This window comes from Novosphingobium sp., assembly GCF_965229225.1.
In the GTDB taxonomy this organism is placed as follows: domain Bacteria; phylum Pseudomonadota; class Alphaproteobacteria; order Sphingomonadales; family Sphingomonadaceae; genus Novosphingobium.
Map to the genome: position 1 here is coordinate 173,015 of NZ_OZ245867.1, position 115,343 is coordinate 288,357.

Annotated in this window: 89 protein-coding genes and 1 riboswitch (2 of these 90 running past the window's edge); of the genes, 54 read left to right on the top strand and 35 right to left on the bottom strand. The window is 65.3% G+C overall.

Going from position 1 to position 115,343, the window contains the following annotated elements; all coding sequences use genetic code 11:
• The 11 genes from ACO06X_RS00655 to ACO06X_RS00705 form a co-directional block, all read right to left on the bottom strand.
• A protein-coding gene (locus tag ACO06X_RS00655; RefSeq protein WP_421838104.1) for a cupin-like domain-containing protein crosses the window boundary here: on the bottom strand, nt 1-271 show its 5' end (the start). The gene continues 761 nt to the left of window position 1, outside the view; only the first 271 of its 1,032 coding nucleotides appear in the window; its start codon is at nt 269-271; its stop codon lies off the left edge, out of view.
• On the bottom strand, nt 264-983 hold the full coding sequence (locus ACO06X_RS00660) for a SapC family protein (protein WP_421838105.1): 720 nt from the start codon (nt 981-983) through the stop codon (nt 264-266). The genes ACO06X_RS00655 and ACO06X_RS00660 overlap by 8 nt, the downstream gene beginning before the upstream one ends.
• Nucleotides 980-2,509, bottom strand: coding sequence for a tryptophan halogenase family protein (locus tag ACO06X_RS00665; RefSeq protein ID WP_421838106.1), 1,530 nt, complete (start codon nt 2,507-2,509; stop codon nt 980-982). Before ACO06X_RS00665 ends, ACO06X_RS00660 begins: the two co-directional genes overlap by 4 nt.
• Before the next feature lie 112 nt (nt 2,510-2,621).
• Nucleotides 2,622-5,609 (bottom strand): TonB-dependent receptor, encoded by a 2,988-nt coding sequence (locus ACO06X_RS00670; protein ID WP_421838107.1) that lies wholly within the window; start codon nt 5,607-5,609, stop codon nt 2,622-2,624.
• A 217-nt stretch (nt 5,610-5,826) separates the two neighbouring features.
• Nucleotides 5,827-6,747 carry an alpha/beta fold hydrolase gene (locus ACO06X_RS00675; RefSeq protein WP_421838108.1) on the bottom strand — a complete coding sequence of 307 codons (921 nt, stop codon included), beginning with the start codon at nt 6,745-6,747 and terminating at the stop codon, nt 5,827-5,829.
• Nucleotides 6,747-7,703, bottom strand: a complete 957-nt coding sequence (locus ACO06X_RS00680; protein WP_421838109.1) for an NAD(P)H-binding protein — start codon at nt 7,701-7,703, stop codon at nt 6,747-6,749. Before ACO06X_RS00680 ends, ACO06X_RS00675 begins: the two co-directional genes overlap by 1 nt.
• On the bottom strand, nt 7,700-8,560 hold the full coding sequence (locus tag ACO06X_RS00685) for an FAS1-like dehydratase domain-containing protein (RefSeq protein ID WP_421838110.1): 861 nt from the start codon (nt 8,558-8,560) through the stop codon (nt 7,700-7,702). The genes ACO06X_RS00680 and ACO06X_RS00685 overlap by 4 nt, the downstream gene beginning before the upstream one ends.
• Nucleotides 8,560-10,167, bottom strand: a complete 1,608-nt coding sequence (locus ACO06X_RS00690) for an acyl-CoA dehydrogenase family protein (RefSeq protein WP_421838111.1) — start codon at nt 10,165-10,167, stop codon at nt 8,560-8,562. Before ACO06X_RS00690 ends, ACO06X_RS00685 begins: the two co-directional genes overlap by 1 nt.
• Nucleotides 10,168-10,169: 2 nt before the next feature.
• The gene (locus ACO06X_RS00695) at nt 10,170-11,402 is read right to left on the bottom strand and encodes an acetyl-CoA C-acetyltransferase (protein ID WP_421838112.1); all 1,233 of its coding nucleotides are present in this window, start codon (nt 11,400-11,402) and stop codon (nt 10,170-10,172) included.
• Nucleotides 11,399-12,607: a CoA transferase gene (locus ACO06X_RS00700; protein WP_421838113.1), complete on the bottom strand. Its 1,209-nt coding sequence runs from the start codon at nt 12,605-12,607 to the stop codon at nt 11,399-11,401. The genes ACO06X_RS00695 and ACO06X_RS00700 overlap by 4 nt, the downstream gene beginning before the upstream one ends.
• A 149-nt stretch (nt 12,608-12,756) precedes the next feature.
• Nucleotides 12,757-13,230 (bottom strand): Lrp/AsnC family transcriptional regulator, encoded by a 474-nt coding sequence (locus tag ACO06X_RS00705; RefSeq protein ID WP_421838114.1) that lies wholly within the window; start codon nt 13,228-13,230, stop codon nt 12,757-12,759.
• A gap of 135 nt (nt 13,231-13,365) precedes the next feature.
• On the opposite strand from ACO06X_RS00705, the gene ACO06X_RS00710 reads away from it, so the two are divergent.
• From ACO06X_RS00710 to glpK, 15 genes are all read left to right on the top strand, one after another.
• Complete coding sequence (locus ACO06X_RS00710) at nt 13,366-15,708, top strand: transketolase (RefSeq protein WP_421839962.1); 2,343 nt, start codon at nt 13,366-13,368, stop codon at nt 15,706-15,708.
• Nucleotides 15,709-15,935: 227 nt separating this feature from the next.
• The gene (locus ACO06X_RS00715) at nt 15,936-18,380 is read left to right on the top strand and encodes a TonB-dependent receptor (RefSeq protein WP_421838115.1); all 2,445 of its coding nucleotides are present in this window, start codon (nt 15,936-15,938) and stop codon (nt 18,378-18,380) included.
• A gap of 167 nt (nt 18,381-18,547) precedes the next feature.
• Nucleotides 18,548-19,957 (top strand): betaine-aldehyde dehydrogenase, encoded by a 1,410-nt coding sequence (gene betB, locus ACO06X_RS00720; protein WP_421838116.1) that lies wholly within the window; start codon nt 18,548-18,550, stop codon nt 19,955-19,957.
• A complete protein-coding gene (gene betA, locus ACO06X_RS00725) occupies nt 19,944-21,611 on the top strand; it encodes a choline dehydrogenase (RefSeq protein WP_421838117.1) in 1,668 nt (555 codons plus the stop codon). Before betB ends, betA begins: the two co-directional genes overlap by 14 nt.
• On the top strand, nt 21,590-23,257 hold the full coding sequence (locus ACO06X_RS00730; protein ID WP_421838118.1) for an APC family permease: 1,668 nt from the start codon (nt 21,590-21,592) through the stop codon (nt 23,255-23,257). Before betA ends, ACO06X_RS00730 begins: the two co-directional genes overlap by 22 nt.
• Nucleotides 23,258-23,383: 126 nt before the next feature.
• Nucleotides 23,384-25,891: a GcvT family protein gene (locus ACO06X_RS00735; RefSeq protein WP_421838119.1), complete on the top strand. Its 2,508-nt coding sequence runs from the start codon at nt 23,384-23,386 to the stop codon at nt 25,889-25,891.
• Between the two features lie 4 nt (nt 25,892-25,895).
• Nucleotides 25,896-27,134 carry an aromatic ring-hydroxylating oxygenase subunit alpha gene (locus ACO06X_RS00740; RefSeq protein ID WP_421838120.1) on the top strand — a complete coding sequence of 413 codons (1,239 nt, stop codon included), beginning with the start codon at nt 25,896-25,898 and terminating at the stop codon, nt 27,132-27,134.
• 5 nt (nt 27,135-27,139) lie between these two features.
• Nucleotides 27,140-28,393 carry a sarcosine oxidase subunit beta family protein gene (locus tag ACO06X_RS00745; protein WP_147157922.1) on the top strand — a complete coding sequence of 418 codons (1,254 nt, stop codon included), beginning with the start codon at nt 27,140-27,142 and terminating at the stop codon, nt 28,391-28,393.
• A 10-nt stretch (nt 28,394-28,403) separates the two neighbouring features.
• Nucleotides 28,404-28,676, top strand: coding sequence for a sarcosine oxidase subunit delta (locus ACO06X_RS00750; protein WP_421838121.1), 273 nt, complete (start codon nt 28,404-28,406; stop codon nt 28,674-28,676).
• Nucleotides 28,673-31,537 (top strand): glycine cleavage T C-terminal barrel domain-containing protein, encoded by a 2,865-nt coding sequence (locus ACO06X_RS00755; RefSeq protein WP_421838122.1) that lies wholly within the window; start codon nt 28,673-28,675, stop codon nt 31,535-31,537. The genes ACO06X_RS00750 and ACO06X_RS00755 overlap by 4 nt, the downstream gene beginning before the upstream one ends.
• Nucleotides 31,530-32,057 carry a sarcosine oxidase subunit gamma gene (locus ACO06X_RS00760; protein WP_421838123.1) on the top strand — a complete coding sequence of 176 codons (528 nt, stop codon included), beginning with the start codon at nt 31,530-31,532 and terminating at the stop codon, nt 32,055-32,057. The genes ACO06X_RS00755 and ACO06X_RS00760 overlap by 8 nt, the downstream gene beginning before the upstream one ends.
• Entirely contained in the window at nt 32,054-32,563 is a 510-nt protein-coding gene (locus ACO06X_RS00765; protein ID WP_421838124.1) for a prolyl-tRNA synthetase associated domain-containing protein, read from the top strand. Before ACO06X_RS00760 ends, ACO06X_RS00765 begins: the two co-directional genes overlap by 4 nt.
• Nucleotides 32,560-33,936 carry an L-serine ammonia-lyase gene (locus tag ACO06X_RS00770; protein WP_421838125.1) on the top strand — a complete coding sequence of 459 codons (1,377 nt, stop codon included), beginning with the start codon at nt 32,560-32,562 and terminating at the stop codon, nt 33,934-33,936. The genes ACO06X_RS00765 and ACO06X_RS00770 overlap by 4 nt, the downstream gene beginning before the upstream one ends.
• A 73-nt stretch (nt 33,937-34,009) precedes the next feature.
• Complete coding sequence (locus ACO06X_RS00775) at nt 34,010-35,758, top strand: amidohydrolase (RefSeq protein WP_421838126.1); 1,749 nt, start codon at nt 34,010-34,012, stop codon at nt 35,756-35,758.
• 116 nt (nt 35,759-35,874) lie between these two features.
• The gene (gene glpK, locus ACO06X_RS00780) at nt 35,875-37,362 is read left to right on the top strand and encodes a glycerol kinase GlpK (protein ID WP_421838127.1); all 1,488 of its coding nucleotides are present in this window, start codon (nt 35,875-35,877) and stop codon (nt 37,360-37,362) included.
• A gap of 32 nt (nt 37,363-37,394) precedes the next feature.
• Here glpK and ACO06X_RS00785 read toward each other — a convergent pair whose 3' ends face one another.
• From ACO06X_RS00785 to ACO06X_RS00820, 8 genes are all read right to left on the bottom strand, one after another.
• On the bottom strand, nt 37,395-37,979 hold the full coding sequence (locus ACO06X_RS00785; RefSeq protein ID WP_421838128.1) for an NTP transferase domain-containing protein: 585 nt from the start codon (nt 37,977-37,979) through the stop codon (nt 37,395-37,397).
• Entirely contained in the window at nt 37,960-38,955 is a 996-nt protein-coding gene (locus ACO06X_RS00790; RefSeq protein ID WP_421838129.1) for an XdhC family protein, read from the bottom strand. The genes ACO06X_RS00785 and ACO06X_RS00790 overlap by 20 nt, the downstream gene beginning before the upstream one ends.
• On the bottom strand, nt 38,952-39,491 hold the full coding sequence (locus ACO06X_RS00795; RefSeq protein WP_421838130.1) for a cytochrome C: 540 nt from the start codon (nt 39,489-39,491) through the stop codon (nt 38,952-38,954). The genes ACO06X_RS00790 and ACO06X_RS00795 overlap by 4 nt, the downstream gene beginning before the upstream one ends.
• Nucleotides 39,492-39,547: 56 nt before the next feature.
• Nucleotides 39,548-40,090, bottom strand: a complete 543-nt coding sequence (locus ACO06X_RS00800) for a methylamine dehydrogenase light chain (RefSeq protein WP_421838131.1) — start codon at nt 40,088-40,090, stop codon at nt 39,548-39,550.
• Nucleotides 40,091-40,145: 55 nt separating this feature from the next.
• Nucleotides 40,146-40,748, bottom strand: a complete 603-nt coding sequence (locus ACO06X_RS00805; protein WP_421838132.1) for a methylamine utilization protein MauD — start codon at nt 40,746-40,748, stop codon at nt 40,146-40,148.
• A gap of 4 nt (nt 40,749-40,752) precedes the next feature.
• On the bottom strand, nt 40,753-41,322 hold the full coding sequence (locus tag ACO06X_RS00810) for a MauE/DoxX family redox-associated membrane protein (RefSeq protein ID WP_421838133.1): 570 nt from the start codon (nt 41,320-41,322) through the stop codon (nt 40,753-40,755).
• Entirely contained in the window at nt 41,322-42,515 is a 1,194-nt protein-coding gene (locus ACO06X_RS00815) for an amine dehydrogenase large subunit (protein ID WP_421838134.1), read from the bottom strand. Before ACO06X_RS00815 ends, ACO06X_RS00810 begins: the two co-directional genes overlap by 1 nt.
• Nucleotides 42,516-42,666: 151 nt before the next feature.
• Nucleotides 42,667-43,371, bottom strand: coding sequence for a TetR/AcrR family transcriptional regulator (locus ACO06X_RS00820; protein ID WP_421838135.1), 705 nt, complete (start codon nt 43,369-43,371; stop codon nt 42,667-42,669).
• Between the two features lie 243 nt (nt 43,372-43,614).
• Between ACO06X_RS00820 and ACO06X_RS00825 the strand changes: the two genes are divergently transcribed.
• Together ACO06X_RS00825 and ACO06X_RS00830 are read left to right on the top strand one after the other, a co-directional pair.
• Nucleotides 43,615-44,088: a (2Fe-2S)-binding protein gene (locus tag ACO06X_RS00825; protein WP_298164347.1), complete on the top strand. Its 474-nt coding sequence runs from the start codon at nt 43,615-43,617 to the stop codon at nt 44,086-44,088.
• Entirely contained in the window at nt 44,085-46,280 is a 2,196-nt protein-coding gene (locus ACO06X_RS00830) for a molybdopterin cofactor-binding domain-containing protein (protein ID WP_421838136.1), read from the top strand. The genes ACO06X_RS00825 and ACO06X_RS00830 overlap by 4 nt, the downstream gene beginning before the upstream one ends.
• Nucleotides 46,281-46,511: 231 nt before the next feature.
• Here the strand turns inward: ACO06X_RS00830 and ACO06X_RS00835 are convergent, their stop codons facing one another.
• The gene (locus ACO06X_RS00835) at nt 46,512-49,214 is read right to left on the bottom strand and encodes a TonB-dependent receptor (protein WP_421838137.1); all 2,703 of its coding nucleotides are present in this window, start codon (nt 49,212-49,214) and stop codon (nt 46,512-46,514) included.
• Nucleotides 49,215-49,598: 384 nt separating this feature from the next.
• Here ACO06X_RS00835 and ACO06X_RS00840 point away from each other — a divergent pair, with 384 nt between their 5' ends.
• Complete coding sequence (locus tag ACO06X_RS00840; protein WP_421838138.1) at nt 49,599-51,659, top strand: sulfotransferase; 2,061 nt, start codon at nt 49,599-49,601, stop codon at nt 51,657-51,659.
• Here ACO06X_RS00840 and ACO06X_RS00845 read toward each other — a convergent pair.
• Entirely contained in the window at nt 51,656-53,626 is a 1,971-nt protein-coding gene (locus tag ACO06X_RS00845; protein WP_421838139.1) for a TonB-dependent receptor plug domain-containing protein, read from the bottom strand. The genes ACO06X_RS00840 and ACO06X_RS00845 overlap by 4 nt on opposite strands.
• Nucleotides 53,627-53,812: 186 nt before the next feature.
• Between ACO06X_RS00845 and ACO06X_RS00850 the strand changes: the two genes are divergently transcribed.
• The 3 genes from ACO06X_RS00850 (at nt 53,813) to ACO06X_RS00860 (ending at nt 56,505) form a co-directional block, all read left to right on the top strand.
• The gene (locus ACO06X_RS00850) at nt 53,813-54,580 is read left to right on the top strand and encodes a DUF1223 domain-containing protein (protein WP_421838140.1); all 768 of its coding nucleotides are present in this window, start codon (nt 53,813-53,815) and stop codon (nt 54,578-54,580) included.
• Between the two features lie 136 nt (nt 54,581-54,716).
• Entirely contained in the window at nt 54,717-55,823 is a 1,107-nt protein-coding gene (locus ACO06X_RS00855; protein WP_421838141.1) for a pyridoxal phosphate-dependent decarboxylase family protein, read from the top strand.
• 76 nt (nt 55,824-55,899) lie between these two features.
• A complete protein-coding gene (locus ACO06X_RS00860) occupies nt 55,900-56,505 on the top strand; it encodes a GNAT family N-acetyltransferase (protein ID WP_421838142.1) in 606 nt (201 codons plus the stop codon).
• A gap of 66 nt (nt 56,506-56,571) precedes the next feature.
• On the opposite strand, the gene ACO06X_RS00865 is transcribed toward ACO06X_RS00860, so the two are convergent.
• A complete protein-coding gene (locus ACO06X_RS00865) occupies nt 56,572-59,115 on the bottom strand; it encodes a TonB-dependent receptor (protein ID WP_421838143.1) in 2,544 nt (847 codons plus the stop codon).
• A gap of 151 nt (nt 59,116-59,266) precedes the next feature.
• Between ACO06X_RS00865 and ACO06X_RS00870 the strand changes: the two genes are divergently transcribed.
• Genes ACO06X_RS00870 through ACO06X_RS00895 form a run of 6 tightly spaced genes read left to right on the top strand, consistent with a single transcriptional unit; the run spans nt 59,267 to nt 66,662 of the window.
• On the top strand, nt 59,267-59,944 hold the full coding sequence (locus ACO06X_RS00870; protein WP_421838144.1) for a GntR family transcriptional regulator: 678 nt from the start codon (nt 59,267-59,269) through the stop codon (nt 59,942-59,944).
• On the top strand, nt 59,945-60,862 hold the full coding sequence (locus tag ACO06X_RS00875) for a hydroxymethylglutaryl-CoA lyase (RefSeq protein WP_421838145.1): 918 nt from the start codon (nt 59,945-59,947) through the stop codon (nt 60,860-60,862).
• A 3-nt stretch (nt 60,863-60,865) separates the two neighbouring features.
• Nucleotides 60,866-62,914 (top strand): hydantoinase/oxoprolinase family protein, encoded by a 2,049-nt coding sequence (locus ACO06X_RS00880; RefSeq protein WP_421838146.1) that lies wholly within the window; start codon nt 60,866-60,868, stop codon nt 62,912-62,914.
• A gap of 11 nt (nt 62,915-62,925) precedes the next feature.
• A complete protein-coding gene (locus ACO06X_RS00885) occupies nt 62,926-64,812 on the top strand; it encodes a hydantoinase B/oxoprolinase family protein (RefSeq protein WP_421838147.1) in 1,887 nt (628 codons plus the stop codon).
• Nucleotides 64,813-64,818: 6 nt separating this feature from the next.
• The gene (locus tag ACO06X_RS00890) at nt 64,819-66,021 is read left to right on the top strand and encodes a CaiB/BaiF CoA transferase family protein (protein WP_421839963.1); all 1,203 of its coding nucleotides are present in this window, start codon (nt 64,819-64,821) and stop codon (nt 66,019-66,021) included.
• Entirely contained in the window at nt 66,021-66,662 is a 642-nt protein-coding gene (locus tag ACO06X_RS00895; RefSeq protein WP_421838148.1) for an N-carbamoylsarcosine amidohydrolase, read from the top strand. Before ACO06X_RS00890 ends, ACO06X_RS00895 begins: the two co-directional genes overlap by 1 nt.
• Here ACO06X_RS00895 and ACO06X_RS00900 read toward each other — a convergent pair.
• Nucleotides 66,652-67,092 carry a MarR family winged helix-turn-helix transcriptional regulator gene (locus ACO06X_RS00900; RefSeq protein WP_421838149.1) on the bottom strand — a complete coding sequence of 147 codons (441 nt, stop codon included), beginning with the start codon at nt 67,090-67,092 and terminating at the stop codon, nt 66,652-66,654. The genes ACO06X_RS00895 and ACO06X_RS00900 overlap by 11 nt on opposite strands.
• A gap of 111 nt (nt 67,093-67,203) precedes the next feature.
• The gene (locus ACO06X_RS00905; RefSeq protein ID WP_421839964.1) at nt 67,204-68,952 is read right to left on the bottom strand and encodes a cation:proton antiporter; all 1,749 of its coding nucleotides are present in this window, start codon (nt 68,950-68,952) and stop codon (nt 67,204-67,206) included.
• Nucleotides 68,953-69,095: 143 nt separating this feature from the next.
• On the opposite strand from ACO06X_RS00905, the gene ACO06X_RS00910 reads away from it, so the two are divergent.
• Complete coding sequence (locus ACO06X_RS00910) at nt 69,096-69,395, top strand: hypothetical protein (RefSeq protein ID WP_421838150.1); 300 nt, start codon at nt 69,096-69,098, stop codon at nt 69,393-69,395.
• Nucleotides 69,396-69,435: 40 nt separating this feature from the next.
• Here ACO06X_RS00910 and ACO06X_RS00915 read toward each other — a convergent pair whose 3' ends face one another.
• Nucleotides 69,436-69,888 (bottom strand): PaaI family thioesterase, encoded by a 453-nt coding sequence (locus ACO06X_RS00915; RefSeq protein WP_421838151.1) that lies wholly within the window; start codon nt 69,886-69,888, stop codon nt 69,436-69,438.
• Between the two features lie 246 nt (nt 69,889-70,134).
• On the opposite strand from ACO06X_RS00915, the gene ACO06X_RS00920 reads away from it, so the two are divergent.
• The 6 genes from ACO06X_RS00920 to katG all read left to right on the top strand — a co-directional run bounded on the left by ACO06X_RS00920 (nt 70,135) and on the right by katG (nt 75,604).
• Nucleotides 70,135-70,404 (top strand): FtsB family cell division protein, encoded by a 270-nt coding sequence (locus tag ACO06X_RS00920; protein ID WP_421838152.1) that lies wholly within the window; start codon nt 70,135-70,137, stop codon nt 70,402-70,404.
• A 46-nt stretch (nt 70,405-70,450) separates the two neighbouring features.
• Nucleotides 70,451-71,065 (top strand): GTP cyclohydrolase I FolE, encoded by a 615-nt coding sequence (folE, locus tag ACO06X_RS00925; RefSeq protein WP_421838153.1) that lies wholly within the window; start codon nt 70,451-70,453, stop codon nt 71,063-71,065.
• Between the two features lie 49 nt (nt 71,066-71,114).
• Nucleotides 71,115-71,966, top strand: coding sequence for an alpha/beta hydrolase family protein (locus tag ACO06X_RS00930; RefSeq protein ID WP_421838154.1), 852 nt, complete (start codon nt 71,115-71,117; stop codon nt 71,964-71,966).
• A 109-nt stretch (nt 71,967-72,075) separates the two neighbouring features.
• Nucleotides 72,076-72,528: a hypothetical protein gene (locus ACO06X_RS00935; RefSeq protein ID WP_421838155.1), complete on the top strand. Its 453-nt coding sequence runs from the start codon at nt 72,076-72,078 to the stop codon at nt 72,526-72,528.
• Between the two features lie 10 nt (nt 72,529-72,538).
• The gene (locus ACO06X_RS00940; RefSeq protein WP_421838156.1) at nt 72,539-73,276 is read left to right on the top strand and encodes a TorF family putative porin; all 738 of its coding nucleotides are present in this window, start codon (nt 72,539-72,541) and stop codon (nt 73,274-73,276) included.
• A 144-nt stretch (nt 73,277-73,420) separates the two neighbouring features.
• Nucleotides 73,421-75,604 (top strand): catalase/peroxidase HPI, encoded by a 2,184-nt coding sequence (gene katG / locus ACO06X_RS00945; RefSeq protein ID WP_421838157.1) that lies wholly within the window; start codon nt 73,421-73,423, stop codon nt 75,602-75,604.
• A 37-nt stretch (nt 75,605-75,641) separates the two neighbouring features.
• Here katG and ACO06X_RS00950 read toward each other — a convergent pair whose 3' ends face one another.
• The 3 genes from ACO06X_RS00950 to ACO06X_RS00960 all read right to left on the bottom strand — a co-directional run bounded on the left by ACO06X_RS00950 (nt 75,642) and on the right by ACO06X_RS00960 (nt 77,976).
• Entirely contained in the window at nt 75,642-76,343 is a 702-nt protein-coding gene (locus ACO06X_RS00950) for a hypothetical protein (protein ID WP_421838158.1), read from the bottom strand.
• A gap of 3 nt (nt 76,344-76,346) precedes the next feature.
• Nucleotides 76,347-77,345, bottom strand: coding sequence for a sterol desaturase family protein (locus tag ACO06X_RS00955; protein WP_421838159.1), 999 nt, complete (start codon nt 77,343-77,345; stop codon nt 76,347-76,349).
• Between the two features lie 151 nt (nt 77,346-77,496).
• A complete protein-coding gene (locus ACO06X_RS00960; RefSeq protein ID WP_421838160.1) occupies nt 77,497-77,976 on the bottom strand; it encodes a peroxiredoxin in 480 nt (159 codons plus the stop codon).
• A gap of 426 nt (nt 77,977-78,402) precedes the next feature.
• On the opposite strand from ACO06X_RS00960, the gene ahcY reads away from it, so the two are divergent.
• The 9 genes from ahcY to ACO06X_RS01005 all read left to right on the top strand — a co-directional run bounded on the left by ahcY (nt 78,403) and on the right by ACO06X_RS01005 (nt 93,107).
• Nucleotides 78,403-79,821: an adenosylhomocysteinase gene (gene ahcY, locus ACO06X_RS00965; RefSeq protein ID WP_298164405.1), complete on the top strand. Its 1,419-nt coding sequence runs from the start codon at nt 78,403-78,405 to the stop codon at nt 79,819-79,821.
• A gap of 138 nt (nt 79,822-79,959) precedes the next feature.
• Nucleotides 79,960-82,320: a PAS-domain containing protein gene (locus ACO06X_RS00970; RefSeq protein ID WP_421838161.1), complete on the top strand. Its 2,361-nt coding sequence runs from the start codon at nt 79,960-79,962 to the stop codon at nt 82,318-82,320.
• A gap of 47 nt (nt 82,321-82,367) precedes the next feature.
• Nucleotides 82,368-82,817 carry a tRNA (adenosine(37)-N6)-threonylcarbamoyltransferase complex ATPase subunit type 1 TsaE gene (gene tsaE / locus ACO06X_RS00975; RefSeq protein ID WP_421838162.1) on the top strand — a complete coding sequence of 150 codons (450 nt, stop codon included), beginning with the start codon at nt 82,368-82,370 and terminating at the stop codon, nt 82,815-82,817.
• Between the two features lie 11 nt (nt 82,818-82,828).
• On the top strand, nt 82,829-83,830 hold the full coding sequence (locus ACO06X_RS00980; protein ID WP_421839965.1) for an aminoglycoside phosphotransferase family protein: 1,002 nt from the start codon (nt 82,829-82,831) through the stop codon (nt 83,828-83,830).
• Nucleotides 83,827-84,558 (top strand): nucleotidyltransferase family protein, encoded by a 732-nt coding sequence (locus ACO06X_RS00985; protein ID WP_421838163.1) that lies wholly within the window; start codon nt 83,827-83,829, stop codon nt 84,556-84,558. The genes ACO06X_RS00980 and ACO06X_RS00985 overlap by 4 nt, the downstream gene beginning before the upstream one ends.
• Nucleotides 84,551-87,535 (top strand): double-strand break repair protein AddB, encoded by a 2,985-nt coding sequence (gene addB / locus ACO06X_RS00990; protein ID WP_421838164.1) that lies wholly within the window; start codon nt 84,551-84,553, stop codon nt 87,533-87,535. Before ACO06X_RS00985 ends, addB begins: the two co-directional genes overlap by 8 nt.
• Nucleotides 87,532-91,014, top strand: a complete 3,483-nt coding sequence (gene addA / locus ACO06X_RS00995) for a double-strand break repair helicase AddA (RefSeq protein ID WP_421838165.1) — start codon at nt 87,532-87,534, stop codon at nt 91,012-91,014. The genes addB and addA overlap by 4 nt, the downstream gene beginning before the upstream one ends.
• 66 nt (nt 91,015-91,080) lie before the next feature.
• Nucleotides 91,081-91,401 carry a thioredoxin gene (trxA, locus tag ACO06X_RS01000; protein WP_298164423.1) on the top strand — a complete coding sequence of 107 codons (321 nt, stop codon included), beginning with the start codon at nt 91,081-91,083 and terminating at the stop codon, nt 91,399-91,401.
• Nucleotides 91,402-91,475: 74 nt separating this feature from the next.
• Complete coding sequence (locus tag ACO06X_RS01005; RefSeq protein ID WP_421838166.1) at nt 91,476-93,107, top strand: M20/M25/M40 family metallo-hydrolase; 1,632 nt, start codon at nt 91,476-91,478, stop codon at nt 93,105-93,107.
• Between the two features lie 4 nt (nt 93,108-93,111).
• Here ACO06X_RS01005 and ACO06X_RS01010 read toward each other — a convergent pair whose 3' ends face one another.
• Nucleotides 93,112-93,918: an inositol monophosphatase family protein gene (locus tag ACO06X_RS01010; protein WP_421838167.1), complete on the bottom strand. Its 807-nt coding sequence runs from the start codon at nt 93,916-93,918 to the stop codon at nt 93,112-93,114.
• Nucleotides 93,915-95,141, bottom strand: a complete 1,227-nt coding sequence (gene argJ / locus ACO06X_RS01015) for a bifunctional glutamate N-acetyltransferase/amino-acid acetyltransferase ArgJ (RefSeq protein ID WP_421838168.1) — start codon at nt 95,139-95,141, stop codon at nt 93,915-93,917. Before argJ ends, ACO06X_RS01010 begins: the two co-directional genes overlap by 4 nt.
• A 117-nt stretch (nt 95,142-95,258) precedes the next feature.
• On the opposite strand from argJ, the gene ACO06X_RS01020 reads away from it, so the two are divergent.
• The 7 genes from ACO06X_RS01020 to ACO06X_RS01050 all read left to right on the top strand — a co-directional run bounded on the left by ACO06X_RS01020 (nt 95,259) and on the right by ACO06X_RS01050 (nt 106,080).
• A complete protein-coding gene (locus ACO06X_RS01020) occupies nt 95,259-95,522 on the top strand; it encodes a hypothetical protein (RefSeq protein ID WP_421838169.1) in 264 nt (87 codons plus the stop codon).
• Between the two features lie 96 nt (nt 95,523-95,618).
• Nucleotides 95,619-98,351, top strand: a complete 2,733-nt coding sequence (secA, locus tag ACO06X_RS01025) for a preprotein translocase subunit SecA (RefSeq protein WP_421838170.1) — start codon at nt 95,619-95,621, stop codon at nt 98,349-98,351.
• Between the two features lie 405 nt (nt 98,352-98,756).
• Nucleotides 98,757-100,481 (top strand): ShlB/FhaC/HecB family hemolysin secretion/activation protein, encoded by a 1,725-nt coding sequence (locus ACO06X_RS01030; protein WP_421838171.1) that lies wholly within the window; start codon nt 98,757-98,759, stop codon nt 100,479-100,481.
• The gene (locus tag ACO06X_RS01035) at nt 100,481-102,727 is read left to right on the top strand and encodes a beta strand repeat-containing protein (RefSeq protein ID WP_421838172.1); all 2,247 of its coding nucleotides are present in this window, start codon (nt 100,481-100,483) and stop codon (nt 102,725-102,727) included. The genes ACO06X_RS01030 and ACO06X_RS01035 overlap by 1 nt, the downstream gene beginning before the upstream one ends.
• Before the next feature lie 659 nt (nt 102,728-103,386).
• A complete protein-coding gene (locus tag ACO06X_RS01040; RefSeq protein WP_421839966.1) occupies nt 103,387-103,896 on the top strand; it encodes a CHAT domain-containing protein in 510 nt (169 codons plus the stop codon).
• 166 nt (nt 103,897-104,062) lie between these two features.
• Nucleotides 104,063-104,164: riboswitch (glycine riboswitch) on the top strand.
• 211 nt (nt 104,165-104,375) lie between these two features.
• Nucleotides 104,376-105,629, top strand: coding sequence for a D-amino acid dehydrogenase (locus tag ACO06X_RS01045; RefSeq protein ID WP_421838173.1), 1,254 nt, complete (start codon nt 104,376-104,378; stop codon nt 105,627-105,629).
• Between the two features lie 127 nt (nt 105,630-105,756).
• Nucleotides 105,757-106,080, top strand: a complete 324-nt coding sequence (locus tag ACO06X_RS01050) for a PilZ domain-containing protein (protein ID WP_421838174.1) — start codon at nt 105,757-105,759, stop codon at nt 106,078-106,080.
• Between the two features lie 68 nt (nt 106,081-106,148).
• On the opposite strand, the gene ACO06X_RS01055 is transcribed toward ACO06X_RS01050, so the two are convergent.
• A complete protein-coding gene (locus ACO06X_RS01055; protein WP_421838175.1) occupies nt 106,149-107,579 on the bottom strand; it encodes a methyltransferase domain-containing protein in 1,431 nt (476 codons plus the stop codon).
• 70 nt (nt 107,580-107,649) lie between these two features.
• Here ACO06X_RS01055 and ACO06X_RS01060 point away from each other — a divergent pair, with 70 nt between their 5' ends.
• Nucleotides 107,650-108,591: a type VI secretion system-associated FHA domain protein gene (locus ACO06X_RS01060; RefSeq protein ID WP_421838176.1), complete on the top strand. Its 942-nt coding sequence runs from the start codon at nt 107,650-107,652 to the stop codon at nt 108,589-108,591.
• A 24-nt stretch (nt 108,592-108,615) separates the two neighbouring features.
• On the opposite strand, the gene ACO06X_RS01065 is transcribed toward ACO06X_RS01060, so the two are convergent.
• Both ACO06X_RS01065 and ACO06X_RS01070 read right to left on the bottom strand, forming a co-directional pair.
• A complete protein-coding gene (locus ACO06X_RS01065; RefSeq protein WP_421838177.1) occupies nt 108,616-110,688 on the bottom strand; it encodes a serine/threonine protein kinase in 2,073 nt (690 codons plus the stop codon).
• A gap of 1 nt (nt 110,689) precedes the next feature.
• Nucleotides 110,690-111,478 (bottom strand): PP2C family protein-serine/threonine phosphatase, encoded by a 789-nt coding sequence (locus tag ACO06X_RS01070; protein WP_421838178.1) that lies wholly within the window; start codon nt 111,476-111,478, stop codon nt 110,690-110,692.
• 104 nt (nt 111,479-111,582) lie between these two features.
• Between ACO06X_RS01070 and ACO06X_RS01075 the strand changes: the two genes are divergently transcribed.
• Nucleotides 111,583-112,923: a M23 family metallopeptidase gene (locus ACO06X_RS01075; protein WP_421838179.1), complete on the top strand. Its 1,341-nt coding sequence runs from the start codon at nt 111,583-111,585 to the stop codon at nt 112,921-112,923.
• An 11-nt stretch (nt 112,924-112,934) separates the two neighbouring features.
• On the opposite strand, the gene ACO06X_RS01080 is transcribed toward ACO06X_RS01075, so the two are convergent.
• Nucleotides 112,935-113,888 carry a CPBP family intramembrane glutamic endopeptidase gene (locus ACO06X_RS01080; protein WP_421838180.1) on the bottom strand — a complete coding sequence of 318 codons (954 nt, stop codon included), beginning with the start codon at nt 113,886-113,888 and terminating at the stop codon, nt 112,935-112,937.
• Nucleotides 113,889-114,058: 170 nt separating this feature from the next.
• Here ACO06X_RS01080 and ACO06X_RS01085 point away from each other — a divergent pair, with 170 nt between their 5' ends.
• The gene (locus tag ACO06X_RS01085) at nt 114,059-114,769 is read left to right on the top strand and encodes an OmpA family protein (protein ID WP_421838181.1); all 711 of its coding nucleotides are present in this window, start codon (nt 114,059-114,061) and stop codon (nt 114,767-114,769) included.
• Between the two features lie 89 nt (nt 114,770-114,858).
• The gene (locus ACO06X_RS01090; protein ID WP_421838182.1) at nt 114,859-115,278 is read left to right on the top strand and encodes a hypothetical protein; all 420 of its coding nucleotides are present in this window, start codon (nt 114,859-114,861) and stop codon (nt 115,276-115,278) included.
• Nucleotides 115,279-115,339: 61 nt separating this feature from the next.
• Here ACO06X_RS01090 and ACO06X_RS01095 read toward each other — a convergent pair whose 3' ends face one another.
• On the bottom strand, nt 115,340-115,343 hold the 3' end of the coding sequence (locus ACO06X_RS01095) for a PAAR domain-containing protein (RefSeq protein ID WP_421838183.1). It continues 245 nt past the right edge of the window; the window shows 4 of its 249 coding nt (coding positions 246-249); the start codon falls outside the window, past its right edge; the stop codon is at nt 115,340-115,342.

Sequence of the window (115,343 nt, forward strand, 5' to 3'; positions counted from 1 at the left end):
TGTCCGCGCCGTAGAACAGGCGGCCGTCCTTGCCGGGCTGCCCGAGCGAAACCGAGAAGGGAACCGCGCGCGCGCGTTCGAGGAGATAGGTGCGCGCAGCCTTGGCGGAGACGAGCCCCGCCTGCACCAGCGGCCAGTCGCGGACGAGGCCGCGGATCACGAAAGGCGTGCGTGCGCCTTGCAGCAGGGCATCGAGCGCGGCGGCATCGTCAGCAACACGCTCTTCCACCGCAGGTATTGCGGCGAAGATCGAGGCATCTGCCTCAGCCAAGCGCCACCTTCCGGTTCTTGCGGGCGACGAGATTGCCGAACTGCGCGAGGCTGGCGAGCACCATGTAGATGCGGGCGAGGTGGCCTTCGCTCATCAAGGCGGCAAGCGCTTCGCCGTCGAGGCCGGAAAGGCGTTCTTCATGGATCGTCTGGAAGCCGACGAGCGACTGGACCGCGCCGTTATCGAGCGTGACGTCGAGGGTGAATGGTTCGACAAGGCCGTAGGTTTCGAGCGCGGCGAAAAAGGCAGTGCTCTCGTGCCAGGCGTAGTCCAGGTCGCCGAGCATGGTCGCCACGGTTTCGAGATAGGGCGTCGGCGCCCCGGCCTCGTCGAACAGGCGCACGCCTTCGCCGCTCGCCGAGATGCGGGGATTTGCCATGTCGACGTGGACTTGAGGGGCCGCGCCTTCTTCAGGCGGGCGGCCGATCAGGAAAGGCTGCACGGCGTGGGCCATGGGCCGGTAGCGCGCGCCCCATGTGTTGCCTTCGAGGTAGAGGTTCTCACCCGCCTCGAAACCGAACAGCGCGAGTGCGGCGAGCTTGCCGGTTTCGGCATCGCGGCGGAAGACGATGGGATAGTGCGCCTGAACCTCGCGGAATTCGGCGGGCATGGCGAGCGAGGCCATGACGTTGTCGCCATACTCCGCCCCTGCCTCGGTGTGGATGCGAAGCTGGCCGTGATCGGCGGGATTGAGGATCTGATGCTGGCTCATGCGGGTATCCTGGCAGCCGCAGATCCTGCGGTGAGACGGTCGAGGTAGTCGCGCGTGGTGGGCAGCGCAGCGGCAAGCGCGCGCGCCTTGGCGGTGATCTCTGCAAGCCGCGCCGGGGCGGCGGGCGTGGTGCTCGCAAGCGGGACGGGAAGGCCCATGCCGTGCAGCACATATTGCTGGCTGGCGGCGGGGAACATCTCGTCGATGCGGGGGAAATCCCATGCCGAGGGGGCTTGCTCGCGCCACAGCGCAAGGCATTCGGCGAGGCGTGGCGGGATGGTTTCAGGCGCGCGCTGGGCCTGCCAGTAGGGCTCGGGCCGCTGGCTCGGCACATAGTGGAGCTTCAGGAATTCGACCACGCGGTCCCAGCGGTAGCGGAACAGCTCGTTGAAGCGCGCGGCGTGGATTTCCAAGCTGGCGCGGCTCTGCGGGAAATTGTCCGCGAGCGCCTTCAGCGAAAGCTCGATGAGCACGATGGCCGAGGCTTCGAGCGGCTCGATGAAACCGGCGGAGAGGCCGACGGCAAGGCAATTACCGATCCAGAACCGGTCGCGGTGGCCGGTCCTGAAGGCGAGCTTGCGGGGGGTGAGGCTGGCGGGATCGGAACCGGGGACCTTGGCGGCGATATACGCGCGCAGGATATCCGCAGCGCGATCGTCGCTCATGAAGCGCGAGGCATAGACACAGCCAATGCCGCGCCGGGTGGGCAGGCCGATATCCCAAAGCCAGCCTGCTTCGTGCGCGGTACCGATGGTCTGCGCAGCGATGGGGCTACCGGGTTCGACCGGGACCTGTACCGCAAGCGCGCGGTCATTGAACGAGACTTCCGAGCGGTCGACCCATTCGGCACCGCATTCACCGGCGATGAGGATGGCAGCCTGCCCCGAGCAATCGAGGAACAAGTCGCCTGCCAGCGATGCGCCATCGTGGAGCAAGAGCGCCGCAAAATCGCCATTTGCTGCACGCCTGACGCCAGTGACCTGCGCAGCAATCCGCGTGACGCCGAGCCGCTGGGTTGCGTGCCGCATCAACAGTGCGGCGAATTTGCCAGCATCGAGGTGATAGCCGTAGTTCAGCGCGCCGGCATAATCGGGCATGGCGCGCTGGCGGGGCGCGAGGTTCGCCGCACAGACCGCATGCTGCGGGGTAATGGCTGCAGCAAATGGGCCTCGCTGGCCACCGGTCTGCCAGGCAGCGGCAAGATCGCGCATGTCTGCTGCGGGCGGGGCGGTGAAGGGATGGAGGTAGCTGTCGTCCACCGACCCATCTCGCCAGCCATCGAAGCGCGAGCCCTGCTTGAAGGTCGCGTCGCAGGCGACGAGAAATTCCGCCTCGGGAATGCCGATCGTCGCCAGCGTCTCGCGCATCGTCGGCCAGGTGCCCTCGCCGACGCCGATGGTCGGGATATCCGGCGCTTCGACCAGCGTGATGCGCTTGCCCCGCAGCCGCGCGCCGAGCACGCATGCGGAAAGCCATCCGGCGGTGCCGCCGCCGACGATCACGATATGCTCAACCGGGGTGCTCATTTCGAGGCGACCTTAGCGCAGTTTTGAGCGTGTTACCAAAGCGAAGAGCCGCACCGCTTGGGAGGCAGTGCGGCTCTCTTCAATGCAGGACCTTCGTTCAGGCGTGAACCGGTCAGAAGGTGAAGCGTGCCCCCGCTGCCCAGCGCGCATAACCGGGAGCCGCGAAGAACACGGTCTGGTCGTTGCGCATGTGGCCCTTGCGGTCGGCGTTGGTGATGTTGATCCCTTCGCCGAAGACGGTGACGCCCTTCTTGATCTCGTAGCTCGCGCTCACGTCCCACTGGCCATAGGCGTTGGTGTAGTAGGGATCGAAGCCGTAGCCCGAAAGGAACCCGGCGCGCCAGTTGTAGGCGACGCGGGCTTGGAGGCCCTTCTTGTCGTAGTAGAGCACCGCGTTCGCGCTGTTGCTGATGCCGGTTACGGCGAACTGCGGCACGGTGTAGCGCTTCGTGTTGTCGAACTTGGTATCGCTCTGCACCACGGTGTAGTTCACGATGGCACCGAAGCCGGTATCCCAGAAGCTGTGCTGGACCGCGAATTCCCAACCCCAGATGCGAGCCTTCTGATCGCTGTTGGTCGGCTGCGTGGTGATGAAATTCACCAGCGGATCATCCGCCAGAGATTTCACACCAGTCACATTGCCCTCGCCGTCGCGCCCGGCAACGGTCTGCGGATACTTGTTGCCGATGTAGTTCATGATCTGCTGCGCGGTGGCATCCGATCCCAGCGCGGCACGAGCTTCCTGCGCACGGGCGCCGGCTGCTGCGTTGGTCAGGCCGAACGCGGGCTGATTGACCTGCGTCTGGCTGATGTAGTTCTTCACCACCTTGTGGAAGAAGCCCACCGAGATGTAGCTCGTCGGCCCGTAGTACCACTCACCCGAGATATCCACGCCCTTCGACTTGTAAGGCAGGAGGTTCGGGTTGCCGCTCGAGGCCGTGCTGCCGCCGATGCGGATCGGCGAAGCAAGCGAGGTGCCGCCCTGCATGCTGGCATAGTCGGGACGGGTGATCGTGTGGCTGTACGACGCACGGAACTTGAAGTTCTTGAACGGCTGCATGTCGAAGTCGATGGCGGGCAGCCAGTTGTCGTACTTGCCCTTGAGCGTGACGAACGAACTCTCCGCACCATAGACAATCGCGGTCTCGTTGCCGCCGCTCCAGACCGTTCCGGTCGGGACAGGCACAAGTGCGCTCGAGTCCACCTTTGTCTTTTCGTAGCGCAGTCCAAGCCGCAGGTGCGAAGGCGCATCGCCCAGATCGAACGAGTGGGTTGTCTGGATATAGGGCGCGACGGTGCGTTCGCGGATCGAACGGTCGGTATCGAACTTGGCAAGGCAGGTGCCGGCAGTCTGGGCGTTGCCGCAGATGCCCAGCTTGTCGTTGAGCAGATTGATGAGGCCCGGGGTATTAACGTCAAAGTAGCTCGGGATGATGCCGTTGCCGGTTACGTTCATGCCCTTGAGATCCGCAGGCAGATCCCGGATCGTGTAGAGATCGTCCGGCGTATCGGCCTTCGAGAGCGTTCCGCCCCAGGTGTCGTTCTGAATCACGCCAAAGGCCGAGCGCACCTTGTTTTCGGTGTAGGTGACGCCGAAATCGAGGCTGTCGATGAACGAGGCATCGAAATCGTAGCCGCCGCGCAAGGCCAGCTCGTTGATCTCGTCACGCATGTAGGCGGTGCGGAAAGCGTTGCCAGCGGGGCGGATATTGGCGGCGTTGATCTCTGCGCCCGGGTACATCTCGACCGAGATGACCGGCATGTCGGAGGTGAAATCGACCTTCTGGCTCTTCACGCCAAAAATTGCGCTGCCGACTGCGATGCCGGAGCCGTAAGGCGAGGTGGGCTTGCTCTCGGCAGTCGAGTGATGACCGTCGAGTTCGAGGCGCAGGCCGCCGGGGCCATCCCACTTGAGGTTGCCGCCGATCGAGCGGTTGATCGACCGATTGGCCGCAACCGCGCCGGTGATGGCGAGATCCTTGCCGGGGCCGAAGTTTTCGGCGTAGAAATTCGGACCTGCGGCGGGGCCGTCGGTCCAGCTGCTGCTGGTCTGATCATGGTTGAACCACACGCCGATGCTGTTGGTGCGCGCATCGATGGTGTTCTGCGAGAAGGTGTAGTCAACCGTCGCGACCAGCGTGTCGGTCGGCTTGACCTGGACCACGGCCTGCCCGTTGATGCGCTGGCGGCGGAACGTGGTGAAATCGTAACCAGCGTTCTGCGTCACCTGATAGACGGTGTTCGGGCCGGGGCGGTTTTCGGTGCGGGCATAGTTGCCGCGCCAGTCGTTGGCGTCGACCGGGAGTGAACCCCAGTTGTTTTCATTCCCGAGGTAGCCTTCGCGCCAGCCAGCATTGAACTGCGCCTGGCTCGCGCGGCGATCCTGATACGAACCGCTGATCGAGATACCGATGCGGTTGTCGGCGAAGGTATCGCTGATGACGCCCGAAACTTCGGGCTTCACCTTCTGACCCTCGAACACCGACGTATCGTAGAGCGCCTTGGCGCCGATGCTGCCGTGCAGGCCCGGGCGATCGAGCGGGCGCGGGGTCTTGATGTTGATCACCGAGCCGATGCCGCCGGTGGCGAGGCTGGCGCGGCCCGACTTGTAGACTTCGACGCCGGCAATGCCTTCCGAGGCGAGGTTGGCGAAATCGAAGCTGCGCGAGGCCGGTGCGCCGCTCGAGCCACCAAGGCTGGAGGCAGGCATCTGGCGGCCGTTGAGCAGGACGAGGTTGTAATCGGGGCCGAAGCCGCGAACCGTGACGAACTGACCTTCACCGTTGGAGCGGTCGATCGAGACACCGGTGATGCGCTGCAGCGATTCCGCAAGGTTGGTATCGGGGAACTTGCCGATGTCTTCCGCCGAGATCGCATCGATCACGCCGATGCCCGAACGCTTGATATTCAGCGAGCTCTTGAGCGAGGCGCGGATGCCGGTGACAACGATCGTGGCGGCCGGCTCATCGCTGGCAGCGGCCTGCGGCGCGGCGGCGGGCGCCGCTTCCTGCGCTACGGCTTGCTGCGCGGTGAGAGCGAGTGCTGCTGCCGACGCCCCGAGCATGAGGTGGGCATAGGCAGGCTTGCGCGATGCTTTCATTGCGATTCTTCCCCCTGAATTCCGGCACTTTGTCCGGTTGAGACCTATAGAAACCAGGCTGTTGTGAACGTTCACCTAACTGGGAACGTTCACTTCGTCAAGCCGGAACCGGGCGTTTTGCGCAAAGGCGATTGCAGTTTTCGCCTTAGTCGTTGGCTGTTGCGCGAATGCAACGAGCCAGCCAGACGGGGCCTTGCCGGTCGGGCGAGCTGCGGAGTTATTGCGCGAGGAAGCGTTCGAGCGGCGCAAGCGCGGCGGCGGGGGCTTCCTCGAACGGACCATGGCCCATGCCCGGCAGGCGGACAAATCGCGCATTGGGCAAAAGGCGCAAGTAATCCTGCGCATTTTGCACGGGGATCATGTGGTCCTGCTCACCCCAGAGCAGCAGGGTGGGAGCAGCGATGCTGCGCAGGCGCGCCGCAGGATCGGTGATCACGGTCTGGCGGGTGCGATCGAGGATTGCGCGGCGGACACCTGGAGCCAGGAGCATGTCGCGGTATCGCTCGAGCACTGCATCGGGCAGCGCATCGGGGTGCGCCCACGCCGGTGCAAGATTGGCGCGGATCAGCGAGCGCGGACCCACCCATGGCATCAGGTTCATGACGAGGGGCACTTCGGGCGCCTTGCCATATTCGAAGCCGGGGCTGGCAAAACCATCGGGGGAGATCAGCACGAGCTTTGCGACGCGCTGCGGATAACGGGCGGCAAACTCCCAGGCGAAGCGGCCGCCGAGCGAATTGCCGATGAGGGTGGCCCGAGGCAGGCCGAGTTGGTCCATCAGTCCCGCAAGGATGGCGAGTGTGCGGGCATCGGAGTAGTCGCCGGTGAGGTCCGGACCGGTCAGTCCGAAGCCGGGAAGATCAAGCCGGATCACGCGGTGCTTGGCGGACAGCGCCTTGGCCCAGGGCTCCCAGGTATCGAGGCTGGAGCCGAAGCCGTGGAGCAGGATCAGCGCGGGCGCATCGCGCGGGCCGGTATCGCGCAGGCGTAGCCGCAGGCCAAGGACAGTGCGGTATTCGCCGGGGTAGGCGGTTTCCAGCGCGGCGCGCGGCTTGTCCGGCGCATAGAGCCACAGCGCAAGGGCGGCGATGGCCACGAGCAAGAGCGCGGCGGCCCAGCGCAGGATGCGGCGGATCATCAGAATACCGCATGCTCGCCGCGATCATCGGGCACGGCTTCGCCCGAGAGGACGGCGCGGTAGTGATCGAAGAGCGTGTCGGAGCCCGTCTCGGGCGTCAGCGCGGCGCTGTAAGAGCCGTTCGCGGGATCGAGGACGAGCATGGATTCGGTCGCGTAATAGTGGCCGATGCGGGCGAGCTCGGCCTTGGTGGCGAGCGGGGGGATCAGGCGCGCGGCAAGGCTCAGTACACCCGCGATGCCGCCGAGGAAGCCGGGCGGGACCGAGCGGTATTTCGGCGGAAGGCCGGTCAACGCAAACAGTGCCTCGCCCTGCTCGCGCGGGGTGATCGCGGGGCCGGGGCCGCCGATGGGGAGCACCTTGTTCCAGCGGTCCGGCTCGGTGAGGCAGCCGGCGATATAGGCGCCGAGATCGCGGTTGCTGATGGGCTTGCAGGCGGTGAGCGTGCCGTCCCCGAAGAGGAGGAAGGGCTTGCCGCTTCGCACGCGCTCGATCTGCCCGGAGAGCGACTTGAAGAAGGCCGTTGGATGCACGATCGAATAGCGCATCCCCGAGGCGATGAGTTCAGCCTCAAAGGCCAGCTTGGCCTGCTGGAAGGCGCGTAGCGGTTTTTGTACGCAGATCGCCGAGAGCAGCACGAAATGCCCCGCGCCGCAGCGTTCTGCCAAGGCGAGCGCGTGGCTATGAGCCTTGTGGTCGATCGCCCAGGCATCGCGCGGAACCCCGGTGCGCGATGCCATGCACGAGACGACGGCGTCGAAATGCTCACCGGCAAAACCGTCATGCATGAGACTGACCGGATCGGCGGGATCGGCGCGGCGCAAGGTAACGCCGGGGAGCGGCGCGCCGGGCTCACGGCGGACCATGGCGACGACATCATGCCCCGCATCGACCAGCGCCTGCGCCGTCGCCCTGCCGATCGTGCCGGTGGCGCCGAGCAGGGCAATGCGGCTCATGCGGCGGGCGCTGCCTTGGCGGCCATGACCTGCCGGCCATCGGCGGCGTGGGCAGCGAGGATGAAGGCGCCGTCCTCATGCTTGAACGCAAGGTGCAAAGGTTCGTTGGCCACAGCGGGGGAGACGGCGCGGAAGCTGAACTTCGCGAGCGCCGCTTCCGATCCCAGCGTACGGCGGGCGAGATCGAGCAGAAGCGTGGCGATCAACGGACCGTGGACGACAAGGCCGCGATAGCCCTCGGTGCCGGTCGCGTAGGGGTGGTCGTAGTGGATGCGGTGCGTGTTGAAGGTGAGCGCGGAGTAGCGGAACAGCAGCGCGGGGGTGGGGAGCACTTCGCGCGTGGCATCCCAGCCTGATGGATCGAAACGGCCTTCGCCGGGCGGTGGCGGAGCAGGTGGGCTGCCGGAGGGCGGGGCATCGCGGTAGACCAGCGTCTGCGTTTCGCGAATGGCCAGCGTTTCCCCGGCGAAGGTTTCGTGTGCGAGTTCGGCGAAGACGAGGGGGCCAGTGCCGCCCTGCTTCTCGGTAAGCGAAAGCACGCGGGTGCGGCGTTCGATCGCGGCACCTGCGGGAATCGGCGCGAGGAATTCCGCCGCGCCTGCCGCCCACATGCGGCGTTCGAGGGGTAGCGGGGGGATGAGGCTGGCGGGGCTATCATCGCGCTTGGGGTGGCCGTCCGGCCCGAGGGCGGCCGTGGGCGCGTCTGGTGTGCAGAGGCACCAGTGAAGGCCTTGGGGTGCGGTCTGGTCCAAGGGTTCGGCGCGGTCGAGCGCGGCGCACCAGCGGGTGAGAAGGCTGGGCGTCAGCCAATCGCGGCGCACTTCCTCGCGGCCGATCCATGCCGTGTAATCGCCCACTAGCCCACCCTTACTGAGCCACGCCCTGCCATGAGGCCGCGCGCGATGACTTGCGCCTGGATTTCCGCCGCACCTTCGAAGATCGAGAGGATGCGCGCATCGCAGAGCACTCGGCTGATCTCGTATTCCAGCGCGTAGCCATTGCCGCCGTGGATCTGCAGGCTTGCGTCGGCGGCGGTCCAGGCGGCGCGGGCGGCGTGGAGCTTGGCCATGCCGGCTTCGATATCGCAGCGGCGGCCAGCATCCTTGGCGCGGGCGGCGGCGTAGGAGAGTTCGCGCGCGGTGATGTATTCCGCGAGCATGACCGCGAGCTTGTCCGCCACGCGGGGGAAATGGATCAGCGCTTGCCCAAACTGCTTGCGCTGGAGTGCGTAGGCAAGGCCGAGTTCCAGCGCGCGGCGGGCGGTGCCGACCGCGCGCGCGGCGGTTTGGATGCGGGCGCCTTCGAAGGTCTGCATGAGCTGCTTGAAGCCGGCGCCTTCCTTCCCACCGAGGAGCGCATCGGCAGGGGCGCGCATGCCGTCGAACTGCAGGGTGTATTCGCGCATGCCCCGGTAGCCGAGGACTTCGATTTCGCTGCCGGTCATGCCTTCGGCGGGGAAGGGATTGTCCTCGGTGCCCCGAGGCTTCGGGACGAGGAGCATCGAAAGGCCTGCATAACCCGGCGTATCGGGCTGGGTGCGCACCAGCAGTGTCATCAGGTCGCTGCGGGCGGCGTGGGTGATCCACGTTTTGGCGCCGTGTATCACCCAGTCGCCGGTTTCTTCCTGCTTCGCGCGGGTGGTCAGCGCGCCAAGATCGGAGCCGACGTCGGGTTCAGTGAACACCGCGACGGGAAGGATCTCACCGACAGCGATACGGGGCAGCCACTCGGCCTTCTGCGCTTCGGTGCCGCCGAGCATGATGAGTTCGCCCGCGATTTCAGAGCGCGTGCCAAGCGAACCTGCGCCAATCCAGCCGCGCGACAATTCCTCGCTGACAAGGCACATGACGAGCTTGCCGAGGCCGAGGCCGCCGTAGCTTTCAGGGATGCAGACGCCGAAAGTGCCGAGATCGGCCATCGCGCGGACGGTCTCGTCCGGGATCAGAGCGTTTGCGAGGTGCCATTTGTGCGCGTTGGGGATGATTTCGGCATCGGTGAAGCGGCGGAACTGGGCGCGGATTTCATCGAGTTCGGGGTCGTGCAGAGTTTCGCTGGGCCATTGGCCTTCGGCCAGAGAGGCGGCGAGGGCGGCGCGGGTTTCGGCGAGGTCTGCGTCGAGCAGCGGCGCGGCGGCTTCGGCAAGAGCGCGCGCTTCAGCGGTGAGGCCCAGGTCTGCCGGGCGCAGCATTTCGGCCGGGCCCATGAGGAGTGCGCCGGTGAGCTGGCCGAGCGTTTCTGCGAAAGCAAGTTCGGCGACCAGGGCATCGAGCGGGTTCGCGCCGCCCCCCGCTTCGGCCCATGCCGCGACAGCCTCCAGCGCCGCGACGCTGGTGGCAATCCACGCGAAGCCGTGCGCGGCGCGTTGCTCGGCATCCACCGGCCGATTGGCGAGGCGGCGTGCGAGCGCGCTACGGGCGGCTTCGCGGTAGGCAATGGCCGCATGAAGCGGCGCTTTGAGGTCCATGCTCAGCCCGCGCGTTCGAACACGGCGGCAATGCCCTGACCGCCGCCAATGCACATGGTTTCAAGGCCGAACCGGCCATTGCGGCGGACCAGTTCGCGCGTCAGGTTGGCAAGGATGCGCCCGCCGGTCGCGCCGATGGGATGGCCGAGCGATATGCCCGAGCCGTTGACATTGAGGACCTCATGGCGGCTGTCGTCCTCGCTCCAGCCCCAGCCCTTGAGCACGGCGAGGACCTGCGGGGCGAAGGCTTCGTTGAGTTCGACAAGGTCGATATCACTCCAGCCGAGGCCGGTGCGCGCGAACAGGCGTTCGACCGCAGGGACCGGACCGATGCCCATGCGTGCTGGGTCACAGCCGGCCGCTGCCCACGAATGGAACCATGCGATGGGTTCGAGGCCGAGCTCTTCCAGCTTGTGTTCGGCAACAACGAGGCAGGCGGCGGCGGCATCATTCTGCTGGCTGGCATTGCCGGCGGTGACGACCGCGCCGGGGATGGCTTTGGCTTCGAGCGGCTTCAAGGCGCCAAGGCTCTCCATCGTAGCGTCGGCGCGGTAGCCTTCATCGTGTGCGAAAATCTTGGGATCGCCCTTCTTCTGGGGGATGGCGACGGGGACGAGTTCGTCGTCGAACAGCCCGTTTGCCCATGCGGCGGCGGCGCGCTGGTGGCTGCGCACGGCATAGGCGTCGCAAGCCTCGCGGCTGATGCCATAGTCGCGGGCGAGGTTTTCGGCGGTTTCGATCATGCCGCTGATGACTCCGAAGCGCTCGATCGGCTGCGACATGAGGCGGCCGCGCGTGAGCCGATCATGCAGCATGAGACCCCCGGCGCGCGTGCCACGGCGGCCCTCGGTGGTGTAGTATTCGACATTGGACATGGACTCGACGCCGCCGGCGACGACAACATCGGACTGGCCGGTCTGCACCATCATCGCCGCGTTGATGACAGCTTGAAGGCCCGAGCCGCAGCGGCGGTCGAGCTGGTAGCCGGGGACTTCGATGGGGAGCCCGGCGGCAAGCCACGACCAGTGACCGATGGCAGGCGCCTCCGCATTGCCGTAGCCTTGCGAAAACACGACATCGTCGACACGCGCGGGATCGATCTTGGTGCGCTCCATCAGCGCTTTCAGGATGACTGCGCCAAGTTGGCCGGCGTTGAGATCGGCAAGGCTGCCGCCGAACTTGCCGACGGCGGTGCGGATGGGGGCGCAAATGGCGGCGCGTGTCAGTTTGGTCATGCGGGGGTTCCTGCGATGCCGGCTTCGAGCAGCCGGTCTATGGCCTGGGGATCGAGTGAAAGGTGGCGGGCGAGCACGTCGCGCGTGTCGGCACCGAGCACGGGGGCGGGGGCCGGCGTCAGGCGGTCGAGGCCGGGCATGGTGGCGAAGGCTCCTGCGGCGGGATAGGCAAAGCCGCTGGGGTTGTCCGCCGTATGCGCGAACATCGGGTTCTCGCCGACGAGGCGGGGATCCTGCACGGCTTCGGGCATGGTCTTGTAGGGGCCGTGGGTGACGCCATTGGCATCGAGTTTTTCAGCGAGTGCGGCGTGGGACAGCGGGGCGATGGCGTCATCGATCAGGGCGTAGATCGCGTCGCGGTGGCGGTAACGCACGCCGTCGTCGCCGGTGAAGGAAACGCCGTGGCGGGCCTCCAGCGCGGCGAGGTCGGGTTGCAGATCCAGTGCGCGGACGAGGCCCTGCCACTGGCGCTCGTTGATCGCGACGATCATTACGCGCACCCCGTCGGCGGTTCGAAAATCGCGGCCGATGGTGCCGTAGACGCCGTTGCCGAGGCGTTCGCGGTCCTCGCCCGACTGCAGCACTTCGGCGACGCGGCCGAGATTGGCGGCGGAGCCCATCGCGATGTCGGTTAGGGGCAAGCGGACTTCGCCGCCAAGGCCGGTCTCGTCGCGGCGGCGCAGCGCAGAGACGAGGGCGAAGGCGCCGTAGGCTCCGGTGAGGAGGTCCCAGGCGGGGAGGACGTGGTTGACTGGGGCGGGGTCATTCAGCGGGCCGGTGAGCGCGGGATAGCCGACTGCGGCGTTGGCGGTGTAATCGAGCGCGATGGCGCCATCGGGCCAGCCCATGACGCGCACGGTGATGAGGTCCGGGCGGTTTGCTGCCAGCTTGTCATGGGCGAGAAAGCCGCCAACCGGGAGGTTGGTGACGAGGGTGCCTACCTTCTGGATCAGCTGCGTGAGAACGGCGCGGCCCTCTTTGCTCGTGAGATCAAGCACGACGCTTTTCTTGGCGCGGTTGAGGTTCTCCCACGAGAGCGAGTGGCCCTCCGGCGTGAGCGGCCAGCGCTTGAAATCCTGTCCGCCACCGATCTGGTCGACCCGGATCACTTCCGCACCGAACTGGGCGAGATAGAGCCCGATGGTCGGTGAGGCGACGAAGGAGGACACCTCGATCACCGTGATACCAGAGAGCAGATTGTACATGAGGCGAGGGGCTTTCAGGACGTTTCTTGTGGTTGGTCCATCCGTGTAATCAATCGAGCGGTTAAGCCAAGAGGCTAGGCGGGGTGCTGTCGTTTTCGAGGGGGCTTATGGTGTCTCGACTCCGCTCGACACGAACTGGAGGGGCGTGGTCAATCCGGCACTGGCAGCGCCGTGCGGTTCACAATCGGGCGCAGCGCGAAGCTCGTGGTCACCTGCGCCACCCCGGCGATCCGCGTCAGACGTTTCCTCAGGAAATCCTCGAAGGCGGCGAGCGAGGGGACGAGGACGCGCAGCTGGTAGTCCGCCTCGCCGGTCATCAGGTAGCAGTCCATCACTTCGGGAAATTCGGCGACAGCGCTTTCGAAGGTCGCGAGGTGGTGGTCGTCCTGCTGGTCGAGCCGGATGCGCACGAAGGCGTTGACCGGGAGGCCGATAGTCTCGGGCTCAACCAGCGCGACATAGCCGGTGATGATACCACGTTCCTCCAGCGCGCGGACGCGGCGCAGGCAGGGGCTGGGGCTGAGGCCGACATCCTCGCACAGTTGCTGGTTGGTAAGACGGCCGTTTTGCTGAAGGCGGCGGAGAATCTTGCGGTCAATCGCATCTAGATCGGTATCTGGCATTATCTTTTACTCGCGGCATCTGAATTGGCAGATTATGCCAAAACTGTGCCCGTGTGAGGCAAACTTCGCAATAGGCTGATTTGCGCCGCACGCTATGTTTCCCGCAAGCCCCTCCTGATGGATTCGAAGCCTGCCATGACAGCCGCACTCGCCGATCCCCGCGTCGAACTGGTCCCTGCCATCGAAGCGCTCGATGCGCGGCTGCGCTGGCTTTCGGCGTGGACGGTGCACAATGCCAACAACATCCGCACGAAACGCGACGGGATGAAAGTGGGCGGCCATCAAGCCAGCTGCGCCTCGATGTCGACGATCATGGCCGCGCTCTATTTCCACGCGCTGCGCCCGCAGGACAAGGTGGCGGTGAAGCCGCACGCGGGGCCGCTGCTGCACGCGATCCACTACATGCTGGGCAACCAGAGCCTTGAGCAGCTGCAGCGCTTTCGCGGGCTGGGGGGCATGCAGAGCTATCCCTCGCGGACCAAGGACCAGATACCGGTCGATTTCTCGACGGGCTCGGTGGGGCTGGGGGTCGCGATCACTGCCTTTGCCAGCCTGGTGCAGGACTACTGCATCGCGCAGGGGCATATGAGCGAAGCCGATGCGGGCCGGATGATCGCGCTGATGGGCGATGCCGAGCTGGATGAAGGCAATATCTACGAGTGCCTGATCGAGGCCTACAAGCACGATATCCGCAACTGTTGGTGGGTGGTCGATTACAACCGGCAGTCGCTCGATGCGACCACGGCGGACCGCATGTTCCGCCGCTTTGACGATATCTTCGAGACCTGTGGCTGGCGCGTGATCACGCTGAAGAGCGGCAAGCTGCAGAAGGCGGTCTTCGCGAAGCCCGGCGGGGCGGCGATCGAGGATTGGATCGAGAATTGCCCCAACGCCGAATTCGCGGCGCTGACCTATCAGGGCGGTGCGGCGTGGCGGGAGCGGCTGCTGAAGGATCTCGGCGAACAGCCCAGGACCCGCGCGCTGATCGAGAGCTTCGACGATGCCGGGCTGGCGCAACTGATGACGAACCTCGGCGGGCACTGCGCCGAGACGCTGATCGAAGCCTTTGCGCAGGCGGACGACGACAAGCCGACACTGTTCATTGCCTATACCGTCAAGGGCTATGGCCTGCCGCTGGCGGGACACAAAGACAACCATTCGGGCATGATGAACACCCCGCAGATCGAGAGTCTGCGTGCGAGCATGGGCATTGCCGAAGGTGCGGAGTGGGAACCCTGGGGCGGGCTGGGCGACAATCTGGCCGCGGAGCTGAAGGCCTTCGTCGAACGCAGCGCGCTGGCGGTCAAGCCGGCGGAGCACAGCCCGCCCGCCATTCCGGTGCCCGCACGTCTGCCGGTGCCGGAGGGCGAGGAGCAATCGACACAAAGTGCCTTCGGGCGCATCCTGATGGATCTGGCGCGGCCCGGCGATCCGCTGGGCGACCGCATCGTGACGACTGCGCCCGACGTGACGCAGACCACCAATCTCGGCGGGTTCGTCAACCGGCGCGGACTGTTTCGCCGCAGCGAGCTAAAGGACGTGTTTCAGGCCGCGCGCATTCCCTCGGCGCAGAAGTGGGTGGGCAATACGGCGGGTCAGCATGTCGAGCTGGGCATTGCCGAGACCAACTTCTTCCTCGTACTGACGGCTTTTGGCCTATCTGCGCCGCACTTCGGCACGCGGCTTCTGCCGGTGGGAACAGTTTATGACCCCTTCATCGCGCGCGGGCTCGATGCGCTGAACTATGGCTGTTATCAGGATGCGCGGTTCCTGCTGGTCGGCACGCCATCGGGTCTGACACTGGGCGCAGAAGGCGGCGCGCACCAATCGATCAATACCCCGCTCATCGGCATGGGGCAGCCGAACCTCGATTACTTCGAGCCGGCGTTTGCCGACGAAGTGGCGCTGCTGATGCGCCATGCCTTCGAGCATATGCAGAAGCCCGATGGCAGCTCGGTCTACCTGCGGCTCAGCACGCGATCGATCACGCAAGTTGTGCGCGAGGACGAAAGCTGGGAGGCCGATGCGCTGAAGGGTGCCTATTGGCTCAAGCGTCCGGCACCGGGTGCGGAAGCGGCCATCGTGTTCACTGGCGCGATTGCGCCCGAGGCGCTTGCCGCGTGGGAAACGCTGAGCGAGGATCTGCCGGGGCTGGGGCTGCTCAATGTGACCTCGCCCGATTTGCTCCACCGGGGCTGGTCGGCGCGGCGCGCGGCGCGGTGGACGGGAAAGCGGCCCGAGCCGAGCCATATCGACACCCTGCTGGGCGCGCTGGCGCCGGGGGCGGGGCTGGTGACGGTTCTCGATGGATCACCCTCTGCGCTCTCATGGCTGGGCGCGGTGAAGGGCATGCGGGTGAGCCCGCTGGGAGTCGACCGGTTTGGCCAGACCGGCGATCTCCCCGACCTCTACCGCACCTACCGGCTCGATGCCGATGCGATCATCGATGCGGCGGCGGAGCTTTTTCTGGAGGGCTGATGGGCCAAACCATTGGCATTCCAACATCTAATGGGAATTATAATCTCCTTTGATGGATGGTGGGATGCCCTAAGCCTCTGAAATACTTGTTGCAGTTTGGCATCGCGCGGCGGGCAAAGCTTTTGCACGCAGCGCGCCCGCTTGCGCGGGTTTTCACCTTGAGGCACGTCTACTCGCATCTGGAGAAGCGGGAAGGACGCTGTCCTCCGGGGAGAAAAGATATGAACATGACGGACATGAGCACCATCCGCCGCGCGATGCTGGCGGGCACGGCCCTTGCGGGTAGCGCGCTGGGCCTTCTGGCAACACCGGCAGCAGCGCAGGACGCGCAGGCGACGGAGACAGTCGCGACGCCTGAGGCCGGCGAGATCGTCGTTACCGCGCAGCGCCGCGAGCAGAAAGCCAACGACGTCGGCATCGCTGTCAGCGTGATCAGCGCCAAGGAGATCAAGGCGCTCAACATCGTGAACGCGACCGACGTGGTCCGCGCGATCCCGAACCTCAAGTTCAACGCCTATGGCTCGAGCCAGGTGGTCTACAATATCCGCGGCGTCTCGCAGAACGACTACGGCGACCAGCAGGAGCCGCCGGTCGCGGTCTATCAGGACGATGCCTATACCTCCTCGATCACCGCGGCGAGCTTCCCGGTATTCGATCTGGCGCGCGTGGAAGCGCTGCGGGGCCCGCAGGGCACGCTGTTTGGCCGCAACGCCACCGGCGGCGCAGTGCAGTTCATTTCCGCGCAGCCGACCGACAAGCTCGACGGCTATCTTTCGGCGACATACGGCCGCTTCAATCAGGTTGTGCTGGAAGGCGCACTTTCGGGCCCGCTGTCTGACACGCTGACCGCGCGCATTTCCGGCCAGTACACCCGCGATGATGGCTACATCAAGAACATCACCCCCGGGCAGCCGGACCGCGGTGCGGACAACCACTGGGCGCTGCGCGGCATCGTGAAGTGGGAACCAAGCAGCGACTTCAAAGCCAAGCTGACGGTGCGTTATGCCAAGGCGGACCGCGAGCGGCAGGCGGGCATCTACTCGCTCGAGCCGACCTGCCCCAATGCGCAGTTCCAGGGCGAATTCCTCGGGCCGAACCAGGAATGCTCCTACTGGGGTGTCACTGGCACGACCGGCAACGGCTATGCCAACCCGGCGATCACGCCTTCGCAGGGCGGCAACCCGTGGCGCACGGCGGGCACCAATGATGCCTACGTCGATCGCGACGTGTTCGGAGCCACGCTGCGGCTCGATGCCAAGATCGGCGCGTTCGACGTGACTTCGATCACCGACTACCAGCACCTCAAGAAGTTCTACATCGAACAGGGCGACAGCGTTCCCGAGTTTCCCTACGTGCCGCAGGGCGTGCCGCGCTCGCCCGGGCCGTGCCCTGCGCCCGCGCAGAGCGTGACGTGCTATGAATCGGGCACCGTGTTCTTCCAGCGCGCGCGCACCAATCAGGTGAGCCAGGAAATCCGCGCCGCCGCCACCTTCGGCCAGAACTACCTGACCTTCGGCGGCTTCGGCATGATCATCGATGGCAAGTTCGCCGCCAAGTATGCCGTGCCGTTCATCCAGTACGATCCGGACGTGAAGTTCACCCAGCGCACCGAGAGCTTCGCGTTCTTCGCGCAGGACGAATTCAAGATCAACGATCAGTGGAAGCTGATCGGCGGCATCCGCTACTGGCAGGACCGCAAGCGCGGCGTTTATGACGCGATCGCGCCGACCGGACCTTATGCGCTTTCGCTGCACTTCGGGCCGGACGACATCTCGTACAATGACACGACTGGCACGGTGACGCCCGGTTCGTGGAGCTACAAGAGCGGGCTGCCCTCGGGCGTAACGACCACGCCGGGCGCGGCCAGCCCGACCTTCCGCGGCGTGACTGCGCGCGCGGAAATCGACTACAAGCCCACGCCTGATACGCTGATCTACGCAAGCTACAACCGTGGTTCGAAGTCTGGCGGGTTCACCTTCTCGACCGGCACGCCGTTCCCGACGCAGCTGGTGGATGTGCTCAACAACATCCCCTACCGGCCCGAAACGCTCAATGCCTACGAAGTGGGTGTGAAGGCCAAGCTGCCGGGGAACACGCAGTTCAACCTCGCGGCGTTCTATTACGACTACAAGAACTATCAGGCCTTCGTGCAGGTCTTTGCCGCGCAGGTGGTTCGCAACCTGCCAGCCAAGATCAAGGGCATCGAGGCGGACATCACCAGCCGTCCGATCCCGGGCCTGACGCTCCAGCTTTCGGGCGCAGTGCAGGACAGCGAAGTCAAGAACGTGTTCCTGCCCGATGGCGTGACGGTGAAGACGAGCGACCTGCCGCAGGCGCCCGGTTTTGCCGGCAATGCGCTGGTGCGCTACGAGTTCGACACTGCCATCGGCCGCGCCTCGCTGCAGGCAGACGCTCTCTACACGGGCAAGTTCTGTTTCACCGTGATGTGCGCGCCGGTTGAGCGCGAGCGGGCCTATCACGTGGAGAACGTGCGCGTTGGTTTCACGCCGAAGGACAGCAATCTTGATCTGGCCTTCTTCGTGAACAACGTGTTCGAGCGTCAGTACCGCGTCTATGCCTTCGACGCCTCGACGTATTGGGGCTACACCACGGGCGTCTATGCCAAGCCGCGCACCTGGGGCGTGAACGCGGTGTGGCACTTCGGGAAGTAAAAATAGGAAAACCCCTCCGTCAGCCCTGCGGGCTGCCACCTCCCCATTTGCGTCTTCGACGAAAATGGGGAGGACCTTTTCGCCCTCTCCATTTTTGCGAAGCACAAATGGGGAGGTGGCCCGCCGCAGGCGGGTCGGAGGGGGTCTTCCTTCAAATGGGAACTGCAATGAGCGACACCTTCCAGACCATCAATCCCGCTACCGGCGAAGTGCTGGCAACCCTGCCGATCGCTGGTCAGGCGGAAGTCGATGCGGCGGTGGCGCGCGCCGCCATCGCGCAGAAGGAATGGGCCAAGCGCACCGGCACCGAGCGTGGGCGCATCCTGCGGCGCGCGGCGGACATCCTGCGCGAGCGCAACGACGAGCTTGCGGCGCTGGAAACGCGCGACACCGGCAAGCCGATCCAGGAAACACTGGTGGTCGATGTGGTTTCGGGCATTGATTGCCTGGAGTTCTTTGCAGGGGTCGCGCCGACGATTGCGGGCGAGCATCTCGATCTCGGCCCGGCGGCGTTCGGCTATACCCGGCGCGAGCCGCTGGGTGTGTGTGCCGCGATTGGCGCGTGGAACTATCCGATTCAGATCGCTTGCTGGAAATCCGCGCCCGCGCTGGCTTGCGGCAATGCGCTGATTTTCAAGCCTTCCGAGCTAACCCCGCTAACCGCCATCGAAGTGGAGAAGATCTACCTTGAGGCCGGGCTGCCCGAAGGGCTGTTTCAGGTGCTGCACGGCTTCGGCGAAACCGGTGCGCTGCTCACTGCGCATCCTGGCATTGCCAAGATTTCGCTCACCGGCAGCGTGCCGACGGGCAAGAAGATCATGGCGGGCGCAGCGGCCACGCTCAAGAACGTCACGCTGGAGCTGGGCGGCAAATCGCCGCTGATCATCTTTGCCGACGCCGATATCGAGAACGCGGTTTCGGGCGCGCATCTCGCCAATTTCTACTCGGCAGGTGAAGTCTGCTCCAACGGCACGCGGGTGTTCGTCGAGCGCAGCATTCTGCCGCAATTCCTCGCCAGCCTGAAGGCGCGCACCGAACGGATCAAGCTGGGCGATCCGATCGACCCGACAACGCAGATGGGCTCGCTGATCTCGGAAGCGCATCTGAACAAGGTCTTGGGCTATATCGAGAAGGGCAAGGCCGAAGGCGCCGAAGTCCTGACCGGCGGCCACCGCGTGACGGAAGGCGTGCCCGCAGCGGGTTTCTACGTTGCGCCGACCGTGTTCACGGCCTGCACGGATGATATGACCGTGGTGCGCGAGGAAATCTTCGGGCCGGTGATGACCGTGCTGCCGTTCGACAGCGAGGACGAGGTGATCGCGCGGGCGAATGACACCGAGTTCGGCCTTGCCGCCGGTGTCTTCACCAAGGACCTGACCCGCGCGCACCGCGTGATTGCTGCGCTCGATGCAGGCTCGTGCTGGATCAACACTTTCAACATTTGCCCGGTGGAGATGCCCTTCGGCGGGTTCAAGCAGTCCGGCCTTGGCTTTGAAAACAGCCGCGAAGCGATCCACCACTTCACCCGCCTCAAGGGCGTCTACGTCGCGATGGAGCCGATCGATGCCCCTTACTGACGGGGAATTTGATTACATTATCGTGGGCGCGGGTTCGGCTGGCTGCGTGCTGGCCGACCGGCTTTCGGCGGACGGCAAGAATAAGGTGCTGGTCCTCGAATTCGGCGGTTCGGACCAGTCGATCTACATCCAGATGCCGAGTGCGCTCGCCATCCCCATGAACACCACGCGGTGGAACTGGCACTACGAGAGCGAGCCCGAGCCGGGGCTGGATGGCAGGGTGCTGCATACCCCGCGCGGCAAGGGGCTGGGCGGTTCGTCCTCGATCAACGGGCTTGTCTATATTCGCGGCAATCCATTGGATTTCGAGCGCTGGGAAGAGGAAGGCGCGAAGGGCTGGAACTATGCCTCGGTGCTCCCATACTTCAAGCGGGCCGAGCGGCGCGACGAAGGCGGCGATGAATACCGCGGCGGCGAGGGGCCGCTCGATACGCGCTATGGCACGCTGGAAAATCCGCTAAATCAGGCCTGGCTCGATGCAGCCAGGCAGGCGGGATATGCGCTGACGGACGACGTCAACGGCTACCGGCAGGAAGGCTTCGGCCGGATGGACATGACCGTCCGTGATGGCGAGCGGTGCAGCGCGGCCAAGGCCTATCTGCGCCCGGCAATGCGGCGGCCCAATCTGACGGTGCTGCAGCATACGCTGGCGACGCGGGTAGTGATGGAAGGCAAGCGCGCGGTCGGCGTCGAGTATGAGCGCTATGGAAAGCGGCATGTGGTGCGCGCGGGCCGCGAGGTGATCCTTGCCGGCGGGCCGATCAATTCGCCGCAGCTCCTGAAGCTTTCCGGCATCGGCCCGGCGGAAGAACTTGCGCGGCACGGCATCAAGATCGTGGCGGATCGTCCGGGTGTGGGTGCCAATCTGCAGGACCATCTCGAGTTTTATTTCCAGATGGCCTGCACCCAGCCGGTCACGCTTTACAGATATGCCAACCTCTTCGGCAAAGGGCTGGTCGGCGCGCGTTGGCTGTTCCTGAAATCGGGCCTCGGGGCGACCAACCATTTCGAGACCTGTGGCTTCATCCGCAGCAAGGCGGGCATCCGCTATCCCGATATTCAGTACCACTTCTTCCCGATGGCGGTGAGCTATGACGGCAATTCGCTGGCGAGCGAGCATGGCTTTCAGGCCCATGTCGGCCCGATGCGCTCAAAGAGCCGGGGTACCGTCACGCTGCGAAGCGCCGATCCGGCAGACAAGCCTGTCATCCGCTTCAACTACATGACGCACCCCGACGATATCGAGGAAATGCGCGCGTGCGTGCGGCTGACACGCGAAATCTTCCAGCAACCGGCCTTCGCGCCGTGGCGGGGGCGTGAGATCCAGCCGGGAGCGGACGTGACCAGCGACGAGGCTATCGACGCCTTCATTCGCCAGAAGGTGGAAAGTGCCTATCACCCCTCCTGCACTTGCAAGATGGGCGCGCTGGATGATCCCATGGCGGTGGTCGATTCCGAACTGCGCGTGATCGGTGTCGAAGGGCTGCGGGTGGTCGACAGTTCGGTCATGCCCTCGGTGACCACCGGCAATCTCAACGCGCCCACCATCATGATCGGCGAGAAAGGGGCGGATCACATCCTCGGCAAGCCGCTGCTCGCGCCCTCCAATGCGCCGTACTACGTAGCCTCCGATTGGGAGACGAAACAGCGATGACCGTGGCGGCGCTGGACGCTCTGGAAGGCGAAGTCGAGAACGGCCAGCTGCACCGCTCGCTCGATTGGAAGGGCGCGTTCTGGGCTTCGAGCGGCGTCCCCGCCGGGGTTCTGCTGACCATCGGCGGCATCGCCACGATGATCGGCCAGCCGAGCTGGGTGATCTTCATCGCCTCGATCATGATGGGGTTCCTGCAGAGCTTCGTCTATGCCGAGATCGCCGGGCTCTATCCGCACAAGTCGGGCGGTGCTTCGGTTTATGGCGCGGCGGCGTGGCTGCCCTATTCCAAGTTCGTCGCGCCGATTTCGGTGTGGTGCAATTGGCTGGCATGGTCGCCGGTGCTGACATTGGGCACCAGCCTTGCCGCCGGATACATCATGGCGAGCCTGTTCGCGCCCGATTCCGCGATAAACACCTGGCACATCACGCTGCTGGATCTGGGCTTTATCCGCGACAAGCTGACGCTGCGGATCAACGCGGTCTCGATCATCGGCACGGCGTTTCTGCTGCTGACCTTTGCCCTGCAGCATGGCGGCGCGGCAAAGGCGGCCTCGGCGCAGAAAATCCTTGGTATCGCGTGTCTTGCGCCGCTCATCCTTGTCGGGATCGTGCCGCTGATCACCGGCGATCTGCCGACGCAAAACCTGTTTCCGCTGCTGCCGCTGGTGCGCGATGCTGCGGGCCATGCGCATTTCGGCACATGGGACACTTATGGCCTGACGCTGATGGCGGCGGCGATGTTTGCTGCGGGCTGGTCGACCTACGGCTTCGAAACGGCGGTGTGCTATACCCGCGAGTTCAAGGACCCGGCGCGCGATACGCCGCGCGCCCTGATCGCGTCCGGCATTCTGTGCATTGTGATCTTTGCGCTGGTGCCGCTGGCGTTTCAGGCTTCGCTCGGGCTTGAGGCAATGATGGACCCGCGCATTGCAGATGGCTCGGGCGTGGCGCAGGCGCTCGCGAACATCGTGATCAAGGGGCTGGGCGTAACGGGCGGCGGTGCTGTCGTTGTCGCCAATATCTTCATCGCCACGCTGATCCTCTCGCTACTGCTGATCGTGATGACCTCGATGATGGGCTCCTCGCGCACGCTTTATCAGGCGGCGGTAGATGGCTGGCTGCCGAAGTACTTGGGCCGCGTGAACAGCCACGGCGCGCCGACCGCAGCGATGTGGACCGACCTTGGCTTCAACCTGATCCTGATGCTGGCTTCGGATTACTTCGCGGTGCTGATGATCAGCAACGTCTGCTACATGGCGTTCAACTTCCTCAACCTGCAATCCGGCTGGATCCATCGTATGGACCGCCCGAATTGGGAGCGGCCGTTCCGCTGCCCGACGTGGCTTTTGGGGCTGGGCGCGGTGCTGGGCTTCGTCAACATGGCCTTCATGGGCGCGGGGGCGGACGTCTATGGCGCGGGCACTTTGCGCAATGGGCTGATTGGCGTGCTGCTGATCCTGCCGGTTTTTGCGTTCCGCCATTATGTGCAGGACAAGGGTGTTTTTCCAGCGGCGCTTTCTGAAGATTTTGCCGAGAGCGCGGCGGTGAAGCGTGCCGGGGTACTGCCGTGGGTGGCGCTTGCGGCTTGCGCGTTGGTGGTTTGGGTGGCGCATAGCCTTGCCAAGCTGCCGGTGCCGGTGGCGTAGTTTATCCTAATACCCAGCATTAGTCTTTACGATGGCAGCAAACACCAGTTCAGCCCTGACAGCGAGGCTGGCATAGCGCTATCCTGAAACGGATTTGAAAGCCGAGGCCGGCATGAAGAGGTACGCATGAAGACGACAGCGCGGGTAGTGGTCATCGGTGGCGGTGTGGTGGGCGTGAGCACGCTCTATCACCTCGCCAAGCTGGGCTGGACCGACAGCGTCCTGATCGAGCGCAAGGAGCTGACTTCGGGCTCCACCTGGCACGCCGCTGGCCTGCTGCCGCTGTTCAATCTTTCGTATTCGGTGGGCAAGCTGCACCAGTACTCGGTCGATCTGTACCCCTCGCTTGAGGCCGAGACCGAGCTGAACGTCGGCTTTTCCAACGTCTCGAACATCCGCCTCGCCACCACGCGTGACCGTATGGACGAGTACAAGTACTATGCCGGCGTGGCGCAGACCATTGGCGTTGAAGTCAACTTCCTGAGCCCCGACGAGGTCAAGGCGATCTGGCCGTTGGCCGACATGACCGGCGTGCTCGGCGCGATCCAGCACCCGGCTGATGGCTATATCCAGCCAGCTGATCTCACGCAGGCGCTCGCCAAGGGCGCTCGCCAGTATGGCGCTACGATCTATCGCAACACGACCGTGACCGGCATCACCCAGAAGGCCAACGGCGAATGGGTCGTCACGACCGATCAGGGCGAGATCACCTGCGAGCACGTTGTTTCCGCCACCGGCAGCTTTGCGCGCCAGACGGGCGAGATGGTGGGGCTCGATATTCCGGTCGTGCCCGTCGAGCACCAGTACATCGTCACCGAGCAGCACCCCGAAATCATGGCGCGGCGCAAGGCTGGCCTGCCCGAAATGGGCGTGCTGCGCGAAAGCGACGCAAGCTGGTACATGCGCGAGGAAGCCGGCGGCCTGCTGCTCGGGCCCTACGAAGTCGGCGCGCCTGCGTGCTATGTGAAGGGCCCGGCGGCCAACAGCGAGTACGAGCTGTTCCCCGATGCGCTGGAGCGGCTTGAGCCCTACATTCTCTCCGCCATGGCGCGCGTGCCGGCCTTCGGCGAAGTGGGCGTCAAGAAGGTCTACAACGGCGCGATTGCCTATACCCCCGATGGTTCGCCCATCGTCGGCCCGGCGTGGGACAAGAAGAACTTCTGGCTGAATGAAGGCCATTCGTTCGGCATTACCGCCGCTGGCGGCGCTGGCTGGCAGCTGGCGCAGTGGATCGTAGAAGGCGAGCCCAGCATCGACATGATGGGCGTCGATCCGCGCCGTTTCGGCGACTACGCGGGCGAGGGCTACCTCATCGAGAAGAACGAGGAGGCCTATGCCAAGGTGTTCACCGTCCACTATCCGGACGAGGAGCGCGAGGCTGCGCGCCCGCTGCGCCGCACGCCGTGCTACGACCGGATGAAGGCGCTGGGCGCGGTGTTCGGCAGCGTTTTCGGCTGGGAGCGGCCCAACTGGTTCGCGCCCCAGGGCTACGAGCTGAGCGAGACCGATCTCGACAAGCCCGACGTTATTCTCAACCACAACCACCCCGATGTGGCTGGTGAGGCGATCCGCGAGAAGTGGTCGTTCCGCCGTTCGAACTATTTCGAGCATGTCGGCAACGAATGCCGCCACGTTTCCGAGCATGTCGGCATTCAGGACATGTCGGCCTTCGCCAAGTGCCTGATCTCTGGCCCCGGCGCGGAAGACTGGCTCAATGGCCTGCTTTCCAACCTCGTCCCCAAGAAGATTGGCCGCGTGACGCTGTCGTACCTGCTGACCGATGCGGGCGGGGTGCGCGCAGAGTTCACCGTCTACAAGAAGGGTCCGCAGGCCTACTACCTCGTCTCGGCGGGCGCGCTGGAGCGGCACGATCAGGACTATCTGCTGAAGGCGCTGCCGACCAATGGTTCGGTGCGCTTCGAGCGGCTGACGACGGCGATGGGCGTGCTGGTCGTGGCAGGCCCGAAGTCGCGCGAAGTGCTGCAGAAGCTGACCCACGCCGATCTTTCGAACGCGGCGTTCCCGTGGCTCACCGGCCAGTCGGTTTCGCTCGGGCTGGCCAAGGTCGATCTGCTGCGGGTGAATTTCATCGGTGAGCTGGGCTTTGAGATCCACCACCCGATCGAGATGCAGAACTATATCTTCGACAAGATCATGGCTGCTGGCACCGAGTTCCAGATCAAGCCCTTCGGCATTCGCGCGATGACCGCGATGGCGATCGAGAAGAGCTACAAGTTGATCCCGCGCGAGCTTTCGATCGAATATGCCGCACTGGAAAGCGGGCTCGACCGCTTCGTCAGCTTTAAGAAGCCGGCGTTCAAGGGCCGCGAAGGCCTGCTGGCGCGCAAGGAAGCCGGCCTCAAGTGGCAGTTCGTCACGCTGGAAGTGATGGACGTGACCGATGCCGACGCGCGCGGTTCGGAAGCGATCTACCGCGATGGTACGCTGGTTGGCCGCGCGACGTCGGGCGGCTATGGCTGGCGAACGGCAAAGAGCCTTGCACTGGCGATGGTCGCACCCGAACACGCTGCTGTCGGCACCGAACTGGAAATCGTCATTCTGGGTGAGCCGCACCGGGCGGTCATCATTCCGGACTCGCCGTTTGACCCGGACAACAACGCATTGCGGAGCTGATCCCATGATGCACTTTGACGCGATTGCCGAGAGCCTGAAGGCGGACAAGCCGGGCTTCACCCTGCCGCAGAAGCTCTACGTGAGTGAGGAAGCCTATCGGTTCGATACCGAGATCATGCTCAAGACGGTGTGGCTCTATGCCTGCACCGTGGCGCATGTGAAAAACCCCGGCGATCAGTTCCTTTTCGAGCTGGGCGAAACGTCGGTCATCGTGGTGCGCGACAAGCAGGGCGAAATCCGCGCCTTTCACAACACTTGCACCCATCGCGGGGCCAAGCTGTGCGAGAGCGCGGGTAAATCGGCGCGCATCACTTGCCCCTATCACCAGTGGACCTTCGCGCTGGACGGCAAGCTGCTGGCCGCGCGCAACATGCCGGAGGACTTCAACAAGGCGGACAACGGCCTGCGCCGCGTTGCGCTGGAAAACATCGGCGGGCTGATCTTCCTGTGCCTGTCCGACAATCCGCCGCCGATCGACCGCGTAAAGGCCGATATCGAAGAGCAGATCGCGATCTTCGACATGACCAAGCTCAAGGTGGCGGTGCAGGACGACCTGATCGAGCCTGCCAACTGGAAGCTCGTGATGGAAAACAACCGGGAGTGCTACCACTGCGACGCGGGCCATCCCGAACTGATGAAGTCGCTCTCCACCTATGGCTTCGGCAAGGGGCTGCCGGAAGACGGCGAGGCCGATGTGGTGGATGACGCTGCGTTCGATGCCATGCTGGAAGCGCAGCGGGCGCGCTGGCAGGAGCTTGGGATCTATCACGATCTGATTGAGTTTCCGGACAACTGGTGGCACCGCGTCGCGCGGCTTCCGCTCGCCAATGGCGCAGTTTCGCAGACGCTGGACGGCAAGCCCGCTTCCAAAAAGCTGATCTGGCCGCATGGGGATCAGGAGCAGACCAGCCTTTCGGTCTGGACCCAGCCCAATTCGTGGCACCATTTCTGCTGCGATCATGTGGTGACGTTTTCGCTCACCCCGCTGGGGCCGGAAAAGACCCTACTGCGCACCACCTGGCTCGTGCACGAAGATGCAGTTGAAGGGGTGGACTATGACCCCGATAATCTTGCCGCCGTTTGGCGCGCGACCAATGCGCAGGACAGCCACTTTTCGGCGATCAACCACCAAGGCATCAAGGGCGATGGTTATCGTCCGGGCATGTATTCGGTCGAGGAGAAGCTGGTGGACGCGTTCAAGGCCTTCTACGTCGAGCGCAGCCGCGCTGCCTTGGGGGTCTGAACCCGATGAAGCGGTTTTCCGGTTTCAACCTGATCGGCGAAGCGTTTCGCAGCCATCAGGGCTGGCCCGAGCACTGGCCCGACAAGGCGCCCAAGGCGAGCTACGATGCGATCATCGTCGGCGCCGGTGGGCATGGCCTTGGCGCGGCCTACTACCTTGCGAAGAAGTACGGGATCACCAACGTTGCGGTGATCGAGAAGGGCTGGCTGGGCGGCGGCAACACCGGGCGCAACACCACGATCATCCGCTCGAACTACCTCTACGACGAGAGCGCGCATCTCTACGACCACGCGGTGAAGCTGTGGGATGGGTTGAGCCAGGACCTCAACTACAACATCATGTATTCCAAGCGCGGCGTGCTGATGCTCGCGCACAACGTGCATGATGTGCAGAGCTTCAAGCGCCACATCCATGCCAACCGGCTGAACGGCGTGGACAACGAATGGCTGACACCGGAAGAGTGCAAGGCCTATTGCCCGCCGATAGATATCTCACCGCGCACGCGCCATCCGGTGCTGGGCGGCGCATTGCAGCGGCGCGGCGGCACCGCGCGGCATGACAGCGTGGCCTGGGGCTATGCGCGCGCAGCTTCGGCGCTGGGCGTGGACATCATCCAGAACTGCGCGGTGACGGGCATCCGACGCGGTGCGGATGGGGCCATCGAAGGTGTCGAGACCGAGCGCGGCTTCATCGCCTCGCGCCGGGTGGGCGTTTCGGCGGCGGGCAGCACTTCGCTCGTCATGAAGATGGCGGGCCTCGATTTCCCGCTCGAGAGCTATCCTCTTCAGGCGCTGGTGTCTGAGCCGGTCAAGCCGATCTTCCCCTGTGTGGTCATGTCGAACACGGTCCATGCCTACATGAGCCAGTCCGACAAGGGCGAACTCGTGATCGGCGCGGGCACCGACCAATACACCAGCTATTCGCAGCGCGGCGCGTTCCATATCGTGGAGCATACGCTGGCGGCGATCTGCGAGATATTCCCGATCTTTACCCGGATGCGGATGCTGCGCACCTGGGGCGGTATTGTCGATGTGACGCCGGATCGCTCGCCGATCCTCGGCAAGACGCCGGTCAAGGGGCTCTACGTGAACTGCGGGTGGGGCACCGGCGGATTCAAGGCGACCCCGGGTGCGGGCGATCTCCTCGCCTATACCATGGCGCACGACGAGCCGCACAAGATCAACGCGCCCTACAATCTCGACCGGTTCCGCAATGGCCGGCTGATCGACGAGGCGGCTGCCGCCGCCGTCGCGCACTGAGGCACCTGACATGCTGCTGATTCACTGCCCTTATTGCGAAGAGGCGCGGCCGGAGGTCGAATTCGTCTATGGCGGCGAGGCGCATATTGCGCGGCCTGTCGATCCTTCGACTTATTCGGACGCAGAGTGGGAGAAGCTGCTCTACATTCGCAGCAACCCGCGGGGGCGGCACCACGAGCGCTGGCGCCATACGCATGGCTGCGGGCGCTTCTTCAACGCGGTGCGCGATACAGTGACCGACGTTTTCGAAACAACCTACAAGGCCGGGGAGGCCCGCAAGTGAGCGGTTTTCGTCTGGCAGATGGTGGGCGGATCGACCGTCGCACCAAGCGCAATTTCATCTTCGATGGCAAGGCCCGCTGGGGCTATGCGGGCGACAGCCTGGCATCGGCGCTTCTTGCGCAGGGGCAGATGCTGTTCGGGCGCTCGTTCAAGTATCACCGTCCACGCGGTATTCTGGGTGCTGGCGTCGAGGAGCCCAACGCGCTGGTGACCGTGGACCGCGGTCCGGGCCGGGTGACGCCGAACCTGCGCGCGCCATCGGTTGCGATCCATGATGGGCTCAAGGCGAGGAGCCAGAACCGCTTTCCGACGCTCAAGACCGACCTGATCGCGGTCAACAACGTGTTCTCCGCGTTCTTCCCGGCCGGCTTCTACAACAAGACCTTCATGTGGCCGCGCGCCGCATGGGAAAAGGTCTACGAGCCGATCATCCGCCGCCTTGCGGGTCTGGGTGACAGCCCGACGACGCGCGATCCCGATCACTACGACGCGACTTATGCGCATTGCGAAACGCTGGTTGTCGGCGCGGGGCCTGCGGGCATCGCGGCGGCGCTGGAAGCGGCGGCGAGCGGTGGCCGGGTCATCCTGATCGACGAGCAGGAAGAGATTGGCGGCGGCGCGCTCAGTGATCCGGTCCAGTGGGCGTGGCTGGCAGAAGCATCGGCCAAGCTGGCCGCGATGGACAATGTGACGGTGCTGCCGCGCACGACCGCGATCGGCCATTATCATCAGAACTTCGTGGTCGCTGCGCAGCGGCTGACTGATCACCTTACTGTGGACGAGGCCGAGGGCCCCCGCGAGAAGCTCTGGCGCATCCGGGCAGGCGAAGTGATCCTCGCGATGGGGGCCATCGAGCGTCCGCTGGTGTTCGAGGGCAACGACGTTCCCGGCGTCATGCTGGCAAGCGCGGCCAAGACCTTCGCGCTGCGTTATGGCGTGTCGGTTGGCCGCAAGCTGGTCGTCATGGCGGTGCATGACAGCGGTTGGCGCGATGCGCTGGCGCTGCACAAAGCGGGCGTAAACATCGCCGCGATTGTCGACTTGCGCCGCGATGTCTCTTCCGAGCTGATTGAAGGTGCGCGCGAGGCCCGGATCGCCTGCTATCAGGGCTATGCCGTGACGAGCGTGTCCGGTGGGCAAGCCGTGAAGGGCGTAACCATTGCGCTGGCCGGTGTCGGCAAAGGGCAGCACCTCGATTGTGACGCCGTGCTGATGGCCGGTGGCTGGACGCCAACGGTGCATCTGTGGAGCCACGCCAAGGGCAGCTTGCGCTGGGACGAGGCCTGGGGCGCGTTTCTGCCTAACAAGACGCACGAGAACTTGCGCTGCGTGGGCGCCTGCGCGGGCGCCTGGGACTTCGGCAAGGGCCTTTCCGGCGGTCTGCTGCCGGCGCCCAAGCCGCTCCATGAAAGCAAGGCCTTCGTCGACTTCCAGAACGACGTGAAGGCGCGCGATATCGGTCTGGCGGTGCAGGAAGGCTTCCGCTCGATCGAGCACATCAAGCGCTACACCACCAATGGCATGGCGACCGATCAGGGCAAGACCTCGAACCTCAACGGCCTGCAGATCGCCTCGGGCGTGCTCCACCGGCCGGTGACCGAGATCGGCCTGACGACGTTCCGCCCACCCTATACGCCGCAAAGCTTCGGCGCGATCCTCGGGCACCACAAGGAAGCGTTGTTCCAGCCCTTGCGCAAGACGGTGATCGACGACTGGGCAGCCGAACACGGCGCGGTTTACGAAAACGTCGCGCAGTGGCGCCGCGCGCGCTATTTCCCGCAAGGGAGCGAGGACATGGACGCAGCTGTGGCGCGCGAGTGCCGCACGGTGCGCAGCGCGGTCGGCGTGTTCGATGCCTCGACGCTCGGCAAGATCGAGGTTGTGGGCCCCGATGCGGCCGAGTTCCTCAACCGCATGTACACCAACCCGTGGAAGTCGCTGGAACCGGGGCGGTGCCGCTACGGCCTGCTGCTGGGCGAACACGGTTTCATCATCGACGACGGCGTTTCGGCGCGGCTTGCGCCCGACCGCTTCCACCTGACGACCACGACCGGCGGCGCAGCGCGCGTGCTGAACATGATGGAGGACTTCCTCCAGACCGAGTGGTCGGACCTCGATGTGTGGCTGACCAGCACGACCGAGCAATGGGCGGTGATCGCGGTGCAGGGCCCCAAGGCGCGGCGGGTCATCGCGTCGTTGGTGGAAGGCATCGACCTTTCGCCTGAGGCGTTCCCGCATATGTCGGTGCGCGAGGGGCAGATCTGCGGCGTGCCGACGCGCCTCTTCCGCGTGAGCTTTACCGGCGAACTGGGCTTCGAAGTCAACGTGCCGGCCGAGCATGGCCGCATGGTGTGGGAAGCGATCTGGGCCGAGGGACAGAAGCATGGCGCGGTGCCCTATGGCACCGAGACGATGCATGTGCTGCGCGCCGAAAAGGGCTTCATCATCGTCGGCCAGGATACCGATGGCACGGTGACGCCGGACGACGCGGGGCTGGGCTGGGCTGTGGGCAAGAAGAAGCCCGATTTTGTCGGCAAGCGCTCGCTCGCGCGGCCGGATATCGTGGCGCCGGGGCGCAAGCAGCTGGTGGGCCTGCTCACCGATGACCCGCAGGCCGTGCTGGAGGAAGGCGCGCAGATCGTCGCCGATCCGAACCAGCCAGTGCCAATGACGATGCTTGGGCATGTGACATCCTCGTACCACAGCGCGACGCTGGGCCGCTCGATCGCGATGGCGTTGGTGGCCGGTGGGCGTGACCGGATGGGGGATACCCTGCACGTGCCTATGCCGGGCGGCGTGATCAGCGCCAAGGTCGTCGCGCCGATGTTCTATGATGCCGAAGGGAGCCGCCTGAATGGTTGAGATCGCAGAGATCGCGGTTTCGGCGGCGGAGCTGAAGCTGGGCATGGACCCGGTCGAGGCCGCCGGTGTGCGCCTGTCACACGCCGAGGGCAAAGTGCGGTATTCGATGCGGGCGCGTGATCCGGCGGTGCTGGAAGGCGTGCTGGGCCGCACGGTCCCCAAGCGGATCGGTGATACCGATGCGGGGATCGCGTGCCTTGGGCCGGATGAATGGTACGTCGTGCTGCCCGACAACTTCGACCTGCCGCGCGGTGAAGGTCTGCCCGTCAGCGTCGTCGACGTCTCCTCGCGCGCGCTGGGCCTGGTACTGGAAGGGCCGGGGGCACTGGCGGTGCTATCCAGCGGCTGCCCGCTCGATCTGGCCAAGATGGCAGTAGGCAGGGCAACTCGCTCGGTGTTCGAGACGGTGGAAGTGGTGATCTGGCGCGAGGCAGAGGACCGCTGGCACGTCGAAGTCTGGCGCAGCTTCGCAACCTGGCTGTGGCATGCATTTCTCGCCGCGATGCACGGTGCCAAATGAGCGAGGCGGCGCTCAAGGACGCGCTCGCGGCGCTGGGGATCGGTTGGTCGATCCTCGAACATGAGGCGGTTTACACCGTCGAGGAAAGCCTGGCGATCCACGATGCGTTGCCGGGCGCACATACCAAGAACCTGTTCCTCAAGGACAGCGGCGGGCAGTTCTGGTTGGTGACGGTGGAGCATTCGCGCCGCGTGGACCTCAAGGCGCTGGCCGGGGTGATCGGCGCGAAGAAGCTGAGCTTCGGCAAGGCCGAGGACATGGAGCGGCTGCTGGGCGTGACGCCGGGTTCGGTAACGCCGCTTGCAGCGCTTAATGATACTGGCGGGGCAGTGCGCGTGGTTCTCGATACGGAGCTGGCGGCGGCGGATGCAGTCCACGTCCATCCGTTGCGCAACACCGCGACGGTGGGCCTTCCGGGCGCAGACTTGGTTCGAGCACTCGCCGCATGGGGGCACGACCCCCTGATCGCGGTGATCCCCGAGCGCGTAGCCGTCGATCCGGCATGACCGTCTCGACCTTCGAGCTGTTCAAGATCGGCATCGGGCCTTCAAGCTCGCACACCGTGGGGCCGATGGTCGCCGCGCGGCGGTTCGGCCTGCTGCTGGAAGAGCGCGGCCTGTTGGCAGACACGGCGCGGGTCGAGGTCGACCTTTACGGCTCGCTGGCGCTGACGGGGAAGGGGCATGCCTCCGATACTGCGGTGCTGCTCGGGCTGATGGGCGAGACGCCTGCCGAAATCGATATCGACGCCGCGCCCGCTAAGATCGCGGCGGTGCATGAGACCGGGCAGATCGACCTGCTCGGCACGCAGCGGGTGCGGTTTGCACCGGCGGATGATCTCCATTTCCACCAGCGCGAGCGCCAGCCCTTCCACAGCAATGCGATGGCGCTGACGGCGTTTGATGCGGCGGACGGCGTGCTGCTGCGGCGGTTCTATTATTCGGTGGGTGGCGGCTTCGTGCTCGATGAGGACGAGGCGGGCCGCAATGCGCCGGCGGGCGATACCGCGCCGGTGCCCTATCCCTTCACCACCGGCGATGAGCTTATCGCCATGGCGGGCGCGGCCGGGCTGACAATTGCCGAGCTGATGCTTGCCAACGAGACAGCGCTTCGGCCGCTAGCCGAAGTGGAGGCCGGGCTCGATCTGCTCGCGGATACCATGGCTGCCTGCATCGATCGCGGCACCTCGCAAGGCGGCGTGCTGCCGGGCGGCCTTCGCGTAAAGCGCCGCGCGCAGGCTATCGCGGCCGAACTCGTCGCGCGCCAGCAGGCCGCGCTGAGCGATCCGCTGGTGGTGCTCGACTGGATCAACTTGTGGGCCATGGCGGTCAACGAGGAGAACGCGGCAGGTGGCCGCGTGGTGACGGCGCCGACCAATGGCGCAGCAGGGATCATCCCGGCGGTGCTGCGCTATTACGAGCGCTGCTATCGCGGCGACACGGCAGGGCGGCGCGTGTTCCTGTTGACGGCGGCGGCCATTGGCGCGCTTTACAAGCGCAACGCCTCGATCTCGGGCGCTGAAGTGGGCTGCCAGGGTGAAGTCGGCGTGGCGTGTTCCATGGCGGCGGCGGGGCTGACGGCGGTGCTCGGCGGCAGCAATGCGCAGATCGAGAATGCGGCTGAAATTGGCATGGAGCATAACCTCGGGCTCACCTGCGATCCGGTCGGCGGGCTGGTGCAGATCCCCTGCATCGAGCGCAATGCGATGGGTGCGGTGAAGGCCATCGACGCCTCGCGGCTCGCGCTGCTGGGGGATGGCGAGCATATGGTCAGCCTCGACAAGGTGATCGAGACGATGCGCCAGACCGGGTTCGACATGCGCGACAAGTACAAGGAAACTTCGCAAGGCGGGCTCGCGGTCAACGTCGTGGAGTGCTGAGCGAAGAGATTCGACACCGCCATTTCCCCTTGATACGATCTAGGACAAGTGTTCGGGGTTGGGGGGGAGTGAGATGGCTGGTTCGCGGTTCGGCAAGTGGCTGCAGGGCGGTCTGATTGCAGCGGCAGTGGCGATGCCGGCAGGCAGTGCCTGGGCGAAGGAAGCTGTCGACCTCATCCTCCACAAAGGCCAGGTCATCACCGTGGACCGCGCCTTCACGCTGAAGACTGCGGTGGCGGTCAAGGGCGATCGGATCGTGGCGGTGGGCGGTGAGGAATTGCTGGATGCCTATTCCGCACCCAAAGTGATCGATCTTGGCGGTAAGACGCTGATGCCTGGCTTCATCGATACGCACCTGCATCCCAAGCCCGTCTCCCCCAATGATATCGCGGTGCAGGACGCGAAGAGCATTGCCGAAGTGCAGGCCATGCTGCGCGCCAAGGCAAAGGAACTGGGGCCGGGCAAGTGGATCACCGGCTATGGCTGGCAGGAATCGAACTTTGCCGAAAAGCGAAATCTGAGCCGCGCCGATCTCGATGCTGCTGCGCCGAACAGCCCGGTGGCACTGCTGCGCGCGGGTTCGCATTCGTCGGCTTATAACACGGCGGCGTTCAAGATCGCCAAGGTGGACAAGGCTACGCCCGAACCGGCAACCGGCCTGATCGAACGCGGTCCGGACGGTGAGCCAAGCGGGATCATCCGCGAGCGCATGGACATCGTCTCGAAGTTCATTCCCGATCCGGGCTGGGCAGCGATGCGCGGGCCGACGATCACCTGGCTCAAGCAGATGCTCGCGCTCGGCATCACCAGCTTTCATGATGCCAGCGGCACGATCGACGACGAGCCGGTGGGCAAGGGCGGGACGGACAGCAAGGATCTCGATCCGCTGTGGGGTGCCTCCAACATGACCTGGAAGCGCGCGCGGGAGGTTTATGCCACGATGGGCGGCGAACTGCCGCGCATCACCATGTACATCATCCACCCCGGCGCCGAACGGCTGAAGGCGTTCCCCTATCACACCGGCTATGGCGACAATCACCTGCGGCTCGGCGCGATCGGCGAGAACGCGGTCGATGGCGGGTTCACCGGGCCGACCGCGTGGCTGCTGGCGGACTACAAGGGCCAGCCGGGCTTTCGCGGCAAGGGCCGGTTCACCGATGCCGAGCTGCAGGAACTGGTCGACAGTGCGGCCAGGCTGGGCTGGCAGATGGGCATCCACTGCATCGGCGATGCGGCCATCGTGCAGACGGTTCGGGCCTATCACAATGCGCTGACCACGATCCCCGATCCGGCACATGGGCCGAACGACCGGCGCTGGTTCACCGATCACTTCACGATCATGCCGCCCGACGACACCATGGCGATCATGGCGCAGGATCACGTGATGATCTCGCAGCAGCCCAATTTCCTCTACAATCTCGATGATCGCTATTCCGCGCTGCTCGATGATTGGCGGCTTGCGCACAACAACGCGATTGCGACGCCGGTGAGGAAGTTCGGCCTGTTCATGGCTTTTGCGAGCGACAACTTGCCCATCGGGCCGCTGGTGGGGCTCTATGCCGCGACGACCCGCAAGGGGCCGAGCGGCGTGGCCCGCGGGCCCGAGGAGGCCGTCAACCGGGCTGAGGCGATCCGCATGTATACGGCCAACGGCGCCTACCTTTCGTGGGAGGAAAGCGAGAAGGGCACCATCGAGCCGGGCAAGCTGGCCGACATGATCGTGCTGCCCTTCGATCCGCTGACGGCACCGGAGGAGAGCTTCCTGACCGGCAAAGTGGACATGACGTTCCTCGGCGGGAAGCTGGTCTACCAGCGCAAGTAGCGCGCGCCGGGCTGGCGCGATCTCAAAATTCTATGGACTGGATGCAAAGGGTGCTTCCGGTGGCGTCCCGGCTTGGATAGGCATGGGCCAAGGCCGAGCGCCACGAGAGGAGACCCATGCAGCCCCCCTATATTCTTGCCATCGATCAGGGCACCACTTCCAGCCGCTGCATCGTGTTCGATGCAGCCGCAAAGCCGATCGCGGTGGCGCAGCGCGAGTTTGCCCAGCATTATCCGGCCTCTGGCTGGGTGGAACATGATCTCGAGGATATCTGGCAGGACGTGGTCACCGTACTGCGCGAAGCGGTTGGCAAGGCGGGAATCGAAGTGGCGGACATCGCCGCCATCGGCATCACCAACCAGCGCGAGACGGTGGCGGTGTGGGACCGCGCGACGGGCAAGCCGATCCACCGCGCCATCGTGTGGCAGGACCGGCGCACCGCCGATACTTGTGCAAGGCTCAAGGCCGATGGCGCGGAGCCGCTGTTTGCGGCGAAGACCGGCCTGCTGCTCGATCCCTATTTCTCGGGCACCAAGCTCGCCTGGATTCTCGACGAGGTGGCCGGTGCGCGCGCAGCGGCGGATCGCGGCGAGCTTGCTTTCGGTACCATCGATTGCTTCCTGCTTTCGCGGCTGACGCGGGGCAAGGTCCACGCGACCGATCCGACCAATGCCTCGCGCACGTTGATGTTCGACATCGGCGCGCAGCAATGGGACGAGGAACTGCTACGCCTGCTGCGCGTGCCCGCCTCGGTTCTGCCGGAAGTGCAGGACAATTCCCATATCTTCGGGGAGTGCGATCCGGCGATTCTGGGCCGCGCGATCCCGATTGCGGGTATGGCAGGGGACCAGCAGGCGGCGCTGTTCGGGCAGGCCTGTTTCCGGCCTGGCATGACCAAAACGACCTATGGCACCGGCGCATTCGCGCTGATGAACATCGGCAACAAACCGATCCCGTCGAAGAAGCGCATGCTCACCACCGTGGGCTACCGGCTGAACGGAGAGACGACGTACGCGCTGGAAGGCGCGATCTTCGTGGCGGGTGCGGCGGTCAAGTGGCTGCGCGATGGGCTGAAAATCATCACCCACGCATCGGATACGCACGACATGGCGGTGCGCGTGCCCGACAACCACGGTGTTTACATGGTGCCCGCGTTCGTGGGCCTTGGTGCGCCGCACTGGAACCCCGACGCGCGCGGGCTGATTTGTGGGCTGACACTGGATGCAGGCGCTGCCCATGTCGCCCGCGCCGCGCTGGAATCGGTAGCTTACCAGACGCTCGATCTGATCAATGCCATGCGGGAAGACGCCAATCCGGGTGATGCCGCGCTGCGCATCGATGGCGGCATGGCGGCCAACGACTGGCTGGGGCAGTTCCTCTCCGATGTGCTGGTCGCACCGGTCGAGCGGCCGGTGAGCGTCGAGACGACAGCGCTGGGCGCGGCATTCCTTGCTGGGCTGGCGACGGGCGTGTGGAGCGATCTGGCCGCGCTGGAGGCGACCTGGACGAGCGAGCGGCGCTTCGAGCCGAAGATGAGTGCAGCCCTGCGCGGCGATCTCGTTGCCGGGTGGCACAAGGCGGTGGAGCGGGCGCTGCTACAATAGACTTTGTCATTCGCGCGAACGATGAGGCAGCGCTAGAGCAGCGCTTCGGCGCGGGCTAGGTCTTCGGGCCGGTCCACGTCGAGCGCCAGTTGCGGATCGAGGGACACGGTGGGCGCGCCCTTGAGCCGCACCGCGCCGCCCCGATCGCCGTCCAGCGCGGTGAGGGCGGCAAAGTGGGCGGCGCCGAACAGGGCGGGGGGCATGATCACGCCGTCCGCCTCGGTGGCGATGCGGTCACCGTCGAAGCGGCTGACGAGCGCGTGGATGTGAGCCGCCGGGACCAGCGGCATGTCGGCCAGTGCGACCAAAACAGCGCGCGCCCCGGCGGCTTGCGCAGCGGCAACGCCGAGGGCGAGCGAGCGGGCCTGCGGGGCTCCGGGCGGTGTCAGCGGCACGCAGGTGTAGCCGAGCGCGGCGAGATTCGGGACGTCCGGACCGACCACGGCATAGCGCGCAGCGAACGGCAGGGCGGCCAGCCTTTCGGCCGCATGAAGGGCCAACTGCTTTCCCCCGAGCGGCGCAACCAGTTTGGCGCCGCCGAAACGCGCCGATTGTCCGCCCGCCAGCAGCACCAGCGCAAGGCCGGCGAAACTTTCGTCAGTTGCGGGTGGGGACATGCGAGGCGGGATCGTGCCCGATCCGGCCCGGCGCGCGACCGCTCCAGCCCGGCATGCCGGCGCAGGCCTGATAGTCCTGCACCACTTCGCCCAGAATCGAGAGCGCCAGCGTCGCGGGATCGCGTGTCGCGGGGATCAGGCCGATGCCGCCGCGCAGCGTATCGAGGCTCGCTTGCGGAACGCCGATCGCGCGCAGACCGGCGAGGCGCGCGTGGTGCGTGCGCGCACTGCCGACAGCGCCGTGGTAGAACCCGTCCTGAGCCAGCGCATGGGGGAGCAGTTGTTCCTCCCAATCGTGATCGTGGAACAGGAACACAAAGGCCGTCCAGGGATCGCCGACGAGTTCGGGAAGGGCGGTGCGGCTTGCCAGTGGGATGACCCCCGGCTCGGCTGCAGCAATGCGGTCACCTTCCGGGGCATAGGCCTCGACACGGATGCCAAAGGCGCGGGAAAGGCGCACGAGTGCGGTCAGGTCCTCGCCATGGCCGAGCGCAACCAGCCGAAGTGGCGGAGCGTAGGCGCGCTGGAAGCCCCGTGCGCCCGGTGTATCGGATAGCAGGGCAGCGCCTTCGCTGAGCCGAAGCACGGCGGCCTTGCGCTGATCAAGCCGCGCCAGCGCTTCGCGCAGCACCGCAGGATCGGGGCGGGGTGTGAACAGCAGATCGATGCCACCCCCGCAAGGCAGGCGGATATCGAGATAGGGCGAGCCGATGCCATAGCGCACGGTGCGGCCATGCCCCTGCGCGAGCACATCCTGCGCTTCAGCGATCACCGCGGCCTCCACGCAGCCGCCGGAGAACGAACCGGCACTCCGGCCATCGGCAAGCACGGCCATCTGCGCGCCGATCCCGCGCGAGGAGCCGCCTTCGATGCCGGTGAGCGTGATGAGCACGCCTTCGACGCCGTCTTCCGCGCCTTCGATCAGAAGGCCGAGAATGCTGCGATCATCGTGCGCGATCCCGGTATGAACGCTCATTGGGTGGAACCCGGGTATTGCAGACGGAGCGACGCGGGCGCGCGGCACTTGTGAATGGCCTCGTTGGCCAGCCGCAGCCGTTCGGCTTTCAGCGAGACGCTGGTGAGCGCGAACTGGCGTTCATGCGCGACTTCCTCGCCGGTGAACGGCTTGGTGCCCGCCGGCACGCTCTTGCCGCCGAGTACGAAAACCACGTAGTTCATGAGGTCCGCGAGTTGGGCGTTATCGGTGATGCGGCTATGGGCGACATTGGGCAGGCGCAGCAGATAGGCCCGCGATTCCGGCGTGCACATGAACCAGCCCACGCGGTCCTTGATCTCGGGCAGATGGGCAGGGACTGTGGTGCCGCGCAGCCCGTGGCAGCCTGCGCAGTTCTCGATGAAATCACTCTGCGCAAGTTCAGGGTCCGCCATCGTCGCGCGGACGGCGGTTGAAATTTCGGGCGAGTGATTGTCCGGCTCGGCCGCGCGCAGCGTGCCGAGCGACAGCACGCCGAACAGCGTCGCGGCGGCGATCAGGCCCATGCGTTTCTTCATACGCCCTTCCTTAGACCCGTTCGCTGCGCGCCGGAACCCCCGCTCGTCGTGCCGCGTCAGGCCGTGCCGACGAGCACTGCTGTCGAGCAATGGTATTCCATGCTGGTCGTACCGAAGCACCAGATCACGTCGTTGTTGAGCTGCGGCACATAGAGCTGCGTCTCACGGTCGGTGCCGTCGCAATCGCACTTGTTGCAGTAGGCCTTGCCGCAGCAATCGCGGTAGGCGATCAGGTAGGCGCGGCCGTCATCGGGATTGATGCAGGTGCCGACCCACGAGACGGGCGAGTGCTCCGCGCCGGGCGGGCAGCGGTTAAGTGCGCCGCCGCAGCACGAGCAGAGCGAGCCGTCGATCGCGCAATAGCGCCAGTAATCGCACTTGGTATCGTCCTTGCTCTGCGCATTGCGGGCGAAGGTGGTCTTCGCCTCGGGCGAGCGGTCCGGCTTGGCGGCGCTGGCGCGGCTGACCGGAAGGACCGGGAATACAGGCGCGGCGACCAGCGCGAGGCCGAGCCGGGCGAGAATGCTGCGGCGTGAGGTGCCGCCAGCAAAGCGGCGGAGCAGCTTCTCGCCCATGGCGTCGGGATTGAAGGTCTTCATGAGCTTGTCCCCTGTTGTGCGCTGGAACCGTGTTCTTGTGAGTGGATGAGGGCGATCAATTGACGACGGCCTTGAGCTTGCCGATGTAGTCCTGGACCGAGCGGATGCCCATTTCGTGGGCGATCACGAGGCTTTCGAGATGCTCGCGGCTGTTGACGAGGCCCTTCGAGAGGATCGTGCCGTGCTCGTCCATCAAGACGGCATAGGGCAGCTTCGCCACTTCGTAAGCCTGGCCGACTTCCGGGCCATTGATGAACGAATAGCCGCCAAGGCTGTGCTCCGCGATCATCTGGCGCTGCGCGGCAATGTCGTCATCGCCGATGAAGACGAGCTGGAGGCGTTCATCACGGGCGAAGGACTTCGCCACCGGAATGAGGTTCTTGCACAGCGGGCACGAGGGTGAGACGAACATGAGGAGGCGCAGCGGCACGCCGTGGAGGTGGCCACCGACCGTGGTCTTTGTGCCTTCGATCGTCGTGGCCGGGATCGCAGCGGCGGCGCTGCCAACAGCGGGGCCAGCGGACGTCGTCAGCGCACCGGCAGGGGCAACGCGCATGTGCAGGATACCGACCTGACGGGCGAGCGCCAGGAGCGCTACACCCAGCAGGAGGATCACGACCCAGGACAGGACCGTCGAGACGAGCAAGGCTTGCAACATTCGGTTACCTCCGCGAGGCGGCGAGCGGTGATGCCGCAAGCGCCCCGATGGCGTTGAAAAGCTGGACTATCACGAACACCGCCAGACCGCCGGCCAGTGCGATGGCGAGATCGGCATAAGTGAACGCAGCGCCCGGCAGAAGGCGCGGGACAAGCAGCGCCGCAAGCAGCAGGTTGCGGGTGACAAGCAGCCAACTGAGCGGTTGGCGCAGTTGCGAGCGACCGCAGCCGCAATCGATCTCGCGCCGCCCCCGCGTGATATTGATGCCCATGGCAGCGGCGAAGATCAACAGCAGCATGATGGCGACCGCCGCCGCAAGGGCCTGTCCGCCCAGCAGCAGGCCGATAGCAACGGCAAGTTCAACTGGAGCCAGCAGCATTGCAGCCGGGCCGACGACTGCGGCAGGCAGCAGTCGGTAGTTTGCGATGACACCCGACAGAATCTCGCGGTGGCGCAGCTTGGCAAGGGCGGCCTGCAGGAAGACGAGGCCAACCCCCATCGCTCCTGCAAGACCGAGAACGCCAATGCCGGTTCCGCCAATCGCAGCCAGTGTCAAGGCGCTGCTGTCCGCCATCAGGGCTCCAGCGTCCGCAGCACGCCGCCAGCGGACTTCTCGAGCTTGAACTTCTCTTCGAAGGTCTTGGCATCGAGGATATGAAGCGTGCCGCTTTCACCCGAAAGGATAAGCTTGGCGTTGGGCTCCTGCGTGACGGCGACGGCAGAGGCTGGATCTTCCAGCGGAATGCGCTTCACGACCTTCTTGGCCGCGACATCGAGTTCCCACAATTCGGTGCCGGATTCCTTGTGCGTCCAGTATTCGCCGGTGTGCATTAGCACGAAAGCGTGGCCGGTGCCGAGGTGATAGGCAAGGCCCTGCCGCGCACCGGGATACCAGTGTACATCGAGCGGCTTGGTGTCAGCGGGCGAAACGCCGGCCGCAGCCTGGATCGAGAACGGCTCCGAAATCGTCGGCGTCGCGCCCAGTTTGGCGGTGTAGACCTGCCCGGTATAGGTCAGGAACACGGCAGTCTGCTTGGCACCGTCATAGCCGAAGTTGTCGAAGATCGGATCGTTGGTGGCGGAGAAGAATGGGGCCGAACGCGTGATCTCCGGCTTCGCGCCGGCGGTCTTGACCGTGGCCAGCGATCCGTCCGAGCAGAGTGCCGAGAAGCCGACGCCGGTGACCGGCATCAGGCTGGCGCAGCCGGGCAGCTCGATCTTCTTGACGAACTTGCCTTTGGCGAGATCGACCACGTTAACCGACGAGGCAGGATCGAGATTGTAGACGTAGGCCGTCTTGCCCTCGTCCGCGATCACGAAGTTGAACTTGCGCCCGCCGATCAGGATGCGGCCGGGAATGGCAATTTCCGTCTTCAGCTTGAGCGTGGCGGAATCATAGACCGTGATCATGTCCTGCCGCGTTCCGCGCCAGCCCTTGGTCCAGATGCTTTCCGACACGTAATAGGCCTTGCCGGCCGGATCGATCGAGAGGTCCGACAGCGTGGAGGCCTCGACCATGCCGAGCATCTTGCCGGTTTCGGTATCGTAGATCGAATTGCCGGGAACGACGAAGCCGCGCTCGACAAACACCCAGCTCGGCTTCGGTGCGGAGAGCGTTACCGCCTCAAGCTCCGGGTCCGGCTGCAGTGGATCGGCTGCGTGCGCGGCGGGAACGCTGCCCAGCAGAGCAAGCGCGGAGACAGCCGTGGCGGTGTACCTGGCCCTAGCGGAGAGCGAAGACTTGCCCTGAACCTTCTTCATCTTCATCTGGCCTGGCCCCTTCTGTCTGAAACGCCTGAACCCCATGCACTTTGTGCGCTTGCGAAGAAGATTTGACGAGCGTCCAGTTTTAGTCAAGCGCTTTGTAACGCCGATCGCGCGGTTCCGGTGGAGAGCCGCAAAAAAAGCCCACCTAGGGTCAGGTGCGGGCCGCGATCTGCTGCGGGGTGATCGATTTCACCAGCGATACCATGGCTTCGGCGGCGATCGCGGTGATCTGCGGCATTTTCGCGGCCCAAGGCTTCTCGAATCCCAGGAACGGAGTCGTGCCTTCCATCGAGGCGCTGATATAAAGCGCGACCGTGGCCACCTCGTCGGGTGCGAGCGCGGGATTGAGCTCTGTGACCACTTCGCCGATGAAATCGTGCACGCGCTGGTAGAAGACACGCACCCGATCCGCGACGAAAGTGTTGTGGTTGGCGAGCGCCCAGAGCTCGGTAAACAGGCGCGTGGTGCGCTTTCCGGCAATATCGTCGAGGCACAGCTTCACGATCAGGCGGAGGCGGTCTTCCGGCGAAATTCCGGGCTGGCGAACCTGGCTCTCGAGCAGCTTGTCATAGCTGTCGAGGAGCTCGTCCAGCATGATCTTGATAAGCATTTCCTTGCGCGGGAAATGGTAGCTGACATTGCCGACCTTCATGCCGCTCTTGGTGGCGATGCGGCGGATGGTGAAGGCGCTGGCGCCTTCCTCGATCAGCACGTCATGCGCGGCCTTGAGGATGGCATCGACGGTTTCGGTGCCGCGGGCATAGGTGCCGGGGCGAGGACCGGTGACCATGCCTTCATCGCCTGCGATACCACTTTCGCGGTGTGCCTCGACCAGCGTGACGGTATTACGATCCATGGATCATGCGTAGCATGCGCGCCGGACCCTCACCAGAGCGCCCTTCCGGCAAATCGCTCTTGACGGAATCCTGAACTTTGTACAGACTTTGTTCGGGTTTTTTAAATCTCTGAAAATACACAATTATTACTCGGCTAAGCCTCTATCGATACCGCGTTGTATCCGGGGCATACAGGGCCCGATTTTCCCCGCATTCGCCGGTTTGGCGCGCATTTGCCGCCCCGGCTGCTCGAAAGGACCGCAATGGCGATCTCGCTGACCGTTAACCGCAAGCCCCGGACCGTGGATGTCGAATCCGACAAGCCGCTGCTCTGGGTGCTGCGCGAAGACCTCAACATGCCCGGCACCAAGTTCGGCTGCGGCGCCGGGCTCTGCGGTGCCTGCACGGTGATCCTGAACGGCGAGGCGGTGCGCTCGTGCCAGACGCCGCTGGCCGATGCAGCCGGCAAGGATATCGTGACGATCGAAGGCGTGACGGCCTCGCCGGTCGGCGCCAAGGTGGTCGAGGCGTGGACTGCGCTCGACGTGCCGCAGTGCGGCTATTGCCAGGCGGGACAGATCATGTCCGCCACCGCGCTGCTGACCGCAACGCCCAAGCCTTCGGCTGACGAAGTGACCGCCGGGATGGCGGGCAACATCTGCCGCTGCGCCACATATCTGCGGATACAGAAGGCCATCGCCGAAGCGAGCAAGGCCATTTCGGGAGCCGCCGCATGAACGCCGTTGCTGTTTCCCGCCGCTCGTTCATTGCCGCCTCGCTTGCCGGCGGTGCTGCGCTGACGTTCGAGGCGAAGCTTGCCTTCGCTGCCGCACCGGGCGGCGGCGAGCCGGCCATGCTGGGCGTGTTCGTGAGCATCGCGCCGGACAATACGGTGACGATCCTCGCGAAGAATCCCGAGATCGGCCAGGGCGTGAAAACCATGCTGCCCATGCTGATTGCCGAGGAACTCGACGTTGCCTGGAGCCAGGTGAAGATCAAGCAGGCCGACGACAATGCGGCCGCTTATGGCCCGCAGTTTGCCGGCGGCAGCATGACGACGCCGCTGAACTGGCTGCCCGCGCGACAGGCGGGTGCCGGTGCTCGCGCCATGCTGGTGTCTGCCGCAGCGCAGCAATGGGGCGTGCCTGCTGCTAGCTTGACGACGAACGAGGGCAAGGTGCTGCACGCCGCCAGCGGTCGTTTGGTTACTTATGCCGCGCTCGCGCCGGTTGCGGCGAAGGTCGCCGCGCCCGATCTCGAAAAGGTGCCGCTCAAGGCGCCCAAGGACTTCAAGATCGTCGGCAAGTCGATGAAGGGCGTCGATACACCCGCCATCGTGCGCGGCGAGCCGCTGTTCGGCATCGATGCGCATCCGGCGGGCATGCTCTATGCCGCGATGGTCAAATGCCCGGTGATCAGTGGGACGCTCAAGAGCTTCAATGATGCCGCCGTCCGCAAGGAAAAAGGCGTGCTGGCCGTGGTGCCGGTGACCGATGGCGAAATCCCGGCGGGCAAGCACAATGCCGTGGCGATCGTCGGCGACAGCTGGTGGCGGGTCCACAAGGCGCGCGAGAAGCTGGCTGTCGAGTGGGATACGGCAGGCTTCGACGGCTATTCGACCGATGGGTACAACGCCATGGCCAAAGCCCTGATGGGCGCGGCACCGACGGCGGACTTGTTCAAGGCAGGCAATGCCGATGCGGCGCTGGCCAAGGCGGCGAAGGTGGTGACGGCGGACTATGCCTATCCGTTCCTCGCCCACGCCACGCTTGAGCCGCAGAACTGCACCGCGCTGTGGCATGCGGACGGCAAGCTTGAATTCTGGGCACCGACGCAGGATCCGGGCACGGCGCGCGGCGATATCGCCAAGGTGCTCGGCATCGATCCTGCCTCGATGACGATCCACATGACACGTATCGGCGGCGGCTTTGGCCGGCGACTGATGAGCGATTTCATGATCCTGACCGCCTGCGTGGCGAAGGCAGTCCCGGGCCGCCCGGTCAAGCTGCTGTTCGACCGCACCGACGACATGCGCAACGATTACTACCGGCCGGGCGGATGGCACCGCATGACGGCAGGGCTTGATGCGAGCGGCGCGCTGGTGGCGCTGAAGGATCACTTCATCACTTTCGGCGCCGACGGGAAGCCGATGCGGGCCGCGGAAATGCGCGCGACCGAGTTTCCGGGGCCGGTGCTGCCCGATGTGCATTTCGGCATGTCGTTCCTCAAGACCAACCTCACCACGGGCTGGCTGCGCGCGCCGACCTCGAATGCGGTCTCCTTCGTGTTCCAGGGCTTCCTCGATGAAGTGGCCGAGGCGGCGGGGACGGATCTGCCCGAACTCATGCGCCGCACGCTGGGCGCCACGCGGCAACTGCCGCCAGAGCCCGATGATACGCCCTTCGACACCGGCCGCGCGCGCGGAGTGATCGATGCGGTGTGCAAGTTTGCCGGGTGGACTGGCAAGCGCTCGGCCCCGTCCGGAGCCAATGGGGGCAAGGGGCGCGGTTTCGGGTTCTACTTCAGCCACCGTGGCTACTTTGCCGAGGTGGTTGACCTCACCGTGGCAGACGGCACGATCACGATCGACAAGGTCTGGGTTGCGGGTGACATCGGCAGTCAGGTGATCAATCCCCTGAATGCCGAGCACCAGATGCAGGGCGCGGTGATCGACGGCATCGCGCAGGCGATGGTGTGGCAGCCGATCGAGCAGAAGGCCGGCGCCGTGACGCAGGAAAACTTCGGCGATTTCCCGCTTCTCCGCATCAATCAGACGCCGGGTGAGGTCGCGATCACCTGGGTGGTGACCGACAATCCGCCTACCGGCCTAGGTGAGCCGACGCTGCCGCCGGTGATCCCGGCGATTGCCAACGCGATCCGCGATGCGACGGGCAAGCGCCTGCGCAGCCTGCCGCTCTCGCTGGCGTAATACCTTACTGATCCAGCCCCAAATCCGGGGCTGCAAGAACCCCTCTCGCGTTGCGGGAGGGGTTTTTTCTGGCCGCGCCACCTTCGTCATTCCCGCGATGGCTGGAATCGGGAGCCGCGTATGCCGCTTTGGATTTTCGCCTGCGCAGGAATGATGAAAGGAAGGGCAAAGCAAAACCCCCGCGGCCGAAACCGCGAGGGGCTGTCTGTTTGCTTCAATCTGGCCTGCGCCTCAGTAGCGATAGCCCATCTTGAGCCCGAAGAACTGCGGGCGGATGATGAAGGTACGGGTCGAGCCGGAGCAGACCGAGATAGAGCAGAACGTGTTGCGCGTGAGCTGTCCGCGCCGGTCGAACGCGTTCTGGATGAACGCATCGATCGTCCAGTGATCCTTCTTGATTCCGGCTGCAAAGTCGAAGCTTATGAAGCCCGGCGTATTTCCAAAGAAGTTGTTGTTCTCGACGTTGAGATCCTGCGTGGCGCCCGTCTGATACAGCGCTGCTGCCTGGAAGTAGGTCTTGTAGTCCCCGATATCCGTGTCGTAGCGGATCGTGGTTGTGCCCTTGAACTTGGGCTGGCGCGGCAGACGCGTGCCGTTTGCCGCCGCAACGGTCGGGGTGCCGAGGTTTGTGCCACCGTTGTTGTCGTTCACGATATTGCCGTCGGCATCGATGAAGGTGCCGAGCGAGCAGGTATCAAGCTGGGCGATCGTCTGCGCGGCGCGGTTGGCGACGAAGTTGCAGAAATCGCCCTTCAGCTTGCCATCGTTGTAAGCGCCGCTGGAGGTAATCGTCCACTTGCCCAGGCGCAGGTCGGCATCGAATTCGATACCCTTGACCTCGGCCTTGCCGGCGTTGCCGGTGTAGCCAGCGCCCTGGGCACCCGCGACGACCACGCCGTACTGGATGTTGTTCCACTTCTCGAGGTAGATCGCGCCATTGAGGCGGAAAATGTTGTTCCACGTCGTCTTGAAGCCAAGCTCGAAGTTGGTCAGCGTTTCCGACTTGAAGGCGGGCGCGGCCACGACCACCGACGGCTGCGTCGTGGTGGCGCGGATGCGCAGCGGACGGTTGTAGCCACCGGGGCGGAAGCCGGTCGAGTAGTTGAAATAGACCAGCTTCTGGTCAGCAACCTGCCAGTCGACGACGACCTTGTGGGTTTCGCCCTTTTCGCTGTAGCGGCCGATGCTTTCCGGATCGAGCCGGTTGGTGTTGCGACATTCAAGCCGCGCACCGGTGAGCGGCAGCGGGCAGCCGACCGCGCCGGTGGGCGTGAAGATCGAAGGTGCGTTGAGCGCGGAGCTGGCCACGCCGGCGAAACCGGTGATCTGATAATCGGTCCAGAAGTAACGGATGCCGCCCGTCACCTTGATCGCCGGGGTAATGTTGTAGTGCGCTTCGGCGAAGGCTGCCGTATCGTGATAGAGCGTGTCGTTCTCGGTGATGTAGAACCCGTCACCGCGCACTGCCGGCGAGCCGAGAATCATCGTGCCGCCCTGCGCCTCGGGAATGCCGAAGCCTTCGAAGTTGCTGTCGCCGCCGCCTGCCGCAGTGTAGCCGACGATCTTGTCAAGCCCGCGGATGGCGTAGAAGTCGTTCGTGTTGTTCTTCTGGCGCTGGTAGAATCCGCCCACCGTCACGTCGAACGGCCAGGATTTCGGCGTCGTCAGGCGCAGTTCCTGAGTGAACTTCCGCTGGCTGTTGTCGGCATGGTAGTACTGCGTCGGGTTGAGCAGAGTGGTGCACTTGAGCGAGGCACCGCTGCCGGTGCAGCCCGCCTTGTCGAAGAACTGCAGGTAGCTTTCATACCCCGGACCGAAGCCGTCATAGGCCACGGTGTAGTAGGTATAGTCGTTGTTGATCTTGCGGTTGCGGTGATAGTAGCCGGTCGCCGAAACGAGATCGAAATCGCCGATATGGCCGTGGATCGTCAGCGCGGCCTGATACCACTTGTCGTCACTGCGGGTCAGATCATAGTCGTGGACCTGAAGATCGCCAAGCCGCGGGTCAAAGCCGAAGTAGCCGTAGGAAATCTGCCGCTGCGCGGTGATCGATGGCGTGATTTCCCAGCCGTCAGCCACGTCCCACAGCATCGAGAGGCGGCCGCCGTATTCGTAGACTGGGTTGTAGTTGTCCTTGGCAATCGAAGCGTTGTTGAGCGTGTACGACGTCAGCGGATTGTCGTCGCCCAGGTTGAGCACCGCAGGCTGGCCATTGTTGAACTTGCCGTTGTTGGGCGTGTTGTCGATGTAGCCGCCTTCCTTGCGGTAGTAGCCCATCGCGCGGACGGCGAGCGTATCGCTCACGGGAATGTTGACGAAGCCCTTGAAGGTGCCGCCCATGTCACCCTTGCCGAACTTGTTGACTTCGGTGTCAACGCCCAGCTCGAACGAGCCGATCTTGGGCTTGGCGGTGATGAAGCGCAGCACGCCGGCGAGCGAACCGGCACCGAACAGGGTGCCCTGCGGACCGGAAAGCGCCTCGATACGCTCCATGTCATAAACCTGGATATCGGGGACTTCGGCGCCGGTGATGGGGATTTCGTCGAGGTAATAGCCGACCGAGGCATAAGCGCCGCCGGCGGGCACGATACCGCGGAAATAGACCTCGCTGCGGCCCGGCCCGATGCCGGCGAACGAGACCGAGGGAAGCAGGGCGGCGTAATCGGCAAGGCCTTTTACCTGCCGCTGTGCAAGAAAATCGGAGTTGAGTGCCTGGATTGCGATCGGCACCTTCTGCACATTTTCCGACTTGCGCGTCGCGGTGACGATGATCTCGTCGAAACCGCCGGCCGGCTTGGTATCGTCAGCGGGAGCAGCTTGCGGCGCGAGTGCTTCCTGGGCAAACGCGGCGTGCGGTGCGGCGATGCCGGTAAGAATAGTGGACAGGCACAGCGCCCTCAGCGTGTGCGACCGGCGACCGGTTTTCTTTGTCATATCGTGTGTGGCTCCCTGGGTCGATACTCTGGTCTGCAAAAGCTCCTTCGTTCGTTCCTGCGAAGCGACTCGTGGCCGCAAAGCGCACTGCCGAAGCAGTGCAGTCACCGGGGTCTTCGCTTGCGAATTCGCATTATCGCGAAAAACCCTTGAGCCATGGACGCTTAGCGACCTCTGGCTGACCGTGCGCGAGCACGGCGTGAAAAATGCAAAATTGCCCCCGGATTGGGTCATTTCTTGACGCCTGTCCTAAAGGGCAAGATGCTACATTGTTGCCGAGAGTCAACATTCTTTTTTCTCATTTGCAGCATGTCCCGGTCATCAGCGTTGCACCTGTGTCAAAACCTGCACATGATGCAGCATATGCGAGGGCGGGAACTAACGATGGATATAGGAAACCCTGCCAGATCGGGACAGAGGGCCCCGGCGCAGGCAGCTTTGCGGGCGTCGCTCGATGCGGCGGCGGCGCAGGTCGAAGCGAGGCCCGACTTCGCGCTTGCGGCAGCCGAAGAGGCGCTGCGTGCCGTGCCCGGATTGCCGCCCGCACTGTTCGTCGCTGGCCAGGCGTTGCGGCGCCTGCGCCGCCCGGCCGAGGCCTGCGCCAGGCTGATGCTGATCCCAGGCGGTCCGCGCCGACCTGCGATGGTGCTGTGGGAGCACGCACAGGCCGCGAGCGAGGCGGGACGGAGCGACGAAGCCATCACCGCACTCGAGGCGCTGACGCGCACGCAGCCGGGGGTTGCGAGCGGGTGGATCCTGCTCGCCTCCGAACTGCGCAAGGCGGGGCGCGAGGAAGATGCCTGGCGGGCCGACTTGTCTGCCGTACACGCGGCCTCGCGCGATCCTGAATTGCTGGCCGCCGCTGCTGATATCAACGCGGGCAAGCTGGACGAAGCCGAGGCGAAGCTCGCCGCGCGCGCCGCGCACCTGCCGGACGATCCGGTTGGCACGCGCATGCAGGGCGAGCTGATGTGGCGGCGCGGCGACATGACCGAAGCGCTGAGGCTGGTGGAACGGGCGGTTACACTCGCGCCCGGGTTCGATCTGGCGCGCGATTTCCTTGTGCGGCTGCTGATGCAGGTCAACCGCCTGCCCGATGCGCTTGTCCATGCCGAAATGCTGGCGCGCAGTCCGGTCGCGGGTGCGGCGGCGGACCTTATTCTCTCCTCGGTGCTGGTTCGGCTTGGCGATCAGGAGCGGGCGCGCACGATCTATGAGCGCATGCTCGAGGCGCAGCCGGAGCAGCCGCTGCTGTGGCAGAATCTGGGCCACGTACTCAAGACGCTGGGCGAGCAGGGCGAGGCGATCAAGGCCTACCGCACAGCCGTCACGCAGCAGCCGAGCCTGGGGGAAGCGTGGTGGAGCCTTGCCAACCTCAAGACGGTGAAGCTGGAAGGCGAAGACATCGCACGCATGGAGGCCGCGCTGGCGGGGCTGACGGGCGAGGCGGGCCGCGACGAGGATGTGTTTCACCTCCATTTCTCGCTCGGCAAGGCTTACGAGGATGCGGGCGAAGTGGCGCGGTCGTTCGACCACTATGACAAGGGCAACCGCCTGCGCCGTTCGCTGGTGCGCTATGATCCCGATCTGCTCGCGGCCGAGGCGGATGCAACTGCATCGACCTTCACCAGCGCCTTTATCGCCGGGATGGGAGAGGGCGGCTGCCCGGCGGAGGATCCGATCTTCATCGTCGGCCTGCCGCGCTCGGGCTCCACGCTGGTCGAACAGATCCTCTCCAGCCACAGCGCGATCGAAGGCACGATGGAGCTTTCGGAAATGATGGTGATTGCAGCGCGCCTGCAATCACGCGTGGATGAAGGCGAGTTCGCGGATTTCGCGGCGATGGTGCGTTCGCTGGGGCCGACCGAGCGCCTGCGTCTGGGCGAGGAATACATCGAACGCACACGGGTGCACCGCAAGACGGACCGCCCGCGGTTTACCGACAAGATGCCCAACAACTGGCAGCATGTCGGCCTGATCCGGCTGATCCTGCCGAACGCGAAGATCGTCGATGCGCGGCGGCATCCGATGTCGTGCTGTTTTTCGGGCTGGAAGCAGCATTTCGCGCGCGGGCAGACGTTCACGTATGATCTTGGCGAAATCGGGCGGTACTACTGCGACTATGTGAAGTTGATGGCGCATTACGACGCGGCAGCGCCGGGTGCGGTGCACCGGGTGATCTACGAGCGGATGGTGGCGGAGACGGAGCACGAAGTGCGGCGCCTGCTCGACTATCTGGGGCTGCCGTTCGAGGAAAGCTGCCTCGAATTCCACCGCAACACCCGTGCGGTGCGCACGGCGAGTTCGGAGCAGGTGCGCCAGCCGATCTACACCGATGCGGTGGAGCACTGGAAGGCGTTTGCTCCGTGGCTCGGTCCGCTTGAAGCCGCGCTAGGCGACGTGGCGACCTGCTATCCGGACGTGCCGGCGGCGCTGCTGCCCTAGCGGAACGCCACCCGCACCCCCGCCCAGAGCGTGCGCGGGGTGCCGAGATCGATCGAGCCGCCCGAATTGCGGGTCACCACGGTCTCGTCAAACAGGTTCTCGCCGCGCAGCACGAGGCTGAACGGCCCGGCGATTGGCGCTTCGGCATAAGCATCGAGCGTGGTTGCAGCGGGCAGGATGTCCGTCTCCAGATCATCCTCGAACTGCGCGCCGGTGTGCCGCACGGTGAGCGCGAGCGTGGTGCGCGGCGAAGGACGCCAGGCGGCGGTGGCACTGGCGGCATAGCGCGGCGTCTGCGATGGGCGCTTGCCATCGAGTGCGGTGCCGGGGGCTTCGACCTTGGCGTCGGTATAGGCGAAGGAGCCGCTCAGCGAGAACGCGCCGAGCTTTGCTTCCGCGCCCAGTTCGATCCCCTTGGCGTGGACGGCATCGACGTTCTGCCGCTCGCGCACGTTGGGCGCGATGGTGACATTGGCGATGGCGTGGCGGACCTTGTTGTCGAACGCCGTGGCGGAGAACGACAGGCCCGGCGCGGGGCGCCAGTCAAGCCCGCCTTCGAACCCGCGCAGCTTCTCGTTCTGCAGTGCGGCGTTGGCGCGGGTGACGATGGGGAACACGGTGAAAGTGCGGTAAAGCTCGTTGAGCGTCGGCTGGCGCAGGCCGGTATAGGCCGATCCGCGCAGGGCGAGGCCGCCGCCGAGCTTGACCACCGCACCGCCGCGGAAGCTGCCGTCCCAGCCGGAGCGGTCCGGGTAGAGCGTGGTCGCGGTGTTTCCACCGAGCGGCGTTTGTTCGAACAGGCCATTGCGCACCGACCACCGGTCCGCGCGCGCGCCTGCGGTGAGGATCACCGGGCCGAGGGTCCAGTCATCCTCGATGAACAGGCCAAGATCGCGGTTGGTGCCGCCCGCGCGGCGCTGGCCGCTGATCCTGCCGGCGGTGTAGACGTCCTCCTCGGTCTTCCCTTCGGCATAGCGCCAGTCTGCACCGAGCCGCAGGACATGCGCCTTGCCCACCGGCGGGCGCAGTTCGAACTTGCCGCCGATGCCGGTCGAAGGCGTGGCGCGCTGGTTGAGCGTGGGGAGGAAGTTGCGCGCGCTGATCACCACATTGTTGAAATCGCGGCTCTGCACATAGGCAAGGGCATCGAACTGCCACGCTCCGCGCCCGACAAGGCGCAGGCTGGCGTCCTGGCCGCTGGCGGCGGTGTCGGCTCCGGCAAAGCGGAGCGTACGCGCATCGTTGAAGGCGGCTACGCGGGCCTGCAGTTCGATATCGCTGGTGAGCGGAGCCACCGCGCGCAAGCTGGTGGACCAGCTTTCATAGCGGGCACGCACGCTGGCGGGGACGCGCTGGTCCACCGGCGTGGTCCAGAAGCCGCGGCCACGGTCCCACCGGCCCGAGGCGACCAGATACCCCGCGCCAAGCCTGGGCGCGAGCGTGGCGGAAACCTCCGTCTCGCCACGATCATCGACGAGCGCGCGGCCGCCGAACAGGCCAAGCTGGTCCGGGCCCGCGCTGGTCAGGTCGATGGTGCCAGCGACCGCACCCGCGCCGAACGCGCCCGAGCCGCCACCACGGGTGACGCGGGCCATGGCCAATCGTTCCGGCGCGAGCGTGGAGAGCGGGACGTAGCCGAAGAACGGATCAGCCATGGGCACGCCATCGAGCAGCAGCAGCGTGCGGCTCGTGGCATTGCCGCCGAGTGCGCGCAGCGTGATGCCTTGAGCGGAAGGATTGGACGCGCGGCTGTCCGAACGGCGGAACTGCTGGAAACCAGCAGCGGCGGAGAGCGCATCCTCGAGCCGGCCCGAGGCGGCGACGGCCAGCCGGTCACGGTCGATATCCTGAACATCGTACGCGACAGCCGCCGGAGCAGCATCGAGCCCGCGCCCGGTCACGACGATCTGGTCCGGCGCAGCCTCGTCAGCGAAGGCGAGCGACGGCAGGGCGATGCCGGCAAGCAACGGAAAAAGGGCAGCATGGCGGAGGCAGGGTTGCACGAGGCTGTGGCTTTCGATGGAAACGGCGTGTCCGGGGCGTTGCCTTGGCAGGCCCGCCTGTCAAGTGCGCGGGCAGGCAGACGTTGTAACCGGTGAAAGGAACGCAGCGAACCTGCAAGCATTCCCCCAGACCGTGTGAAGGTTTTTCCGATGCCCCGATCTCCGTCCCTTGTCCGCCGCCTCGCTGCGATTGCCCTGCTGCTGGGTCTTGCTGGTTCGGCAGTGCTGGCGGGCCACGCCTTGATCAGCACCGCCATGGCGAGCGCCCCTGCGGCTCCTCGCGTTGCCGCTGCTCCTGCCGCGCCCGTGCTGGTCGAGCTCTACCAGAGCGAGGGCTGCTCCAGCTGCCCGCCCGCCGAGGCCTGGCTCAATGGCATTGCAGACCGCCCCAACGTGATCCCCCTCGCGTTCGAGGTGACCTACTGGGATTACCTTGGCTGGAAGGACCGGTTCGCCAGTCCCGCCTATACCCAGCGTCAGCGCGATTTCGCGGCGCGTTCGCCAAGCCACGAGGTGGCGACGCCGCAGTTCTGGATCAACGGCCAGCAGAGTGTGAGCGGTGCCAACCCGCGCGCGGTGGAAGCCGCAATCGCTTCGGTCAGGACAACCGCACCGGTGCCGAGCGTTGGCGCAGGCAGCGTGACGATTGCGAAGGGCGCTGCTCCCGCGCGCCCAGCTGATGTCTGGCTGGTGCGCTACGATCCGCGCACGATCGAGGTGCCGATCAAGGCGGGTGAGAATGGCGGTCGCACCCTGCCGCACCGGAACCTCGTGCGCGAACTCACCCGGCTTGGCGCATGGAGCGGCGGGGCAGTGCGCTTTGCCTATCCGCCCGCGACCGGCGGGCTGCGCAGCGCTGTGTTCCTGCAGGATGGCCGTGGCGGCGCGGTGCTGAGCGCGGGGAGCGACGCGCAATAGGTCTGCCAGGCTGGGCGAGGGCGGTACGGAAGACCGGCTATCGTCGGGCCAAGGAATTGTGCCTGCCCCTTGGCGGGCTGCTTGGGCAGGGATGATGCTGGCGGCAAATAGCGCCCGTGAAGCAAAGAGGTCCTGCATGATCGAACTCCCCGAGACGTTCCCCGAGACCGGTATCGGCGAAGAGGCGGTGCTCGATCTGCTGGGTGCGGCGGCGATGACGCGGGCCGCCGATCTCGCCGCGCCCGATGCGCTGGCGCATATGGACCCGCCCTCCGCTCCGGTGGCTGCGCGGATGGCCTATTTCGTCGCGCAGGCCAACCAGAACATGCTGCATCCGGCGACCAGCCCTTTCGCCACTCTGGCCGAGGCGCGCGTGCTGGAGTGGATCGCGCCGGCGTTCGGCATGGCATGGGGGCAGATCTGCAGCGGATCGACGCTGGCCAACCTGACCGCGCTCTGGGCGGCACGCGAGGCGGGAGCGCGCATGGTGGTTGCATCGGCCGAGGCGCATATCTCGGTGCCCAAGGCGGCGCGGATCCTTGGTTTGGAGTATCACCCCGTGCCGGTTGGCGATGATGGCCGCCTGATCCGCGCGGGGCTTCCCGATCTTGCCGATGCGGCGCTGGTGTTGACGGCAGGGACAACCGGGCGCGGGGTGATCGATGATCTGACCTCGGTTCCGGCCAGGTGGCTTCATGTCGACGCGGCCTGGGCCGGGCCGCTGCAACTCACGTCGTATCGGGACCGGCTGGCGGGCATCGAAGCGGCGGACAGCATCGCGATCTCCGCGCACAAGTGGTTCTTCCAGCCCAAGGGCGCGGCGCTTGCGCTGTTCCGATCGGAGGCGGCGCGGGCCTCGATCACGTTCACTTCGTCGTACCTAGCGCGGCCCAACAGCGGGGTGGAAGGCACGCGCAGCGCGGCGGCGCTGCCGCTGCTCGCGACCTTGCTGGCATGGGGCCGCGAGGGGTTGGCGCAGCGGATCGAGCGTTGCATGACGATCACCGAGGAGCTTGCGCAGCGTCTCGACGCCGATCCGCGCACGGTGCTGAAGCATTGGCCGGAAAGCGGGGTGCTCAATTGGCGTCCGCTGGAAGGAGATGCGGCGGCCGTGATCGCCGCTCTTGATGGCACGAGTTCAGCCTTCACCATCGGCGAGACCGTGTGGGTGCGGCAGGTCGCGGCCAATCCCCATGCCGATGTTGATGCGATCTGGGCGCGGATCTGCGCAGCGCTGGGCTGAGCGCAGCCGGAGTTTTACGAGTGCGGCGCGATGACGATGCTTACGTCCGGCTCCGAAAAGGACTAGGCCCGTCGGCATGACACTGCTGCCCGGAACCGACTTTCTCGAAACGGAGCGGCTAATCCTGCGCCGCATGACCGAGGACGATCTCGGCTTCCTCATCGCCATCCACGCCGATCCCGATGTGGCGCGCTATATCGGATCGGGCATGCCGCGCACATCTGCCGAGACCGAGCAGTGGTTGGCCGATGTGCTGCACGGCTATGCCCATGCCAGCCTCGGCCCCCTGCAGGTAACGCGCAAGGCCGACGGCAAGCGCCTCGGGCGATCCGGGCTGAGCGACGGCGTGCTCGAAGCGGATCCGCGACCGGGTCTTCTGCGCCGGATGTGGTTCTTCCGCACACATGTGCCGGAAGGGGTGGCGTTCGAGAAGCAGCCTGAACTAGGCTATACCTTCGCGCGCGAGAACTGGGGGCAGGGCTATGCTTCGGAAGCCGCGCGCGCAGTCTGGACTTATGCGCAGGAGCATCTCGCCCATCCCGCGATCATGTCCGTGATCCACGCGGATAACGCGGCCTCGCGCTCCGTCGCACTCAAGTTCGGCGTGCGCTACGCTGACGATGTCGACATGAACGGGCGCGTTTATCAGCGCTTTCTCTGGCCGGTATCCGCACGTGGCTGACGGAAAGGGGCCCATGCCGCGCTGGCGGCATGGGCCCCTTCCATTCGAGCGTTGGAGTGCTCGGGATCAGAACTTGGCGCCAAGCTCCACACCGATCATGCGGCGTGCGCCGGGCGAGATGAACGAACCGCCGAACTCGATCGCGGGGATCACTTCGGCGAGGTACTTCTTGTCGGTCGCGTTGTTGGCGAAGACCGCGATGCTGTAGCGATCGGTCTGCAGCGCGGCGCGCAGGTTGAGCACGCCGAAGGTGTTGCGGCGGGCGACGTCGTACTTGGCATCGCCGACCACAGCCGGGAGCTGCAGCGCGGAAATCGGCAGGAGGCCCGAGAACAGCGTCGGCGCGGTCTGGTTCTGCACGGTCGAGAACCAGGTCGGGCCGGTCACGCGGTAATCGGCGCGGGCGATGAAGCGCACGCCATCGCTGATCGGCTGCTCGATCTCGCCGCCCAGGTTGATCGTGTAGTCGGCGGTATAGGGCGACTTGTTGCCGATCGTGTTCGGGCGCGCCGAGTTCTTCTTGATCTCGCTATCGGTGTAGTTGACCGAGCCGAACAGCTTGACCCCGCGCACGGGCTTGACCGCGACGTTGAGCTCGACGCCCTTGAGATCGACCTTGTCGATGTTCGAGACCACGCGCAGCAGGCCGAAGCTGCCGACGAAGAACTCGAAGAACTGCATGCCGTGGACCTGGGTGTAGTAGCCCGCCAGATCGAACGTCAGCTTGCCATCGAGCAGGTTGCCTTTGAGGCCCGCTTCCCACGCGCTCGACCATTCCTTGCCGTACTGGTCGTTGATGTTCACGTTGGCGTTGATGAACTGCTTGAAGTTGGCGTTGACGACCGCAGCCGAGCCCTGGTTGTTGAAGCCGCCCGATTTGAAGCCGATGCCCCAGTTGGCATAGAGGTTGAGTTCCGGGATCGGCTTGTAGCTGAGCGTGACCTTGGGTTCGAACTGCTTGAAGGTCGCCGCCTTGTCGGTCACCGGACCGAAGGCCTGGCCGGGGTTGATCGGGCCGCCGGTGAAGGGGTCGGTTGCGGTCGGCACAAGGCTCGAGGACCGGCGACGCTCGATGTCGTAGCGCAAGGCGACGCCCGCCTCGAACTTCTCCGAAGGCTTGTATTCGACGCTGCCGAACGCGGCGTAGACGTTGGTCTTGAACTTGTCGGCCAGCAGCAGCGAGGTGGGGTTGGCGCTATCCGGCGCGTTGTAGAGCTGCTTGATCACGCCCTTGCCGGTATCGGCGCCCAGGCTCACGCCGGTCGAGCGGTCGATGTGCAGATAGTAGGCACCGATCTGCCACGTGATCGGGCCACCGGGCTCGCCGATCAGGCGCCACTCGGTGGAAATGTCCTTCTGCGTGCGGACCTGGTATTGCGTGCCGTCGCAGGTCGTCGGGCTGTAGGGGCCGAAGGTCGAGCCATTGGCCGGTGCGAAGATGAAGGGCACCGGGATCGCGCCGATGAAGCCGGGCTGGTTGACCGGGAAGCCGGTGTTGGCGGCGGTGCTGGCGAAGCACGCATTGACGGCAGGCTGGGCCGCCGGGTTCACCGCGCTGATATAGCGGGCGAAGTCCGCCGAGGTGCCGTCAGCGACGAGGTCCTGATCGACGTTCGAGTAAAGCACCCAGCCGACGAGCTTGAGGCCATCGGCAAGCTGCTTGTCGAGTTTGGCCGAGAAATCGAAGCTGTTCTGGTCGTTGGTGGCGCGGATGTTCGGGTAGAAGCGGAATTCGTGGCTGTTGACGTTCTCGTAGAACTTCGGGTTCACCGCCGCAAAGTTGGGCAGGTGGAACGAGGCGTTGAACGGAAGCGAAGCACCGCGGAACTGGGCGTAGCGTGCCTTGAGATCGATCTGGGTGTCGGTGCCCTTGCCGATCAGCACGCGGCCATCGATCGACCAGTCTTCCTTGTCGGCGATGGTCTTGCTGCCATCGCGCTCGTTGCGCCAGAAACCGTCCGTCTTGTAGTAGGTTCCCGCGAGCACGAAGCCGGCGTTCTCGCCCAGCGGGCCGGCGATGTGCGCGGCGCCGTCGAAAGTGTTCTGCTCGGCATAAGAAGCGCGCACCGCGCCGGTCAGCGTGTCGGTGGGCTTGATCGTCTGCAGCACGATGGCGCCGGCCGCCGCGTTGCGACCGTAGATTGCGCCCTGCGGACCCTTGAGCAATTCGACCTGGCTGAGCGTGCCCTGGCGCTGGTTGAGCTGCGCGGTGTTGGTCTTGAGAATGCCGTCGACGACGAGCGCGACCGAGCTTTCCGCGTCGCGCGCGCCGTTGATGCCGCGGATGTTGATCTGGGTGTCACCCGCCTCTGCGGTGCCGGTCACGATCGTGACGCCGGGGGTCAGGTTCGTGAAGTCCGCTGCGCGGGTCGAGCCGGTGTTGGCCAGCGTCGCTGCGGTCAGTACCGAGACCGAGGCCGGAACATCCTGCAGCCGCTCATTCTGGCGGCGGGCGGTGACGATGATCGCGCCTTCCTCGGCGGGGGCGGGCGTATCGGCGGCCTGCGCCTGCGGTTCGCTCTGCGCGAAGGCCGGAGTGACGGCGAAGGCAAGGCCTGCGACGGAAGCCGAAAGGAGGCTGGCGGTGTTCAGCCATTGCGAGATGCGCATCGGTGGTACTCCCTGTCAGTATGATCGCCGTTTTCGGCTGCCGTGTTCTTGATCGTGCCCCCATGGCATTCACGGCTTGATAGGCGACATGGATATTGTATACAAATGCCATCGGTCAAGCCGATTGGTTGCAGAAATCTTGGGAGCCTCAATGTCGCGCGCCTCTGATCGTGCATACAGCGCGATCCGGAACATGATTCTTTCTGGAGAGCTCCCCGCCGGCGCGCAGCTGGGCGAGGAAGCGCTCGCGGAAATGTGCGGGGTTTCCCGCACCCCGGTGCGCGAGGCGCTGCGCCGTCTGGAGGCCGATATGCTGGTCGGCCGCACCGATACGCAGCGCACGTTCGTGGCGGATTGGTCGATCGACGACGTGGCCGATGCCTTTGAATTGCGGGCGATGCTGGAGGCCCGCGCGGCACGGCGCGCGGCAGAGCGGATGACCGAGGCCGCGCTGGCCCGAATCAGGGCGGCGAATCGGATTCTTTCGGCAGCGATCCAGCATCCCTTACCGGACGTCGCCGGGTTCCTTGACGGGAACCGCGAGTTCCACGCGATCATCCTCGAAGTGGCGGGTTCGCGGCGTCTGGCTGCCCTTTTGGGTACGCTGATCGAGCAGCCTGTCGTGCTGCGCACTGCGCGGCAATACTCGCGTGAGGAGCTGCGCCGCTCGCATGCCGAACACGAGGAACTGACGGCCGCTTTTGCGCGGCGGGACGGGGCCTGGGCCGAGGCGATCATGACCAGCCATATCCTGCGCGCCTACCATGCCTACGCCGATGCGCACCGGGCCCGTCTCGATGCCGGAATGACTCAGGAAGCGGCCGAGTAAATGTATACAAATTCAATCGAAATGGTCGAAGTCAGCCCCCGCGACGGGCTGCAGAACGAGAAGGCCATGGTGAGCACAGCGGACAAGCTCGCGCTTATCGACCGGGCGCTTGCGGCCGGCGCGCGCCGGATCGAGGTGGCGAGTTTCGTGAACCCCAAGGCCGTGCCGCAGATGGCCGATGCCGAAGCGGTCTGCGCCGGTCTGCCGGTGCGCGGCGACGTGACCTACATCGGCCTCGTGATGAACGCGCGCGGTGCAGATCGCGCGTTGGCGACGGGGCGCATCGACCAGTTGGGCGCGGTCTCCGTGGCGACGGATACCTTTGCGATGGCCAACCAGGGCCAGACTTCGGACGGCTCGATCGAGGCGGCCAAGGGCATCATCAATGCGGCGCGCAACGCGGGCAAATTCGGGCAAGTGACGATTGCGGCGGCGTTCGGCTGCCCGTTCGAGGGTGAAGTGGCCGAAGCGCGCGTGCTCGCCATGGCCGAAGCGCTCGCTGCCGCCACGCCGGTCGAGATCGCGTTGGCGGACACGATCGGGGTCGCCAATCCGGCGCATGTGACCCGGCTCGTGACGGCGGTACGCGAACTGGTCGCTCCGATCCCGGTACGCGTGCACTTCCACAACACGCGCGGCACCGGGCTCGCCAATGTCTGGGCAGCGGTAGAAGCCGGGGCGCGGACTGTAGACGCTTCGATCGGCGGGCTCGGCGGCTGCCCCTTCGCGCCTGGCGCGGCGGGCAACGTTTCGACCGAAGACGTCGTCTATATGCTCGAACGCGCCGGGGTGCGCACCGGGCTCGATCTTTCCGCGCTCATTGCCACCAACCACTGGTTGGCCGAGGTGATGGGGCGCACTTTGCCGGGCATGGTTGCCAGAGCGCCGGCGTTTCCGAAACAGCTTCAAGAGGGATAAGGCATGGGTTACCGTCTTGGTGTCGACGTTGGCGGCACGTTTACCGATCTGCTGCTGTTCGATACGTCGAGCGGCGCGTTCTGGCGGCACAAGACGCCGTCGACGCCGCACGACAGTTCCGAGGGCATCCTCAATGGCGTGACGTCGATCTGCGCCAAGGCCGGTATCACCACCGGCGATATCGACTATTTCCTCCACGGGACCACGGTCGCGACGAATGCCGTGCTTGAAGGCAAAGGTTCGCGCGTCGGCCTCGTAACGACCGAAGGCTATCGCCATATCCTCCAGATCGCGCGCAGCTTCGTGCCGGGCGGTCTGGCAGGCTGGATCATCTGGCCCAAGCCGACGCCGCTCGCCGCGCTGGAAGACACCGTGACGGTGAAGGGCCGCATTGATGCCGAGGGCAACGAAGTGCGCCCGCTCGATGATGCCGATATCCGCACGCAGCTTGGCCTGCTCAAGGCGCAGGGCGTGGAGGCGGTGACGGTGAGCCTGATCAACGCCTATGTGAGCGGCGCGCATGAAGTGCGGGTGGGCGAACTGGCGGCGGAAATCCTCCCCGGTGTGCCGGTTTCGCTGAGCCATCAGGTGCTCCCCGAAATGCAGGAGTACGAGCGTACGCTGACGACTGTCGCCAATGCGGCGGTGCGTCCGGTGGTGGGGCGCTATGTTTCCAACCTGCGTGACCGCCTCGCGGCCGAGGGCATGACCGGCAAGCTCTCGCTGCTGCGCTCGGACGGCGGGTTGATGTCTGCCCAGAAGGCCGAGGAGCATCCGGTCAACATCCTCATGTCCGGCCCTGCGGGCGGCGTGACGGGTGCGATCTGGGTCGGGCGCAATGCGGGTATCCGCAATATCCTGACGCTGGACGTTGGCGGCACCTCGACCGACGTGGCGCTGATCGAAAACCTCGAGCCGCGCCGCCAGCGCACGACCGAGGTGGGCCACCTTTCGGTCCGTGCCTCGGCGCTCGATGTGAAGACGGTGGGCGCGGGTGGCGGCTCGATTGCCTATGTTCCAGAACTGACCAAGGCTCTTCGGGTAGGCCCGCAATCTGCAGGCGCGGTGCCGGGGCCGGCGGCTTATGGCAAGGGCGGCGAATTGCCGACCGTGACCGACGCCAATGTCGTGCTCGGCTATCTTCCCGAGAACCTCCTTGGCGGCACCTTCCGGCTCGACCGCGAGGCTTCGACCAAGGCGGTGCAGACCATCGCCGACGCGCTGGGTATCGACCTGATGGCGGCAGCGCGCGGGATCATCGATATCGTCAACGAGAACATGTTCGGCGCGCTGCGCATGATCTCCGTGCAGCAGGGCTACGATCCGCGCCACTTCGCGCTGATGGGCTTCGGCGGGGCGGGTCCGCTGCATGTCAATGCCATTGCCCGTCTGCTCGGCGCATGGCCCGCGGTTTCGCCCGTTTCGCCGGGCGTGCTCTGCGCGCTGGGCGATGCGACAACGCGGATGCGCACCGAGACGGCGCGCAGCTTCTCGCGTCTCGCCACGCAGACCGAGGCGAGCGAGTTGATCGCGATTCTCGCCGAAATGGCAGCGCAGACGCGCGGCGAGTTGCTCTCTGACGGCGTACCCGAGGACGAGATCACCACGGAGTTCGAAGTCGACGTCCGCTATGCCGGTCAGGCCTTCGAAGTGCCGCTGACGATCTCGGCAGACGTGCTGGAAGCAGACGGCATTGCCGGGATCCTCGCGCGCTTCGATGCCGAGCATAAGCGCCTCTTCACCTTCAACATGGACACCCCGCACGAGATCGTGAATCTGCGCGCTGTCGCGCTCGGCCGCGCGCTCGATCTGCCGGCGGCCGAACTGCCCAAGGGTGACGGCAACCCGGCGGCGGCGAAGATGCGGGACCACACGCTGTGGATGGACGGGCGCGAGCAGGCCGCAGTGATCTATGATCGCGCCTTGCTGCGCGCCGGGGACGTGATCCCCGGGCCGGCCATCGTCTGCGAGATGGACTCCACCACGCTCATCGAAAGCGGCTGCGTCGGTACGGTCGATGCTGTCGGCAACATCCTGATCAATCTGGCCTGAGGAATAGCGACATGCCCGCAACCATCGTCCAGACGAACCCCGTCCCCTTCAACCGCGTTCCCATTGATCCGGTGACGCTCGACATCATCGAAAACGCGCTGCGCAATGCGCGCATCGAGATGGACGCGACGCTCGTGCGCACCGCGATGTCACCCGGCATCCGCGAGCAGGGCGACGCCTTCCCGCTGATCGCCGATCACACCGGAAAGATGATCGTCGGCCAGTTCGGCAGCTTTATCGGCGGTTTTCTCGACAACTTCGAGGGCACGCTCGAGGACGGCGACATGATTTTCCTGTCCGATCCCTATTCGGTCGATGGCGCGATCAGCCACTCGAACGATTGGCTGGTGCTGCTTCCGGTGTTCAAGGATGGGCGGCTGATCGCCTACACCTCGATGTTCGGCCACCAGAGCGACATCGGCGGCAAGGTCGTCGGCTCGATGCCGATCAATGCGCGCTCGATCTTCGAGGAAGGCGTGCGCATTCCGCCGGTGAAAATCTGGAAGAAGGGCGAATACAACGACGACCTGATGAAGCTCGTCATGCACCAGACCCGCAAGCCCGACTGGTGCCAGGCCGACCTCAACGCGCTGATCGCAGCCTGCCGGGTTGCCTCGCGCCGGGTCGTCGAGATGGCCGAGCGCTTTGGCGATGACGTTTATGTCTCGGCCACGCAGGACCTGCTGGCGCGCAACCACCGCGCGATGCAGGCGCTGATCGGCATGGCGATTGCCGAGGAGCCGGTGAGCTTCGAGGACTACATCTGCGACGATGGCATGGGCTACGGTCCCTACAAGATCAAATGCACGATGTGGCGCGAAGATGGAAAGGTCGTGCTCGATTTTGCGGGCACCGATCCGCAGAGCCAGGCCTCGATCAACTTCTTCCTTAACGAGAACATGTTCAAGATGTTCTTCGGCATCTACATGATCATGGTCTTCGATCCGCAGATCCTGTTCAACGACGGGTTCTACGATCTGATCGACGTGCGCATTCCCGAAGGCAGCTTGCTCAAGCCGAAGTTCCCGGCTGCCCTTTCGGGCCGGACCCATGCGCTGGGGCGGATCTTCGACATTCTGGGGGGTCTGCTGGGCCAGAAAACGCCCGAGTTCCTCAATGCAGCCGGGTTCTCGTCTTCTCCGCACCTGTTTTATTCGGGCAACGATGCGCGGCCCGGCAAGAAGGGTGAGTGGTTCCAGCTGTTCCAGATCGGCTTCGGCGGCATTCCGGGCCGTCCGATGGGCGATGGGCCGGACGGCCACTCGCTCTGGCCGGGCTTCACCAACGTGCCCAACGAGTTCCTTGAACGCTACTTCCCGATGCGGATCGAGCGCTATGAATGCGCAGCGGACAGCGGCGGGGCGGGGCTCCACCGCGGCGGCAACGGCATCCACATGACCTACCGCTTCCTCAGCGCCGGGACGATCTCGATCCACGACGACCGCTGGTTCGTCCCGCCCTGGGGCGTGAACGGCGGCGAACCGGGCCAACGCGCGCGCAAGGTGCTCGAGCGCGCCGATGGTACGAGCGTGATCGTGGGCAACAAGGTAGAGGATGTTGAAGTCGAGGCTGGCGATCAGCTACACTTCATCACCTGGGGCGGCGGTGGTTGGGGTGACCCGCTGGCGCGCGATCCGGCGCTGGTTGGGCTTGAGATCACGCAGGGCCTCGTGACCGCTGAAGGTGCGCGGGACTATGGCGTGGTCGCCGACGCTGCGGGCGTGGTCGATACGGCTGCAACCGAAGCGCTGCGGGCCGAGCTGCGCGCAGGCCGGGGCGAGCTGCCGTTGTTCAACTATGGTCCGGGTATCGAGGCGCTGCGCAGCGCCTGCGAAAGCGAAACGGGCCTCGCCGCGCCGATCCAGCCCGTGTGGCCGCATCTGGAAGCGGCGGAGTAAGCCGTGATGAATGCAAGCGCATTGAACGACATCCGCGTCGTTGAGCTGGGCCAGCTGCTGGCCGGGCCGTTCTGCGGCCAGCTCTTGGGCGACATGGGCGCTGACGTGATCAAGGTCGAGCCGCCGCACGTGAACGGGAAGGGCGGCGGCGACCCGATGCGCGATTGGGGCCAAGGCGCGGAGAAAGTGCAGTGGGAAGTGATCGCGCGCAACAAGCGCTCGGTTTCGGCCAACTTGCGCATTCCCGAAGGTCAGGCGCTGGTGCGGCGGCTGATCCGCGAGGCCGACGTGCTGATCGAGAACTTCAAGCCGGGCACGCTTGAGAAGTGGGGCCTTGGCCCCGATGTGCTGCTGGCCGAGCAGCCGGGCCTTATCATCGCGCGGATGTCTGGCTATGGGCAGGACGGGCCCTATTCGGACCGCGCCGGCTTTGGTGGCATCGGCGAGGCGATGGGCGGTTGGCGCTACATCGTGGGCGAGCCGGACCGGCCGCCGAGCCGGATGGGCGTCTCCATCGGCGATACGCTGACCGCGACTTACGGGTGCATGGGCGTGCTGGCGGCGCTGCACGTGCGCGAGAAAACTGGCAAGGGGCAGGTGATCGACGCGGCGCTTTACGAAAGCGTGCTGCAGGTCATGGAAGGCCTCGTGCCGGAATACGACCGCATGGGCCTGATCCGCGAGCGCTCGGGCTCGATCCTCAAGGGCATTGCGCCGTCCAACGTCTATTCGTGCAAGGACGGCGAGTTCATGATCGGGGCGAACAAGGATTCGCTGTGGAAGCGGCTTGCCACAGTTATGGGGCAGCCCGAACTCGGCGATGATCCGCGCTTTGCGACGCACCTGGCGCGCGGGGCAAACCAGACCGAGATCGACAATCTGATCAATGACTGGACCCTGACCAAGACGGTCGATGAAGTCGATGCGCTGATGATCGAGGCGTCGATCCCGGCGGGCCGCGTCTACCGCGCACCGGATATGCTCGCCGATCCGCACTTCGAGGCGCGCGGCGCGATCATCGAGGTGGAGACCGAGCGGTTTGGCGCACTCAAGATGCAGGGCGCGTTCCCCAAGCTTTCGGGCACGCCAAGCGGTGTGCGCCGTCCGGCGCCCGCCACGGTCGGGCAGCACAATGCCGAGATCTATGGCGGGCTGCTGGGGATGAGCGAGGCGGAACTGGCCGCGCTTGCCGCAGGCGGCGTGATCTGATGGCGCGCGGCGAGGCTGACCTTTCCGGCAACTATGCGGGCGCGTTCGATGGCGCGCTGCCGTTCGGGACGCGCCCCGCTGTCATCGTGATCGATATGGTCGAGGCCTACCTGCAGCCCGGCTCACCGCTCTATGCCGGGGTCGAGGATGCCGTGGCTAGCGCGGTGCGGCTTGTTGCGGCAGCGAGGGAATGCGGCGCGCCGGTGATTTTCACCAACGTGGAATACCAGCCCGGCGGCGCGGATGGCGGGGTGTTCTTCCGCAAGGTGCCCGCGCTCAAGGTGTTCGAGAAGGGTTCGCCGTTGGGGGCCTTCCCGGCGCATTTGAGCCCGGTGGACGGTGATTTCGTCATCACAAAGCGCTATGCATCGGCCTTCTTTGCGACGCATCTGGCAGCGACGCTGACCTCGCTGGGCGTCGATACGCTGGTGATCGCCGGGGTCTCGACCTCGGGCTGCGTGCGGGCGACCGCGCTCGATGCGTGCCAGAACGGTTTTCTGCCTTTCGTGGTGCGCGATGCCTGCGGGGACCGGCATGCCGCGCCGCACGAGGCGAACCTGTTCGATCTTCAGGCCAAATATGCCGAAGTCGTCAGCGAGGCGCGTGCGCTCGAACTCATGGCGGCAACTGTCACGCGCTGATCGGCTCTACCAGCGGGGCGAGCAACCGGGCCAAGGCAGCGCAGTGCTCTTCGTCCACCCGCGCGCCGAGTGCGGTCTCGATGGCCTCGGCATAGATCGGCCACATCGCGGCGCGCATTGCGCGGCCTTCTATCGTGAGGTGCAGCAGATAGCCGCGTGCATCTTCGGCGCAGGGCACGCGGGTCAAGAGGCACGCCTTGACCATGCGATCGACGAGGCGGGACAAGGCATATTGCTCGGTCCCCAGTATGGCCTGCAAATCGCGCGGGCGCTGCGCACCGCCGCGCTCGATGGCGAGCAGCACATCGTACCATTCGGGCGGCGGCAGGCCGAGTGCGCGCAGGGTCGCGGCGCAATGCTGGCTGGCGAGATCGGCTGCGCGGAGCAGGCGGGTCCACGCAAGCAGGGTGGTTGCGGCCGGCATGGCCATGGCGGGCAAGCCTTTCGATGCGGGTGCATGGGAAATTCCATGCCGATGCATCGATAAAATGATGCGACTGCATGGGAATGTCCATGCAAGTGCAACTACTTAGCGTGGTCTCTAGCCGGGCTCGCCTTCCAGTTCCTGCGGTTCGGGGGCGGTGAGGATCCGGTCGCGGGCGACGCGGGGATCGCCGGCTTCGACCTGCAGGGCGAGGCGTTCGCTGTCGCGCGCGCGGAACAGCGTTTCGGCCCGCGTGATCGCCTCGTTGCTGAGGCCGGCATTGTCGAGCGCGGCGCGGGCCATGGCGATGGCGGATTCGAAAGTTTCGCGCATGATCAGCGTGACGGGGGCATCGCGCAGTTTGATCACCGCGCGGCGATCGAAGGCGCGGACGAAGACGGCGGCGCGCGGGAAAGCTTCGTGGACAGCGGCCAGCATTGCCGCATCGAGCTGGTCCCCGTCGATGCAGAAAAGGATCATTTCGGCTTCGGCAGCGCCCGCCTGCCGGAGCATGTCGATCCGCGTGCCGTCGCCGAAGTAGACCTTGGCTCCGAAGGTGCCGGCAACGTCAATCATCTCCACATCGGTATCGATCAGCGTGACGGTGATGCCGCCCGCCTGCAGCACCTGACCCACGGCCTGCCCGAAGCGGCCGTAGCCGACGATCAGCGCATTCGCGCCGTCGTTGCTGGGGCCTTCGCGGGTGGCGGCGGTCTTGGGCACGGGTTCGGCGCGGAAGCGGCGGGTAGCCATCATCAGGAACGGCGTGGTCGCCATCGAAAGGGTGACGACAGCGCCGAACAGGCTGGCCGCTTCCGGGGCGATCAGCAGGGCATGGCTCGCCTGTGTGAACAGCACAAAGCCGAATTCGCCGCCCTGGCTCAGCAGCAGGCCAAGCGCGAGCGCGCCGCGCCAGGGCACGCCGAACAGCCGCGCGAGGCCGAACATGACCGCGGCCTTCACCGTGATAAGCATCAGCGCCATCGAAATGACGAACAGCGGATCGCGCGCGATGGCGCCAAGATCGAGCATCATGCCGACCGCGAGGAAGAACAGCCCGAGGAGGATCGAACGGAACGGTTCGACGTCGGCTTCGAGTTCATGGCGGTAGGGGCTGTCGGCCAGCATGACCCCGGCAATGAAGGCACCGAGCGCAGTCGAAAGGCCAAGCAACTCCATCACCGCGCCCGCTGCCATCACGGTGAACAATGCGGCGACGATGAACATTTCGCGCTCGCCAAGATTGCCGATCAGGCGGAACAGCGGGCGGATGAGGAAGCGCCCCGCCGCCACGAGGCCCGCAATGGCCGCCACCGTTTCGAGCGCGAGCAGCCAGCCCGGCGGGCCGCCGAGATCGGCCGGATTGCGGCTCAGCGCGGTGATGATCGTGATCAGCGGGATGATCGAGAGATCCTGGAACAGCAGGATCGAAAAGGCGCGCTCGCCAAAGCGGGTCTTGAGGCGCCCGGACGATTGCAGCATCGGCAGGACCTGCGCGGTGGATGAAAGCGCCAGCGGCAGACCCAGCGCGAGCGCGGCGGCGGAGGAGAAGCTGGTCGTCAGCATGATCGCCCCGGCAAGGGCAAGCCCGCAGATCGAGACCTGCAGCAGGCCGAACCCAAGGATATCGCGCTTCATCTTCCACAGCTTGGAAGGATCGAGTTCCAGCCCGACCAGGAACAGCAGCAGCGTGATGCCAAGCTCGGCAAAGCCCAGCTTCTGCTCGGCATCGCCGACCATATTGAGCACGAACGGCCCCAGCATCGCGCCAGCGACCAGATAGCCCAGCGTCGCGCCGAGGCCGAGGCGGCGGAACAGCAGCACGAAGGCCAGCGCAAAGCCCAGCAGCAGGAAACCGTCGTGCATGATCGAGGCGGGGTGGGGAGAGGTCACCCACCGGTTGTCAGGCTTCGCGCTCTCAAGGTCAACAGTCCGTGCCGGTCCTAGTCTATTGACATTGATGTAGGCAGCGTGGTTCCTTGCGTCCGTTGATCACAAGGGAGAGATTCATGTCTGTTGCCGGCAAGTATGAATGCGTGACCCGTTCGCCGATGGGCGATCAAACCTCGATCCTTACCGTCGATGTCGACGGGGGCGGCTTCAGCGGCAGCAATTCCGGGCCGATGGGCAATATGGAGATTACCGGTGGCACGGTTGATGGTAACACCATCAGCTGGTCGAGCGACATCACCGTGCCGATGCCGATGAAGCTCGATTGCACCGCGACGATCGACGGCGATGCCCTGACCGGAACTGTGACCGCAGGCATGTTCGGCAGCTTCCCGATGACCGGCAAGCGCATCGGCTGAGAATGCCGGGGGGAGGGCACTGTCCTTCCCCCGCTTTGCCCTAGCGCGCGCGAATCCGCTTGAACGTGCCGGAGAACGCCAGCGCCGGCTCGCCGTCCGCAGTAATCAGGCCGCGCGCGAAGACCAGGCTGCGGCCGGCGCGGATCACTTCGCCGCGGGCTTCCAGCATCTGTCCCGCGCGCGCAGGCCCCACGAATTCGGCATTGAAGGTGACGGTGACGCCGCTCATCTCCTCGCCCGTCGCGCTGGCGATCATGAACAGCGAGAAATCGCCGAACGTCATCAAGCAGCCGCCGTGGATGCTGCCATGTGCGTTGCAGTTCTTCGCGCGCGGCCTGAATCCGGTCACTACCCCTTGTTCGTCGCGGCGGACATAAAACGGGCCGACATCATCCTCGAACGGATCGTTGCCCGCCCAGTGATACCATCCGGCCCAATCCGGATCGGTCGCGGGTTCCAGCTTTCCTGCAAATGGCGGCGTTTCGGTCGTCATGGAGTCGGTCTATCCGTACTGATGGCGTGCTTGCCCTAGGGAAGGAATTGGATTTCGGCCAGCATGAGCCGCCGGGACATGATCGGTTCGCGCGTGACAGCTCAGCGCGCCCGCCTTTCCTGACAGCCCACTGCGTAAACGTCCTGTGCCGGATTTGTGTTTTTCCGGTTGAATCGGCGGGATAAGTGTGATTCTGTCAAATTGATGAAACGCCGCAACACTTCCCTCAAGTTACCGCGCGAGAGCATGACGCAGACCTTTGCGCTCGTCGCGCTGCTGCTGCTGGGCGCGGTGGCGCTTGCCGGGCCGAGCGGCGTGCTGGCGTGGACCGAGAACGCCCGCCTGCTCGAGCAACGGCAGGCCGAGGTGAAGCAGCTCCAGGCCGAGCGTGACCGGCTCCGCAACCGGGTCAATCTCCTCGATCCGCGCCATGCCGATCCTGATCTGGTTGGCGAATTGCTGCGGTCGGATCTCAACGTGGCGCATCCGGACGAGATCGTCATCCAGCGCAAGTGATGCCATACGGCATCCCCAGCGCGAATCTCTCGGAGCACCACTGACCATGACCGTCCACCACGGACACGATGATGACGATCCGGTTGAGGACGGCAAGATCCCGGTCCCCGCGCATGTGCAAGATGCGATCCGCACGCTGATCCGCTGGTCGGGCGACGATCCGGAACGCGAAGGCCTGCTCGATACACCGCGCCGCGTGGCCCGTGCCTGGAAGGAATACTGCCAGGGCTATGCCGAGGATCCGGCATCGCACCTTGCACGCCAGTTCGAGGAAGTGGGCGGCTACAACGAACTCGTGCTGCTGAAGGACATTCCCTTCCAGTCGCATTGCGAGCACCATATGGCGCCGATCATCGGCAAGGCGGCGATTGCCTATCTGCCGCGCGACAAGGTGGTGGGAATTTCCAAGCTGGCGCGGGTGCTCAACGCTTATGCGCGGCGGCTGCAGATCCAGGAACGGCTGACTGCCGAAGTGGCCACCTGCATTTGGGACAATCTCAAGCCCCACGGCGTGGCGGTGGTGATCGAAGCACAGCACGGCTGCATGACCGGGCGCGGCGTGCGCACACCGGGCGTGGGCATGGTGACGAGCCGCATGATGGGTACGTTCCTTGAAGACAATCGCAGCCGCAAGGAAGTGCTCAGCCTGATGGGCTACTGACAGGCAAAGGATCGGCGGACATATGCAGGGATTTGCTAGACTGGCCGCCGTGTCACTTGCGCTTGCCGCACCCGCCGGATGGGCGGCACCGGCCATCCCGCCAGCGATCTACACCGATCCCCCCGCCGATCCGGCGCATCCGGCGCGGATGGAGGTGCTCCATATCCCGAGCGGCGGGGTGGAGATCAACGGCGTGGCTTATCTGGCCGCCGGGGCCGGACCGCACCCGACGGTCGTGATCTGCCACGGCCTTCCGGGCAACGAGAAGAACCTCGATCTGGCGCAGGCGCTGCGGCGGCAGGGCTGGAATGCGATCACGTTCAACTATCGTGGTTCGTGGGGAAGCCCGGGCGCTTTCCGCTTCGGCCAGAATCCGGAGGACGCCCGCGCGGTGCTGGCGTTCCTGCGGGTGCCCGCGAACGCCGTGCGTTTTGGCATCGACACCGCGCGGATGGCGATGGTCGGCCACTCGATGGGCGGGTGGGTTACGGCCTTGGCCGGTTCGCAGGAACCGGACCTGCGCGGCCTTGTGCTGATTTCTGCCGCCGATTTCGGGCATGTCGGCCAGATGCCGGATCTGGAACGGACCAAGCTGGTTGCTGACAACAGCGAAACGCTCAACAATTCGGTGCAGGCGCTCTCGGCCGAGCTCGCGGCGCATGCCAGTGAGTGGGATTACGTGAACCGTGCCGAGGCACTGAAGGCCATGCCGCTACTGGTGCTCACGTCGGACGATGGTCTTGCTACGGAAGGCGATGTGCTCGTTGCCGCCGTGCGCAAGGCAGGTGGCACCAAGGTCCAGGCTGCCCATGTCGCCACCGACCACGGCTGGTCCGACCACCGCATCGATCTTGAGGCGCGCGTGATCAGCTTCCTGGAGCCGCTGCTCGCGCCGGGCTGACTGGCGCACAGCAATCAAATATTACCAAGCAGTCGCTTTCTGCACATCGGATCATGCCTATCTTTCGTTTGGACCCGGCCATAACCGGGCCAAGGCAGGAGACAGGACAATGAGACGATGCACGCTTGCCGCCGCAGCGGCGGCAACTCTGGCGCTGGGTGCTCCGGTGCTGGCCATGGAACACAAGACCATCATCGATCATCCCGTAGGCACGATCGCAGCGGACTATTCAGGCAAGAGCCGGGTTTCGCTGCAGCAGGTCGGCAGCGTTAGCGTCGGCGGGCGTCCGGAAACACTTCGCTGCCGCTGGACGGTTTCGCTGGTTGTGGAGCGGCAGGCAAGGCTCGGTTCCGGACAGGAGGCGCGGCGAACGCTGGCGCAGTCCGATGTGGTGAAGGGGTCCGCGCCGGGTTGGTGCCCGCAGCGCGATCAGGCGGCGGAGCGCTTGGCGGCGAAGCACCGCGACGACCTTCACGCCGCGCTGATGGCGCTGGTCGAGCAGGACCGCGCGCTGATCCTGGCCGAGGCAGACAGGATGCGGGGGACGCCGCGCGAGGGCTAGAGCCGGAGCCGTGACAGTCCGGATAATGCTGAGGCTGGCCGGAGCCATCGTGCTTCTGCCAGCCGGTGCGGCATGGGCGCAGCCGCTTGAGGCCGGAGCCGAAGCAGTCAGCGATGATGTGCGCGCCGGCATCAGCTGGAGCGGCGGCCGGGCCTCGGCCTCTGCCGATGCGCGGCTTGATCTTGGCGCCATGGATGTATCGCTGCGGCTGGCCACGTTGCGACGCGCGCCGCGTCATGCGGGCGCGGATCTCGTGGCCGATGTGGCCATCGGCCGCGACTGGGCGCTCGGTCCGGTCATTCTCCGCACCGAGGCGGTGGGCCATGTCTTTGCCGGCGCATCCCAGAGCATGGACTTCGGCGAACTGGTCCTGGGCGTCCGATACGGGCTTGGTCCGCTGCGCCTTGCCGCGACAGCGTGGTATGCGCCGCATCAGAGCACGATCGGCGGCGACAACTTGCATCTGCGCGTCGGTGCGGATGCAGGCCTGCCGGGCGTCCCCATCACCTTGTTGGCGAGCATCGGCCATACGGCGGGGGGCGGGCAGGGTCTGCGTACAACGCGTCTACGTCCCGCCGGTGACTACACCGACTGGAAGCTCGGCGCAGAGTATGCGCGCTACCCGCTGAGCCTGGGGCTCGAGTATGTGGGGACGACGGTTGCGACGAGCGGGGCCCCAGCTGGTCCGTTTGCCGATCCATCAGGCGCGGATGATCGGGTTGTCGCGCGGGTGCGCCTGTCGTTCTGAGGGGCTGGTTACTCTGAAATTGCATCGATCAATGTGCGAGTTTTGATGGCAAAACCCGATCACTGCGATGAACTTTACTCGCTTCCGGCTCAAAGCGACTAGGCGTAGTTTTGTTCCATCGAATACGCGATGGAGTCTTTCACCATGAACATGCAGACCGGCGATGCAGCGGGCGGTTGCCCAGTCCACAAGGACGCCGCGCGCGCCCTCCTGGGCCGTACCAACAAGGACTGGTGGCCCGAGGCGCTGCCGGTCGACATTCTCCATCAGGGCGGCGTTTCGCCCGATCCGACCGATCCCGGCTTCGACTATGCCGAAGCCTTCAAGGCGCTCGACTACGCAGCGCTCAAGGCCGATCTCACCGCGCTGATGACCGATAGCCAGCCGTGGTGGCCAGCGGATTATGGGCACTACGGCCCGTTCTTCATCCGCATGGCGTGGCACGCGGCTGGCACCTATCGCACAGCAGACGGACGCGGCGGTGCGAACAGCGGGCAACAGCGGTTTGCCCCGCTCAATTCCTGGCCCGACAATGGCAACCTCGACAAGGCGCGGCGGCTGCTCTGGCCGATCAAGCAGAAGTACGGGAAGCACATCTCGTGGGCGGACCTTTTCGTGCTGGCGGGCAATGTCGCGATAGAATCGATGGGTGGGCCGGTGTTCGGCTTCGGCGGCGGCCGGGCCGACGTCTATGAGCCCGAGCGCGACATCTACTGGGGGCAGGAATCGAAGTGGGTCGATTCCGCCGAAACGCGCATCCAGCCTGACAAGGGCACGCAGCTCGAAGAACCGCTCGCTGCGATCCAGATGGGGCTGATCTACGTGAACCCCGAAGGACCGGGCGGGGTGCCCGATCCGCTGGCATCCGCGCGCGACATCAAGATCACGTTCGCGCGCATGGCGATGGATCTGGAAGAGACCGCCGCGCTCACCGCGGGCGGCCACACCTTCGGCAAGGCCCACGGCGCAGGCGATGCCGCGCTGGTCGGCCCGGCGCCCGAAGCGGCGGACATCACCGCGCAAGGGTTCGGTTGGCTGAGCACCCACGGCAGCGGCGTGGGCGGCGATGCGATTACCAGCGGCATCGAGGGCGCGTGGGTCAACACGCCGACGGAATGGTCGGGCAACTACTTCCGCCTGCTGCTCGACTATGACTACGAACTGGTCCGCTCGCCCGCAGGTGCGCACCAGTGGCAGCCGGTTGGCCAGCGCGAGGAGGACATGGCGCCGGCGGCGGATGATCCGGCGCGGCGCGTGCCGACGATGATGACGACCGCCGATATGGCGCTCAAGATGGACCCGGAGTTCCGCGCGATTGCCGAGCGGTTCCGCCACGATCACGAAGCGTTCAAGGATGCCTTCGCGCGGGCCTGGTTCAAGCTGACCCACCGCGACATGGGGCCAAAGGCGCGCTACCTCGGCCCCGAAGTCCCGGCGGAAGACCTGATCTGGCAGGATCCGGTACCGGCGGGCCGGATGCCGCTTGAAGGCGAAATCGCGGCGTTCAGGCAAGCGATCCTCGCATCGGGCGTGGCACCTGCGGCGCTGATCAAGGCGGCCTGGGCTTCGGCCTCGACCTATCGCCGCACCGATCACCGCGGCGGTGCCAACGGTGCACGCATCCGCCTGGCCCCGCAAAAGGACTGGGCGGTGAACGATCCGGCAGAACTCGCCCAGGTCCTCGGCGTGATTGATAGCTTGCGCGGGAACCTCTCGTTGGCCGACGCCATCGTGCTGGCCGGCACTGCCGCTGTCGAAGCGGCGGCGAGGGCAGGCGGTTTCGAAGGTGCGGTGCCCTTCACCGGCGGACGCGGGGATGCGAGCGCGGAGTGGACCGATGCGGCAAGCTTTGCGGTGCTGGAGCCGCGCGCCGATGGCTTCCGCAACTACCTCGCGGCGAAGCACTCGGTGAGGACTGAGGAACTGCTGATCGACCGGGCTTCGCTGCTGGGTCTGTCAGCGCCGGAAATGGCCGTGCTCGTGGCGGGACTGCGGGTGCTTGGTGCAAACCAGGGTGGCAGCGACCTTGGCGCGTTCACCGACCGGGTGGGCGTGCTTAGCAACGACTTCTTCGTCAACCTGCTCGACATGGGCACGGTGTGGGGCGCGGTTGAAGGCAGTGGCGAGGAACTCTTCACGGGCCGCGACCGCGCGACCGGCGAAGTGAAGTGGCGGGCGAGCCGGGCCGACCTCGTGTTCGGATCGAACAGCCAGTTGCGCGCAGTGGCGGAAGTCTATGCCGAAGCGGGCGGCGACGCGAAGTTCCTGCGCGATTTCGTGAAGGCCTGGACCAAGGTGATGAACGCGGATCGCTTCGATCTGGCGTGATGGTTGAACCCGCCGGGCACATCGTGTGCCCGGCGGCTCAGTCCGCGAGGCTGCGCTTGAACAGCCGCTTGATCAGCCATGGTTCAAGCACCCGGCCGAGCAGCCAGAGGGCTGCGAAGATGCTGGCAAAGACATAGGCGGGCGTGGGCGAGAAGCCCTTCTTCTCCTCACCCCCGTCCTTTTTCTTGTCCCCGGCGCCCTTCGCGGCGTCCTTCTTCTCGTCCTTGGGCTTTTCGGGAGCGGGCGCGCCGAGGAACTTGTCGACCGGGTTGAGCTGGATCTCGCCCTTCTTGTTCTTCTTGGCGTCGTCCTTCTTCCCCTTTTCCTCGGCCTTGGGCTTTTCGAGCGTGCCGAGGAAAACCGTGAGCTGGCCAACCGCGAGGAACAGCAGCGGAGCCAGGAAGCAATAGAGCAGCGCGCGGCTGACGAGATGGTAGTGCAGTACGGCGCCTTCGCCCGCTGCCTCGATCCGCAGCGTGCCGGAATCGACGATCGACAGCGGATCCTGCGCCAGTTGGTCCTTCTTGGTCACCCGAAGCGTTTCACCCATGCGGGCGTGGGTGGTTCCAGCATGAGCGAAGAGCGGATCGAGCCGCGCAAACGCCTCCTCCGCGCCCTGGCCGGGGGGAAGCGGAACTTCGCCGCGGATCTGCCAGATCCATGTGATCAGGCGCCGGAGCGAGGCCTTTTCGGCAGGGGAGGGGCGGGCTTCCATCCCCGATACGCCGAGCGATACCACGTGTTATTCCGCCGGGACCGCAGTGTGATCCGCGAAGAACGGCTCGCGCGATCTGCGCTCCTTCCACGCCTTCCACCCTTCGGTGAACGGGTAGAGCATCTGCTCGCGGATCGACATGCGGCGGCCGCCTTCCATGCCGAGCAACTCAGCCTCGCCATCGATGCAAGTGCCGAACAGGCGGTCGATGAAGATGAAGGTGTTGGCGTAGTTGCTGCGGGTCGATTCAAAGTCTTGCGAATGGTGCAGGCTGTGATGCTCGGTGGTGTTGAACGTCCAGCGCCACCAGCGCGGGCTGTTGAAGCGCACGTTGATGTGTTGGTAGGCGCCCACCGACATGCCGATGGCACCCGCCAGCAAGAACGCGCGCGGCAGGAAGTCGAACAGGCCGCCGATGCCGAGCCCGATCAGGAACAGCTCCACCGGATTGCCTACCGCGCCCTTATGAACGTTGAGCTGGGTGATGTAGTGATGCACCGAGTGCGGCAGCCACAGCGGGTACCAATTGTGCATCCCGCGATGCATCCAGTACTGGCCGAAATCGAAGATGAAGATGATCAGAAAAGCCTGCAAAAGCAGCGGCAATCCCGTAAACCACGCGAATTTCTCAAGATGCAGGCCGCCCTGGATCGCCTCGATCGCGACATCGCTGCCGATGTAGTTTTCCGCAAGATTCACCATGGTGGCCGATACGCCGACATAGAACAGGTCGGTCGCCAGTTCTTTCCAGGTGATCTGCCAGCTTTTGTGGCGCGGGTTGGTGAGTTCGAGGATCTGCAGGATTACGCGGAAGCCGATCCCGATACCGATCGCGGTCGAAGCCTTCGCGATGGAATTAGGCGCATAGTACCAGAAAGCGATCATCCCGAAAAAGACTGCGGGCTGAAACCAGGTGAAGAACAGGCGCTTGAACGGCCCCCCTTCGACCTTGGGAATGTTGTCCCACCCGATCGTTACCGGCGACTGGGCACCAACAATCCGTTTTCCGACTCGAATACCGTCCATCACGCGTCCCCATGGTGCGGTGCAGCGAACGGGAGGATGGCAAATATTTGACGGTCGTCAAGCCCGTAGCACCGGCGCTTTAGGGCCAATTCATGCCGCAGTGCCGCGCTGTATGCGCTGCACTGCGGCATGAGTATTACGATTTATTACCTCACAGGTTCTCGAGCACATACTCGGCCGAGGAAACCTTGAAGTCGCCCGGCGCTTCGACATGGAGTTGCTCGACCGTGCCATCATTGACGACCATGGCAAAACGCTGGCCGCGAATGCCGAGACCGAAGCCGGTGCCGTCCATCGTGAGGCCGAGCGCCTTGGCGAAATCGCCGTTGCCGTCCGCCAGCATGGTGACGTCGGCCGAACCGGCGGCGGCGCCCCAGGCCTTCATCACGAAGGGATCGTTCACGGCGGTGCAGGCGATCTCGTCGATGCCCTTGGCGCGGATCTCGTCGGCCTTCTGCACAAAGCCGGGCAGGTGCTTGGCCGAGCAGGTTGGGGTGAAGGCGCCGGGGACCGAAAACAGCGCAACGCGCTTGCCGGCAAAGTAGTCAGCGGACTGCACCGCATCGATGCCATCGGCGGTGGCTTTCACCAGCTTCACGTCAGGCAGCTTGTCTCCAACCGCAATCGTCATGGGCAAGGATCCTCTTTGTTGTGTTGATCTGTGCGTTGGTGCGCATGGGCCGATATAGGCCCGGTGTGTGACAGCGCAACCGCCGCCGATATGGTAAGTCCGCTTCACCGCGGGCCTTTAAGGACAGGTAAATCCCGAGCGCGCTTCCGGTTCCCGAACGCCGGAGGCTTTGTGGGCAATTTCGGGACATGCCGCTGGACAATCTGGCGACGATGACAGCCGCGCTTGCTGAAATTGGCGACGAGGAGCTGGCGCAGTTGGCTGGGCTTCCCATCCGGCGAATGAGATCCGGCATCGCCCGAAAGTGATATAAAGACTTCTTTATATCCCCATTGCGCATTGGTGAGAGGCCCGCTAAGAGAGTGGCAATCCTGCCATCGTCTTGGCGGGCTTTTTCGTTTGATCTGCAATCTTGGAGACTGCCTCGTGGCCAGCGTGCTTGACGCCCGTAAAGACTATGTGATCGCCGATATCGGCCTTGCCGACTTCGGGCGCGCCGAAATCAGGATTGCCGAGACCGAAATGCCCGGCCTCATGGCCCTGCGCGAGGAATTCGGCGCGTCGCAGCCGCTCAAGGGCGCGCGCATCACCGGCTCGCTCCACATGACGATCCAGACCGCCGTGCTGATCGAGACGCTGACTGCGCTCGGCGCCGAAGTGCGCTGGGCGACTTGCAACATCTTCTCGACGCAGGACCACGCCGCCGCCGCGATTGCCGCGTCGGGCGTGCCGGTCTTCGCGATCAAGGGCGAGAGCCTCGCCGAATACTGGGATTATGTCGGTTCGATCTTCACCTGGGACGCCGAAACCCCGGGCCAGACTGCCAACATGATCCTCGACGATGGCGGCGATGCCACCATGTTCGCGCTGTGGGGCGCCCGCGTTGAGGCTGGCGAGACGCTGTTCGAGCCGAGCAACGCCGAAGAGATCGAGTTCGTCCGTGCGCTCAAGGCTTTCCTCAAGGCTAAGCCGGGCTACCTGACCGAGACGGTCAAGAACATCAAGGGCGTCTCGGAAGAGACCACCACGGGCGTGCACCGGCTCTATCAGATCGCCAAGGAAGGCAAGCTGCCGTTCCCCGCGATCAACGTGAACGATTCGGTGACCAAGTCGAAGTTCGACAACCTTTATGGCTGCAAGGAATCGCTGGTCGACGCGATCCGCCGCGCCACCGATGCCATGCTCGCCGGTAAGGTCGCCTGCGTTGCCGGCTTCGGCGATGTCGGCAAGGGTTCGGCCGCCTCGCTCCGCAACGGCGGCGCGCGCGTCATGGTCACCGAAATCGATCCGATCTGCGCGTTGCAGGCGGCTATGGAAGGCTATGAAGTCGTGACGATGGACGAGGCGGTCAAGCGCTGCGACATCTTCGTGACCGCCACCGGCAACGAGGACGTGATCACCGCCGACCACATGAAGGCGATGAAGCCCATGTCGATCGTGTGCAACATCGGCCACTTCGACAGCGAGATCCAGATTGCGGCGCTCGACAACTACAAGTGGACCGAAGTGAAGCCGGGCACCGACCTCGTCGAGTTCCCGGATGGCAAGCAGATCATCATTCTGGCCAAGGGCCGCCTGGTGAACCTGGGCTGCGCCACCGGCCACCCCAGCTTCGTGATGAGCGCGAGCTTCACCAACCAGACGCTGGCGCAGATCGAGCTGTTCACCAACCCCGAGCAGTACAAGAACGACGTCTACGTGCTGCCCAAGCACCTCGACGAGAAGGTCGCGGCGCTGCACCTCGCCAAGCTTGGTGTGCAGCTCTCGAAGCTGAGCGAAAAGCAGGCGGCCTACATCGGCGTGCCCGAGCAGGGCCCGTTCAAGCCGGACCACTATCGCTACTAAGCTTCACTGGAGGTCTGCGGCCTCCACTGGACGGAACGAGGCCCGCGCTGATGCGCGGGCCTTTTTCGTGCGCCCATCCCACAGCTTGTGGCCTGCCTGACATTGTAATTTGCCGCGCCGCACCCTAGCCAAGCAGGGATGGTCCTGCCGCCGTTTGCCCTTGTTCTTGTTGCGCTTGTCCTTGCTGCCTGGACGCTGGGGGCCGCGTGGGCGGTTCTGTCCGCCCGCGCGCGCCTCGCTCGGGCCGAAGCGACGCAGCGTCTGGCCCGCCGGCTTTCGCGCATGATCGAGGAAGCGCCCGCGTTGCCCCTGCTGGTGCGGGCGGACGGACGAATCGAGGGGCCTTCGCGGCTCGCGGGCTGGCTCGGGCTCGATGCAGTGCCTGGCTTCCTCAGCGAACTGGATGCCGGCGAAGTGGGGCTCGACGAAGTTCAGCTCTCGCAGCTCAGCGATGCGGTGCGCAAGGCGCAAAAGACCGGCGCGCCGTTCGAGCTGGCGCTAAGCCCGCGCGGCGGCAAGCGCAGCCTTGGTGCGCGGGGCCATCTCGCCGATCCGCAGGTCTCGCCGGGCGGCGCGGCGCTCGTGTGGTTCTTCGACTTTACCGAAAGCGTAGCCGAGCTGCGCCGGTTGCGCGCCGAGGCCGCCTCTGCGCGGGCCGATTTTTCCGCGCTCGCGGGCCTGATCGAGGCGGCACCGCTGCCGATGTGGTTCCGCGGACCGGACATGGCGCTGCGCCTCGTCAACAGCGCCTATGTCAAGGCAGTCGGGGCCTCCAGCGCGGCGGATGTGGTCTCCGCAGGAACCGAACTGATCGAACCGATCGATGGGGTGAGCGCGGCCAAGATCGCCCAGCAGGTCTTCAACCGCCGCCTGGCCGTCGAACGGGTGGTCTCGGCGACCATCGGCGGGCAGCGCCGGTCGATCCGCGTCTCGGATCTGCCGTTGGGGGACGACGGGGTTGCCGGCTACGCGGTCGATACCGAGGAAATGGAGGAGTTGCAGCGCCAGTTCCGCCGCTTCCGCGAGGCGCAGCGCGAGATGCTCGATACGCTCTCGGCGGGGATCGCGCAGTTCGACGAGAAGCGCAATCTGGTCTTCGCCAACCAGCCGTTCCTGCGCATCTTCAGCGTGCCGCAGGCCTGGGTGGTCGATACGCCGCCGTTCGACCGCGTGCTCGACCGCATGCGCGACAGCGCGCGCCTGCCCGAAGTGCGCGACTTTCCGGAATGGCGGCGCGAGCGGCAGGGCTGGTTCCTTTCGCGCGAGCCGCGGGAGGAATCATGGCATCTGAGCGACGGCACCCATCTGCGCGTGATCGGTCAGCCGATGCCGGACGGCGGCCTCCTCATGATCTTCGAGGACCGCACCGAGCAACTCCAACTTTCCGCGACGCGCGATACCTTGCTGCGCACGCGCACGGCGACCTTCGACAATCTGTTTGAATCGCTGGCAGTGTTCGGCCCTGATGGCCGTCTGCAACTGTGGAACCGCCGCTTTGCCAGTGAAATGGGGCTGGAGGAGGAATTCCTCGCCACGCATCCGCGCGCAGATGCACTGCTGAGCCGGATGGCCAAGATGCTCAAGCGCCCCGCGCAAGTGAGCACGATTGGCCAGGTCATTCAGTCCGCATCGCTGGAGCGCAAGCAGCAGAGTGGGCGCATCCTGCTCGCCGATGGACGCTCGTTCGCGATCGCGGGCGTGCCGCTACCCGATGGCAACGGGCTGCTCACCGTGCTCGACATCACCGATTCCGAAAAGGCCGAGGCAGCGCTGCGCGAACGCAATGCGGCGCTGGTCGAAGCGGATGCGGTCAAGACGCGCTTCATCGCCAACATGAGCTATGAATTCCGCACCCCGCTCACCTCGATCGGCGGGTTTGCCGAACTGCTTCAGAGCGGGATTGCAGGCGATCTCACCACGCAGGCGCAGGAATACGTGAGCGCGATCCTCACCTCGGTCGAGCGGCTTGGCGAGCAGATCGAGAACGTGCTCGATCTTTCGCAGAGCGAGGCGGGAACCCTGCCGCTGGCGGCCGAGCCGGTCGATCTGTTTCCGCTGCTGGGCGACGTGGTGCGCGAGCGGGCGGAGCGGCTGACCGGGGCGGAGATCACGCTCGACTTGCGCGGCAGCTCCGCCATCGGCAGCGCAACCGGAGACCGCAAGCGGCTGCGGCGCCTGTTCGGCCAATTGATCGACAATGCGATTACCGCGACCCCGAAGGGCGGGCGCATCCTTGTCGAAGCCTCGCGCCGAAAGGGCGGCAAGGGCGGGAAAGGTGCGCTGCAGGTGGTCGTCTCCGACAATGGGCAGGGGATGGACCCGGCGCAACTTGCCCGCGCGCTCGAAGGGCTCAAGATCAGTGCTGACGGCCGTTCGGTGGAGCGGCGCGGCGGGGTCGGCCTGCCGCTCGTTCGCCAGCTTGTCGCCGCGCATGGCGGTTCGTTCGAACTGCTTTCTGAAAAGGGTGAGGGAACCAGCGCCGTGGTGACGTTACCTTGAGGGAATTTGGACCATGAGGGACTTTGGGCCGTGAAGGAGTTCTGGCCATGATCATACCGCTCACGGACCTTTCCGCGACTGACGCACTCGCCCGCCGGATCGCCACGCTGCTGCATCCCGGCGATGTGATCGCGCTCAGCGGCGGGCTCGGCGCTGGCAAGACAACGCTTGCGCGCGCGATTATTGCGGCGCTTGGCTACCAGAGCGAAGTGCCCAGCCCCAGCTTCGCGATCATCGAGGTTTATGATCCCCCGGCGCTGCGGATGCGCGTGGTCCATGCCGATTTCTACCGGCTTGAAGACCCCGAAGAGGCGGCCGAACTTGGCCTCGACGATTACCGCGCCGATGCCGTGCTGATCGCGGAATGGCCCGAACACGCTGGCGGTTTCGCGCATGAACCGGCGTGCTTGTCGATAAGGCTGGAAATCCTTGAAAACGAGCGCGTCGCCATTGTCGAGGCGGGGCCTGATTGGCTAGAGCGCAGGGGATGGACGTGACCTCCACTGCAATGCAGGCCCCTGAAAGCGCTCTTCCCGAGGGCGCGCACCCGTTTCTTGTCGCCGCTGGCTGGGGCACAGCCGTGGTCGAGCCGATCCCGGGCGATGCTTCGGCGCGGCGCTATTTCCGCCTCCGACGCCCGGGCTCCACAGCCATGCTGATGCATGCGCCGCCACCGGGTGAAGATCCTGAGCCGTTTCTGCGTGCCGCGCGCTGGCTTGACGCCAACGGCATGCGCGCGCCGCAGATATTTGCCGAGGATGCGGCAAAAGGCTTCGTGTTGCTGCAGGATTTCGGCGAAGTGCGTATGCGCGAATACGTCGATGCCTGGCCGCAGGACGAGCGCGAGATCTATACCCATGCGGTCGATGCGCTGCTGCAGTTGCACCGCCTGCCGCCCGGGCCCTTCACGCTCTATTCGCTAGCCGAGTACCAGCGCGAGGCGCGGTTGTTCGTCGAATGGTACTGCCCGGTGCAGGGGCTTGGCGTCGATCATACCGGGTGGACGCAGGCGTGGGAGCAAGTGCTCGGCCCACTGCTTTCGCGCCAGCGTCCGGGTGTGACGGTGCTGCGCGACTATCATGCCGAGAACATCATGCTTCATGGCGGACTGGGCAAGCAGGGCCTGCTCGATTTCCAGGACGCGCTGGTCGGACACGCGGCCTACGATCTCGTATCGTTGCTGCAGGATGCCCGGCGCGATGTCGATCCGGCAATCGAGCGGGCCATGCTCGACCACTATATCGCGGTGAGCGGCGCGGACGCCCATTTTGAGGAGGACTATGCGCGGCTCGGGGCGCAGCGCAACGCCAAGATCGTGGGCATTTTCGTGCGGTTGTGGCGGCGCGACGGCAAGCCGCGCTACCTCGATTACATCCCGCGCGTGTGGGGCCTGTTGGAGCGTGATCTGGCGCATCCGGTGCTGGCCCCTGTTGCGCGCTGGTTCGATGCCAATGTGCCGGCGGAGCTGCGCGATCCAGCGAAGCGGCTTGGCGGGACGTTCCCGGCATGACGAAGCGCGATGGTTCTTTGGCCAGCGATGTCGCGATGGTGCTCGCCGCCGGGATCGGCAAACGCATGCGCCCGCTGACTGCCACTCGGCCCAAGCCGCTGGTGCGCGTGAACGGCCGCGCGCTGATCGACCACAGCCTCGACAAGCTGGTCGAGGCGGGAGTTTCGCGCGCGGTGGTGAACGTGCATTACCTGCCCGGGCAGATCGAGGCGCATCTTGCCCAGCGCAGCGCGCCTGCCTTCGCCGTTTCGGACGAGCGTGAGGCGCTGCTCGAGACGGGCGGCGGCATGGTCAAGGCGCTGCCGCTGATCGCTGCCGATCCGTTCTTCTGCCTCAATAGCGACAACGTTTGGCTTGATGGGCCGCAGAACGTGTTTGCGGCCTTGAGCGCGGCGTGGGATCCGGCGCAGATGGACGCGCTGCTGCTGCTCGTCAGCCACGCGCGGGCGTTCAACTATACGGGGCGCGGTGATTTCCACCTTGATCCCTTGGGCCAAATCAGCCGCCGCAAGCCCGGCCGGGTGGCGCCGTTCATCTATACGGGCATCCAGATCGTCTCGCAGCGCTTGCTGCGCGATGCCCCGCAGGGGGCCTTTTCCACCGGCGTGCTGTGGGACCGCGCCATCGCGGAAGGGCGGCTCTATGGCATTTCGCACAACGGCCTCTGGTTCGAAGTCGGCGCGCCCGAGATGATCGCGCCGACCGAGGCCGCCTTGCAGCGTGGCTGAGCGCGGACCCGGCGTCTATTCCATTGCCGCGCACCGCGGCTTTGCCGACGCACTCGTGGCAGGGCTCATCCCACGCTACCGCGAGGAAGGCTTCGGCCTGGCGCGACTGACTCTGCTGCTGCCAACCCGCCGCGCCGTGCGCATCGTAACAGAGGCTTTCATCCGTGCGAGCGGCGCGGAAGGCGGTACTGGCGGCCTTCTGCTCCCGCGCATGGCAGTGGTGGGCGATCTCGATCTCGACGAGACGCTGGGGCCGCTGCTCGATCCGCTGGGCGAGGGCGCCGACCTGCCACCGGCGGCCGATCCTACCGCGCGGTTACTGGCGCTGGCGGACATGCTCCGAAGCGATCCCGAGACCCGCGCACCATCCGCGCCGGGGCTCTTGCGGCAGGCGCGTTCGCTGGCGCGGGCGATGGACCGGCTCGCTGTGGAGGATATCGCGCTGGAGGCGCTGCTCGATCCTGAAGTGGTCGGGCTGGTCGGGGAACTGGCGGAGCACTGGCGGCAGGGGACTGCGCAATTCGCCCGCATTCTGGCGCGTTGGCAGGCCCGGTGCGAGGAGCGCGGCGAGATCGATGCACCGGTGCGGCGGGGCCGCCTGCTGGCGCATGTGGCCGAGCGTTGGCGGCGCGAGCCACCGCCTCATCCGGTGGTCGCTGCGGGCGTGACATCGGCAGCGCCTGCGGTCGCGCGGTTGCTGCGGGTGGTTTCGGAACTGCCGCAAGGCGCGGTGATCCTGCCCGATCTCGATCTGGCGCTGCCTGATGCCGTCTGGGACGCGCTGGGCGTAGCGGGCAATACCGAGCGGCCCGATGCGCCCGTCTTCGCGCGCGGCGATGTGGCGACGCATCCGCAGTATCACCTGAAGCTCCTGCTGGCGCGCATGGGAATTGCGCGCGGGGAAGTGCAGGCGTGGCACCGCTCCGGTCCGGCGGCCGCGCCACCTGCGCGCAGCCGGGCGATCTCGAACCTGTTCCTGCCGCCCGAGGCGAGCACGGTTTGGGCCGAGCTGCCCGCGGAGGCCAGGCGGCTTTCGGGCGTACGCCTGATGGAGACTGCACACCCGGAAGAAGAGGCGCAAGCGGTTGCGGTGCTGGTGCGGCAGGCCTTGGCCGAGCCGGAGAAGCGCGTGGCGGTGATCACGCCGGACCGCGATCTTGCGCAGCGTCTGGTTGCACATCTGGAGCGCTGGGGGATTTCGGCTGATGATACGGCTGGCCGCCCGCTGGCGCAGACACCGGCGGGCCGTGTGCTGCTGCAGCTCGCCGAGATTGCCGCGACCGCTTCGGCCCCGGTGCCGCTGCTGGCGCTGCTGGGCCACCCGCTGGTGCGGCGCGGCGAAGAGCGAGCGGCGTGGCTGGAGCGCGTGCGCCAACTCGATCTCGCGCTGCGCGGGCCGCGTCCGGGTCCGGGACTGGAGGCTGTGCGCAGCGCCGTGGCGGCGAGGGAAAAGGCGTACCCCGGCCTTGCTGCATGGTGGGATGAGGTAGCGGCCATTCTGGCACCGCTGACGGACGATGCGGTGCCGCCTTCGCTGGCTCTCGGGCTCGATACCTTGGCCGAGGTGGCAGAGGCCCTGTGCGGTGCGGCGATTTGGGGTGAGGCCGACGGGCGCGCGCTGGCGGCTTTCATCGAGCAATGGCGCGAGGCGGCGCAAGACAGCCCGCTGCCGGTGGAGCCCGCCGATCTGCACGCGCTGTTAAGCGACGCGCTTGCCGAGATCGCAGTGCGCCCGCCCTATGGCGGCCATCCGCGCCTTTCCATCTACGGCTTGCTCGAAGCGCGGATGAGCCGGGCGGAGCTGGTGATCTGCGCCGGGATGACTGAGGGTAAATGGCCCGCTGCGCCCGCGCCCGATCCCCTGCTGGCACCCCCGGTGATGCGCGCGCTGGGCATTCCCGGCGCCGACTTCCGCATCGGGCTTGCCGCGCATGATCTGGCCGCAGCGCTGGGCGCGCCGGAAGTCGTGCTGAGCCATGCGGCGCGCGACGCGTCCGGGCCGGTGATCCCCTCACGCTTCCTGCTGCGTATCCGCGCGATGCTGGGGCGCGAGCTGGAGCGCGAGACGGAAGCGGTGCGCATTGCCCGCGCGCTCGACAAGGCTCAGGCTGCGCCAGCCTATCCGCAGCCCGCGCCGATACCGAGCGCGGAGCAGCGCCGTGTCAGCATCGCCTCCACCGCGCTCGATCGGCTGCGGGGCGATCCCTACCAGTTCTATGCTCAGGCGATCATGGGCCTGCGCAGGCTCGATCCGCTCGATGCGGCGCCGACGGCGGCGTGGCGCGGGACGGTGGCGCACGCGGTGCTGCAGCAGTGGCACGATGGCGGCAGCGCGCGCGGCGAACTCTTGCCGCTGGCCGAGCGCACTTTGGCCGACCTGAGCGCGCACCCCTTCATGCGCGGGCTGTGGCGGCCAAGGCTGCTCGCGGCTCTGCAATGGGTGGAGGACCACAACGCCGAGCTCGCCGTGCAGGGCAGGCAGCCGGTGCTGTGGGAGAAGACCGGAGCGACCGAGATCAAGGGCGTGACGATCCATGGCCGGGCAGACCGGATCGACCGCCTCGCCGATGGCACACTGGCGGTGGTCGATTACAAGACGGGCAAGCCGCCTTCGGGCAAGATGGTGCAGGATGGCTATGCGCTGCAGCTTGGCCTTGTCGCGCTGATCGCCGAACGCGGCGGGTTCGCGGGGCAGGGCGGCAAGGCGCATGGGTTCGAATATTGGTCGCTGCAGAAGAAGGCGGACACCTTCGGCTATTGCGAGGAGCCGGTGCCAGGCGGTCGCAAGACAACCGGCCTGCCGCGCGAGGAATTTGTGGCGACGACGGAGGCCTTCCTGATCGAGGCCATCGACAAGTGGATCCTTGGTACGGAACCCTTTACCGCGCGGCCCAATCCGGATCTGCCCGGCTATACCGACTATGACCAGCTGATGCGGCTCGAAGAGTGGCAGGGGCGGGGGGCGACGTCGGCATGAGCAAGGTCTATCCGCTTCAGGACAACCAGCGCCTTGCCGTGCAGCCCGAGCGGACGGTGTGGCTATCGGCCTCTGCGGGTACTGGCAAGACGCAGGTCCTGTCTGCACGCGTGCTGCGCCTGCTGCTGCAGGACGGGGTCTCGCCCGATCAGATCCTCTGCCTCACGTTCACCAAGGCGGGCGCCGCCGAAATGGCGACGCGCGTCAATGACGTGCTGGCGCGCTGGGTGCGGCTGCCGGAAATCGAACTGGCCGCAGAACTCAGGGCAATCGGCGCGCCCTATGGTCCGGCGGTGACCGCGCGCGCGCGCAGCCTGTTTGCCGCAGTGCTCGATTGCCCTGGTGGTGGCCTTAGGATCGAGACGATCCATGCGTTTTCGCAGTGGCTGCTGGGTGCGTTCCCGGCCGAGGCGGGGCTCGTCCCCGGCACGCGCGCGATGGAGGACCGCGACCGCGATCTGTTGCTGCGCGAAGTGCTGGCAGACTTGCTGATCACCGCGCAGGAGCAGGGCGACGATGCGCTGTTTGCCGCGCTGGAGGACCTCAGCCTTCGCATGGGGGAGGATGCCGTGCCGGCGTTCCTGCTGCGCTGCGCCTCGGCTCATGCGCTGTGGGAAGGGCCGGGGGCCTGGCAGCCGCCGCTGCGCCCGCGCATCAACCGGCTGCTCGGTCTGGATGCCGAAGAGGATGGGGCTGGCCTTGCTGATATGGTGCGGGACAGCGCGTTCGATGTTCGCGCGGTCGAAGTTTGCATGGAGGCCAACCGGCGCTGGGGGACGGCGCAAGGCTTGGACGCTGCATCTGTGCTTCAGGATTGGCTGGAGTCCGAACCAACAGCACGAATTGCAGGGCTGGATGACTTCGCCGGCAAGTTTTTAACGGGCAAGGGCGAACCAAAATCGCCGCGCTATCTTCTCAAGCACGAACCTGCCTACGCCGACTATCAGCTTCGCGTGATTGAGGACCTGAAGCGGGTGAAGGAAGTGCGCGCGCTGGTCGCTCTTGCTGCGCGGCTCGATCCCGCGCTCACGCTGGGGCGGCGCTTTGCGTTGGCCTGGGCCGAGGCGAAGGCGCGTGAGGGCTTCATCGATTTCGATGACCAGATCCGCGCGGCGGCCGATCTGCTGACGAAGCAGGCCCCGGCGGAATGGATCCGCTACAAGCTGGATCGCCGCTTCGATCACATACTGGTCGACGAAGCGCAGGATACCAACACCGCGCAGTGGCGCATCGTGCTCGATGGTCTGGTCGGCGATTTCTTCAGCGGCGAAGGGCAGCGGGGGGATGTGAACCGCACGCTGTTTGTGGTCGGTGACTACAAGCAGGCGATCTTCGGCTTTCAAGGCACGAGCCCGGAAAACTTTGCCGCCGCGCGCGAGCGGGTGAAGCGGCAGCTTGATGAGCTGGCCGAGGCCACGGCAGACCCGGCGAAGGCACTGCTGCCGCTGGGGCTGGGCCGGTCCTATCGCACGGCGGCTTCGGTGCTTGCCTTCGTCGACCGCGCGATCCACGCGATCGGTCCGGATCGGTTCGGCCTGCCCGAAGCGCCCGAGGTGCATCGCGGGGACGAGGCGCGTCCGGGCCTTGTCACGCTGTGGCACACTGTCGGCGGCGCGGCTGATGACGACGATGACGCGCCGCCAGGCGAGGGCGATGAGGGCGCAGAGACCTGGCTCTCGCGGCCGGACCGGGTGATGGCCGACCAGATCGCGATGCAGGTGCGCCGCTGGCTCGATACCGGCTTTCCGCTGCACAAGGGCGGTCCGCGCCGGGCGACACCGGGCGATTTCATGGTGCTGGTGCGGTCGCGTAAGGCGCTTGCAGGCCTCATTGTCGCACGGCTCCATGCGCGCGGTGTGCCGGTGGCGGGGGTCGACCGATTGCGGCTCGGCGCGCCGCTGGCGGTGAAGGATCTTGTCGCGGCCTTGCGCTTCTGTGCGCAGCCGCTTGACGACCTCAACCTCGCGTCACTTCTGGTCTCTCCGCTGGTCGGCTGGTCGCAGGACATGCTGCTGGAGCATGGCTACCGCGCCAAGGGCGTGCGTCTGTGGGATCACCTTCGGCAGACCGAGGGCCCCGCGACCTATCCGGCGCTGGAGCAGCTGCGCGGTGCGCTCGCCCGCGCCGATTTCGGCACGCCGGCGCAATTGCTGCACTGGCTGCTGGTGGGGCCGTGGCAGAGCCGCCGCAAGCTGGTGGCGCGGCTCGGCGAGGAAGCCAATGATCCCATCGATGAGCTGATCAATGCCGCCATGGCCTATGCGGGCGGCCAGACGCCGAGCCTTGTCGGGTTCCTGCAGTGGTTCGACGCTGGCGATGGCGAGCTGAAACGGGAGGCGGGCCAGAAGGCCGATCTCGTCCGCGTGATGACGGTCCATGGCTCGAAGGGCCTTGAGGCGCCCATCGTGATCCTGGCCGATGCGGCGGCCGATCCCGACAAATCCATGCCGCGCGGGTTGGCGCTTGAAGAACTGGTGGTGGACGAACGGCGCAAGGTGCCGCTGCCGCCCTTGCGCAAGGCCGAACAGGCCGGGCCGGTCCGCGAAGCCGCCGAAAAGGCGGCGGCAGACGAGCGGGAAGAGCACTGGCGGCTGCTCTATGTCGCCATGACGCGTGCCGAGGAAGCGCTGTTCATCGGCGGCGCGCTCGGTGGCAAGGCGAAGGAGCCACCGCCGGAAAGCTGGTACGCGCAGCTTGCGCCGCTGTTCGGTGAGGAAGACGGTGCATGGCGCGACGATCCGATCTGGGGCGCCTCGCGCCAGCTTGGCGGGCTCGGTCCGCTCCCGGCGGCAATCGCTGCTGCGCCTCCGCCGGCTGAGCCGGACGGGCACCTGCCCGATTGGCTGGCCGCGCCGCTCCCGGCCGAGCCGCGTCCGCCGCGTCCGCTTGCGCCATCTGGGCTGGGCGAGGCGGGCGAAGCCTCCGATCCGCCCTCGCCGCCGGGGCCTGCCGCCCGAATGGCGGCGCGGCGCGGCACGCTGCTGCACAAGCTGATCGAACGCCTGCCGGAACTACCCCCTGAAGCCCGCGCAGGGGCCGCGCGAAAGTGGCTCTCGCGCATGGCCGCCGATTTCGACGACGATGCGCGCGAGGACATGGCGGCAGCGGCGCTGCGCGTGCTGGGTGAACCTGCCTGGGCCGAAGTGTTCGGCGCCGGATCGCTCGCGGAAGTGCCGATCGCGGCTGTCGTCGGCGAGCGGGTGGTTAGTGGCACGCTCGACCGGTTGCTGCTGGCGGAGACGCACGTTCGCGTCGTCGATTTCAAGACCGACCGCCGCCCGCCGCAGGGCATTGCCGAGGTGCCGCCTGCCAGCCTGCGCCAGATGGCCGCTTATGTCGCCGCGCTGGAAGTGATCTATCCGGGGCGCCGCGTGGAAGCCGCTTTGTTGTACACGCACACGCCTCGGCTGATCGTGATCCCGCCCGAGGTGGTCACGGCGCACAAGCCTGCCCTTCAGGCCGCGCAGGAAAGCTTTTAGCGCTGTTTTCTTGCGCAGCGCGCCAGACCGCTTACATACCGGACCAACCCCAAGGAGTTTCCTGATATGGCCACCAAAGCCGTTACCGATGCCAGCTTCGCCGCCGATGTGCTCGGCTCTGACAAGCCCGTTCTCGTCGATTTCTGGGCGGACTGGTGCGGCCCCTGCAAGATGATCGCGCCTGCTCTGGAAGAGATTTCGGAAGAACTGGCCGACAAGGTTTCCATCGTGAAGATGGACATCATGGAAAACACCGGTGTTCCCGGCGAAATCGGCGTGCAGTCGATCCCGCTGATGGTGCTGTTCAAGGATGGCAAGCCGGTTGCCCAGAAGCTCGGTGCTGCGCCGAAAAGCCAGCTCAAGGGCTGGCTGGAAAGCGTTCTTTAAGACACCGGGTTGGCAAGGCGCGAGCGGGGTGCAAGACTGTACGTCTGCACCCCTGCTTCCGGAGCCTCACCTTGATGCCTAACCTTCCTGATCGCCGCTTTGCCGTTTTTCTTGCGGCCGGCCTGCTTGCTTCTGCCGCGCCGCTGATCGCACAGGCTGCGCCTGATGGCGAAAACGCTGCGATTGCCCGCATCATCGATGAGGGCATGAACCGCAGCGAGGCGATGACGACCGCCTCCGCGCTGATGGACCGCATCGGGCCGCGCCTCACCAATTCCGAGAACCATCGCAAGGCGGAGAGCTGGGCGATGGAGCAGATGCGCAAGCAGGGGCTTGCCAATATCCATGTCGAGCCGTTCGATTTCGGACTCGGGTGGAATCTCGACAGCTATTCGGTGGCGATGGTCAGCCCGCGTGTGCTGCCGCTCACCGCGATCCCCGTGGCTTGGTCGCCGGCCACCGCCGGAACCGTGCGCGCGCCGGTCGTGATCGCGCCGATGTTTCGCGAGGAGCACTTTGCCGAGTGGAAGGGCAAGCTGGCCGGCAAGATCGTGCTGGTTTCGCTGCCCGGGCAGACGAGCGAGAGCAAGGGGCCGGTCTTCCAGCGCTATACCGACGCAGAGATTGCCGAGCTCGATACCTATACCAAACCGGCGTTCGATCCTGACGCGACGGCGCTGCAAGTCCGCAATCGCCGCTTTCTGGGCAAGCTGGCCGCATTCCTCAAGGCCGAGGGCGCCGTGGCGCTGGTCAAGATGAGCTACCGCGATGGCAAGCTGATCCACGGCGAGGGCTATGATTTCCAGCCCGGCGACACACTTGCGGTTCCGGCGATCGAACTGGCGCAGGAGGACTATCGCAGGCTGGTGCGCCTTGCCAAGACGGGCGCAGCGCCTGAGATCGCGATTTCCGTGGCAGCCCGCTACGACGACAGCAACTTGCGCGCCGAGAACGTGGTGGCCGAGATCCCCGGCAGCGATCCCAAGGCCGGTTACGTGATGGCCGGTGCGCATTTCGACAGCTGGATCGCAGGTGACGGTGCCAATGACAACGGCGCGGGCAGCGTAACGGTGCTCGAGGCCGCGCGGCTCATTGCCAAGCTCGGCGTTAAGCCGAAGCGCACGATCCGCTTCGTGCTGTGGAGCGGCGAAGAGCAGGGCCTGCTGGGCAGCCGCGCCTATATCGAGCAGCACCTTGCGACCCGCCCGGTCGATCCCGCGCTCAAGGGCATCGATTCCTACGCGGCCTGGCGCAATGCGTTCCCGATCACGCCGAAGCCGGAATACAGCCAGCTCAAGGCCTACTTCAACATGGACAATGGCTCGGGACGGTTCCGGGGCATCTACAGCGAGGGCAATCTCGGCGCGGAAAAGCTGCTCAAGGAATGGCTCAGCCCGTTCGACATGCTGGGTGCGGACAAGCTGGTGGTGAGCAAGACTGGCGGGACCGACCACGTGTTCATGCAGGCGATTGGCCTTCCCGGCTACCAGTTCATCCAGGACCCGCTGGACTATGACAGCCGCGTCCACCACTCCAATCTCGATACCGTAGACCACATGCGCGCCGACGACATGCGGCAGGCGGCAGTGATCATGGCGGGCATGCTGTGGCAGGCCGCCAACAGCGAGAAGGAACTGCCGCGCGCCGTGCTGCCGAGCCAGCCTGCGCCGACTGATCCGTTCAAGGTGCGTGATCCCTCGCAGTAAGCGCCTAGTCGGCGGCGCTGCTGCGCTTCACAAACTCTTCGAACAGCGCGGGTGAAGAGGCTGCAAACAGGCCTTTTTGCCCGTGCTGGTCGGTGCGGTAGGATGAGCCATCCGGCCGCGCGGCCATGCCGCCCGCTTCGTTGACGAAGAGCACGCCGGCAGCGTGGTCCCACGGCAAGGTACGCTCGAACACCGAGATATCGTTCACGCCCAGCACGAGGCGGGGATACTGTTCGGCCGCGCAGCGCGGGATATCGACAAGCGTGTACCATGGCGCGATCCGAGCCTGCACGGCGGCGCGCTGGGCGGGATCGAGGAACACGGTGCTGATGGCGGCGATGGGCGGCGTCTGGCCGGTGGGCCGGGCCGTGATGCGCTCGCCGTTTACGAGGGCACCCGTGCCCAGATGCGCGATGCATAGCCGGTCTTGCAGCGGATCGTAAATCCACCCGCCTTGCGTCACGCCGCCATCGCTGAGCGCAAGAATGATGCCGAAGGGCGGCTTGCCGGCGGCGAAATTGTTGGTGCCGTCAACCGGATCGATAATCCAGCACAGCCCGCTGTCGAGCCGTTCGGAAAGCGCCGGATCGGCATGCACCGCTTCCTCGCCGACAATCGCGGCCTCGGGCAGGATCTGCGCCAGGCCCTCGGCCAGCATGACTTCCGCCTCGGTATCGGCAATCGTCACCATGTCGTTTGCCGCCTTGGCGATGACTTCATGCGCGGCGAGCGTCTGATAGCGCGGCAGGATCGCTTTGGCGGCAACGCGCCGCATCAGCGCGGCAACGGCAGTGTCCAGTGCTGCGCTCATGAGCGGTAATCGGCGTTGATCGCGATGTAGCCGTGGGTGAGGTCACAGGTCCACACGGTGGCGCGGCCTTCGCCGAGGCCGAGATCGACCTCGATGGTAATCTCCTGCCCCTTGAGATGCGCGGCGACTGGGGCTTCATCGTAATCGGGCAGGGGTTGGCCCTCGCGCGCGGCCCAGGTGCCGCCGAAGCCGATCGAGAGGCGGTCGCGGTCCGCCGGTTCGCCCGCCTTGCCGACCGCCATGACGACGCGGCCCCAGTTGGCATCCTCGCCGGCGATCGCGGTCTTGACCAGCGGCGAATTGGCAATGGCGAGGCCAACGCGGCGCGCGCTTTCGTCGCTCACCGCGCCGCTGACGGTGACTGCGATGAACTTCTGCGCCCCTTCGCCATCACGCACCACAAGGTGCGCGAGCTGGCGGCAGACATCGTGGAGCGCGGCGGCAAAGGCATCGGCGCCGGGGCTGTCTGCCGAGGCGAGCGGAGTATTGCCCGCAGCGCCGGTGGCGAAGGCCAGCACGGTGTCGCTGGTCGAGGTGTCGCTGTCGACGGTGATGCAGGAGAAGGTGCGCTGGTTGGCATCAGACAGGCAGGCCTGCAGGAAAGCGGGATCAACCGCCGCATCGGTGAAGACATAGCCCAGCATGGTCGCCATATCCGGAGCGATCATGCCCGAGCCCTTGATGATGGCGCTGAGCGTGACCTTGACGCCGCCGACCATGGCCGTGGCAGTCGCGCCCTTGGCGAACGTATCGGTGGTGCCGATGGTGTTGGCGGCCTCTTCCCACGAGCAGGGCTGAGCGAGCAGCGCAGCCTCGATCCCGGCGCGGGCCTTGTCCTTGGGCAGCGGCACGCCGATCACGCCGGTGGACGAGACGAACACCTCCTCACGCGCGCAGCCCAGGTGGCCTGCGACCTGCTCCATGATCGCCTCGACCGCTTCGCGTCCGCGGTAGCCGGTGAAGGCGTTCGAATTGCCGGCATTGACCACCAGCGCCCGCGCGCGCCCCTGCGCGACGTTCTGGCGGCCAAGTTCGACTTCTGACGAGCAGCAGACATTGCGCGTAAACACACCCGCAACGGCCGTGCCCACGTTCAGTTCCACGAACGTCAGATCGCAGCGTCCCCAGTCCTTGTACCCGGCGCGGGCGATGCGCGGTGTGGCACCGGCGATGGCCGGAAGCGCGGGGAAGGGTTGGGCGAGGGGGGAGCGATCATGGGCCATATGCGAGGCCCTAGCGCGGGCGGCGGCGCGCTTCAATCGCTGTGGCAAGCGGCGCGGCTTGCAATAATTCTTCGCCGTGGAGGTGGACCTTCGCGGCAAATCGCCCTATCTGCGCCGATGATGCGGCTCTTGCTCGTCCTTCTTGCCCTCCTTTCCGGCCTCTCGCTTTCCGAGGTGGGGTTTTCTTCTGCGCGTTCGGAAGTCGTGGGTGCGGCGGCCGGCACGGTGTTCGTGGCCAGTCAGGAGCGCAAGGCCGAAACGGGTCTCAGCAAGGCGCAGCGGCCTGCGTGCGAACAGCGCACCATCCGCACCGTGGTGCTCCCGGTTCTCGCGTTCATCCACGCGATCAGCATCAGCATCTGGGACCGGCCGCGCGAATAGCGGGCCGCGTTCGATACCAATCCCGCTCCGCCAACGCGCGGACGCCTGACCTGCGCGGCCATTTCGCGCACCCCATTTCACAACAGGAATCCAGCCATGCTCGGCAGCATTGCCAAGGCCATTTTCGGGTCGTCCAACGATCGCTACGTCAAGTCGCTCGACAAGATCGTGCGCGCCATCGCCGCTTACGAACCCGAGATGCAGGCGCTCAGCGACGAGGAACTGCAGGGCCAGACGGCCAAGCTGCGCGCGCAGCTCGAAGCCGGCAAGACGCTCGACGACATCCTCCCGGAAGCCTTCGCCACCTGCCGTGAGGCTTCGCGCCGCGTGCTCGGCATGCGCCACTTCGATGTGCAGATGATCGGCGGCATCGTGCTCCACCGCGGCGAGATTGCCGAAATGCGCACGGGTGAGGGCAAGACGCTGGTGGCGACGCTGGCCTCCTATCTCAACGCGATCGAGGGCAAGGGCGTCCACGTCGTCACGGTCAACGATTACCTTGCACGGCGCGACGCGGAATGGATGGGGCAGATCCACAAGTTCCTCGGCCTCACTGTCGGCGTGATTGTCCCCAACATGAACGAGTACGAGCGGCGGCAGGCCTATGAGGCTGATATCACTTACGCCACCAACAACGAGCTCGGCTTCGATTACCTGCGCGACAACATGAAGCACGAGCGCAGCCAGATGGTGCACCGCCCGTTCAACTTCGCGATCGTCGACGAGGTGGACTCGATCCTCATCGACGAGGCGCGCACACCGCTGATCATTTCCGGCCCGACCGACGACAAGAGCGAGCTTTATGTCTCGGTCGATGCGGTGGTGAAGCAGATCGATCCCTCGCTCTACGAGGCGGACGAGAAGACCAAGAACATCTCGCTGACCGAAGACGGGGTGGAATGGGTCGAACGCAAGCTGGAGGACGCCGGGCTGCTGGTCGGCTCGAACCTTTATGATGTCGAGAACACCATGGTGGTCCACCACCTCGATCAGGCGCTCAAGGCCAATGTCATGTTCAAGCGTGACATCGACTACATCGTGAAGGACGACAAGGTCGTCATCATCGACGAGTTCACCGGCCGCATGATGGACGGGCGGCGCTGGTCGAACGGCCTGCACCAGGCGGTTGAAGCCAAGGAAGGCGTGCAGATCGAGCCCGAGAACCAGACGATGGCCTCGATCACCTTCCAGAACTACTTCCGCATGTATCCCAAGCTTTCGGGCATGACTGGCACCGCCGCGACCGAGGCGCCGGAATTCTTCGACATTTACAAGATGAACGTCGTCACCATCCCGACCAACGTGCCCGTGCAGCGCCGCGACGAGGAAGACGAGTTCTACAAGAACACGGCTGACAAGTTCCAGGCGATCGCGAAGCTGATCCGCGAGCGTTACGAGAGCGGGCAGCCGGTGCTCGTCGGCACCGTCTCCATCGAGAAGTCGGAAATGCTGTCCGAGTTCCTGGGCAAGGAAGGCGTGAAGCACAACGTGCTCAATGCGCGTTTCCACGAGATGGAAGCCCATATCGTGGCGCAGGCCGGACGGCTTGGCGCGGTGACGATCGCCACCAACATGGCAGGGCGCGGCACCGACATCCAGCTCGGCGGCAACTCCGAGTTCCGCATCGAGGATGAACTGCGCGATGTGCCCGAGGGGCCGGAGCGTGAGGCGGGGATTGCCCGGATCAAGGCTGAAGTCGCCGAGGAAAAGGCGAAGGTGCTCGCCGCCGGCGGCCTTTGCGTGATCGGCACTGAACGGCACGAAAGCCGCCGCATCGACAACCAGCTGCGCGGCCGTTCGGGTCGTCAGGGCGATCCGGGTCTCTCGAAGTTCTACCTTTGCCTCGAAGACGACCTGCTGCGCATCTTCGGGCCGGATACGCTGTTTTCCCGCATGATGAACTCCAACCTTGCCGACGGTGAGGCGATCGGTTCGCGCTGGCTCTCCAAAGCGATCGAGACCGCGCAGAAGAAGGTCGAAGCGCGCAACTACGACGTGCGCAAGCAGGTTGTCGAATACGACAACGTGATGAACGACCAGCGCAAGGTCATCTACGAGCAGCGCGCCGACATTATGGATGCCGAAGCAGTGGACGATGTCGTGCTCGACATGCGCCAAGACACGATCAACGCCGTCGTTGCCGACGCCTGCCCGCCGGGGTCCTATCCCGAGCAGTGGAATGTTGCCAGCCTCGCAGAGCGCGTCGACCACGTGCTGGGTCTTGAACTGCCGCTCGACGCCTGGCTCGAAGAAGAAGGCCTGGAGCCCGAAACCATCGAGGAGCGTATCACTGCGCTCGCCGAGGCGAAGATGGCGGCCAAGCTGGAAACGGTCGATCCGGCATCGTGGCGCAATCTCGAGAAGTCGGTGCTGCTCGAGCGGCTCGACCACCACTGGAAGGAGCATCTCGCAACGCTCGATGCGCTGCGCCAGGTAGTGTTCCTGCGCGCCTATGCGCAAAAGACGCCGATCAACGAATACAAGCAGGAAGCCTTCGGTCTGTTCGAGAAGATGCTCGAAGTGATCCGCGAGGATGTGACGCGCATTCTCATGACGAGCGAAATCCGCATGGGGCCGCCTGAAGACTTCCAGCTGCCCGAACTGCCCGATTTCCTGACCAGCCACCTCGACCCGCTGACCGGCGACGACGATGCACGCGCGGTGCCGACTGGACAGCTGTTCGGTACCTTTACGCCTCCGATGGCAGGCTCGGGCGCGCCTGCACCCGCAGGGACGGACCCCTATGCCGGGATGGACATCAGCCGCAATGCGCCCTGTCCGTGCGGTTCAGGCCAGAAGTACAAGCACTGCCACGGGACTCTAGCCTGATCGAGCGCACCTCCATCACGCGAGCACCTTCGTGTGATGGGGAAGAAGCCTGATCCAAAGACCTGTTATCGGACGATTTTGCTCCGATGGGGGTAGGGCTTTTTCTGTTTGATGGATGCCCCGGATGCGCCTCTGAAGGCGTGTTCGGGCGATATTGGGCCGTCAGCCGAGTCGATCCGGACATCGTTTCGCTTTGGCGCAAATTGGAAAAAATCTGATTTAAAACAGTATTTTGGTGATGCCCTAAAGCGTTTGACTCGCGGTCTTGCCGCTTGCTACGCGGAACTGAACCAGAACAGTGGGGCCGCGACGACCGCAGCAGGGAAGATTGGTGCCTCGATGACGGACGAGGGTGCGAGGGCCAATAGACGAAGGGCAGGACCACGATGCGGTCTCTGGCTCGTGGTGGCCCTTGCCTCATCGATCGGAAGCGGGCTGATCGTTCTTCCCTCCAGCGCGCTCGCGCAAGTCAGTACGCCATCGATTGCCGGACCTAGCCGCGATGAGCTGGGCGGCATCACGCGTGCCCCGGCGGTCCAGGCTCCGCGTCTCACCGTGTCTGGCGGGATCGAACGATCGGGTTGCCCGCTTGCCGATCCGCAGTTCGCGAAAATCACCACGACGATCAGAGGCGTCACGTTCAACGGGCTCAAGGGTGCGACGGCGACCGAGTTGGAAGCCGCATGGAAGCCACTTGCCGGAACGCCGCAGCCGATTTCGGTGCTGTGCGAGATCCGTGACGCGGCGGCGACGATCCTCAGGGGCAAGGGCTACCTTGCGGCGGTGCAGGTGCCCGTGCAGCGGATCGAGAACGGTGAAGTGCGCCTCGAGGTGCTCTATGCCCGGATCACCGCGATCCGCGCGCGGGGGGAGACACGCGGGGCCGAACGCAAGTTGATGGCCTATCTCGGCAGGCTGACCCGGGACGACATCTTCGATCGCAACAAGGCCGAGCGTTATCTGCTGCTGGCCCGCGATCTGCCAGGGTACAACGTGCAGCTCACGCTCCGCCCGGCAGGAACGGCTCCGGGTGATCTCGTCGGTGAAGTAACCGTTCTTCGCCAGGCATTTGCCGCCGATTTCTCAGTCCAGAACCTCGCTTCTGCGGCGACCGGGCGGTGGGGCGGCCAGTTGCGCGCACAGGCTTTCGGCATCACCGGCGCAGGCGATGCGACAACGCTTTCCTACTACACCACCTCGGATTTCCGCGAGCAGCGCATCCTGCAGGCCAGCCATGAGTTCCGCCCCGGCAGCGAGGGCCTTCTCGTCGGTGCATCGCTGACCTACGCATGGACTAGGCCGGATCTGGGACAGGCAACCGGCGGCGCTCCGCTACAGGCGACGACGCTGCTTGCCAGCCTCTACGCCCGCTATCCGCTCGTCCGTTCGCAGGCCGGCGATGTCTGGCTGGCCGGCGGCTTCGATCTGCTCGACCAGGATACGACCCTCATTCTGCCGCTCAGCCGCGACAGGTTGCGGGTGCTCTGGGCCCGGCTCGACTTTGACCGGATGGACCTGAGCCGGGCTGAACCGGCCTGGCGGATCGATGGCTCGCTGGACGTCCGGCAGGGGCTGGCGGGTCTTGGTGCTTCGCTCTCCTGCCTCGGTGCCGCCTGTGGCAGCCAGGTGCCAACAAGCCGGTTTGATGCGTCGCCAGCGGCCACCGTGGTGCGCGCTGAGGTCGAGTATGAACACGCGCTCGGCCGTTTCGCGCTCGTGGTTCATCCACGCGGACAGTATGCCTTCCAAAAAGTGCTTGGTTTCGAAGCATTTGCGCCGGGAAACTATACCGTTGGGCGAGGTTATGATCCGGGAGCGATCACCGGTGATAGCGGGGTCGGTGTGTCGACCGAACTGCGCGGACCGCACCTTTCGATCGGTCGCGGCAACGGGCCGTTGGTGCAGCCGTTTATCTTCGCCGATGCGGCTTGGGCATGGGATCGCGGCGCCGGCAAGCCTCAGCGCCTGAGTTCGCTTGGCGGCGGGGTGCGGGCTGAACTCGGCAATCGCTTCCGGACCGATGCCAGTCTGGCTGTCCCGCTTGACCGGGCAGGGTTCATCGGCCGCAAGCCGGCGCCAAGGCTGCTGGTCTCGCTCACCACCCGTCTCGTGCCCTGGGGAGGCCGCTGATGCGCCTGAGGTTTGCCAGCGCTCCGTCCCTGCTGGCGATGGCGGCCATGCTGACCGCCGCGCCGATGGCGGCCCGTGCGCAATCGTTCAATGCGACGGGGACGATCGTCGCCGGTCTGGGCGACATTTCCGTGGCTCCGGGCACCACCACGGTTGCGACGGACTCGCCTGGTGTGGTGATCAACTGGTCACCGAGCGACACGGCCAGCGGCGGCGGGCCGATCGATTTCCAGTCAGCAGGCACCAGCGCGCTGTTTTCCAACCGTGACGCGACTTCACTGACGGTGCTCAACCGGATCCTGCCCAAGGATCTGACCCGCCCGATCACGTTCAATGGGACGGTGACATCCCAGTTGATCGATCTCGCCACGGGCGCGGTGAGCCGGGGCGGGACGGTGTTCTTCTATAGCCCGGGCGGCATCCTCGTGTCGGCGACGGGCGTCTTCAACGTCGGCAATCTGGTACTGACCACGTCTGATCTCAACTTCGATGCAGCCACTGGCGTTTTCGGAAATGCAGGCACCTACAAGTTCTTGCCGGCCAATGCTGGCAGCCGGGTTGAAATCGAGAAGGGCGCACGGATCACGGCAGGACCGAACAACGCTTATGTCGCGCTTATTGCGCCGCAGGTGATCAATTCGGGCTTGATCAACGTCGATGGCTCGGCGGTGATCGTGGCGGCGGACGCATCGACGATTACTTTCCGGCCCAATGGCCTGTTCGATATCCAGATCGATCAGGGCACGAGCACGACCGGTGAAGTCGTGACCAACGACGGTGCGATCACCGGGCCGGTGGCGAACGCCAACGCAGTCCACCGCGTCTACATGGTCGCCGTGCCCAAGAACGATGCCATCACCATGGCGATCAAGGGCGGCAGCGCGCTTGGCTTCGATGTGGCGGGGGCCGCAAACGTCGACGGCAATGCCATCGTGCTGTCTGCGGGATACAACATCGCCAACGGTCTCATCGATACTGTGCGCGCCAAGGCGAGTGCGGCTGTTCCGGCCGCGCTCGATATCGGTGCGATCGCCGCAACTTCGCAGGTTTCCGGCAAAGCCACCGGTCAGGCCTCGATTGTGGTCGATAGCGGCAATGCCGCGAGCTTTGCGTCCAATCTCTCGCTGTCAGGGGTGCAGGATCCCGCAGCAGTCTCCAACGACGGCGCCTTCATTTCGGTCGGCGGCATTGGCTCGACCCTCGATGTGACGGACAACCTGGAGCTGACCGCGCTCGACGGGGGGCAGGTTACGGGAAGTTTCTCTACCGACAGTGGCAATGCGGCGATCACCGTCGATCAGGGCAGCCTGACCGTGGGCGAAGCTGCGTCGATCAGCAGTACGCTCGAAGTCGATGCGCTTGCTGGCAGTGCGGTGCTGACCGCCCGAGGCGGCGCAGTGGTCAATATCGGCAGCGATCTCTCGATCATTGCCAACGGGATCGGCAAGAGCACCGACGCCGCCTCGAACCTTGGCCCCAATTCGGCAAAGGGCGGTACGGCGCAGCTTTCGCTTGAAGGCGGATCGAACGTCACCGTTGGCCGCGATCTTGTGCTCGATGCCTCGGGAACGGGTGGCGGCGCTTTCCTCAACGACTTTGCCGGTGCGGATGGCGCCGGTGGACAAGCCATCATCGAAGGCAAGGCGAACGGAGGCGTGCTCGATATCACGGGCGTGACCACACTTGATGCGCGCGGCATCGGCGGCATTGGCCAGCGCTGCATTGCCTGCACGGTCGAGGCGCGGGATATCCACGTGGCGGCAACGCCGTTCTTGGCGCAGCTTGGCGCCGATCCATTCTTCGCCGGGGTCGAACCTGCGCTCGACAGTGTGAGCGCGAGGAGCAGCGGGCCTGTGCTGAGGGCCGGGGCGCTCGATTTCACCGTGGGCCGCAGTTTCTATATCCAACGCACGGGAAGCGGCCTTGATCCGTTGGGCTTTGAGGAACCGCTCGACGGCTTCAAGGTCACGTCTGCAGGTGCAAGCCCGATTGCGGTAATCATCAATGGCACCTTCCGCACCGACACCGGCCTCATCGGCGGGCCGCAGGCGTGGTTGCAGTTCAAGCAGAGCGGCTTCAATTTCTCGGGCTTCACAGCCGATAGCCGCCTCAATGGTTGCCTGCTCACGGCGGCGACTTGCGGTCTCGATAGCCGTGGCCTGCCCGATCCCGGCATTCGTATCGTGATCGAGGGTGTCGGCACGCCCGCAATCGGTGATACCCCGCTCGATCCGGAAGGGCCGTAGTCGAAGATCCGGTCTGCGATCCTTCCGCCGCCCTTGCTGCTCCCCATCCAGCCTGATGCGCTGCCCGGCCAGGTCGATGAAGCGATTGCCGGTAGCGGCAATCCAGCTCTGATTGGCGGCTCCGTTTCGGAAGGAGCCCGGCCGTGAAGCGCGCGGTCGGCTTCCTCGCTGCAGTCGCGAGTCCTTTTGCCCCCGTCAATCTTGCCGCGCGCGAGGTGCCGATCTCGGTCCGCAGCACCTTCCGGCTCGGCTCTGCGGGCGTGATCTGCAGCGCGCAGATTGCTCCACGTGACCCGCGCCTCAGCGGCATGTTCGACCGCGGCTATACGATTTCATGCCGCGATGCCGCCGGACCGGTTGGGACGCTCATTGCCGTGCGGCATGCCTTCCCGATCGACGCCGCGCCCGTGGCCGGCGTTCCTGCCTCGGCGGGGCTCCAGCGCGCGTGCGGTGCGCCGGGGGGCGCGGTGATCGAGGCGCTCGGCAATGCCAAGGCGATGATCTGCCGCGATACGGCCAGCGGGCTTGACTATCGGTGCTATGCCCTGGTGCGCGGGGAAGGATATCTGCGCAACAACGGAAGCAGCTTTGCCGAATCCGCCGCGTTCTTTGAAGTCCTCGCCGAGAAGGCGCGGAGCCGGAAGGGCGAGCAGGCCGAGATGGCCGAGGCGCTCGCCAACGAGGGGCTCCAGCAGTCCAATCTTGGCAATTTCGATACGGCTGCACGCCTTTTCGGCGAAAACGAACGGGCGCAGCTTTCGGGCGATGGCCTTGGTCAACGGCTGCTGCGAAACTATCGCGCGCTCGATCAGCTCAACCAGCGCCGCCCCGATACGGCGGGCATGGCGACCATCGCCGCGAGCAGCGAGGCGGGCGTGACGACTGGTGGCAACTACGCGCTTGATGGACTCGTGCGCGCCTTTACCGGCGCGGGGGCCCGCGCGGTGATTGCCAGCCATTGGCCGGTGCCCGATGATTTCAACGCGACCCGGCGGCTGATCGGCGGTCTCATCGCAGGCAAGGCCGGAGTTTCGGTCGGCGATGCGCTGGCCGGAGCCGAGGCGGCCCTGATGGATGATCCGCAGACTTCGCACCCGTTTTACTGGGCTGCCTTCGTCGTGGTGGGCGACGCTGCCAAGCCTGCTGTGGCCGCGGCAACGCCGCGCTGAGCGATCATCCGGGGGGAACGGCTTTAGGGGCTGGACCAATTCCCTTCGCTGTTGCACAATGAACTTGTGAGATGAGGTCATGCCCGCGAGTCATGGCTTTGTTCATCAGGACCGGTTCGGGCCGCCATGGCCTTCGCAAAGAGGAGATCGCCGCAACCATTGTCTTGATGACCGCATGGGAGAGTCCGGATGGAACCTGTGTTTCGATCCGGCGCCGACGGAGCAACCCCCCAGGAAACTCTCAGGCACCAGGAACCGTGTGGTCTTGACACTCTGGAGAGTGATGGCGCGGCAGGCTCATTGCCTTGGCGCAGTCATCCGCCGACGGAGAAAGCCGTAGTGTAGGGTCATGGGCAGCATGCGCATGATACCGAAACGGTCAAGCTCTCAGGCACAAGCGACAGAGATGGGGAAATGAACGCCGCACTGGTCCTCACGGGCCGGTTGAGACTCATTTCACTCATCATGGAGCATAGCTCATGTCGCATTTTGCGGTTATCGGCGCCGGCATCACCGGCATCACCACGGCTTACGCGCTGCTTGAACGCGGCCATCACGTCACTGTCATCGATCGGCAGCCCCTGCCGGCCATGGAAACCTCGTTCGCCAATGGCGGGCAGCTTTCGGCCAGCAATGCAGAGGTATGGAATTCGGTCGGCACCGTGCTCAAGGGCCTGCGCTGGATGGCGCGGCGCGATGCCCCGCTGCTGTTCAACCCGCGTCCGGGCTGGCACAAGTTCTCGTGGATTGCCGAATTTCTCGGTGCGATCCCCCGGCACGATGTCAACACGATGGAAACGGTGCGGCTCGCAATCGAGGCGCGCAAGTACCTGTTCGATCTTGCCGAACGCGAAGGTATCGATTTCGACTGCGAGAAGCGCGGCATCCTCCATATCTACCGCAACGCCGCCAGCTTTGCCGATGCTGCCCGCACCAACGAGCTTGTCCGTGCCGGCGGGCTGGACCGCTTTCAGGTGACACCTGAGGAAATGCGCCGGATCGATCCCACGGTCACCGGTGACTACTGCGGCGGATACTTCACGCCCTCCGACGCGACCGGCGATATCTGCAAGTTCACCCGCGGCCTTGCCGCCGCGTGCGAGCGCAAGGGCGCGGTGCTCCAGCTTGATCGCGCGGTGCAGGCGATTGCCGTCCATGAGCGCGGTGTCACCATCCGCACTGCCAGCCTGACCGATGCGCGGGTCGAGGATGTCGGCCATTTCGACGGGCTGGTGATCTGCGCCGGGGTAGGCAGCCGCCGCCTTGCCGCGATGATCGGGGACCGGGTCAATGTCTATCCGGTCAAGGGCTATTCCATCACTGTCATGCTGCGCGACGAGGCAAGCCAGGCGGCAGCGCCGTGGGTCAGCCTGCTCGACGAGGACGCCAAGATCGTCACCTCGCGGCTTGGCAAGGACCGCTTCCGCGTTGCCGGCACAGCCGAATTCAATGGCGAGAACCGCGATATCCGCGCCGACCGCATCGCGCCGCTGGTGCAGTGGGTGCGCCAGCTCTTCCCCGGTGTCAGCGTCGGTGAAGTCCTGCCCTGGGCCGGGCTGCGGCCCATGCTGCCCGACATGATGCCGCGCGTAGGCGCCGGACGGCGTTCGCGCGTGTTCTACAACACCGGCCACGGCCATCTGGGCTGGACGCTGAGCGCGGTGACGGCCCAGATGGTGGCCGCCACCATCGATCAGTCGCTCGAGACCGAAGCCGCGCTCCGCGTGGCCTGAGGCGAGCGGGCCTAAGTAATAAACCGCATGTGCGGCCCGGTCATCCTGCTTGCCTAAAAGGCAGGGTTACCGGGCCGTTCTTCCTTGTGAGCTGGGATCATCCGATCCTGAGCAGGGAACACGCGCCATGCTGGTCAAGCACGCTGCTGGAGACAAAGCCAATCCGTGGGGTTCTGCGCCAAACAGGCCGGTGATCATCGCAGCCTATCGCCGCGGCGTATTGCGGGCGAAGGTTGCCTTGAGCGACCTGACCTGCCGCTCGGCGCGCATTGAGTCGATGGACGCCGTAAAGCCCGGCATGCTGGTGTGGATCACGCTGCCGGGCCTTGAAGCCCGCCCTGCCACGGTCGACTGGACGAGCGGCTTCACCGCCGGCCTGCGCTTCGAGGCACCGCTGCACCCGGCCGTGCTCGACGCGATCCTTGATGGCCGGATCGGCTCGGTCCATTGAACTTGCGCGTTGGCCAATCCCGCTCGGCCAATCCTCCATCGGCGCGAAATGCGGGTTCGCTCCTGACCCTAGCTATCCGGGGACAGGGCCAACATTCCCACGCGGGCGAGCTGTTGCAGGCCGAGGTTGACATCGATCTCGGAAGACAAGCCCATGCGGCGGGCGTCGGCCGCGATCTCGGCTGCGGTGCGGGTGCCGTCCATCAGAGCCATCAGGCGGCGCGGTGCGTCGTCAGTCAGATGAACGACGCGGTGGTCCATCGTGACGAGGTTGGGCACCTCATGCGCGATCAGGGCGCGTACCAGCGCGCTGACCACGGGGCGTTCGCCCGGTAGCAATGCGCCGGGAAACGGTAGCGAATGGGGTTCGATGATCCCCTGGTTGATCAATTCGAGAATGGCCGCTGCGTGGTCCTCCGAGGCTGCAAGGTCGGCCAGTGGAAACCGCGCCGGCGCAATGCGCACCAGCTTTTCGAGAAAATCGGCGAGGACTTGATCATCAAGCTGGAAGCTGCCGGCACTTGACGTGAATTCGCTCTCGCTGGTCCGCCGCAGGCTGTCCGGCACACCCGCCAGAAGCGTGCCGAGCCATGCCGGATCAGGAACGCGGGCCGGATGCCGCTTGGGGCGCACGAAGAGCGATTGGTGAAAGAAGCATACCTCGTCGTTGTCGCGGCGCTGCGCACGCCGGACGGTCTCACGATCGTCGACCTGTTCGCCCGGAAAGCCGTGAAACAGCCCGCCGGGCTGCGCTTCCGTAAGGTAGGCCAGATTGTGGGCGGCCGCTTCCTCCGCCACCGTCTGCAGCGCTTTGGGATCGTAGACCGGGCCGAGTTCATCGTGGAACAGGGTATGGCGGTCCTTGCCGACAGTCAGCCGCGCCGCGCGGCGCAAGGCTGCCTGAGAGACCGAATCATCGTCGCGCGGTTGGCCGAACGCGTTGAGCACCTCGATCGCACGGTCGATCCGTGCTTCCGGATCGCTCACGCCCTCGAGCTCGAACAGCAGCATGTCCCGCAGGGCCATGCGCAAGTGCCCGCCGGGCAGCGCGTTGTAGCTGATGAAGACAATGCCCTGCGGCGACAGCACACGGTCGATCAACGCCAGCGTGGCCTGCTGGACATGGGGCGGCACCCACGCATACAGGCCATGCGCAATCACGTAGTCGAATGGCCCCTCCATCGAACCGGCGGCTTCGAGGATATCAGCGGTTTCGATCCGCACATTGGCCAGCCCGGCCGAGGCTATCAGGGCCTGACCGTGCGCAACCGCACTCGCCGCAAGGTCGAACGAAACGAACTGCGCCCCGGGATAGGCGGCAGCCATTGCCAGCACGTTGAGCCCATCGCCGCCGGCAATCTCCAGCACGCGCGCACTGCGCGGATCAGCTGCGTCGAGACCATGCAACCGAGCGATCGCGGCCAGATGTTCAGGCGTGGTGGTGCGGTAAACCGCTGATGGATAATGAACCCTGTCGTAACTCGTCGTGCGGTCATCCAAGGTCTGGTCTCTCGCTATTGCGCAAAGTTTGCGTCCAACTAATAATGCGGCTGCAAACACCGGAGGCAAAATGCCGCTTATTCTCGCCGTGCGCAAGTATCCGGGGACACAACCGCCAGCCCCGCTGCAGCTGGAGTGCGGAGAGGCGAGCGTGGGGCGCGGTGCAGGAGCGGATCTCCTGCTCGAGGATCTCTCGGTCTCGCGCCGACATTGCACCATTGCCGGCGAAGGTCTGGCCTGGCGGATCACCGATACCAGCACGGGTGGGACCCTGATTAACGGGCACCGGCTTGCCGCGCCGCACATGCTGCGCCATGGCGATGTGATCGGTGTGGGCGGCTGCGAGATCGTGGCGATGCTGCAGGATGCCAGCCAGTCGGCCCCCGCTCCTGCCGCGCGAGACAGCTGGGGCCGGGCGGCCGGCGCAGCGCCGGTTTCCGCACCGGCTGGTTCGGCCGCTCCCATTCCCACTGGGTGGAGCGCTGCACCATCGACTGCCCCGGCAGCTTCCGTCCCACCGCAGGGAGGCGATGCTGTCGGTGTGCTGCTTCAGGCAGCCGGGCTTTCGCGCGCGCAAGTCACCGCGCCCGACGCGCAAGTGCTGGCTGCATGTGGCGCGCTGCTGCGTGCCGTGGTGGGAAGTTTTGCGGCGCAGGCGCAGGATCGGGCGAAAGCGCGGACCGATCTGGGCATCGCAGCAGAAACCGATCCGCCACTGCCGCCCGAGGCGATGCTGCAGCGCTTGCTGGCGCTTCCTCCAGCAGAGGCGCAGGCGCGCGTTACGGCTATGGCAGGGGCAATCGACGCGCACCAGCGGGCTCTGCAGGGCGCCTTGCAGGCAAGCCTGCACCATGCGCTCGACCAGTTCGCGCCAGCCTCGATCAAGACGAGCGCGCGAAGCGAGGCCGAGGCGTGGCGTGCCTATGTGCAGGCGTTCGGTGCGAAAGACGGCTTCGTCGAAGTGTTCGCCAAAGCCTTTGCGCAGCATTACGCCGCTGCGGTCAAAGGCTGAGCGACACGTCCGGCGGGGCCTGGTCTACTGGGTTGTGGTCGCCGGAGAACCGCCAGCTGCAGCGTTGGGCTGAGAATCGACGAACTTGTACCAGACGATCTGGACCTTCCAGCCGTTGGCTTTGGCTTTCGCTTCGAACGCGGCCTTGCCGCCCGCGCTGACGAGATCGCTCAGCGCATCTTTGGTGAAGCCGCCTGATCCGGTAATCAACACAACGCCCGCCCAACCGGGCTGCGCGTTGGCATCGGCGCTCATGCGATAGGTATCATCGCCGGGCAAGCGCTGGATGGCTGATCCGACAGCACCCTGGAATTCCGCTCTCGTCAACGTGATCGGCGTGATGACGTTCGATTTTTCGATCGAGTAGAGCGCAAAATCGCCAGAGATGCCTGCCAGCGAGAAATCGGTGATGACCTTCGCGCCGACCTGGCCCGGATAGTAGCTTTCCGGCGGCAGGGTATCGAGTTCGTACTCGGGCTGCTTGCGTGTGATGTGAATGGGCGGGCCGGCGCGGAACTTGTTGAGTTCATCGAGAACCGGGCAGAAACTGTCGTCGATCCGCGCAATCCCGGTGAAATCGCTGCCGGCTTCCACACCCAGGCTCTTTGCGGCCTGGATGATGCCGTTCTCGGCATCGAGCGGCGCGCCGGCGACACCGGACCCGGTGAAGGAAACGCCCGCCCCGTCGCGATTGACGTCAACCGTCATCCACGAGCAGGGGATCGACGGCAGCGCGGTCTGAACCGCTGCGTCGATCTTTTCGATCGGCACATTGGAAGCTGCCAGAGCGCTGCTGGCGGCTTCAGGCGCAGGTGCCTTCGACCCGCCACCCATCGCCATATAGCCGATCCCGCCCAGCAGGGTGATCGCCAGAAGCGCACCGCCGCCGATGAGCACGGGCTTGGGTGGCAGGCTGGGACCGGAACCCGAAGGCTTCGCTGCGCCGGACGTGCCGGTGGTCTTGCCGCCGCCCGGCGCCGCCGAACGCTTTGGCGCCTTGCCGGACATGGCCTGATCCAGCGCCGTGATCACCGCGTCCATCGACCGCAGCCGCTTTTGCGAATCGGCCACCAGCATCTGGTCCACCACCTTGCGGACGCGCGGCGGGATCGAGCTTGTGTCGATACCGTTCCGGCGCTTCATGATGGCTTCGGCAGGCAGGCCGCCAAGATCGGGTTTGCGCCCCTGCGCAAGGGCGAGGATCACCAGCCCGAGCGAGTAGACATCGGACCACGGGCCGATCTGCTTGTCGAAATCGCCCAGTTGCTCCGGGGCGACATAGCTGGGCTTGCCGGCAAAGCCATCGCCGATGATCGTCTTGGAGCCCGGATCGGTTTCCTTGACGATGCCGAAATCGATGATCTTGGGCCGGTCCAGCCGGTCGCTGTCGAGAATCACGTTGTCGGGCGAGATGTCGCGGTGGACGACGCCGAGCTCGTGAGCCTCGCGCAAGCCTTCGGCGAGCCTGCGCAGCAGCTCTGCGAGCTCATCCTCCGTCAGCGTCGATTTGCCGACGATATCGGACAGGTTCTGCCCGCTGATGAAGCCGGTCGCGATGTAGTAGAAGCCCAGCTCCGGCTCCATCGCATAGCCGCGATAGCGCACCACGGCCGGATGCGAGAGCTCTGTCAGTGCCTGCGCTTCCTTGCGGAACATCGCCATCACTTTGGGATCGGCGGACAGCTCCGGCAGGATGGTCTTGATCGCGACGCGCTCGCCGCTCGCGATGTTCACGCCTTCAAACACTTCACCCATGCCGCCGCGGGCCAGAAAGCGTTTGATCTCGAACATGTGGTTGAGCACGGTGCCGATTTCGAGCGAAGCCTGCTTGCCGCTCGCGGGGCGCATGGGGGCAGGGGGCGCTTGTGCCGCCGCTTGGGCCGAAACCGGGATTGGTGCCATCAGCGGGGTGCCGAATACGGGCGCCGCGCCGGAAGGCGGTTCCGAAGCCGCCGCGAAAACCGTTCCTTCTTCCTGTTCGTCTGACGTGCTGGCCGGATCGAGGTTCAAGCCGCCACCCTGCGGTTCGCCCGCTCCGCCCGGTGCCGGGGGAGATGCGGAAGGCTGAAAGACCGTCTCGTCTCTTTCGTCGCTCACGTCAGTTCTCCGCTCCGCCGAACTGGACCAAGGTCACTTCCGCGGTGGCCACGCCCACTACCGTTATGTTGTCGGGCGCGCCAAGTTCATGGCAACGCGCAATCATCTGCCTGGCTGCCTCTTCAAATGGCTGACTGGCAAGTGCGTCCTGCATGGCGGCTTCCCCCATCACGCCATAGAGGCCGTCGCTGCACAGGATCAACAGATCCTCGTCGCACAGCGTTTCGATCATCGTATCGACATTGAGCGGACGGGCCACGCCGACCGCGCGCGTGAGCACGTTGCGCAAAGGGTGGGTGGCGGCGGCGACTTCGTCGATCACGCCGTGGTCGACCAGGTCCTGCACCTGGCTATGATCGCGGGTCAGCCGATAGAGGCGGCGATCGCGTAGCAGATAGGCGCGGCTATCCCCCACCCATGCCACGCCGAAACGCTTGTCGCGCACGGCAAGGGCCACCGCGGTTGAACCCATCTGCTTGCCGACCCGCTCGGATTCGCCGAGGATGCGTTCGTTGGCCTCGGTCAGCGCGCCGCGGATCTCTTCCAGCAGATCCTCCAGGCCTTCGACGGCAGGAACGGCGGCAATCGCCTCCACAACCTGGCTTGAAGCCCAGTCGCCGCGTTCGAGGCCGCCCATTCCATCTGCCACCAGCCAGACGCGCGATCCGTCCGCAACGAGGTAGCTGTCTTCGTTATGCTTCCGAACTGCACCGGTATCGGTCGCCGCCCAAGATTCCGTGCGAAATGGTATCACCGGTTCGCGCTCCCCGACTGTCTCGACAAAGGTCATAGACTGGCGCCTCCATTCTCGGCAACAATAACCGCCTGACGAGGAAGTCGAGATTTATTGTCTCGGATAATGCGCCTTGTCCGATCTCAGCGCGGGATGAAGCTATGCAACAGGCCCAGGTGAATTCCTACGATCCCCGCCAATGGGCTGCTGCATGGTCGCCTGCTGCGGCAGAGGGGCTCAGCGCCGCGCGGCAAGGTCTGGCGCGGCGCCGCGTGCTGGCCTTGGGGCTTGGCACCGGGATCTTTTCGGCCGGCGCGGTTGCAGCATTCCTCGCGCGGCCGCGGCTGGCGGGCCCGGTTCCGGGCGCAGACAGCACCCTGGCGGCCGAGTCGCCCGAGGCGGCAGGCACGCTGCGACGCGCGATGCTGCTTTCCGGATCGGGCGAATTGCAGACGGCGCTCCAGCGCTTTGGCCTGTCCGCCCAGATGGCGGGCGATGTGGCGCGCGAGGCAAGCCCCGCACTTGCCGCGCAGGGCGAGATTCGCGCGATGCTCGAAATGGCCCGCGCCGGTGATGCGCTGACCTTCGTGCGGCTGCAGGCATCCAACCCCGACAGTTCCGGGGCCATTGTCAAACTGGGCGCAGATGGAAAACTGGAAACCACCCGCATTGCGGCGCAGGTCAGTGATCGGATCGTCGTCATGCACGGGATCATGGACGGAGACAGCTTCTACACTTCGGCTGTCGGGATCGGCGTGCCCAATTCGCTGATCTCCCCGTTTGCCAAGGCCCTCGCGTTCGATTTCGACTTTCAGCGCGAAGTGGCGGCGGGCGATGCATTCGAACTGGCCTATTCGCAGCCCACCAATGCCTCGGGCCAGACGATGGGCGCTCCCGAACTGCTCTATGCCTCGCTCACCACGCAAATCCGCTCGGCCGCTGTCTATCGCTTCCAGCCGGACAAGGTTGGCGAAGTGCAGTGGTTCGATGCGAGCGGCAGGACGGTCGCCCGTTCGCTGATGCGCACACCGGTGGACGGGGCGCGCGTCACATCAAAGTTCGGCATGCGCATCCACCCCATCGAGGGGTATCAGAAAATGCATGGCGGCATCGATTTCGCTGCGCCAATCGGCACGCCGATCTACGCTTCGGGTTCCGGCGTTCTGGAATTCTGCGGACCCAAGGGCCCGAATGGCAACTTCATCAAGATCCTGCATGATAACGGCTGGGAGACCCTCTATCTGCACATGAACCGCTTTGCTGCAGGCATGGCACAGGGCGTGCGCGTGGCGCAGGGGCAGCAAATCGGCGAGGTGGGGACGACCGGCCATTCGACTGGCCCGCATCTTCACTACGAAGTGCATATCGCTGGCGAAAAGGTCGATCCGCTCGGCGTGCAGCCGGACAACAGCGCGAGCAAGACACTGACCGGACCGCAGCTTGAAACGTTCGAACAGGTGCGCGACTCAATCGATGTGAGCCGCGCGCAGAGGTCCGTTTGAAGCGAGGCGAGTCAGCCTTTTCGGGCTTTTGCAGGCTCGGCGGTAGGCCAGATGATCGTCACCACCAGTAGCGCAATCAGCACCACCACCGCGGCGATGCTGGCATTGAGCCCCTCCGGGCCGCCGCCCCACAGCTCTGCGCCGCGCAGATCGATATTGATCAGCGTGCCGAACGTGCCGGACCCTGGATTGGGATAGAGGCCGAAGAGCAGTTCTTCCGCCGAATTCCAGCCGAAATGGATCATCCATGCCATCAGGAACGAGCCTGACCGGGCATAGGCAAATCCGAACAGCAAACCGCCGAGCAGCATGGTCACGAAGGACATCGGATCGCTCGCCGCAGCAACGAAATGCAGGGCGGCAAATGTGATGGCCGCCACAATCACTGCAGGCGTGCGCCCCCAGCGGCGGGACAGGTCGGCCTGCAGCCAGCCCCGGAAGGTCAATTCCTCGGCGCCGCTTTGCAGCAGAAGAAGTGCTGCTTCCAGCAGCAGCAGACCAATCCCCTGCGGTGCTGGCGGGCCTTCGCTGGCTGTTCCCGCGATCGCGCAAAGCGCAACCGAGAGAGCAAAGCCGACAACGCCCATGGCCAGTCCGGTGCCGCCCAGCAGAGCAGGGGTGCGGCCCATCGGCAGAGGCAGGCGCCAGAAACGGATCGCCAGCAGCGCAAGCAGGCCCATCGGCGTGAACGTGGCCAGCGTGAAAGCGCCTTCCAGCAGCGCGCCGGGCAGTTCGGATATGGTGGGGTCTGCCAGCAGGATGCCGAAGATCGCAGGAACGCCCAGCAGCAGCGCGAGGGTCAATGCAACCACGGCGGTCAACGAAGCCAGTCCGGCCACAGGATGATTGGCCAGATCCGAACTCTGTTGAAAAGGTTCCGCTTTCGCCATGGCCCTCTCCGTACGCAATGTTGTTCTGAACCGAATGCGTCGCGGTTCCTTGCTGCGGGTGATCGCACAAATCACGCGGCGAACAAGAACAATTCAGTCCGGGCGGGAATGCCCCTCTCAACCTTGGCCCATCATCGGGCGGTTCATGTGCCGATTGGGGATCGCGACAAGGTTGTCTGCGTGCTGGTTAAGGTTTATGAATGTTTAGTTGATTCGAGTTTGGTTCAAAATAGGGGATGACTGCGATGGTCCGCGTTTCCATTGCCACACTCACGGCAGCCTTCGCGCTGACTGGTGTTCAACCTGCGCTGGGACAGAGTGCGCCGGTCAGCCAGTCCGAAATCCATTGCTTTGTCTCCGGATGTGACGAGGCGGCTGAAGCCCCTGCACCTCAGGCCAATGCCAGCGCTGATGCGGCTGGGGGCGATGATCCGTGCATGACGACGGGGGTTTGCCCGGCGGGCGAGACCAAGGGCTTCCATCTCTCCGGTGCCGTACCCGCAAAGTCTGCTGCGACCCGTCCGAATGCCCCGGCTTCGAGCCGGCCGAGCTATGTAAACACGAACTCGACGGCAAGGATGGGCGGGGCTGGCCGTCGCACGACCCAGGCGCTTCCTGCAACGCGCCGCGCGCTCGACATGCGGCTCTCCTTTGAAAAGAGCTCTGCCGAGCTCACACCCGATGCGCGCCAGCAGGCCGACGTCTTCGCGCGTGAACTGATGGGCGCTGCGGGCAGCCGCCAGTTCGTCATCGAAGGGCACACCGACAGCAAGGGCCCTGCCGCTTTCAATCGGTCGCTTTCGCGGGCACGTGCTCAGGCCGTGGTCGAGTATCTGGTGAGCAAGGGCGTGCCGCAGACCAAGCTTCGTGCAGTCGGCTATGGCTCGGACCATCCGCGTGACGGCACGGCCGCTGCCGATCCGAGCAATCGCCGCGTGGAGATCGTGCGGTATTGAAAGCTCACGGGGCTGGTCGTTGCTAGCCTGGGTGTTGGGCGCGCGCTCGTGTTCGATCGGTGGGGTTCAAGTCAACATCAGGGGGTAGTATGCCTGCCATACTGACTGCTGCTGAAAGCTCCCGCATCTCGTGGGTCGGCGAAGCGATCGATGCCGATGGTCAGGAAACGCTATCGACGTTTCAGCAGATCAAGGCCTTTCTGACGGAAAAGCGCTCCCTTGTGAGGGAGTTGTGCGAAAAGGTAGAGGCCGACTTTGGTGCCAAGCCAGCCGGGATCAAGGTCTTGCTGACCATGATCAAGGGGGCTTTGGGCGGCGCGATCGCGGGTTTCGCGTTCAAGGGGCTCGGAACTGCGGTGGCCAGCTTTTTCGGTCTTGCTGCAGGCGCTGAAGTGGTCGCCCTGATCCTCTTCCTTGTGGGATTTTATCTCCTTTTCACGTCAATCTTTGAGTTGCCCAAACTTATCCATGCCTTGCGAGAAGCCGCGTTGGCTGGCGATCTGTCCTAGCTTGTCGCTCACTGCCGAACGGTTTGTCCGGCGGGGATACAATCGCAGCGCGTCCGGCTCTTCAG

What these genes read in the sequence shown, in the direction of transcription:
- ACO06X_RS00660 (WP_421838105.1), bottom strand. Translation starts at nt 983, where the DNA reads ATGAGCCAGCATCAGATCCTCAATCCCGCCGATCACGGCCAGCTTCGC.
- ACO06X_RS00665 (WP_421838106.1), bottom strand. Translation starts at nt 2,509, where the DNA reads ATGAGCACCCCGGTTGAGCATATCGTGATCGTCGGCGGCGGCACCGCC.
- ACO06X_RS00670 (WP_421838107.1), bottom strand. Translation starts at nt 5,609, where the DNA reads ATGAAAGCATCGCGCAAGCCTGCCTATGCCCACCTCATGCTCGGGGCG.
- ACO06X_RS00675 (WP_421838108.1), bottom strand. Translation starts at nt 6,747, where the DNA reads ATGATCCGCCGCATCCTGCGCTGGGCCGCCGCGCTCTTGCTCGTGGCC.
- ACO06X_RS00680 (WP_421838109.1), bottom strand. Translation starts at nt 7,703, where the DNA reads ATGAGCCGCATTGCCCTGCTCGGCGCCACCGGCACGATCGGCAGGGCG.
- ACO06X_RS00690 (WP_421838111.1), bottom strand. Translation starts at nt 10,167, where the DNA reads ATGGACCTCAAAGCGCCGCTTCATGCGGCCATTGCCTACCGCGAAGCC.
- ACO06X_RS00695 (WP_421838112.1), bottom strand. Translation starts at nt 11,402, where the DNA reads ATGACCAAACTGACACGCGCCGCCATTTGCGCCCCCATCCGCACCGCC.
- ACO06X_RS00700 (WP_421838113.1), bottom strand. Translation starts at nt 12,607, where the DNA reads ATGTACAATCTGCTCTCTGGTATCACGGTGATCGAGGTGTCCTCCTTC.
- ACO06X_RS00705 (WP_421838114.1), bottom strand. Translation starts at nt 13,230, where the DNA reads ATGCCAGATACCGATCTAGATGCGATTGACCGCAAGATTCTCCGCCGC.
- ACO06X_RS00710 (WP_421839962.1), top strand. Translation starts at nt 13,366, where the DNA reads ATGACAGCCGCACTCGCCGATCCCCGCGTCGAACTGGTCCCTGCCATC.
- ACO06X_RS00715 (WP_421838115.1), top strand. Translation starts at nt 15,936, where the DNA reads ATGACGGACATGAGCACCATCCGCCGCGCGATGCTGGCGGGCACGGCC.
- betB (WP_421838116.1), top strand. Translation starts at nt 18,548, where the DNA reads ATGAGCGACACCTTCCAGACCATCAATCCCGCTACCGGCGAAGTGCTG.
- betA (WP_421838117.1), top strand. Translation starts at nt 19,944, where the DNA reads ATGCCCCTTACTGACGGGGAATTTGATTACATTATCGTGGGCGCGGGT.
- ACO06X_RS00735 (WP_421838119.1), top strand. Translation starts at nt 23,384, where the DNA reads ATGAAGACGACAGCGCGGGTAGTGGTCATCGGTGGCGGTGTGGTGGGC.
- ACO06X_RS00740 (WP_421838120.1), top strand. Translation starts at nt 25,896, where the DNA reads ATGATGCACTTTGACGCGATTGCCGAGAGCCTGAAGGCGGACAAGCCG.
- ACO06X_RS00745 (WP_147157922.1), top strand. Translation starts at nt 27,140, where the DNA reads ATGAAGCGGTTTTCCGGTTTCAACCTGATCGGCGAAGCGTTTCGCAGC.
- ACO06X_RS00750 (WP_421838121.1), top strand. Translation starts at nt 28,404, where the DNA reads ATGCTGCTGATTCACTGCCCTTATTGCGAAGAGGCGCGGCCGGAGGTC.
- ACO06X_RS00760 (WP_421838123.1), top strand. Translation starts at nt 31,530, where the DNA reads ATGGTTGAGATCGCAGAGATCGCGGTTTCGGCGGCGGAGCTGAAGCTG.
- ACO06X_RS00765 (WP_421838124.1), top strand. Translation starts at nt 32,054, where the DNA reads ATGAGCGAGGCGGCGCTCAAGGACGCGCTCGCGGCGCTGGGGATCGGT.
- ACO06X_RS00770 (WP_421838125.1), top strand. Translation starts at nt 32,560, where the DNA reads ATGACCGTCTCGACCTTCGAGCTGTTCAAGATCGGCATCGGGCCTTCA.
- ACO06X_RS00775 (WP_421838126.1), top strand. Translation starts at nt 34,010, where the DNA reads ATGGCTGGTTCGCGGTTCGGCAAGTGGCTGCAGGGCGGTCTGATTGCA.
- glpK (WP_421838127.1), top strand. Translation starts at nt 35,875, where the DNA reads ATGCAGCCCCCCTATATTCTTGCCATCGATCAGGGCACCACTTCCAGC.
- ACO06X_RS00785 (WP_421838128.1), bottom strand. Translation starts at nt 37,979, where the DNA reads ATGTCCCCACCCGCAACTGACGAAAGTTTCGCCGGCCTTGCGCTGGTG.
- ACO06X_RS00790 (WP_421838129.1), bottom strand. Translation starts at nt 38,955, where the DNA reads ATGAGCGTTCATACCGGGATCGCGCACGATGATCGCAGCATTCTCGGC.
- ACO06X_RS00795 (WP_421838130.1), bottom strand. Translation starts at nt 39,491, where the DNA reads ATGAAGAAACGCATGGGCCTGATCGCCGCCGCGACGCTGTTCGGCGTG.
- ACO06X_RS00800 (WP_421838131.1), bottom strand. Translation starts at nt 40,090, where the DNA reads ATGAAGACCTTCAATCCCGACGCCATGGGCGAGAAGCTGCTCCGCCGC.
- ACO06X_RS00805 (WP_421838132.1), bottom strand. Translation starts at nt 40,748, where the DNA reads ATGTTGCAAGCCTTGCTCGTCTCGACGGTCCTGTCCTGGGTCGTGATC.
- ACO06X_RS00810 (WP_421838133.1), bottom strand. Translation starts at nt 41,322, where the DNA reads ATGGCGGACAGCAGCGCCTTGACACTGGCTGCGATTGGCGGAACCGGC.
- ACO06X_RS00815 (WP_421838134.1), bottom strand. Translation starts at nt 42,515, where the DNA reads ATGAAGATGAAGAAGGTTCAGGGCAAGTCTTCGCTCTCCGCTAGGGCC.
- ACO06X_RS00820 (WP_421838135.1), bottom strand. Translation starts at nt 43,371, where the DNA reads ATGGATCGTAATACCGTCACGCTGGTCGAGGCACACCGCGAAAGTGGT.
- ACO06X_RS00825 (WP_298164347.1), top strand. Translation starts at nt 43,615, where the DNA reads ATGGCGATCTCGCTGACCGTTAACCGCAAGCCCCGGACCGTGGATGTC.
- ACO06X_RS00830 (WP_421838136.1), top strand. Translation starts at nt 44,085, where the DNA reads ATGAACGCCGTTGCTGTTTCCCGCCGCTCGTTCATTGCCGCCTCGCTT.
- ACO06X_RS00835 (WP_421838137.1), bottom strand. Translation starts at nt 49,214, where the DNA reads ATGACAAAGAAAACCGGTCGCCGGTCGCACACGCTGAGGGCGCTGTGC.
- ACO06X_RS00840 (WP_421838138.1), top strand. Translation starts at nt 49,599, where the DNA reads ATGGATATAGGAAACCCTGCCAGATCGGGACAGAGGGCCCCGGCGCAG.
- ACO06X_RS00850 (WP_421838140.1), top strand. Translation starts at nt 53,813, where the DNA reads ATGCCCCGATCTCCGTCCCTTGTCCGCCGCCTCGCTGCGATTGCCCTG.
- ACO06X_RS00855 (WP_421838141.1), top strand. Translation starts at nt 54,717, where the DNA reads ATGATCGAACTCCCCGAGACGTTCCCCGAGACCGGTATCGGCGAAGAG.
- ACO06X_RS00860 (WP_421838142.1), top strand. Translation starts at nt 55,900, where the DNA reads ATGACACTGCTGCCCGGAACCGACTTTCTCGAAACGGAGCGGCTAATC.
- ACO06X_RS00865 (WP_421838143.1), bottom strand. Translation starts at nt 59,115, where the DNA reads ATGCGCATCTCGCAATGGCTGAACACCGCCAGCCTCCTTTCGGCTTCC.
- ACO06X_RS00870 (WP_421838144.1), top strand. Translation starts at nt 59,267, where the DNA reads ATGTCGCGCGCCTCTGATCGTGCATACAGCGCGATCCGGAACATGATT.
- ACO06X_RS00875 (WP_421838145.1), top strand. Translation starts at nt 59,945, where the DNA reads ATGTATACAAATTCAATCGAAATGGTCGAAGTCAGCCCCCGCGACGGG.
- ACO06X_RS00880 (WP_421838146.1), top strand. Translation starts at nt 60,866, where the DNA reads ATGGGTTACCGTCTTGGTGTCGACGTTGGCGGCACGTTTACCGATCTG.
- ACO06X_RS00885 (WP_421838147.1), top strand. Translation starts at nt 62,926, where the DNA reads ATGCCCGCAACCATCGTCCAGACGAACCCCGTCCCCTTCAACCGCGTT.
- ACO06X_RS00890 (WP_421839963.1), top strand. Translation starts at nt 64,819, where the DNA reads ATGAATGCAAGCGCATTGAACGACATCCGCGTCGTTGAGCTGGGCCAG.
- ACO06X_RS00895 (WP_421838148.1), top strand. Translation starts at nt 66,021, where the DNA reads ATGGCGCGCGGCGAGGCTGACCTTTCCGGCAACTATGCGGGCGCGTTC.
- ACO06X_RS00900 (WP_421838149.1), bottom strand. Translation starts at nt 67,092, where the DNA reads ATGGCCATGCCGGCCGCAACCACCCTGCTTGCGTGGACCCGCCTGCTC.
- ACO06X_RS00905 (WP_421839964.1), bottom strand. Translation starts at nt 68,952, where the DNA reads ATGCACGACGGTTTCCTGCTGCTGGGCTTTGCGCTGGCCTTCGTGCTG.
- ACO06X_RS00910 (WP_421838150.1), top strand. Translation starts at nt 69,096, where the DNA reads ATGTCTGTTGCCGGCAAGTATGAATGCGTGACCCGTTCGCCGATGGGC.
- ACO06X_RS00915 (WP_421838151.1), bottom strand. Translation starts at nt 69,888, where the DNA reads ATGACGACCGAAACGCCGCCATTTGCAGGAAAGCTGGAACCCGCGACC.
- ACO06X_RS00920 (WP_421838152.1), top strand. Translation starts at nt 70,135, where the DNA reads ATGACGCAGACCTTTGCGCTCGTCGCGCTGCTGCTGCTGGGCGCGGTG.
- folE (WP_421838153.1), top strand. Translation starts at nt 70,451, where the DNA reads ATGACCGTCCACCACGGACACGATGATGACGATCCGGTTGAGGACGGC.
- ACO06X_RS00935 (WP_421838155.1), top strand. Translation starts at nt 72,076, where the DNA reads ATGAGACGATGCACGCTTGCCGCCGCAGCGGCGGCAACTCTGGCGCTG.
- katG (WP_421838157.1), top strand. Translation starts at nt 73,421, where the DNA reads ATGAACATGCAGACCGGCGATGCAGCGGGCGGTTGCCCAGTCCACAAG.
- ACO06X_RS00955 (WP_421838159.1), bottom strand. Translation starts at nt 77,345, where the DNA reads ATGGACGGTATTCGAGTCGGAAAACGGATTGTTGGTGCCCAGTCGCCG.
- ACO06X_RS00960 (WP_421838160.1), bottom strand. Translation starts at nt 77,976, where the DNA reads ATGACGATTGCGGTTGGAGACAAGCTGCCTGACGTGAAGCTGGTGAAA.
- ACO06X_RS00970 (WP_421838161.1), top strand. Translation starts at nt 79,960, where the DNA reads ATGGTCCTGCCGCCGTTTGCCCTTGTTCTTGTTGCGCTTGTCCTTGCT.
- tsaE (WP_421838162.1), top strand. Translation starts at nt 82,368, where the DNA reads ATGATCATACCGCTCACGGACCTTTCCGCGACTGACGCACTCGCCCGC.
- ACO06X_RS00980 (WP_421839965.1), top strand. Translation starts at nt 82,829, where the DNA reads ATGCAGGCCCCTGAAAGCGCTCTTCCCGAGGGCGCGCACCCGTTTCTT.
- ACO06X_RS00985 (WP_421838163.1), top strand. Translation starts at nt 83,827, where the DNA reads ATGACGAAGCGCGATGGTTCTTTGGCCAGCGATGTCGCGATGGTGCTC.
- addA (WP_421838165.1), top strand. Translation starts at nt 87,532, where the DNA reads ATGAGCAAGGTCTATCCGCTTCAGGACAACCAGCGCCTTGCCGTGCAG.
- trxA (WP_298164423.1), top strand. Translation starts at nt 91,081, where the DNA reads ATGGCCACCAAAGCCGTTACCGATGCCAGCTTCGCCGCCGATGTGCTC.
- ACO06X_RS01005 (WP_421838166.1), top strand. Translation starts at nt 91,476, where the DNA reads ATGCCTAACCTTCCTGATCGCCGCTTTGCCGTTTTTCTTGCGGCCGGC.
- ACO06X_RS01010 (WP_421838167.1), bottom strand. Translation starts at nt 93,918, where the DNA reads ATGAGCGCAGCACTGGACACTGCCGTTGCCGCGCTGATGCGGCGCGTT.
- argJ (WP_421838168.1), bottom strand. Translation starts at nt 95,141, where the DNA reads ATGGCCCATGATCGCTCCCCCCTCGCCCAACCCTTCCCCGCGCTTCCG.
- ACO06X_RS01020 (WP_421838169.1), top strand. Translation starts at nt 95,259, where the DNA reads ATGATGCGGCTCTTGCTCGTCCTTCTTGCCCTCCTTTCCGGCCTCTCG.
- secA (WP_421838170.1), top strand. Translation starts at nt 95,619, where the DNA reads ATGCTCGGCAGCATTGCCAAGGCCATTTTCGGGTCGTCCAACGATCGC.
- ACO06X_RS01035 (WP_421838172.1), top strand. Translation starts at nt 100,481, where the DNA reads ATGCGCCTGAGGTTTGCCAGCGCTCCGTCCCTGCTGGCGATGGCGGCC.
- ACO06X_RS01040 (WP_421839966.1), top strand. Translation starts at nt 103,387, where the DNA reads ATGGCCGAGGCGCTCGCCAACGAGGGGCTCCAGCAGTCCAATCTTGGC.
- ACO06X_RS01045 (WP_421838173.1), top strand. Translation starts at nt 104,376, where the DNA reads ATGTCGCATTTTGCGGTTATCGGCGCCGGCATCACCGGCATCACCACG.
- ACO06X_RS01050 (WP_421838174.1), top strand. Translation starts at nt 105,757, where the DNA reads ATGCTGGTCAAGCACGCTGCTGGAGACAAAGCCAATCCGTGGGGTTCT.
- ACO06X_RS01060 (WP_421838176.1), top strand. Translation starts at nt 107,650, where the DNA reads ATGCCGCTTATTCTCGCCGTGCGCAAGTATCCGGGGACACAACCGCCA.
- ACO06X_RS01070 (WP_421838178.1), bottom strand. Translation starts at nt 111,478, where the DNA reads ATGACCTTTGTCGAGACAGTCGGGGAGCGCGAACCGGTGATACCATTT.
- ACO06X_RS01075 (WP_421838179.1), top strand. Translation starts at nt 111,583, where the DNA reads ATGCAACAGGCCCAGGTGAATTCCTACGATCCCCGCCAATGGGCTGCT.
- ACO06X_RS01085 (WP_421838181.1), top strand. Translation starts at nt 114,059, where the DNA reads ATGGTCCGCGTTTCCATTGCCACACTCACGGCAGCCTTCGCGCTGACT.
- ACO06X_RS01090 (WP_421838182.1), top strand. Translation starts at nt 114,859, where the DNA reads ATGCCTGCCATACTGACTGCTGCTGAAAGCTCCCGCATCTCGTGGGTC.